Annotated in this window: 107 protein-coding genes and 2 tRNA genes (1 of these 109 running past the window's edge); 67 read left to right on the top strand and 42 right to left on the bottom strand. The window is 42.4% G+C overall.

Annotation, left to right across the window (positions count from 1 at the left end; genetic code table 11):
• The 4 genes in view from F9Y84_RS09555 to F9Y84_RS09540 are tightly spaced (at most 41 nt apart) and all read right to left on the bottom strand, a layout consistent with a single transcriptional unit that may run on beyond the window.
• Positions 1–173 carry the beginning of a LysM peptidoglycan-binding domain-containing protein gene (locus tag F9Y84_RS09555; RefSeq protein ID WP_167508255.1) on the bottom strand. The gene continues 1,324 nt to the left of window position 1, outside the view, so 173 of the gene's 1,497 nt are visible here — the first part of the coding sequence; the start codon lies at positions 171–173; the stop codon falls past the left edge of the window.
• A 27-nt stretch (positions 174–200) separates the two neighbouring features.
• Positions 201–1,133 carry a hypothetical protein gene (locus F9Y84_RS09550; RefSeq protein WP_147389863.1) on the bottom strand — a complete coding sequence of 311 codons (933 nt, stop codon included), beginning with the start codon at positions 1,131–1,133 and terminating at the stop codon, positions 201–203.
• 41 nt (positions 1,134–1,174) lie between these two features.
• Positions 1,175–1,465 carry a cell division protein ZapA gene (locus tag F9Y84_RS09545; RefSeq protein ID WP_125252148.1) on the bottom strand — a complete coding sequence of 97 codons (291 nt, stop codon included), beginning with the start codon at positions 1,463–1,465 and terminating at the stop codon, positions 1,175–1,177.
• Positions 1,465–1,692 (bottom strand): DUF904 domain-containing protein, encoded by a 228-nt coding sequence (locus F9Y84_RS09540; protein ID WP_125252147.1) that lies wholly within the window; start codon positions 1,690–1,692, stop codon positions 1,465–1,467. Before F9Y84_RS09540 ends, F9Y84_RS09545 begins: the two co-directional genes overlap by 1 nt.
• Before the next feature lie 225 nt (positions 1,693–1,917).
• Here F9Y84_RS09540 and F9Y84_RS09535 point away from each other — a divergent pair, with 225 nt between their 5' ends.
• Positions 1,918–2,760 carry a 23S rRNA (adenine(2030)-N(6))-methyltransferase RlmJ gene (locus F9Y84_RS09535; RefSeq protein WP_147389861.1) on the top strand — a complete coding sequence of 281 codons (843 nt, stop codon included), beginning with the start codon at positions 1,918–1,920 and terminating at the stop codon, positions 2,758–2,760.
• Between the two features lie 78 nt (positions 2,761–2,838).
• On the opposite strand, the gene F9Y84_RS09530 is transcribed toward F9Y84_RS09535, so the two are convergent.
• Together F9Y84_RS09530 and F9Y84_RS09525 are read right to left on the bottom strand one after the other, a co-directional pair.
• Positions 2,839–3,408, bottom strand: coding sequence for a PhnA domain-containing protein (locus F9Y84_RS09530; protein WP_125252145.1), 570 nt, complete (start codon positions 3,406–3,408; stop codon positions 2,839–2,841).
• A gap of 466 nt (positions 3,409–3,874) precedes the next feature.
• Entirely contained in the window at positions 3,875–4,630 is a 756-nt protein-coding gene (locus tag F9Y84_RS09525) for a substrate-binding periplasmic protein (RefSeq protein WP_147391461.1), read from the bottom strand.
• Positions 4,631–4,914: 284 nt separating this feature from the next.
• Here F9Y84_RS09525 and F9Y84_RS09520 point away from each other — a divergent pair, with 284 nt between their 5' ends.
• Entirely contained in the window at positions 4,915–6,192 is a 1,278-nt protein-coding gene (locus F9Y84_RS09520) for an EAL and HDOD domain-containing protein (protein ID WP_147391462.1), read from the top strand.
• Between the two features lie 308 nt (positions 6,193–6,500).
• Here F9Y84_RS09520 and F9Y84_RS09515 read toward each other — a convergent pair whose 3' ends face one another.
• The 3 genes from F9Y84_RS09515 to F9Y84_RS09505 all read right to left on the bottom strand — a co-directional run bounded on the left by F9Y84_RS09515 (position 6,501) and on the right by F9Y84_RS09505 (position 10,715).
• Positions 6,501–7,976 carry a Ppx/GppA phosphatase family protein gene (locus F9Y84_RS09515; protein ID WP_147390850.1) on the bottom strand — a complete coding sequence of 492 codons (1,476 nt, stop codon included), beginning with the start codon at positions 7,974–7,976 and terminating at the stop codon, positions 6,501–6,503.
• 18 nt (positions 7,977–7,994) lie between these two features.
• Positions 7,995–10,091, bottom strand: coding sequence for a polyphosphate kinase 1 (ppk1, locus tag F9Y84_RS09510; RefSeq protein WP_147390851.1), 2,097 nt, complete (start codon positions 10,089–10,091; stop codon positions 7,995–7,997).
• A gap of 117 nt (positions 10,092–10,208) precedes the next feature.
• Positions 10,209–10,715, bottom strand: a complete 507-nt coding sequence (locus tag F9Y84_RS09505) for a glycine cleavage system transcriptional repressor (protein ID WP_128731160.1) — start codon at positions 10,713–10,715, stop codon at positions 10,209–10,211.
• A 304-nt stretch (positions 10,716–11,019) separates the two neighbouring features.
• Here F9Y84_RS09505 and F9Y84_RS09500 point away from each other — a divergent pair, with 304 nt between their 5' ends.
• The 10 genes from F9Y84_RS09500 (at position 11,020) to F9Y84_RS09455 (ending at position 21,768) form a co-directional block, all read left to right on the top strand.
• Positions 11,020–13,254 carry an ABC transporter permease subunit gene (locus F9Y84_RS09500; protein WP_147390849.1) on the top strand — a complete coding sequence of 745 codons (2,235 nt, stop codon included), beginning with the start codon at positions 11,020–11,022 and terminating at the stop codon, positions 13,252–13,254.
• Between the two features lie 15 nt (positions 13,255–13,269).
• Complete coding sequence (gene pstA / locus F9Y84_RS09495; RefSeq protein ID WP_128731162.1) at positions 13,270–14,919, top strand: phosphate ABC transporter permease PstA; 1,650 nt, start codon at positions 13,270–13,272, stop codon at positions 14,917–14,919.
• 27 nt (positions 14,920–14,946) lie between these two features.
• Positions 14,947–15,774 carry a phosphate ABC transporter ATP-binding protein PstB gene (gene pstB, locus F9Y84_RS09490; RefSeq protein ID WP_125252137.1) on the top strand — a complete coding sequence of 276 codons (828 nt, stop codon included), beginning with the start codon at positions 14,947–14,949 and terminating at the stop codon, positions 15,772–15,774.
• Positions 15,775–15,797: 23 nt separating this feature from the next.
• A complete protein-coding gene (phoU, locus tag F9Y84_RS09485) occupies positions 15,798–16,499 on the top strand; it encodes a phosphate signaling complex protein PhoU (RefSeq protein WP_010607158.1) in 702 nt (233 codons plus the stop codon).
• A gap of 142 nt (positions 16,500–16,641) precedes the next feature.
• On the top strand, positions 16,642–17,319 hold the full coding sequence (locus F9Y84_RS09480) for a TIGR00153 family protein (RefSeq protein WP_125252136.1): 678 nt from the start codon (positions 16,642–16,644) through the stop codon (positions 17,317–17,319).
• Between the two features lie 36 nt (positions 17,320–17,355).
• Positions 17,356–18,624: an inorganic phosphate transporter gene (locus F9Y84_RS09475; protein WP_125252135.1), complete on the top strand. Its 1,269-nt coding sequence runs from the start codon at positions 17,356–17,358 to the stop codon at positions 18,622–18,624.
• A 109-nt stretch (positions 18,625–18,733) separates the two neighbouring features.
• Positions 18,734–19,660, top strand: coding sequence for a hydrogen peroxide-inducible genes activator (locus F9Y84_RS09470; RefSeq protein WP_128731164.1), 927 nt, complete (start codon positions 18,734–18,736; stop codon positions 19,658–19,660).
• A 116-nt stretch (positions 19,661–19,776) separates the two neighbouring features.
• Complete coding sequence (locus F9Y84_RS22145) at positions 19,777–20,316, top strand: RNA polymerase sigma factor (RefSeq protein WP_125252133.1); 540 nt, start codon at positions 19,777–19,779, stop codon at positions 20,314–20,316.
• On the top strand, positions 20,309–20,881 hold the full coding sequence (locus F9Y84_RS09460; RefSeq protein WP_125252132.1) for a hypothetical protein: 573 nt from the start codon (positions 20,309–20,311) through the stop codon (positions 20,879–20,881). Before F9Y84_RS22145 ends, F9Y84_RS09460 begins: the two co-directional genes overlap by 8 nt.
• Positions 20,878–21,768, top strand: coding sequence for a hypothetical protein (locus tag F9Y84_RS09455; protein ID WP_147390848.1), 891 nt, complete (start codon positions 20,878–20,880; stop codon positions 21,766–21,768). The genes F9Y84_RS09460 and F9Y84_RS09455 overlap by 4 nt, the downstream gene beginning before the upstream one ends.
• A gap of 570 nt (positions 21,769–22,338) precedes the next feature.
• On the opposite strand, the gene F9Y84_RS22135 is transcribed toward F9Y84_RS09455, so the two are convergent.
• Both F9Y84_RS22135 and F9Y84_RS09445 read right to left on the bottom strand, forming a co-directional pair.
• Positions 22,339–22,536, bottom strand: coding sequence for a hypothetical protein (locus tag F9Y84_RS22135; RefSeq protein WP_125252130.1), 198 nt, complete (start codon positions 22,534–22,536; stop codon positions 22,339–22,341).
• A 155-nt stretch (positions 22,537–22,691) separates the two neighbouring features.
• Entirely contained in the window at positions 22,692–25,202 is a 2,511-nt protein-coding gene (locus F9Y84_RS09445) for a GGDEF/EAL domain-containing response regulator (protein ID WP_147389918.1), read from the bottom strand.
• A gap of 258 nt (positions 25,203–25,460) precedes the next feature.
• Between F9Y84_RS09445 and queA the strand changes: the two genes are divergently transcribed.
• From queA to F9Y84_RS09410, 7 genes are all read left to right on the top strand, one after another.
• Positions 25,461–26,498, top strand: a complete 1,038-nt coding sequence (gene queA, locus F9Y84_RS09440) for a tRNA preQ1(34) S-adenosylmethionine ribosyltransferase-isomerase QueA (protein WP_147389917.1) — start codon at positions 25,461–25,463, stop codon at positions 26,496–26,498.
• Between the two features lie 214 nt (positions 26,499–26,712).
• Complete coding sequence (gene tgt, locus F9Y84_RS09435) at positions 26,713–27,852, top strand: tRNA guanosine(34) transglycosylase Tgt (RefSeq protein ID WP_125252127.1); 1,140 nt, start codon at positions 26,713–26,715, stop codon at positions 27,850–27,852.
• A 21-nt stretch (positions 27,853–27,873) separates the two neighbouring features.
• Positions 27,874–28,212: a preprotein translocase subunit YajC gene (gene yajC / locus F9Y84_RS09430; RefSeq protein ID WP_125252126.1), complete on the top strand. Its 339-nt coding sequence runs from the start codon at positions 27,874–27,876 to the stop codon at positions 28,210–28,212.
• 24 nt (positions 28,213–28,236) lie between these two features.
• Positions 28,237–30,096: a protein translocase subunit SecD gene (secD, locus tag F9Y84_RS09425; RefSeq protein ID WP_128731168.1), complete on the top strand. Its 1,860-nt coding sequence runs from the start codon at positions 28,237–28,239 to the stop codon at positions 30,094–30,096.
• A gap of 9 nt (positions 30,097–30,105) precedes the next feature.
• Positions 30,106–31,050, top strand: coding sequence for a protein translocase subunit SecF (gene secF / locus F9Y84_RS09420; RefSeq protein ID WP_125252124.1), 945 nt, complete (start codon positions 30,106–30,108; stop codon positions 31,048–31,050).
• Positions 31,051–31,419: 369 nt separating this feature from the next.
• Positions 31,420–31,947 carry a hypothetical protein gene (locus tag F9Y84_RS09415; protein WP_128731169.1) on the top strand — a complete coding sequence of 176 codons (528 nt, stop codon included), beginning with the start codon at positions 31,420–31,422 and terminating at the stop codon, positions 31,945–31,947.
• 146 nt (positions 31,948–32,093) lie between these two features.
• Complete coding sequence (locus tag F9Y84_RS09410; protein ID WP_147389916.1) at positions 32,094–33,875, top strand: bifunctional diguanylate cyclase/phosphodiesterase; 1,782 nt, start codon at positions 32,094–32,096, stop codon at positions 33,873–33,875.
• A 122-nt stretch (positions 33,876–33,997) separates the two neighbouring features.
• Here the strand turns inward: F9Y84_RS09410 and F9Y84_RS09405 are convergent, their stop codons facing one another.
• From F9Y84_RS09405 to F9Y84_RS09390, 4 genes are all read right to left on the bottom strand, one after another.
• Entirely contained in the window at positions 33,998–34,621 is a 624-nt protein-coding gene (locus F9Y84_RS09405) for a hypothetical protein (protein WP_225740673.1), read from the bottom strand.
• Between the two features lie 352 nt (positions 34,622–34,973).
• Entirely contained in the window at positions 34,974–36,605 is a 1,632-nt protein-coding gene (locus tag F9Y84_RS09400) for a methyl-accepting chemotaxis protein (protein ID WP_147389915.1), read from the bottom strand.
• 125 nt (positions 36,606–36,730) lie between these two features.
• Positions 36,731–37,441, bottom strand: a complete 711-nt coding sequence (rsuA, locus tag F9Y84_RS09395) for a 16S rRNA pseudouridine(516) synthase RsuA (protein ID WP_167508257.1) — start codon at positions 37,439–37,441, stop codon at positions 36,731–36,733.
• A 23-nt stretch (positions 37,442–37,464) separates the two neighbouring features.
• A complete protein-coding gene (locus F9Y84_RS09390) occupies positions 37,465–37,794 on the bottom strand; it encodes a 5-carboxymethyl-2-hydroxymuconate Delta-isomerase (protein WP_125252120.1) in 330 nt (109 codons plus the stop codon).
• An 81-nt stretch (positions 37,795–37,875) separates the two neighbouring features.
• On the opposite strand from F9Y84_RS09390, the gene F9Y84_RS09385 reads away from it, so the two are divergent.
• From F9Y84_RS09385 to F9Y84_RS09365, 5 genes are all read left to right on the top strand, one after another.
• On the top strand, positions 37,876–38,664 hold the full coding sequence (locus F9Y84_RS09385) for a hypothetical protein (RefSeq protein WP_147389914.1): 789 nt from the start codon (positions 37,876–37,878) through the stop codon (positions 38,662–38,664).
• Positions 38,648–39,271, top strand: a complete 624-nt coding sequence (locus F9Y84_RS09380) for a LysE family translocator (protein WP_128731173.1) — start codon at positions 38,648–38,650, stop codon at positions 39,269–39,271. The genes F9Y84_RS09385 and F9Y84_RS09380 overlap by 17 nt, the downstream gene beginning before the upstream one ends.
• Positions 39,271–39,783, top strand: coding sequence for a gamma-glutamylcyclotransferase family protein (locus tag F9Y84_RS09375; RefSeq protein WP_147389913.1), 513 nt, complete (start codon positions 39,271–39,273; stop codon positions 39,781–39,783). The genes F9Y84_RS09380 and F9Y84_RS09375 overlap by 1 nt, the downstream gene beginning before the upstream one ends.
• A 57-nt stretch (positions 39,784–39,840) precedes the next feature.
• Positions 39,841–41,409 (top strand): serine hydrolase, encoded by a 1,569-nt coding sequence (locus F9Y84_RS09370; RefSeq protein WP_147389912.1) that lies wholly within the window; start codon positions 39,841–39,843, stop codon positions 41,407–41,409.
• A gap of 105 nt (positions 41,410–41,514) precedes the next feature.
• Entirely contained in the window at positions 41,515–42,444 is a 930-nt protein-coding gene (locus tag F9Y84_RS09365) for a histone deacetylase family protein (protein ID WP_128731176.1), read from the top strand.
• Here the strand turns inward: F9Y84_RS09365 and F9Y84_RS09360 are convergent.
• The gene (locus tag F9Y84_RS09360) at positions 42,436–42,729 is read right to left on the bottom strand and encodes a DUF4144 family protein (protein WP_147389911.1); all 294 of its coding nucleotides are present in this window, start codon (positions 42,727–42,729) and stop codon (positions 42,436–42,438) included. The genes F9Y84_RS09365 and F9Y84_RS09360 overlap by 9 nt on opposite strands.
• 76 nt (positions 42,730–42,805) lie before the next feature.
• On the opposite strand from F9Y84_RS09360, the gene F9Y84_RS09355 reads away from it, so the two are divergent.
• Positions 42,806–45,322, top strand: coding sequence for an EAL domain-containing protein (locus F9Y84_RS09355; RefSeq protein ID WP_147389910.1), 2,517 nt, complete (start codon positions 42,806–42,808; stop codon positions 45,320–45,322).
• Here F9Y84_RS09355 and F9Y84_RS09350 read toward each other — a convergent pair.
• The 12 genes from F9Y84_RS09350 to rsmD form a co-directional block, all read right to left on the bottom strand.
• Complete coding sequence (locus F9Y84_RS09350; protein WP_147389909.1) at positions 45,295–46,116, bottom strand: DUF2797 domain-containing protein; 822 nt, start codon at positions 46,114–46,116, stop codon at positions 45,295–45,297. The two genes, F9Y84_RS09355 and F9Y84_RS09350, sit on opposite strands and share 28 nt — an antisense overlap.
• Before the next feature lie 113 nt (positions 46,117–46,229).
• Positions 46,230–47,513, bottom strand: a complete 1,284-nt coding sequence (gene purD, locus F9Y84_RS09345) for a phosphoribosylamine--glycine ligase (RefSeq protein WP_147389908.1) — start codon at positions 47,511–47,513, stop codon at positions 46,230–46,232.
• A gap of 15 nt (positions 47,514–47,528) precedes the next feature.
• On the bottom strand, positions 47,529–48,365 hold the full coding sequence (locus F9Y84_RS09340; protein ID WP_128731179.1) for a class I SAM-dependent methyltransferase: 837 nt from the start codon (positions 48,363–48,365) through the stop codon (positions 47,529–47,531).
• A gap of 100 nt (positions 48,366–48,465) precedes the next feature.
• On the bottom strand, positions 48,466–50,052 hold the full coding sequence (gene purH / locus F9Y84_RS09335) for a bifunctional phosphoribosylaminoimidazolecarboxamide formyltransferase/IMP cyclohydrolase (RefSeq protein ID WP_128731180.1): 1,587 nt from the start codon (positions 50,050–50,052) through the stop codon (positions 48,466–48,468).
• 211 nt (positions 50,053–50,263) lie between these two features.
• Entirely contained in the window at positions 50,264–50,554 is a 291-nt protein-coding gene (fis, locus tag F9Y84_RS09330) for a DNA-binding transcriptional regulator Fis (protein ID WP_010374122.1), read from the bottom strand.
• 44 nt (positions 50,555–50,598) lie between these two features.
• A complete protein-coding gene (gene dusB, locus F9Y84_RS09325) occupies positions 50,599–51,564 on the bottom strand; it encodes a tRNA dihydrouridine synthase DusB (protein WP_125252108.1) in 966 nt (321 codons plus the stop codon).
• A 323-nt stretch (positions 51,565–51,887) separates the two neighbouring features.
• Entirely contained in the window at positions 51,888–52,760 is an 873-nt protein-coding gene (gene prmA / locus F9Y84_RS09320; protein ID WP_125252107.1) for a 50S ribosomal protein L11 methyltransferase, read from the bottom strand.
• A gap of 74 nt (positions 52,761–52,834) precedes the next feature.
• A complete protein-coding gene (gene rpoD / locus F9Y84_RS09315; RefSeq protein ID WP_128731181.1) occupies positions 52,835–54,685 on the bottom strand; it encodes an RNA polymerase sigma factor RpoD in 1,851 nt (616 codons plus the stop codon).
• A gap of 121 nt (positions 54,686–54,806) precedes the next feature.
• Entirely contained in the window at positions 54,807–56,546 is a 1,740-nt protein-coding gene (gene dnaG, locus F9Y84_RS09310; RefSeq protein ID WP_128731182.1) for a DNA primase, read from the bottom strand.
• A 426-nt stretch (positions 56,547–56,972) separates the two neighbouring features.
• Positions 56,973–57,419: a GatB/YqeY domain-containing protein gene (locus tag F9Y84_RS09305; RefSeq protein ID WP_125252104.1), complete on the bottom strand. Its 447-nt coding sequence runs from the start codon at positions 57,417–57,419 to the stop codon at positions 56,973–56,975.
• A 20-nt stretch (positions 57,420–57,439) separates the two neighbouring features.
• Positions 57,440–57,655 carry a 30S ribosomal protein S21 gene (rpsU, locus tag F9Y84_RS09300; RefSeq protein ID WP_010362466.1) on the bottom strand — a complete coding sequence of 72 codons (216 nt, stop codon included), beginning with the start codon at positions 57,653–57,655 and terminating at the stop codon, positions 57,440–57,442.
• 175 nt (positions 57,656–57,830) lie between these two features.
• Positions 57,831–58,415: a 16S rRNA (guanine(966)-N(2))-methyltransferase RsmD gene (gene rsmD, locus F9Y84_RS09295; RefSeq protein ID WP_125252103.1), complete on the bottom strand. Its 585-nt coding sequence runs from the start codon at positions 58,413–58,415 to the stop codon at positions 57,831–57,833.
• Positions 58,416–58,677: 262 nt separating this feature from the next.
• Here rsmD and ftsY point away from each other — a divergent pair, with 262 nt between their 5' ends.
• The 7 genes from ftsY (at position 58,678) to F9Y84_RS09260 (ending at position 66,410) form a co-directional block, all read left to right on the top strand.
• Positions 58,678–60,654, top strand: a complete 1,977-nt coding sequence (ftsY, locus tag F9Y84_RS09290; protein ID WP_168756752.1) for a signal recognition particle-docking protein FtsY — start codon at positions 58,678–58,680, stop codon at positions 60,652–60,654.
• Between the two features lie 111 nt (positions 60,655–60,765).
• Positions 60,766–61,443, top strand: a complete 678-nt coding sequence (gene ftsE / locus F9Y84_RS09285; RefSeq protein ID WP_125252101.1) for a cell division ATP-binding protein FtsE — start codon at positions 60,766–60,768, stop codon at positions 61,441–61,443.
• Entirely contained in the window at positions 61,440–62,426 is a 987-nt protein-coding gene (gene ftsX, locus F9Y84_RS09280; RefSeq protein WP_128731627.1) for a permease-like cell division protein FtsX, read from the top strand. The genes ftsE and ftsX overlap by 4 nt, the downstream gene beginning before the upstream one ends.
• A gap of 407 nt (positions 62,427–62,833) precedes the next feature.
• Complete coding sequence (gene rpoH / locus F9Y84_RS09275) at positions 62,834–63,691, top strand: RNA polymerase sigma factor RpoH (RefSeq protein WP_125252099.1); 858 nt, start codon at positions 62,834–62,836, stop codon at positions 63,689–63,691.
• Between the two features lie 195 nt (positions 63,692–63,886).
• Positions 63,887–64,600 carry a 1-acylglycerol-3-phosphate O-acyltransferase gene (locus F9Y84_RS09270; RefSeq protein ID WP_176032580.1) on the top strand — a complete coding sequence of 238 codons (714 nt, stop codon included), beginning with the start codon at positions 63,887–63,889 and terminating at the stop codon, positions 64,598–64,600.
• Positions 64,600–64,935, top strand: a complete 336-nt coding sequence (rraB, locus tag F9Y84_RS09265) for a ribonuclease E inhibitor RraB (RefSeq protein ID WP_125252097.1) — start codon at positions 64,600–64,602, stop codon at positions 64,933–64,935. Before F9Y84_RS09270 ends, rraB begins: the two co-directional genes overlap by 1 nt.
• Before the next feature lie 200 nt (positions 64,936–65,135).
• Positions 65,136–66,410 carry a cyclic di-GMP phosphodiesterase gene (locus F9Y84_RS09260; protein WP_147390885.1) on the top strand — a complete coding sequence of 425 codons (1,275 nt, stop codon included), beginning with the start codon at positions 65,136–65,138 and terminating at the stop codon, positions 66,408–66,410.
• A gap of 16 nt (positions 66,411–66,426) precedes the next feature.
• Here the strand turns inward: F9Y84_RS09260 and F9Y84_RS09255 are convergent, their stop codons facing one another.
• Positions 66,427–66,744 carry a hypothetical protein gene (locus F9Y84_RS09255; RefSeq protein WP_125252095.1) on the bottom strand — a complete coding sequence of 106 codons (318 nt, stop codon included), beginning with the start codon at positions 66,742–66,744 and terminating at the stop codon, positions 66,427–66,429.
• A gap of 374 nt (positions 66,745–67,118) precedes the next feature.
• Between F9Y84_RS09255 and F9Y84_RS09250 the strand changes: the two genes are divergently transcribed.
• A complete protein-coding gene (locus F9Y84_RS09250; protein ID WP_128731628.1) occupies positions 67,119–68,378 on the top strand; it encodes an outer membrane protein transport protein in 1,260 nt (419 codons plus the stop codon).
• Between the two features lie 55 nt (positions 68,379–68,433).
• Here F9Y84_RS09250 and mutS read toward each other — a convergent pair whose 3' ends face one another.
• Positions 68,434–71,025 (bottom strand): DNA mismatch repair protein MutS, encoded by a 2,592-nt coding sequence (gene mutS, locus F9Y84_RS09245; RefSeq protein ID WP_125252093.1) that lies wholly within the window; start codon positions 71,023–71,025, stop codon positions 68,434–68,436.
• Positions 71,026–71,049: 24 nt separating this feature from the next.
• Here mutS and F9Y84_RS09240 point away from each other — a divergent pair, with 24 nt between their 5' ends.
• The 4 genes from F9Y84_RS09240 (at position 71,050) to F9Y84_RS09225 (ending at position 75,525) form a co-directional block, all read left to right on the top strand.
• On the top strand, positions 71,050–71,541 hold the full coding sequence (locus F9Y84_RS09240; RefSeq protein ID WP_147390884.1) for a CinA family protein: 492 nt from the start codon (positions 71,050–71,052) through the stop codon (positions 71,539–71,541).
• 66 nt (positions 71,542–71,607) lie between these two features.
• Positions 71,608–72,660 (top strand): recombinase RecA, encoded by a 1,053-nt coding sequence (gene recA, locus F9Y84_RS09235; protein WP_128731631.1) that lies wholly within the window; start codon positions 71,608–71,610, stop codon positions 72,658–72,660.
• A gap of 340 nt (positions 72,661–73,000) precedes the next feature.
• Positions 73,001–74,317, top strand: coding sequence for an adenylosuccinate synthase (locus F9Y84_RS09230; RefSeq protein WP_125252090.1), 1,317 nt, complete (start codon positions 73,001–73,003; stop codon positions 74,315–74,317).
• 569 nt (positions 74,318–74,886) lie between these two features.
• On the top strand, positions 74,887–75,525 hold the full coding sequence (locus F9Y84_RS09225; protein WP_125252089.1) for a tetratricopeptide repeat protein: 639 nt from the start codon (positions 74,887–74,889) through the stop codon (positions 75,523–75,525).
• 197 nt (positions 75,526–75,722) lie between these two features.
• Here the strand turns inward: F9Y84_RS09225 and F9Y84_RS09220 are convergent, their stop codons facing one another.
• A complete protein-coding gene (locus tag F9Y84_RS09220) occupies positions 75,723–77,594 on the bottom strand; it encodes a cation:proton antiporter (protein ID WP_147391338.1) in 1,872 nt (623 codons plus the stop codon).
• Between the two features lie 557 nt (positions 77,595–78,151).
• Here F9Y84_RS09220 and proB point away from each other — a divergent pair.
• A complete protein-coding gene (gene proB / locus F9Y84_RS09215; protein WP_373865600.1) occupies positions 78,152–79,258 on the top strand; it encodes a glutamate 5-kinase in 1,107 nt (368 codons plus the stop codon).
• Positions 79,259–79,261: 3 nt separating this feature from the next.
• Positions 79,262–80,509 carry a glutamate-5-semialdehyde dehydrogenase gene (locus F9Y84_RS09210; RefSeq protein ID WP_147391339.1) on the top strand — a complete coding sequence of 416 codons (1,248 nt, stop codon included), beginning with the start codon at positions 79,262–79,264 and terminating at the stop codon, positions 80,507–80,509.
• A 323-nt stretch (positions 80,510–80,832) separates the two neighbouring features.
• Here F9Y84_RS09210 and F9Y84_RS09205 read toward each other — a convergent pair.
• A tRNA-Ala gene (locus F9Y84_RS09205) sits at positions 80,833–80,908 on the bottom strand.
• A gap of 129 nt (positions 80,909–81,037) precedes the next feature.
• Between F9Y84_RS09205 and F9Y84_RS09200 the strand changes: the two genes are divergently transcribed.
• Both F9Y84_RS09200 and F9Y84_RS09195 read left to right on the top strand, forming a co-directional pair.
• Entirely contained in the window at positions 81,038–81,433 is a 396-nt protein-coding gene (locus F9Y84_RS09200) for a hypothetical protein (protein WP_147391357.1), read from the top strand.
• Positions 81,430–81,936 carry a prolyl-tRNA synthetase associated domain-containing protein gene (locus tag F9Y84_RS09195; RefSeq protein ID WP_125252085.1) on the top strand — a complete coding sequence of 169 codons (507 nt, stop codon included), beginning with the start codon at positions 81,430–81,432 and terminating at the stop codon, positions 81,934–81,936. Before F9Y84_RS09200 ends, F9Y84_RS09195 begins: the two co-directional genes overlap by 4 nt.
• Here F9Y84_RS09195 and F9Y84_RS09190 read toward each other — a convergent pair.
• Entirely contained in the window at positions 81,901–83,034 is a 1,134-nt protein-coding gene (locus F9Y84_RS09190) for an MFS transporter (protein WP_147391358.1), read from the bottom strand. The two genes, F9Y84_RS09195 and F9Y84_RS09190, sit on opposite strands and share 36 nt — an antisense overlap.
• Before the next feature lie 189 nt (positions 83,035–83,223).
• On the opposite strand from F9Y84_RS09190, the gene F9Y84_RS09185 reads away from it, so the two are divergent.
• The 4 genes from F9Y84_RS09185 (at position 83,224) to F9Y84_RS09170 (ending at position 86,228) form a co-directional block, all read left to right on the top strand.
• On the top strand, positions 83,224–83,760 hold the full coding sequence (locus F9Y84_RS09185; RefSeq protein WP_125252083.1) for a DUF2058 domain-containing protein: 537 nt from the start codon (positions 83,224–83,226) through the stop codon (positions 83,758–83,760).
• Positions 83,761–83,833: 73 nt separating this feature from the next.
• Positions 83,834–84,157: a c-type cytochrome gene (locus F9Y84_RS09180; RefSeq protein WP_147391359.1), complete on the top strand. Its 324-nt coding sequence runs from the start codon at positions 83,834–83,836 to the stop codon at positions 84,155–84,157.
• A 119-nt stretch (positions 84,158–84,276) separates the two neighbouring features.
• Complete coding sequence (locus F9Y84_RS09175; RefSeq protein WP_147391360.1) at positions 84,277–85,044, top strand: class II aldolase/adducin family protein; 768 nt, start codon at positions 84,277–84,279, stop codon at positions 85,042–85,044.
• An 8-nt stretch (positions 85,045–85,052) separates the two neighbouring features.
• On the top strand, positions 85,053–86,228 hold the full coding sequence (locus F9Y84_RS09170; RefSeq protein WP_128729581.1) for a mandelate racemase/muconate lactonizing enzyme family protein: 1,176 nt from the start codon (positions 85,053–85,055) through the stop codon (positions 86,226–86,228).
• 267 nt (positions 86,229–86,495) lie between these two features.
• Here the strand turns inward: F9Y84_RS09170 and suhB are convergent, their stop codons facing one another.
• Positions 86,496–87,299, bottom strand: coding sequence for an inositol-1-monophosphatase (gene suhB, locus F9Y84_RS09165; protein ID WP_125254366.1), 804 nt, complete (start codon positions 87,297–87,299; stop codon positions 86,496–86,498).
• Positions 87,300–87,515: 216 nt separating this feature from the next.
• On the opposite strand from suhB, the gene trmJ reads away from it, so the two are divergent.
• From trmJ to F9Y84_RS09090, 15 genes are all read left to right on the top strand, one after another.
• Positions 87,516–88,244, top strand: a complete 729-nt coding sequence (trmJ, locus tag F9Y84_RS09160) for a tRNA (cytosine(32)/uridine(32)-2'-O)-methyltransferase TrmJ (protein WP_147390117.1) — start codon at positions 87,516–87,518, stop codon at positions 88,242–88,244.
• Positions 88,245–88,535: 291 nt separating this feature from the next.
• Positions 88,536–89,027 carry a Fe-S cluster assembly transcriptional regulator IscR gene (iscR, locus tag F9Y84_RS09155; RefSeq protein ID WP_125254364.1) on the top strand — a complete coding sequence of 164 codons (492 nt, stop codon included), beginning with the start codon at positions 88,536–88,538 and terminating at the stop codon, positions 89,025–89,027.
• 23 nt (positions 89,028–89,050) lie between these two features.
• Complete coding sequence (locus F9Y84_RS09150; RefSeq protein WP_147390118.1) at positions 89,051–90,265, top strand: IscS subfamily cysteine desulfurase; 1,215 nt, start codon at positions 89,051–89,053, stop codon at positions 90,263–90,265.
• Between the two features lie 60 nt (positions 90,266–90,325).
• Positions 90,326–90,709, top strand: a complete 384-nt coding sequence (gene iscU, locus F9Y84_RS09145; protein WP_125254362.1) for a Fe-S cluster assembly scaffold IscU — start codon at positions 90,326–90,328, stop codon at positions 90,707–90,709.
• 9 nt (positions 90,710–90,718) lie between these two features.
• Positions 90,719–91,042 carry an iron-sulfur cluster assembly protein IscA gene (iscA, locus tag F9Y84_RS09140; RefSeq protein WP_125254361.1) on the top strand — a complete coding sequence of 108 codons (324 nt, stop codon included), beginning with the start codon at positions 90,719–90,721 and terminating at the stop codon, positions 91,040–91,042.
• A 60-nt stretch (positions 91,043–91,102) separates the two neighbouring features.
• Positions 91,103–91,627 carry a co-chaperone HscB gene (hscB, locus tag F9Y84_RS09135; RefSeq protein ID WP_147390119.1) on the top strand — a complete coding sequence of 175 codons (525 nt, stop codon included), beginning with the start codon at positions 91,103–91,105 and terminating at the stop codon, positions 91,625–91,627.
• A gap of 41 nt (positions 91,628–91,668) precedes the next feature.
• Entirely contained in the window at positions 91,669–93,531 is a 1,863-nt protein-coding gene (gene hscA / locus F9Y84_RS09130) for a Fe-S protein assembly chaperone HscA (protein WP_147390120.1), read from the top strand.
• A gap of 1 nt (position 93,532) precedes the next feature.
• Complete coding sequence (gene fdx, locus F9Y84_RS09125) at positions 93,533–93,871, top strand: ISC system 2Fe-2S type ferredoxin (protein WP_125254358.1); 339 nt, start codon at positions 93,533–93,535, stop codon at positions 93,869–93,871.
• An 88-nt stretch (positions 93,872–93,959) separates the two neighbouring features.
• On the top strand, positions 93,960–95,393 hold the full coding sequence (locus tag F9Y84_RS09120) for an NAD-dependent succinate-semialdehyde dehydrogenase (protein WP_147390121.1): 1,434 nt from the start codon (positions 93,960–93,962) through the stop codon (positions 95,391–95,393).
• A gap of 94 nt (positions 95,394–95,487) precedes the next feature.
• The gene (locus F9Y84_RS09115; RefSeq protein WP_147390122.1) at positions 95,488–96,369 is read left to right on the top strand and encodes a nucleotidyltransferase family protein; all 882 of its coding nucleotides are present in this window, start codon (positions 95,488–95,490) and stop codon (positions 96,367–96,369) included.
• Between the two features lie 46 nt (positions 96,370–96,415).
• Entirely contained in the window at positions 96,416–97,489 is a 1,074-nt protein-coding gene (locus F9Y84_RS09110; RefSeq protein WP_147390133.1) for a phosphotransferase enzyme family protein, read from the top strand.
• A gap of 354 nt (positions 97,490–97,843) precedes the next feature.
• Complete coding sequence (locus F9Y84_RS09105) at positions 97,844–99,220, top strand: Gfo/Idh/MocA family protein (RefSeq protein WP_128729589.1); 1,377 nt, start codon at positions 97,844–97,846, stop codon at positions 99,218–99,220.
• A 236-nt stretch (positions 99,221–99,456) separates the two neighbouring features.
• Entirely contained in the window at positions 99,457–99,723 is a 267-nt protein-coding gene (locus tag F9Y84_RS09100) for a hypothetical protein (RefSeq protein ID WP_125254354.1), read from the top strand.
• A complete protein-coding gene (gene pnuC, locus F9Y84_RS09095) occupies positions 99,723–100,343 on the top strand; it encodes a nicotinamide riboside transporter PnuC (RefSeq protein ID WP_147390123.1) in 621 nt (206 codons plus the stop codon). Before F9Y84_RS09100 ends, pnuC begins: the two co-directional genes overlap by 1 nt.
• Positions 100,306–101,118, top strand: a complete 813-nt coding sequence (locus F9Y84_RS09090; protein WP_225740674.1) for a phosphotransferase — start codon at positions 100,306–100,308, stop codon at positions 101,116–101,118. Before pnuC ends, F9Y84_RS09090 begins: the two co-directional genes overlap by 38 nt.
• A gap of 70 nt (positions 101,119–101,188) precedes the next feature.
• Here F9Y84_RS09090 and F9Y84_RS09085 read toward each other — a convergent pair whose 3' ends face one another.
• Positions 101,189–101,371, bottom strand: a complete 183-nt coding sequence (locus tag F9Y84_RS09085; protein WP_010378988.1) for a helix-turn-helix domain-containing protein — start codon at positions 101,369–101,371, stop codon at positions 101,189–101,191.
• A gap of 216 nt (positions 101,372–101,587) precedes the next feature.
• On the opposite strand from F9Y84_RS09085, the gene F9Y84_RS09080 reads away from it, so the two are divergent.
• Positions 101,588–101,662 (top strand) — tRNA-Arg (locus F9Y84_RS09080).
• A gap of 4 nt (positions 101,663–101,666) precedes the next feature.
• On the opposite strand, the gene F9Y84_RS09075 is transcribed toward F9Y84_RS09080, so the two are convergent.
• Positions 101,667–102,635, bottom strand: coding sequence for a zinc transporter ZntB (locus F9Y84_RS09075; RefSeq protein ID WP_373865586.1), 969 nt, complete (start codon positions 102,633–102,635; stop codon positions 101,667–101,669).
• Between the two features lie 387 nt (positions 102,636–103,022).
• On the opposite strand from F9Y84_RS09075, the gene F9Y84_RS09070 reads away from it, so the two are divergent.
• Genes F9Y84_RS09070 through F9Y84_RS09060 form a run of 3 tightly spaced genes read left to right on the top strand, consistent with a single transcriptional unit; the run spans position 103,023 to position 105,374 of the window.
• A complete protein-coding gene (locus tag F9Y84_RS09070) occupies positions 103,023–103,457 on the top strand; it encodes an ATP-dependent zinc protease family protein (RefSeq protein ID WP_147390126.1) in 435 nt (144 codons plus the stop codon).
• Positions 103,454–104,359: a 30S ribosomal protein S6--L-glutamate ligase gene (gene rimK / locus F9Y84_RS09065; protein WP_128729593.1), complete on the top strand. Its 906-nt coding sequence runs from the start codon at positions 103,454–103,456 to the stop codon at positions 104,357–104,359. The genes F9Y84_RS09070 and rimK overlap by 4 nt, the downstream gene beginning before the upstream one ends.
• Positions 104,346–105,374: a succinylglutamate desuccinylase/aspartoacylase family protein gene (locus F9Y84_RS09060; RefSeq protein WP_147390127.1), complete on the top strand. Its 1,029-nt coding sequence runs from the start codon at positions 104,346–104,348 to the stop codon at positions 105,372–105,374. Before rimK ends, F9Y84_RS09060 begins: the two co-directional genes overlap by 14 nt.
• On the opposite strand, the gene F9Y84_RS09055 is transcribed toward F9Y84_RS09060, so the two are convergent.
• From F9Y84_RS09055 to recQ, 4 genes are all read right to left on the bottom strand, one after another.
• Complete coding sequence (locus F9Y84_RS09055) at positions 105,364–105,927, bottom strand: mechanosensitive ion channel domain-containing protein (RefSeq protein WP_147390128.1); 564 nt, start codon at positions 105,925–105,927, stop codon at positions 105,364–105,366. The two genes, F9Y84_RS09060 and F9Y84_RS09055, sit on opposite strands and share 11 nt — an antisense overlap.
• 56 nt (positions 105,928–105,983) lie before the next feature.
• Positions 105,984–107,690 carry a POTRA domain-containing protein gene (locus F9Y84_RS09050; RefSeq protein WP_147390129.1) on the bottom strand — a complete coding sequence of 569 codons (1,707 nt, stop codon included), beginning with the start codon at positions 107,688–107,690 and terminating at the stop codon, positions 105,984–105,986.
• Positions 107,691–107,801: 111 nt separating this feature from the next.
• Complete coding sequence (locus tag F9Y84_RS09045) at positions 107,802–108,089, bottom strand: DUF3630 family protein (RefSeq protein WP_125254345.1); 288 nt, start codon at positions 108,087–108,089, stop codon at positions 107,802–107,804.
• Positions 108,090–109,904: a DNA helicase RecQ gene (gene recQ / locus F9Y84_RS09040; protein ID WP_125254344.1), complete on the bottom strand. Its 1,815-nt coding sequence runs from the start codon at positions 109,902–109,904 to the stop codon at positions 108,090–108,092. It lies immediately after the preceding gene.
• 209 nt (positions 109,905–110,113) lie between these two features.
• Here recQ and rarD point away from each other — a divergent pair, with 209 nt between their 5' ends.
• Entirely contained in the window at positions 110,114–111,004 is an 891-nt protein-coding gene (gene rarD / locus F9Y84_RS09035) for an EamA family transporter RarD (protein WP_128729599.1), read from the top strand.
• On the opposite strand, the gene F9Y84_RS09030 is transcribed toward rarD, so the two are convergent.
• Positions 110,993–112,228 (bottom strand): diguanylate cyclase, encoded by a 1,236-nt coding sequence (locus F9Y84_RS09030; protein ID WP_192503248.1) that lies wholly within the window; start codon positions 112,226–112,228, stop codon positions 110,993–110,995. The genes rarD and F9Y84_RS09030 overlap by 12 nt on opposite strands.
• A gap of 203 nt (positions 112,229–112,431) precedes the next feature.
• Positions 112,432–112,803: a DUF413 domain-containing protein gene (maoP, locus tag F9Y84_RS09025; RefSeq protein WP_125254341.1), complete on the bottom strand. Its 372-nt coding sequence runs from the start codon at positions 112,801–112,803 to the stop codon at positions 112,432–112,434.
• 87 nt (positions 112,804–112,890) lie between these two features.
• On the opposite strand from maoP, the gene F9Y84_RS09020 reads away from it, so the two are divergent.
• Both F9Y84_RS09020 and F9Y84_RS09015 read left to right on the top strand, forming a co-directional pair.
• Positions 112,891–113,736, top strand: coding sequence for a LysR family transcriptional regulator (locus F9Y84_RS09020; RefSeq protein ID WP_147390131.1), 846 nt, complete (start codon positions 112,891–112,893; stop codon positions 113,734–113,736).
• A gap of 148 nt (positions 113,737–113,884) precedes the next feature.
• Positions 113,885–114,814: a porin gene (locus F9Y84_RS09015; RefSeq protein WP_147390132.1), complete on the top strand. Its 930-nt coding sequence runs from the start codon at positions 113,885–113,887 to the stop codon at positions 114,812–114,814.
• Positions 114,815–115,343: the final 529 nt, after the last annotated feature.

Below are 115,343 nucleotides of genomic sequence, written 5' to 3'. Positions count from 1 at the left end.
GTAATTACTTTAGGCTCCGGGGACGCTTCTGGTTGTTTTGCAGGCACTACGGGTACTTGGGTAAGCGCGGACAAAATGGCTTGTCTGCTTACTTGTACACTGCTGCTACTTTTACACCCGCTGAGTGTGACCATCAGCACAACAGCATATAGCGTTATTAAGACTCTGTTCATCCTTTAACTATACCGAGAGGCTAAGTATTATTCAAAGTCAGTTTGTTGTTGAATATGCTGCCATTGTGATATTGCACGTTGTTGTTGCTGCTTATTTGAGTACAAAGTGGTTATTTTTTCAATAACTTGCTGTTCTATGGTCTGATTTAGTAAGGTGAAAAATTTGTCCGGGATAGAGAGCATATTAGGTTTATATGGCTTTCCTGTTGCAGGTAACACCCAGCTTAGTGGTCTGGAGCGTAGAGTCTGGAGTGCCTGTTGCCACTGTTGCCAATGCTTTCTATGTACTAAGGGGACTAAATCGACATTGTAGCCACCAATTAGCCCCTGCGAATGAGGAAGATAGATGGTGAGATCTGAGCCTGTGAATCCTGTAAAATTTGCAATGTTAACTTCTACTTCGCCTAAATTCAAAGAGGTGATGTGGGTATCAAGGGTCTCACTTGAACGAAAGTGAGTTATGCGCTCTGACCAGCTTGCCACTCTTTGTTTGGCAATCGTCAGCTTTTCTTGCCAAGCCCCCTGCTGGTCTTTATCTAGAGTGGAAACTCTGGTCTTACTCAGGTCAATACTTTGTTCAAACAGCGCTAATTGTGCAGCGAAAGCCTGCTGTAGCTTATCGCCAGAAGTCTTTGTTGGGCTTAACCATACCAGTTTTGGAAAAGCATGCTGTAGTAACGCGATGCTAGTATCTTGCTTTATATCTGAATGTAGTGACACCGCATAGCAAAGAGGGACGCTGAATTGGCTTTGTAGTGTTGAAATGAGCGCTTCTGTTGCGACCAGATCACCATGGATAGAAGCGAGTAGCGCACAGCGCTGACCAACCACTAAAGCCTGATTGGGGATCAGTGGCTGGTTTTTTCCTTGAACAAAGTAAACCGAATCATTTAGCTGATGAAGCGAAATTGCATTGCTCGCGCTGCTGCGAAAGCTTATTACCGATAACACTAGACTCATAAGTAAAGTGATGTGGTATAGCAGCGGTTTACAGATGTTTATCACTTTGTATCGCCAGATGTTGGTGTGAGCTTATCAAGGAGAGAGGAGACAAAATCAGCATCTTGCTGCTGTTTCAATTCTAGTGCTTGTAAATCGTGACATAAGTGCAAAGCGGCAAGCAGCAGTGCACTATGGTCATTACGAACGGTTGAACGTTTACGCATTTCTTCAACACGCCTATCAAGTAGCGCTACGGCATTATGTAGCGCTTGCTCTTGATCTGGTGCGCACGCGAATTGATGCGACTTGCCAAGCAACGTGACTGTTACTTGGTTATTTTGCTCAGACATTAGCTCGCCTGTTGGGTCTGCAACTTATCTAGTAAGCCCGATAAAGAAGAGCTAAATTCTTTTTGCTTTTCTTCACTTTCTAGCATTTCGAGCTGTAATGTTTCATTTTCATCGATGAGTTTTTGATTTTGTTCTTTCAGTGCCGAAACTTCCAATTTTAACTGATTATTTTGGCTCAAAAGTTGGTCAATCAACTGGTCGAGTTTTTGGAGATCTTGGTTATTCATAAATGCGCTCATATGACTGTGATTTGTCATGCAAATGTAAAACAAAGCGGCCGAGGATGCTAGTGTTTACGCGACTTTCTGCTGATTTTTCTCAACTTTTAAGCGATAATAGCGGTATTCGAATATTTTGTTCATAAGTGATTCAGATTAAAGTTAAAAATAGATGAATAACTGCTCAAACTTAATCCGTTTCAATTAGCAAGCTACTTTTAGCAAGGCAGGTTTATGCTCAGTTACAGACACTCTTTTCATGCAGGTAACCCTGCCGACGTAATAAAACATTTAGTATTGGCGGAAGTATTGTCATATATGGTCAAAAAAGAGAAGCCTTTTGACTATGTTGATACACATTCAGGCGCAGGCTTTTTTGAACTTGCAAGCGATGATGCGCAAAAAACTCAAGAGTATTTGCAAGGGATCGCAAAATTGTGGCAATACTCAGGCGCTGTGACAGCTATTAGCGACTATGTTTGTTTGATTAAATCGTTTAATGAAGGAGAGCGACTGAGTCATTATCCAGGTTCGCCAAAAGTTGCTGAGCATTACTTACGCCGCCAAGATAAAGGATGGTTTTTTGAGCTACATCCGAGAGATCTTGAACTATTGCAGCAAAATACTGCGCATAAAAAGTCATTACGAGTAACTGGTAGTGATGGTTTTAAAGGGTTGCAGGGCCTAGTGCCACCGGCATCCAGACGTGCTTGTGTATTAATGGATCCGCCCTACGAGATAAAGTCGGATTATGACGTTGCTGTGCAAAGCATCATTAAAGCATACAAAAAGTTTGACTCTGGTGTGTATATGATTTGGTATCCGGTTGTAGACCGAGCGCGCATTGACGCCATGGAGTCACAGCTCATCGACTCTGGTATTCGTAATATCCAGTTATTCGAGCTCGCGACCCGTGCAGATACCCAAGAAAGAGGAATGACGGCATCGGGCATGTTAGTGATTAATCCACCTTGGACGTTAAAAAAGACGATGGATGCGGTGCTGCCTGAACTTGTCACTTTGCTTGCTGAAGAAGAAGGGGCATTTTATCGCAGTATTCAGCTAGTTGAAGAGTAGGGTTGTAAGTCACCTGAGTGCTGGATAATGCAAAGCTTTTCTTGCTCTTTATCCACACTCAAGGTAACAAGAATAGGGTTACTTTTTAACAAATTTTGTCAAGATTACAATGTTCTGACCTTCAACTCTTCCTTCAATGTGTTCGGAGTTGGAAGGTGACAGGCGGATATTTCGCACCGCAGTACCACGTTTAGCCACTAAACTACTGCCTTTTACGTCTAGGTCTTTGATCAAGGTAACGGTATCTCCGGCATTTAACTTCACGCCATTGCTGTCAAGGTGCACAATATCGTCATCTTCCGCAAGTACTTGTTCAGCCCATGCTCGGGTATCATCTTCTAGATAAAGCATATCTAACGCATCTTGCGCCCAGCCATTCTCAGTAGCTAAACGGTTAAGCATACGATAAGCCACGACTTGTACTGCAGGTACTTGACTCCACATGCTGTCATTTAAACAGTGCCAATGGTTAGCGTTTAAGTCTTGTTGACCTTCAACTTGGTCTTTACAAAGCTGACAAAGGTACACGCATTTATCTGAATGCGCTTCGTTGACTGGTGGTACCTCGTAGACGTCAAGGTTTGTAGTTGATGTGCATAATTCACATTGATTGTTACTGCGCTCAGCTAGCGCGGCAGCGATTGTCATAATAACTTCCCAAGCTATAAAGCGGTGATTATAGCAATAAACGCACTTGATACTCAGCTAGAAAAGGGCAAATTATACCAATTCTCTTAATTAAGTGGTCTTTTTTGGAGGCGAGAAAACCTTGTCGATAACCCTGCTACCGCGTCCTGCTATCGCCAAGGTATCTACATCTATGTAGGCAAGGCAAAAATGTTGCTACTTAGTTGTTCTAAATGAGAATATTTAACGCTGTTAGCGTCAGATTTATACCAATTTGCTTAATTAAGTGGTCTATTTTGAGGCGAGAAAATCTTGTCGATAACGAGGCAGAAATTTTGCTATTTAGTTGTTCTAAATGAGAAATTTTTAACGCTGTTAGCGTCAGATTTACTCCTTCAAATTGAACAAGTATTAAGTCAAATTGGTATTACTCCTTCAAATTGAGCAAGTATTAAGGCTAAGTGGTATTGTGCAAGCTTGCGTTACATCAATTTACTAATGCGTGATTAACTGGCGTGTTTTTGTTGAGTGGGAGTGTGCTGGTGTATTGCCGCTCAATTCTTTCGAATTCTCCCGCTTGCTTTAAGGCTGCAATCGCTTGATTGAGAGGCTTGAGTAGCTTTTTATGTTTAGCAAGTAAGCGAAATGCCAGCATGCCTTCGGAGTGTAATTGATTAAAGATAAAAGCAACACCAAGCTGCTCTGACCAATATTGAGCAGGTAAGTCACCGATAATAATGTAGTCAATACGTTTCAATTTTAACGCTAATAACAATTCTCTTTCAGAGGCAAAGTCCACTCGATGAAACAGGTTATCGTCGTGGTAATAGTAGCCTCGAACAGTCCCAACCTTTTTTCCTGTAAGCGTTAAAGCGGGAGGGTGTGATGGATGAGTCACAATATATTCTCTAATGCTAAGTATTGGCTCCGAGTAGATATATCGAGGGTCTTTTTTCTGTTCATCATTTAGCCAGTCTGGGCTAATAATATCAAAGTCAATCTGCTGCTGTTCCAAATATGCGTTAGTACGCTTAGCTGGAAGTAGTAGGTTTTCCCCCCGGATCTCTGCATGGCTCAATATTGCTTCGACTGTTTCTGGAAATATACCAGGTTTTTCGGGGTTATGAGTAAAGTAGGGATAAAAGCTACCCGAACCACTTAAACTATATTTTAAGTAGGGGGTGAGGTCAGCTTTAACAAAGCTTGTGAAAGTAAAGAACCAAAGAATTAAAATTTGCTTCATAGTCCCATCTTAGCTTAACTGCTCAAATAAAGACAAGGGAGCGCTGAAGCTTTTAATAAGTAACCTAGACTTGGTATAACTCATTTCCTGCTCCAAGTTCAGGTCAAGTACTATCTATTTTATCTATATTGTAATCAAGCTGCTGTAAAACCACACTTAAAATGAATAGGTGGTAACTTTTGGTTATAAGTGTTGTAAAATATAGAAACTTTTTATTGCCCAAGGCGTAACCATATTATACGCTTCCAGATACGTGGTTTCCTTTTGGCTTCTAAAGGATACGAATGTTAATGAGTGGTCCGGTGACTGAAATTCGCAAATCAGCAGTACAGTATATTGCTAGGCAGGCTATTTTGCGGCCTGATCAGGAAGTTTTTGCCTATGAGCTGCTTTATCGTGACTCAGACAATAACGCGTTTCCTGTTGGGGTGAGCGATGGTCAAGCAACCGGCCGAATGTTCTTTAACTCGCTTATGTTTATCGGGGTAGACCGATTAGCCGCAGGGCAGTTAGCCTTTATTAATCTCTCCGATGAATCACTATTACAAGAGTTGCCAAAACTACTTTCTCCACAAAAAATTGTGATTGAGATAGTGGAGCGTTCGAAAGATATTCCTTCTTTAGTGAATACTGTGACTAAACTCACGCAAAAAGGCTACCGCTTTGCTCTGGATGATTATGATGGTGATGCTAAGTGGGAGCCGTTATTACCGTTAGTAGAGTTTGTCAAAGTGGAAGTTGAGCAGCCGATCATAAAAACAAATATGGCTGTGAAGCGGCTGAAGCGACAGTTTCCTGATATAAAAGTCATCGTTGAGCGGATCGAAACAAAAGACGAATTTGAGCTTATCAAAACCTCAGGCGCTGACTATTTTCAAGGCTTCTTTTTCGCTAAACCGGAAATGCTCAATCACGGTAATGTTGAACCATCAAAAATGGTGGTATTCCAGCTGCTACAGGCGACAGCCAAAAAATCACTTTGTTTCAAAGAAATACAATCTCGGGTGAGTAAAGATCTTAGCTTAACAGCCAGATTATTGAAGCTTGCCAATGCCAGAGCTGGAGAAGAAAGATTAGAAATTAAGTCAATTTCTCAAGCGGTTGTATATCTCGGTGAAGATGCAATAAGACAGTTTGTTAAAGTTCTTGCGCTGAGTGAACTTGGTTCTGATAAGCCAAGTGAGCTTACTAGAATAGGCTTAGTACGTGCTAAATTTGTAGAGACCTTTCTCATGCCTGGTGGTGAAGAAATGGCTGAAACGGGCTACTTATTGGGATTGATGTCTATTTTGGATGTTATCCTCGATGTTGAGCTTGCTGTTATTGCATCTGAGTTTTCACTTGATGATTCACTCTCAAGTGCACTGCTGAGCTATCAGGGGTTGCTGGGGGGGGCTTTGCGTTTGGCGTTTGAAATTGAGCGGAACGATTGGAAAGAAGCCGAGCGTATACTAAAAGCGATTAGACCTGCCACACCAACCAACTATTTATATGATATGGCGCTCGCTAGTAGAGCGTATGCGGATGATATTCTCTCCATCGTTACCGAAGAGATTGAATAATACCAATTTGACTTAATACTTGCTCAATTTGAAGGAGTAAATCTGACGCTAACAGCGTTAAAAATTTCTCATTTAGAACAACTAAATAGCAAAATTTTTTCCTAGTTATCGACAAGATTTTCTCGCCTCAAAATAGACCACTTAATTAAGCAAATTGGTATAAAACCTCTACTTTGAGTCGCTGTATATTTCTTTGTCGCTGTTATCCATTATGATTGCTTGATTATATCTCTTAACTAAGTTTGCTATTTTGAGACAAAAAACCTGTTGATAACACTGTCATCGCCAGCGTCTTGATGTCCTAATCTTTAGAATGTCAGCTGGATCCCCAATGCTTTTAAATATCCCTGCTCTTGTTCTAAATCGGCTTCAAATAATGAATGGGAAGCAAGCCACTGTGCTCCAACGTGCAACACTAGCGTATTGTCTAGGGCTGCGATACTAAGTTCAGGAAGTTGCTCCTGCTGACGCTTTTGGTTCACTAGTATACTCAAGCGAAAAATTGCCAATAGGCGGCTAAAATGACTTAATTCCCCTTCAATCAGCTCAAGTAATTCAGGTAATTTAATTTTCTTTCGATAAAACCGTACCAATGCGCTGAGTGTTAATTGCTGAGCTTGCGTAAAGCCTGGCAGTTGACTGTGTCTAACAATATACGCCCCGTGTTTATGCATTCCTGATGAGTTAATCACGAGGCCTACCTCATGCAGTTTTGCTGCCCAGCAAAGCATTTCTACATCGTAGTTTGATAACGGCCAGTGGGTTTTCAGTTGCGATGTAAACAACTGAATAGTTTCACATATATTGTCAGCATGTAATTTATCTATGTTGTAATGGTCACTAAAAGCATTGATAGTTCGGGTTCGAATATCAAATGCTTCCGTTTGATGCATTTCAAATAATAAGCCTTCTCTAAGCGCATAATCACTTAGACGCATGGTTGCAATATGTAGCTGTCGGAATAATGCAATTAATACTGCAAGGCCGCCTGAAATACTGACTTTTCTTTCTTCTGGCAGTGATTTTAAAGTGACGTTATTAATATGCTGAGCGTCAATAAAGAGTTGCTTTATTTGCTCAAGCTTTGCAAGTGTTATCTCATCACTTGCGGTTAACTCAGCGACCATAGCTGCAATAGTTTTGATAGTTCCAGAGGTGCCTATCACTGTATTCCAGCCAAGTTTTAAGTAGCTAGCAGCAATACTCTCGATATGCTGTTCGGCCTTGATCTCTGCTTTTTTAAAGCGTTTTGCTGATAACTTGCCATCAGCAAAATATGCTTTATTCATGGTCACACAGCCCACATTACGACTACTCAAAAGCTTATGGGTCAGGTGTTGTCCTATCACCAGTTCTGTACTGCCACCGCCTATATCGATAACTAAGCGGTTGTGCGTATCATGTTCGTAATTTGCTACACCTTGATAAATAAGACGCGCTTCTTCTTGACCAGAAATTACATTAATCGGGTAGGGAAAAACTTGTTTTGCTTTGGCAATAAAGTAATTGAGATTTTTGCAATTTCGTAATGTATAAGTCGCTACTACTTGAACAGACTCTTTTGGAAAGCCATGCAAAGTTGTCGCAAATTGTGACAAGGTATCTAGTGCTCTTGCGATAGCTTCGTCACTGAGATTAAAGTTGCTGTCCAGACCAGAGGCCAAGTAAACTCTTTGTTTCTCTTTATGGAGCAGTTGTAAGCGACCATCAACTTCTCTTGCAACAACAAGGTGAAAACTATTTGAACCTAAATCCACAGCTGCAATAGAAGGGTAGTCGCGCATACATTAATCCTAACAAGTTTACTCTTTAGTTCCCGTTAATTGCTGTGATTCCCATTTTTTTAGATGGTCATAAATCGCAATTTGAGAACGAATTTTTTTACGGTTGCCACGGCGAACGTACAGATTCTTCTGTTCAGCGTCAATGACTCTTGCTTTCGTTCTATCTTTAAACTGCAACTCAATGACGTCGATGATAAGCTTTTTCAAATGCTCTGCATAAATAGGGGTGCCCACTTCAACGCGGTGGTCAAGGTTGCGGGTCATCCAGTCAGCAGATGAGATAAACACTCGTGGCTCGCCATTATTATCAAATATCATTACTCTAGGGTGTTCTAAAAACCTATCGACAATACTAATGATTTTGATGTTATCGCTAAATTGATGTAACCCCGGTATAAGCGCGCACATACCGCGCACAATCAGGCGGATCTTTACCCCTTTTCGAGATGCTTCATATAGTTTATCAACAAGCTGTTTATCGACTAAGTTATTAATTTTTATTGTTACTTTTCCGCTTCGCCCTTGCTCTGAGTGTTTGATTTCATCATCAATTAACTCAGTAATTTTACTACGAGCATTAAGTGGTGAAATCATTAGGTGGTCAAACTTAAATGGTAAATAACTACTTTCGATAAAACGAAAGACACTATCACATTCTTCTGTAATATCGGGATGTTTAGTGAATAAGCTAAAGTCGGTGTAGATACGCGCCGTTTTTTCGTGGAAGTTACCAGTACCAATATGCGCGTACTTTACTATTTTTCCTTTTTCTTTGCGGTGTACCACACACAGCTTGCTGTGTACTTTGAGTGCCGGGATCCCGAGCATCACTTTGATGCCATACTCGCTCATAAGCTTTGCCCACTCAATGTTATTTTGTTCATCAAACCGCGCTTTTAGCTCAACCATTACGGTAACTTTTTTACCGTTTTTTGCTGCACTGACCAAAGAGGCAATCAGCCGAGACTGTTTTGCAACACGATAGATATTTACCTTTATTTGGGTCACTCGTGGATCGAATGCAGCTTGACGCACATACTCAAGCATATGATTAAAGGTGTGATACGGATAATACAGCAAAATATCTTGAGCAGATATTGCTCTAAAGACACTGCTATATTTGCTAAAAGCTGCGCTTTGTAGTGGCGGTAATGGTTTATTTTCTAAGTAGCCACGGCCAACATTTGGAAATGAAATAAAGTCTCTGAAGTTACGATAGCGACCTGCTGGGATCATAGCGTCTTGGCCGGTAACACCTAATCGTTTTTTCATCAGCTTAAGCATTTCTTCAGGCATTGTCTCTTCGTATACAAGCCTCACAGGTTCAGCATAAAGGCGCTGTTTGAGGCCCTTAGACATCGTATCAAGTACGCCTTCTTCTAATTCGTCGTCTAAGTTGTATTCAGCATCTCGGGTGAGTTTCATCGAGTAAGCGTCGATACGTTCGAATTTAAAGAAACTCTTGAACACGTCGGCAATAAAAAAGCGCACGACATCATCCAGTAAAACAATCGTTTTATGTCGGCGTGTTTTTTCAGGAGGGAGCTGTACAAAGCGGTTTAGGCGATCAGTCGGAACCTCTAAAAAAGCATGGTGCTGCTTTTCACCATTGAGCTCAACGAACAGATAAGTCATGGTGTCATTAATATTGTCTGAATAGTCTTTACTCTCATTAATCATCATCGGTAGCAAGTGTGGCAAAACTTGATCTTTGAAATAATTTGCTAACCAATTTTTATGAAAATCAGATAAGACTTCAGGCTGTTTAACGTGAATATTATGCTCATTCAAGTCCTTCAATATTTGAGCGTATATAGCATTGAACTTTTTACCGAGTTCTAGTACTTTTTTTTGAATGTCAGCAAGTAGTGCCTCATCTTCGTCAAAGTTAGTATCAGGTAAGTTATTTAGCAGGATACGACGTTTAACGTCTGCGACTCGTACTTGAAAAAATTCATCTAAGTTATTGGAAAATATACCAAGAAATCGGATCCGTTCGATGATCGGATTAGCGGGATCCTTAGCTTCTTGTAAAACGCGTTCGTTAAACGAGAGCCAGCTTAATTCTTTGGCAAAGTGTGTGATGGTTTTATGCTCTAAAGATACGGCCTGCATTGTGCTTTCCATAGGTACAGCTTTTCTACAGCTTAAGCAGGGTGTATGACACTATTATGACAAACACGAGGCGCCTGTTGTGTTTGCCATAAGACTATCTTGAGTATAGTGCAGCTTTTAGCTCTCTTCTATGTCGACAATCAAATCACTGGTGATTGATTCAAGTGCATCTACGACGTTTTCTTTCACCATGCCAACAGGTAAAGTAACTGTGGCAAAAGCGCTAAAAATAGGGAGTCCCCAATTCGGTGCACTGCGTTGTTTCGATGTGAGGTGGGTAATATTCGCCCCTTTATGGCGAATAACAGTCGCGAGCTCTTGGACTATTCCCGGTCTGTCATTACCAGTAATCACTAAATTGAGCGTGTCGGGCTCTGCCTGTGTTGCTGACGTTTCGCCTGACTCTATTTTTACCTCTAAACCAGGTAGTGCGTACAGTGCCTCTTGTATTTCTTGCAAATGTTCTTCAGCGACTTCAATTTGCACTATACCTGCAAAGTGACCTGCTAAATGACTTAAATTACTCGTTAACCAATTACCATGGTGAGAAAGAATTGTAGATGATATTTTCTCGACGAGACCCGGCTGGTCCTTACCTATAAGTGTTAATATTAACTGCTTCATATCATGTCTCTTTTTTTGTGGCGCCCGTAGGCGAAAAAACGAATTCGGCGCATGATTTAGACTAGTCTAAATACTGGCTTTGTCCAGTCTCTGGAAACACTTAATGTAAAGAAATGCAACGAAATTTAGGCCTTTACTCTAACTTAACATGGAGGTTGTTTTTTGTTCAGTTTGGTTTATTTTTTTTGATAATAAAACTCAGCCCTAAGGTAATTGAATAACGTGCAATTGTGTATTGGGTGTAACACAACTGTCATCTTGATGAAATATAATGCCCGCAATTTTAAAACCAAAGGGTATATTGATGACTTCCAATCCGCAAAAGCCATCCTTTAAAACGGATAGAAGCCGTCTATTCAAAGACAGGTTTGCACAATTTGGCATTACCTCCGGTGGAGTAATGGTCTTAATCGCACTTTTACTTATCTTCTTTTACTTACTGTATGTTGTTCAGCCCATTTTTGAATCTGCAAAGGTTGAAAAAAGAATGGACATTCAGCTAGTGCAAGAGCAGAAATACCTAGGTATCGGCGTTGAAGAACAAACTGAAATTGCCTATTTACTTAGGCGCAGCGGTACGGTTGATTATTATCAAATCAAAGGCGAAGGTGCTGGTAAGCTACTGGACTCGCTTAACGTTAATCTAGATGGTAATGTAACTGCATTTGCGGAAAGTGCCCCATTTTTGGGTCAGTATGCATTTGGTCTTGATAATGGACAAGTGCAGCTAGTCAAGCCCATGTTTATGGTCAGCTTTCCCGGTAATCAACGTGTATTGACACCACGTCTAAGTTACCCACTAAACGCCAAGCAACTTATTGTAGATGAGCAAGGTCAAGCAATCCACAAATTTGCGTTTAGCCATTTTGAAGACAAAACTGCAGTGGTTGCGCAAACAGCTGACAAGCGTGTAATTTTTGCTTCTTACGTTGCTGAAGAGAATATGTTTACTGGTGAAGTTGAATGGGCGGTTGAGCGCACGGAGTTGGATATAGACGGTCGTGTTGACGAGCTACTGATTTCACCAGACACATCACGCACCTTTGTTCGTTCTGCTAACCAAGTCTATGTGTTTGATACACGGTATGCTTCAGAAGTAGAGTTATTCCAATTACTCGCGGCAAATGAAGAAAATGCCAACTTAGTCAATATGAATTTGCTCGCTGGTGCAAACTCGCTGATGCTTGCTAATGATAATGGTGAAGTGTCTCAATGGTTTGAAATCAATACCGATAATGGGCGTCAATTTGACAAAATACGCTCATTTGAGACGCCCAAGAGTAAAAGAGTAAACTTGTTCAGTGAGTTTTATCGTCGCACTTTTTTCACAACCAATGAAAATGGTGAACTTGGTCTGTATTACACCACCAGTGAAGCACACTTATGGCAAGGTAAAGTGACGGATAAAGCAATACAAAAATTTGCTGTTGCACCACGTGCGAACGCGGCTTTACTACTCGCTGATGATACCTTGACGGTTGTTGAACTGCATAATGAACACCCAGAGGTAACGTGGTCTGCATTATGGCAAGAGGTGTGGTACGAAGGTTACCCAGAGCCTGCTTACACTTGGCAATCCACATCAGCTAGCGATGACTTTGAGTCTAAATTTTCCCTAGTACCAATTTCATTCGGTACGATTAAAGCAGCAATGTACGCTATGTTATTTGCAGTACCTATAGCGCTAGCGTCAGCTATTTACACGGCTTACTTTATGTCCAGTGAGTTGCGTCGAGTCGTTAAACCAACGGTAGAAATTATGGAAGCACTACCTACGGTTATCTTGGGCTTTTTAGCGGGTCTTTGGCTTGCTCCTTTAATTGAAACTCATCTACCAGCAGTGGTTGCTCTATTGGTGTTATTACCAATAGCAATGATTGCAACGGCATTTGGCTGGACTAAATTACCCGCAAAAATAAGACACGTTGTGCCTGAAGGTTGGCATTCAATTTTGCTTATCCCAGTGGTACTGATTGTTGGTTGGCTCTCGTTTGCCATGAGCGGCGGTATTGAGTCTTGGTTGTTTGGCGGTAATGTGCGCCAATATTTAACTAATGAGCTAGGTCTAACATTTGACCAGCGTAACTCCCTAGTAGTAGGTATCGCAATGGGCTTTGCAGTCATTCCTACTATCTTCTCGATTGCTGAAGATGCGGTATTTAGCGTACCCAAGCACCTTTCAAATGGCTCACTGGCACTCGGTGCTACGCAGTGGCAAACTTTGGTTCGCGTTGTATTACTGACAGCAAGTCCTGGTATCTTCTCTGCTGTGATGATGGGTTTAGGACGCGCAGTTGGCGAAACCATGATTGTATTAATGGCAACGGGGAACACGCCAATTATGGACTGGAGTATATTCCAAGGTATGCGTACGCTTGCAGCGAATATCGCGGTTGAAATGCCAGAATCTGAAGTGGGAAGCTCACATTACCGCATCTTGTTCTTAGCTGCCTTTGTATTATTTATTTTTACTTTCGTATTTAACACCGTTGCTGAATTTGTCCGCCAGCAGCTGCGTGAAAAATATAGTTCAATGTAATTGGAGTGACATGACATGGTAAAGCAGTGGTTTAAGTCAGGTTCTCCGTGGATCTGGATGACAGGTGGCGCGGTCAGTATTAGTTTGATTTCGGTCATTGGACTCTTGGCAATGATAGCGTGGAAAGGGCTCAGCTTTTTCTGGCCATCACAAGTGGTAGAAATGCAATTAGAGGGATCCGTTGCACAGCAAACAGTGATCGGTGAAATTTATGATCGCGAAATGGTACCAAAGTCTCGACTTGAGGCCGCAGGTTACGACTTATCTGACTATCAGGCCGAATATGTAGAGCGTTTGCTAGTTAAAACAGGTAACCGTGAATATGTGGAGCTTGACTTTAGATGGGTCTTGTCCACTGATATAAAGCGTCAAACAGTACCTGCTGATCTGGCTGTATTTGAGCGCAGTAAAAATGGTAACTTCTATGGCTATGTCGTCCGTGTTTTAGAAGATGGCAATGCCGTTGTGGAGCAACCAGTTGAGAAACTGCATGAGTTAGTAGAGCGCGCCGTAGACCTAAATGAAGAAGCACTAGATCTACAAAACAGTGAAATCGGTCATATTAACTATGAACTTGAGCGTTTACGCTTAAAAGAAAAATCATATCAGTTAGATAATGAACTGACTGATGAGAGGCTAGCTGAGCTAAATGCTCGTCGTGCAGAGTTGCGTGAAGATTACAAAGTATTTGAGAAGCGCCTTTTTGAGCTAAGAAAGCAAGCAAAGCGTGACCAAGTCGTTGTCCGCGACATGCGTGGTGAAGAAGTAACACTTCCATTGTATCAAGTGCTGGATGTGTGGTTCCCAAATGATATGGGCTTTTTCGCTAAAGTAGGTCATTACTTGGTACAAATTAGCAAGTTTGTAAGCGACGATCCGCGTGAAGCAAATACCGAAGGTGGGGTTTTTCCTGCAATCTTCGGTACGGTATTCATGGTGATGTTGATGGCAGTGATTGTGACGCCATTTGGTGTGGTCGCAGCAATTTACTTGCATGAATATGCGGCAAAAAATGCGATCACTAAGATGATACGTATCGCAGTGATAAACCTCGCAGGTGTACCGTCTATTGTATATGGTGTATTTGGTCTTGGTTTCTTCGTTTATATGTTAGGTGGCTCAATTGACGAACTGTTCTACCCTGAAGCTGCGCCAAGCCCTGTATTTGGTACACCTGGGGTTATCTGGTCAGCGTTAACGTTGGCAATTTTAACGTTACCTGTGGTTATTGTTTCTACAGAAGAAGGTTTGTCACGTATTCCAAGTTCAGTACGTCATGGTTCATTAGCTCTTGGCGCAACTCAAGCGGAAACGCTTTGGCGGATCATTATACCAATGGCAAGCCCTGCAATTATGACCGGCCTTATCCTTGCGGTAGCACGAGCTGCTGGTGAGGTAGCACCACTGATGCTGGTAGGGGTGGTAAAGATGGCACCAACACTACCGCTAGATGGAAACTTCCCCTATATTCACTTGGATCGTAAGTTTATGCACCTAGGTTTCCATATTTATGATGTAGGTTTCCAAAGCCCGAATGTTGAAGCAGCAAGACCTTTGGTTTATGCAACTGCGTTCTTGCTGGTTACGGTGATTATTGCACTAAACATTACCGCTATCGGTATTCGTAACCACTTACGCGAAAAGTTCAGATCACTAGAGCATTAATAGTAAAGATTTTTAACAGGTAAAAACATGATTACAGTAGCGCCAGAAGTCAATCAAGCAAATGCTAACAACAAGCTTGATTTAGCAAATTTAAGTCCAGAACTCACCGCACTAGAGATCAAGAACCTAGATCTTTACTATGGTGATAAACAAGCTCTTAGCAACGTCAACATGCTGATCCCAAAAGGGCAGGTAACCGCATTTATCGGTCCATCAGGTTGTGGTAAATCAACATTACTGCGTTGTATTAACCGCATGAACGACCTGGTTGATAGCTGTCGTATTGAAGGAGAAATCAATCTTCAAGGACAGAACATTTATGATAAGAGCGTCGATGTTGCAGCGTTGCGTCGCAACGTAGGTATGGTGTTTCAAAGGCCAAATCCATTCCCTAAATCTATTTATGAGAATGTGGTTTACGGCCTACGCCTACAAGGTATCAAAGACAAGCGTAAGTTAGACGAAGTGGTTGAAAAATCACTGCGCGGCGCTGCGCTTTGGGACGAAGTCAAAGACCGACTTCATGACAGTGCATTTGGTTTATCAGGTGGTCAGCAGCAGCGTTTGGTTATTGCTCGCTCAATTGCGATTGAACCAGAGGTGCTGTTACTTGATGAACCAACATCGGCACTGGATCCAATTTCTACGCTAGTTATTGAAGAGCTCATTAACGATCTGAAAAACAAGTATACTGTAGTTATCGTTACACATAACATGCAGCAAGCTGCGCGTGTATCTGATCAAACTGCGTTTATGTATATGGGTGAGTTAATCGAGTATGCAGATACCAATACTCTATTCACCACGCCGTCTAAAAAGAAAACTGAAGACTATATTACTGGTCGTTACGGTTAAGACGCGCTTGCTAGGAGAATATTATGGAACACAATATTAATAAGCACATTTCTGGCCGCTTTAACGAAGAGCTAGAAAACGTGAGAAATCACGTACTCAGTATGGGTGGACTGGTAGAGCAGCAACTAAACACAGCGCTTGATGCGGTTAATCACAATGATGCTGAAAAGGCGAAAAAGGTCAGTCAGAACGACTACAAAGTCAATGCCATGGAAGTCAACATTGACGAAGAGTGCACGCGAATTATCGCCAAAAGACAGCCTGCTGCCAGTGACCTACGTTTAGTCGTTGCGATTGCAAAAACCATCGCGGATCTTGAGCGTATCGGTGATGAGGCTGAGCGAATTGCAAAAGTAGCACTCGATTCATTTACCAAAGATCAGCAAGATTTATTGGTAAACATTGATAACATGGGACGCCAAGTCTCGCAGATGCTGCACGATGTATTAGATGCGTTTGCGCGTATGGATGCGCAAAAAGCATTTGAGGTTCACAAAGCGGACGCAAAGGTCGACCGCGAGTATGAAGCTGTCACACGTCAAATAATGACTTATATGATGGAAGACCCACGTTCTATTCCAAAAATTATGGACTTAATTTGGTCCGTACGTTCATTAGAGCGTATCGGTGATCGCTGCCAGAATATTGCAGAATATGTAATTTACTTTGTAAATGGCAAAGATATTCGTCATACATCTCAAGAAGATATCGCAAAAACCTTGTGATGCTTATCAAGTAGTTGCGCGCATTGAGCGCGCAATTTCATGCTAAGTTCATCTAAACTTGTAATAAAACCGTTCACAACGGCGCTCAATGCTGTAAAATTACTCTTTGCACATGCATACAAATATGATTTAAGGGTCAGTTATGCCTAGTAACGCGTTTTTAGGAGTGTTTGCTAAATCTCCTATTAAGCCAATTGAAGAGCATATAAAAATAGTCCATCAGGCCAGTGCGGCCTTGATCCCATTTTTTAACCATGTCTTCAAAGGGGAGTGGGCGGAAGCGGATGCAATTCGCATTGAAATCCGAAACCTTGAGCGTGAAGCAGATGAACTTAAGCGTGAAGTTCGCTTACAGTTGCCTCGCGGTTTATTTATGCCAGTAGAACGGACTGACTTACTGGAACTAATTACTCACCAAGATAAGATTGCCAACAAAGCGAAAGATATCGCCGGTCGCGTTATCGGTCGTGAAATGGTGATCCCTGAATCCATTCAAAAAGACTTTCTTGCTTACGTCACTCGTTGTGTAGACGCGACTAAACAAGCATCTGAAGCAATCAATGAGCTTGACGAGTTACTTGAGACTGGCTTTAAAGGCCGTGAGGTTACACTCGTTGAAAAAATGCTCGTTGAGTTAGATGCTATTGAGCAAGATACCGATGAAATGCAAATAAAGATTCGTCAAGAGCTACGTGCTGTTGAAGGCGAGCTAAACCCGATTGATGCGATGTTCTTATACAAAATCATCGAGTGGGTAGGTGGTCTTGCGGATATTGCAGAGCGCGTTGGTTCACGTCTTGAGCTGATGTTAGCTCGTTAATAAAAATCGATCTTTGAAAATAAAGTAAGGTTTGTTATGGATTTTATTGCATCCTACGGCACGGTATTGGTTTTAGTTGCCGCAGCAGTTGGTTTCTTTATGGCTTATGGTATTGGCGCAAATGATGTTGCTAATGCGATGGGTACTTCGGTAGGTTCAAAAGCACTTACCATCAAACAAGCAATTATTATTGCTATGATCTTTGAATTCGCGGGTGCTTATCTTGCGGGTGGCGAAGTAACATCAACGATCCGAAAAGGGATCATTGACTCTACTCCTTTTATTGATATTCCTGAACTTATGATATTGGGGATGATATCAGCATTATTTGCCGCAGGTAGCTGGTTATTATTAGCTTCTATGTTGGGCTGGCCGGTATCAACTACGCACTCAATTATCGGTGCTATCATTGGTTTCGCACTGGTCGCGGTAGGTAGTGAAGCTATCCAGTGGGGCAAGGTTGCAGGGATAGTTGGTAGTTGGATAATTACTCCAGCTATTTCAGGCTTTATCGCCTATCTTATTTTCATGAGCGCACAAAAGCTTATCTTTGATACCAATAAACCACTAGAAAATGCCAAGCGTTTCGTCCCTATTTATATGGGTCTAGCGGGCTTTGTGATGTCATTAGTTACCATTAAGAAGGGACTAAAACACATCGGTATCAACATGGGTACTTTTGAAGGTTTTGCGCTGGCAATCGGTATCGCTATCGTGATTGGTATCATCGGTAAATTTGCAATTTCTAAATTGAAGATGGATCCAAATGCAGATAAGCAAATGCAGTTTAATAACGTTGAAAAAGTATTTGCTATTCTGATGGTGCTGACAGCGTGTTGTATGGCATTCGCACATGGTTCAAATGATGTAGCAAACGCAATCGGTCCTCTAGCAGCAGTAGTAAATATTGTTGAAAATGATGGTGAAATTGCAAAGAAAGCGGCGCTTGCGTGGTGGATCTTACCATTAGGTGGTTTGGGTATTGTTGCTGGTCTTGCGATTCTTGGTAAAAAAGTAATTAAGACCATTGGTGAAGGTATTACGCACCTTACTCCGAGCCGTGGTTTTGCAGCAGAGCTTGCAGCAGCCTCAACAGTTGTTATCGCCTCTGGTACCGGTCTCCCTATTTCGACAACTCAAACCTTAGTTGGTGCAGTTTTAGGTGTAGGTATGGCTCGTGGTATTGCCGCATTGAATATGGGTGTTATCCGTAACATCGTAGTTTCTTGGGTAATTACATTGCCAGTTGGTGCTGCCCTTGCTATTGTTATATTCTACATTTTGAGATTAGTGTTTGGCGTTTAAAAGCAAACCACACCTTTTCAAAAAGACAGACTTTTAGCTTGAAAAGATCTCAACACCTTTGGTGTTGGGGTCTTTTTATTTGTGCTGTTGAAAATAAAGAGTAAAGCTTGTGACGAATTTACCCAGTATCAAACAACTACAATACCTTCTTGCGGTGCATCAGCATCAACACTTTGGCCGAGCAGCCGAAGCCTGCTTTATCGGTCAGTCGACGCTAAGTAGCGCGATACAAAACCTTGAGGAAACACTTGGGTGTCAGCTTATTGAGCGTGAAAATCGCAGCCTAATGTTTACTGACATTGGCGAAGAAGTGGTAGAGCGAGCACGGAAAATTATCGATGACACCATGAGTGTGAAAGAGCTGACCAAAAGCTATAAAAACCCACTTTCTGGTAAGCTAACTTTAGGTATTATCCCAACTATCGCGAGTTTTATTGCAGCACCCCTTTATCAAGCTTGTAAGAAAGAGTTTGAAGCACTTAACCTAGTGCTAGTTGAAGACACCAGTGATAACCTATTAGATAAGTTAGAGCATGGGCATATCGATATGGCGATGCTTGCATTGCCATATCGAACGGATAAGTTCCATACTCAAGTCTTAGCCAAAGATCACTTTAGCTTAGTTCGTCATGCAGATTATAGTGTGCCAGAGCCAATAGAAGATTTTAATTTATTACCAGAGCAAAGCGTCTTTTTGTTGGAAAAAGAACACTGTATGACGGGGCACGCATTGAGCGCTTGCCACTTAAATCGTAGTGCGTGTATCAATCCATTTGAGGCGGCAAATCTGCATACATTACTGAGCATGGTCGAATACAAAAATGGTGTCACCTTCTTACCACAAATGGCCATTAATGCTGGAATTTTACAAGGTAAGCCCCTTATTGCAACGCCCCCACAGGATCATGCCTATAGGGAAATAGGCTTAATATGGCGCCGTACCACTGGACGGATCAGGGATTTTAGACTGTTTAGTGATTTTGTTAGAGGCTATATTTCATCACAGTGTCAAGCCAAAGCTGACAGTATGAAGTAAGATTCAATCCTATCTATCGCACCAGTAATGGTGCTTTTTTCAAAAAATTCTCTATTGATACAACTTTTTTAATACTTGCAGCGATTAACTGATAAAAGAATTAATGAGTGAGCTGAGTGTTTTTTAATAGCGAAAAACAATTAATAAAAAGAGCACTACAAGGCAATCAAGGTGCTTGGGCATCATTATGTAAACAGCATCACAGTCGAGTATACAACCAGTGCTTAAGGCTCGTGGGTGAGCCGCAAGATGCGCTGGATATAGCACAAGATGTATTTATCAGTATGCACCGTAATTTACATACATTTAATGGTAACTCTCAGTTTTCAACTTGGGTATTTAAAATTACCCATGCAAGGATTGTTGACCATATGCGTAAACGGAAATTCGAATCAATTGAAGGGAAAGAGCCGGAGGTACTTCAAGCTGGACCTGATGCTGGAGTGGCTCAACAGCAGAGTAATCAAGAAATTTATGATGCACTAAAACAGCTTCCTTTTGAGCAACGGATTGTGGTTGAACTAAAGTTTTTCCAGCACTACACATTCGAAGAGATTGCTATGCAACTTGAACTATCGACTAACACGGTAAAGGCGCGACTATATAACGCGCTTAGCAAAATGAAAGGGCAACTAGAGGTGCGTGATCATGGCTAAATTGGATGTTTTGTTTGCAAAGTGGTTAGAGGGAAAGCCAATCACAGAGGATGAATTAGCAGCGCTGCGTAATAACAGTGAATACCGTGACATGCTCCAAGCTGCAACGCAATGGCAGCAACATGCCAAGACGTACCAAGTGCAAACACCACCACCACAACTTACTCAGCAGTCAAATACTGATACTTGGTCCTTGTCGACTGTAGCTGCTTGGTTGGTCGTAGGATTGGGAGTTGCAGGTTTATGGTTACAAAACTTGGGGTTACACGAGCAAATGACTGCGCAACAAAGGCAGTTGGCCAAGCAACAAGAGGTAATTCAGAAGGTCTTATCCCAGTTTGATGAAGTGAAACCGATAGAGCAAGAAGCACTCTCCAGATTAGTGACCCAAGTTGTGGAGCAAAATCGCAAAGAACGAAGTTTAGCAATGAATAACTTGGTTGATCTTATCCAAGCGCAACGTGCGCAAGATCAAGCACTACTTAGATTGCAACTAAATGAACTTGCAGAGCAAGTAGAGCAGACACCAACGCAGAATTTAGCACAGTATCGAGGTAAACCATGAAGTTAATTACATTGTGCCTAGGCGCAGCTGCAACATTATGTGCAAGCTTTGTCCAGGCTGAGTCGCCAAATCCACCTTTACAGCGTGAAGTGGCTATTTTTGAACGTGTACTAACTAGTGCGCTACAGCATGACACACAAGATCAAGTCCGCAGCGTTTCTGGTTACTACCTTCATGACCAAGGAGCAGTGTTTGAATTAGTATTGAAACGTCGACATCGACTAGAGTGGCTATCACATATAGAGAACCTTGACGATGTTGCCGCTATTGGTGAGTTTGAATTACCAGACTTAGACATCGCGATTGCTGAAGTAGAAGTCTCAGAGCCAATTGCTGAGGCTTTCTCTGAAGCTTATGCCGATGTTGCTGATAAAGTAAGAGCGGGTGCTGAAAAAGTAAGAGAAGCTGTTGAGCAAGAAAGAGAAAACCGGATCAGACTCAGAGAACTTGAGCGCGAAAAGGCTGAACTTGAGTTTGCGAAAATGCATGAGCAGGAAGCCGACAGCCAGAAGTTTAGTGAGTCTTTAAAAGAAGTCGAAAAACGTATTGTGCAACTCTCGCATAAAGACACTGAATTAAAAGCCTTAAAAGATAAACTCAAGAGCAGTCTAGAAGCATCTCGAGCGAAAAGGGAAAAGGAAAGAGTACAGCAGCAGCGAGCACTCGAAGAAGCGCTTACGATGAGTTTAGCAACCAGTCTATGTGATTACGGTGCCGGCTTACGCAGCTTGCCTGATGATGAATATATTAGTTTTATCTACAGCGAACCAAATAACACAAATAGCAAACAAATACGTATCTATCCAAAATCATTGATACAGCAATGTGTGACTGGAAAGAAAAGTGCAACAGAGCTACAAGAAGCGGCTGTTAGCTACCGCTTCTAACTAATACCAATTTGACTTAATACTTGCTCAATTTGAAGGAGTATATCTGACGCTAACCGCGTTAAAAATTTTTTATTTAGAACAACTAAATAAAAAATTTTTGCCTTGCCTACAGGACGTAGGTACCTCGGCGTGAGCAGGACGCGGAAGCGGTGTTATCGACAAGATTTTCTCACCTCAAAATAGACCACGTAATTAAGAAAATTGGTATAACCTGAACTTAGAGTTAGAAATAGGCTAATCAACAAAAGTACCTAAGCTTTACAGCGGAATATTACTCTAGCCAAAAAGTATTTCTTAGTGCAAAGCAAATGTCATGATGTGGTTAGGGATAGTGGCTAGAGCATCACCTTTTTGCCGAGTTCAGGTTATCGTCCTGCGCTATATCGGGAACCCTAATAAAAACAGCATGCCAAGAGTAGCGGCATGCTGTTTTTATTAAATATAGTACGTTTCCAACGTACTTTGTCTGAATGGACGTAGACACTTTGGCGATAGCAGGCAGCGATGCTGGTGTTATCGACACGGATTACTCATTGCCGAGTAGACGTCAAATTGAGCAATCTAGTGTTACGCTTGTTCAATATTTTTGGCCGTAGTCAAGTTCGGTAGAAAGAGTAAGTATACCCACACGACCAAGTTAAAATAGGGTAGCAGTCCAAGCCCCGTGAATAACTTTACTGGGTATCCCTTAGCACTAGCATAACGGTAGCACTGATATGCGATGAGCAAGTTTGCAAGTATTAAAAAAAGCGATAATGACAGCATAATTTACCCCTTGAAGTCCATAGCAAGATGTAGCTCAATCCTTTGAATGTCTATATTTTTAAGGTGTTACCTTAAAAATTGATGACATTTTAAACTGATATCTTTAATTATAGTGAACTTTGCAAGAAGTAAAAGTAACCTTTAGTATAAAGTTGTTACTGCTCTGTTTTTAGGGATAAAATAGTTTTTAGGCTGCACTCCAACTGCTCGATGGGAAGTGGCCTCGAGATAAAATAGCCTTGACCATAATCCACACCAATCTCTCTAAGTTTATGAAATATATCTTTATTCTCGACGTATTCAGCTACCGAACACTTGTCTAGTGAGTGACTGATATCGTTTACAGCCTTGACCAAAGCCAAGTCGATAGGATCATTTAACATGTCTCGTACAAAGGAGCCGTCAATCTTAACATGCTGTGCAGGAAGCTGTTTTAGGTAGCTAAAAGTACTAAAGCCTGTTCCAAAATCATCAATAGCAAAATGGCAGCCTAAGTCGTTTAGATTTTTGATCATAGACTGTGTTGCATTTAAATTATTAATACTGGCTGATTCTGTGATCTCGAATATAACGCGATTCGCACTTACCTGATACTCAGTGAGACAGGCTTGAATATGTGGTTGCAGTCTCTCATCTAAGAAAGAGTGTGCAGACAAGTTAATCGCCACTTGGCTGAGCACATCAAACTCTGAAAGTGCCTTGATCGCAGTTCTGATAACGCATTGATCCATTAGAAAAGTATCGTTTAAAAGCTCCAATGCGGGGATAAACTGATTGGGGTACACGATTTCATCATTGATTTTCAACCTGAGTAAGGCTTCGTAATACGCAACTTGTTGCTTTTTGAAGTCCCAAATAGGTTGATAATGAAGTTCTATACTGTCATTTTGTAGCGCTTGTCTGACACTGTGACCCCACTCTAAGCCGATTTGTAGTGTTTGGTTCTGCTCATCTTCTTTGTTGTAACAATGAACTAGATTACGTCCCAGATTTTTTGCAATATAAAGTGCAATATCAGCTTGCTTCAAACACTCATTGGGATCAGCATTGTCACTGTTAATTTGGGTCAAGCCAATCGAGCAACTAATAGAGTAGGCATTATCTTCGAAATGAAACTTATGCTTTTCAATGGCCATACAAATACTTTCCGCATACATATGGGCATCGAGTAAAGCTGTATGTTTGAGTAAAATTGCAAATTCATCACCACCAATACGAAACGTAAGGTGCTGTTCTCCAATTTCATCCCCAAACAGCTCTGACACTTCTTTTAGAACAATATCGCCTTGTTGATGACCTTTGCTGTCATTAATGATTTTAAAGTGATCTAAGTCGATGTAAATCAGGGCATGCTCAATATCATTTGTAGACTTTACTTCATTACACAGTTGATTAAGCTGCTGGTCAAAATAATAGCGATTATGCAAACCTGTCAGTGTATCGTGTAATGCTAAATGTCTGAGTTGCAGCTCTGCTTGTTTACGCTCATGAATGTTATCAAGCGTCGCAGTGATAGCTACGGAACTAGATGTATTTTTGATAAGTTGCAAACGGCACTCCACCCAAATGAGATGACCGTTTTTATGACGTAGCTGTAATTCTATTTGAGCATGCTGTCGCTCACCATTGTGCATTTCTTGCATTACGGTTTGCAGCGTTACTAGTTCCTCTTTGGCGATATAGTCATGTAGTTGGGTATGCAAACTAGACTTTATCCCAAACCCTGACAGGTATTCCCATGCTGGGTTAATAAATCGAATCGCGCCTTCTAAATCAAGTTCAACCACAACCGTTCTTAAATGAAGGAGGATCCTTTGGTGTGCGGAAAACAAATCTTTATAACGATTTTCACTTCTGCTTAGCTGTTCAACCTTATTTGCAAACTCAGCGTAACTCACCATAAAGTCTTCTCGCCGTGCGGCGTGATCACATACTTTACTTAAAAATGGCATATCGTATGGTGCCCGAACAAAGTCGGTCACGCCAAGTAGTAATAGTTGCTCAGCATGATCGGCATCACGTTTGTCAATAATGGTCACAATTGCTTGACTAGGTTTATGTTTTAGAATGCTCTCTACGAGTTCGTCAGCGGAGCCAGAAAGGTTGGTCGTTGTGTCCATTAAGACGATAGCATAGTTACCCTGAAGAAATAGCGATAGGGCACTGTTTGCTGTATTTACATGCGTACAAGAGAAATTATGTGATAGATGCGCACAAATTTTTTCAGCTTTATTTTGGTCCGGTTCAAGGAGTAGTAAGTTGAGCCGGCTACTTTTATCTAGATGTGTCGACAATACGTTTGCCAAGATCTGCGGCAGCATATCTTGTCGCTCAAACGGTAGCACAGCATCTATACTGTAGCTGCGCGCGGTCGTCTCAGCGATACGCTCACAATAAGTTGGCGGAATAAGTACGATAGGCGTACTTTTTGAGGTAGCGAGCAAGCCTGAACGTATCATACGAGAAAAGCGCCAGCCATCAATTTTACCGATGTTGAGGCCGGTAATCACTAAGTCGACGGGTTGAGTTTTTAGTAAACTCAAAGCATCTTGTGAGTCAGATTTAGTAATAATAGTAAAGACATCTAATACGCTGAGCGTTTTAGTTAAAGTTTGCGTTTCGTGAGTACTGGCGTTAACAATGAGCAACGTTAGTTGTCTAGACACAATAAAAAAACCTCACCAGATACTGGCATACGATTACAACGGTTGACGGTATAAAATGTGCGCTAAAAGGCATAAGCTATTGTTTCAACTTAAAGAATAAAGATTGTACAGCACTTTGTGTTTTAACTTCGTAAAATCTTTTAAGTGAACGCCATTTTAGACCCGCTAGGTTAAAGGTATTTACGCAAGGTTACAAGCACTTGATTTCGCTAAAACACCGCACTAGACTTGGCGCAATTTTCGAAATGAGGCTTTTCCATGCGCGTAGCAGACTTTAGTTTTGACCTTCCTGATGAGTTGATTGCAAGACACCCAATGAAGGAGCGTTCTAGCAGTCGTCTTCTTACCTTAAATGGCAATAGTGGTGAAATCGAGCACAAGATTTTTAAAGATATTGTAGCGCTTATTAACCCTGAAGATTTAATCATCTTTAATAACACAAAAGTGATCCCTGCTCGCATGTTTGGGCAAAAAGCCAGTGGTGGAAAATTAGAGGTATTAGTCGAACGTGTCGTTGATGAGCGGACAGTACTCGCTCATGTTAGAGCAAGTAAGTCGCCAAAGCCTGGTACTAAAATTGAACTTGAAGGCCAAGCAACCGCTGAAATGGTTCAGCGTCATGGTGAGTTATTTGAGTTAAGGTTTGAAGGCGAAGAAAACGTGTTGGCGATTTTAGATAAAATTGGCCATATGCCTTTACCACCATACATAGACAGACCTGATGATGATGAAGACAAAGAGCGTTATCAAACTGTCTATGGAGAGAAGCCAGGCGCTGTTGCAGCGCCAACAGCTGGACTGCACTTTGACGATGAGTTGATGGCCAAGCTAAAGGATAAAGGCGTTGAGATGGCTTTTGTGACTTTACATGTTGGTGCAGGTACATTTCAGCCTGTGCGAGTAGATTCGGTGGAAGAGCATGTCATGCACTCAGAATACATCGAAGTCTCAGAAGAAGTTGTTCAGGCGATTAAAGCGGCGAAAGCGAGAGGAGGGAGAGTTATAGCGGTAGGGACTACGTCAGTGCGCTCACTTGAATCTGCCGCAAAAGCGAATGGCGGCGAGATTGCTCCGCTTTACGGCGATACCGATATTTTCATTTACCCGGGTTACCGCTTTAATGTGGTTGATGCCATGGTGACTAACTTCCATTTGCCAGAATCGACATTAATCATGCTAGTGAGTGCATTTGCAGGACAAGAACATATTATGAATGCCTACCAAACTGCAATCGCAAAGCAATACCGCTTTTTCAGTTACGGTGATGCTATGTTCTTGCAAAAGCAAGATATGTAATTTACACCATACAACTATTAAAATGCCCAGTATTGCTGGGCATTTTGCTTTTTCTGACTGTAAAGTTGTCGGCGTGATATAGACTTTGGGTTTTTTATCCCAATATTAGAATTGAGCCGTTAATCTTGGTAGAATCGGAAGATCACCGCCCTGAATATGGGGTTAGCATGTTTTTTAATCAATGTTGGACTGTTTTTCTGACAACGAGGTAACAATGAAATTTGAATTAGATCGCAAACAAGGCAAAGCTCGCCGAGGTCGCTTAATCTTCGACCGTGGTGTAGTAGAAACTCCTGCGTTTATGCCGGTTGGCACTTATGGCACAGTAAAAGGCATGACCCCAGACGAGCTTAAAGAAACGGGCGCGCATATCTGTTTAGGCAATACCTTCCACTTGATGCTACGCCCAGGCACGGAGATCATCAAACAGCACGGTGATCTGCATGATTTTATGAACTGGGATAAGCCTATCTTGACTGATTCTGGCGGCTTTCAAGTATTTAGCCTAGGTGCGATGCGTAAAATTTCTGAAGAAGGTGTGCTATTCAAATCTCCTGTTAATGGTGAAAAGATTATGCTGTCGCCAGAAAAAGCGATGGAGGTGCAGCGTGACTTAGGCTCAGATATCGTCATGATTTTTGATGAATGCACCCCATATCCAGCAACAGAGAAAGAAGCTAAAGATTCAATGGAGCTGAGCTTACGCTGGGCAAAGCGCTCTAAAGAAGCACATGGTGATAACCCGTCAGCGTTGTTTGGTATTATTCAAGGCGGTATGTATCCTGAGCTTCGTGCTGAGTCGCAAAAGGGCTTAGAAGAAATAGGTTTTGATGGCTATGCACTAGGTGGTTTATCTGTTGGTGAGCCAAAAGAGGACATGATCAATATTCTTGATCAATGTGCATATAAAATGCCTGAGCAAAAACCACGCTACTTGATGGGCGTGGGCAAACCAGAAGATTTGGTTGAGGCAGTGCGCCGTGGTATTGACATGTTTGATTGTGTAATGCCAACGCGTAACGCTCGTAATGGTCACTTATTTGTGACCGGTGGTGTGGTGAAAATCCGTAATGCAGCACACAAAACGGATACCAGCCCATTGGATGCAGAGTGTGATTGCCACACTTGTCAGAATTACTCTCGAGCGTACTTACATCACTTAGATAAGTGTAATGAAATTTTAGGCGCTCGACTCAATACCATCCACAACTTACGTTATTATCAACGTTTGATGGAAGGAATGAGAAACGCCTTGTCAGAAGGTACATTTGACGAATTTGTCGAAGACTTTTATGCGCGCCGTGGCATACCGGTGCCAGAGTTGGCTGACGTTGGTTTGACAGAAAATAATTAATTTTATAAACGAGGAAGTGAAATGAGCTTTTTTATCTCAAGCGCGCATGCTAGCAGTGCAGCGGCTGCACCAGCAGGTGGCGGTATGGAAATGCTAATCATGTTAGGTATTTTTGGTCTGGTATTTTATTTTTTAATTTACCGTCCACAAGCTAAACGTGTTAAAGAGCACAAAGACCTAATGGGCGCATTAGGCAAAGGTGACGAAGTACTAACTCAAGGTGGACTTGTGGGGAAAATCACAAAGGTAGCCGATGATAAGGATTTTGTTGTAATCGCACTAAACGACCAAGCTGAAGTGACAGTGCAAAAATCAGCGATTTCAGCAGTACTTCCTAAAGGTACAATGAAGTCTCTATAAGAAAAACAATAAAGGGATAGTCCAGTGTTAAACAAGTATCCAATGTGGAAGTACTTACTTGTTCTCGCTGTGTTAGCTATCGGTATTCTTTATGCCACACCTAACCTGTATGGTCGCGATCCGGCCATCCAGGTATCTGGCACAAAAGGAGCGGATGCGACACTCAGCGTATTAGATCAAGTCAACGAAACCCTGCAAAAGAATAACCTTGGCGTGAAATCTTCTGTGCTTGAAGATGGCCAAATCCTTGTCCGCTTCAAAAACGTTGAAGATCAGCTTAAAGCGCAAGATATTCTGCGCAATACTCTAAGTGAAGACTACATTTCCGCTATTAATATGTCCCCTGCACAACCTGAGTGGTTAAAAGACTTAGGTGCAAATCCAATGAAACTTGGTCTTGATTTAAGTGGTGGTGTTCACTTCACAATGGAAGTGGATATGGTCACAGCGATGGACAATGCACTAGAGCAAATGGAGCAAGACTTTAAGAGCGACTTGCGAGAGGAAAAGCTACGCTATCGCACTGTTAGACGAGTATCTAATAGTGAACGTGTGCAAGTAACTATGCGTTCTGAAGAAGACAAAGATGCGGCATTAAGTTTCTTGCGAAAGCGCTATCCTGGTAATGACTTTATCAATGACAGCAGTGACAGCCTTGCTTTCTTCTCAAGCCTTAGCGATCTCAAGTACAAAGAGCTTCGTGAATATGCGATTAAGCAGAACGAAACGATTATTCGTAACCGTATCAACCAACTAGGTGTTGCTGAACCAAACGTACAACGTCAGGGCGGTGAACGTATTATCGTACAATTGCCAGGTGTTCAAGATACAGCTCGTGCAAAAGAGATTCTTGGTGCGACGGCGACACTGGAGTTTCGTGAAGTAGACGAAAATGCCGATGTTCGCGCAGCTGCACAAGGTCGAGTGCCACCAGGCACAGAAGTTATTCTGCATAAAGATGGCTACCCTGTGGTGCTTAAAAAGCGCGTTATTCTTGAGGGTACTCACATCACAGGTGCGCAATCTGGAATGGATGAATATCAGCGCCCACAGGTTAATATCAAGCTAGATAGTAAAGGTGGCGCAAAGATGAACGCCTTTACAAAACGTGCCATTGGTAAACGTATGGCGACGGTTTTCATCGAATACAAGCCATCAGGCAAGAAAGACGAAAATGGCAAAGCGTTACCACCTATCAAAGTCGAAGAGGTGATTAACGTGGCGACGATTCAAGCGCGTTTAAATAGCTCTTTTCGTATTACTGGGATTGATAGTCCGGCAGAGGCACATAACCTAAGCTTACTACTTCGCGCAGGTGCGTTGGTAGCGCCAATTCAAATTGTTGAAGAGCGTACTGTAGGTCCGAGCCTTGGTCAGGAGAACATTGAAGCTGGTATGACGGCGGTTGTTCTTGGTTTTGCGTTTGTTCTTGCCTTTATGTTGCTGTACTACAAAGGTTTTGGTCTGGTAGCAAACCTAGCGCTTGCTGCTAACCTAATTATGATTGTGGGCGTAATGTCGATGATCCCAGGTGCCACACTTACGCTGCCAGGTATTGCCGGTATCGTATTAACAGTTGGTATGGCTGTTGATGCTAACGTTCTGATTTTTGAGCGTATTCGTGAGGAATTAGCAGAAGGGCGCAGCCCGCAACAAGCGGTACACCATGGTTATGATAGCGCATTTAGTACAATCTTCGATGCCAATATCACGACACTCATCGCGGCGGTGATCCTATTCTCTGTTGGTACAGGTCCAATTGCAGGTTTTGCGGTAACGTTAGCTATCGGTATTATCACCTCAATGTTTACAGCGATTGTTGGTACGCGTGCGGTAATCAACGCTACGATCGGTGGTAAACGTATTAACAAGCTATCAATCTAGGAGACGGACATGCAATTATTGAATTTAAAAAGCACTATCCGTTTTATGTCGGCAAGAAAGCTATCAATGGCTTTCTCGGCGTTATTGATTTTAGCGTCAATCGGCTCGTTTATGGTCAAAGGATTAAACTTTGGTTTAGACTTTACCGGCGGTACCGCGGTTGAAGTTGGCTTCTCACAACCGGCTGATTTAGCCAAGGTGCGTAGCGTGTTGGCCGAAAATGGTTTTGCTGATGCCTCGGTACAGTTGTTCGGGTCTAGCCAAGAAGTGCTGGTACGTCTAGCGCCAAGAGGCGATGATGTTAAGGCTGAAGTACTTGGTAATCAATTGATAGCTGCACTTAAACAAGCAGATGAAAGCGTTATTATGCGTCGTATTGAGTTTGTCGGGCCAAGCGTGGGTGAAGATCTTAAAGAGCAGGGCGGTTTGGCGATGCTAACCGCGCTTATCTGTATCTTAATCTATGTTGCTTTTCGATTTGAATGGCGTTTTGCTGTAGGTGCTGTGGCAGCACTTTTCCACGATGTTGTCTTAACGATGGGATTATTTTCCATTCTTGGTCTTGAGTTTGACTTAACAATTTTAGCAGCGATACTCGCCGTAATAGGATACTCCTTGAACGATACAATCGTTGTGTCAGACCGTATTCGTGAAAACTTCCGCAAAGTCCGAATTGATGACACATTAGAGATTATTAATATCTCTTTGACGCAGACACTTAACCGTACATTAGTCACCTCAATCACGACGATTCTCGTGTTGGTAGCACTATTTGTTTGGGGTGGTCAAACCATTCATGGTTTTGCCACCGCCCTGTTATTTGGTGTTTTCATCGGTACTTACTCATCAGTTTATGTTGCCAGTTCTGTTGCAGTTGCAATGGGTGTGAGCAAAGAAGACTTGATCCCAGTAGAAGTTGAAAAAGAAGGTGCGGATTTAGACGCCATGCCTTAACTACTGACTATGGAGTAAATAACCTGAGCTGCGGATAACTAATGCCTTTCTAGCAGCCAGTTTTAGCGCTAACTGCGTTGAATTCACTTCCAATAGCCAGCTGTTGGTTCGTAAGTTCGCCTGGCCTACAGGATGTAGGTACCTTAGCGAGAGCAGGACGCGGGAGCGGTGTTTTCTCTAAAACTCTCTGGCTAGACAAGGAGAAAGCTAAGTTGTGGCTTAGCAACAGTGAGTTGGAACACTCCTTATCCAAACCTCAGGTTAAATATCAAAAGCGGCTAACTTAGCCGCTTTTTTGTTAGCATATAATTGTTTCTAAAAAATTACATTGTTGTATAATGATAATCGTTATCAATAAAGGAGATTATCATGTACAAACTCATGATGGCAGTTAGTGTATTAGCCTTAGTTACAGCATGCTCAGAGCAGCCTCAGCCAGAGCAAAAAGCAGCGCCTGCCGTGCAGGAAGCGACTGACTCGCTAAGTATGTATAAAACGCAAGCCGAGGCACTATTAGCCAATATTCGTGTAGAGAAAGAAGATAAAGCCTTAGAGGCTCAGTCAGCAGAGTTGGTGAATTTATCACGCACTCTATTGAACGAATTCGTCGCTAAGTATCCTCAATGTCAGACCTATCTTGATGCTTTAGACAAGGCAGCAGATATCATCCCAACATTACCTTTGGAAGAAATTGAAAGTGGTTATCATGCGGATGGTAAGTTACCAAAATTCGACGACCCAGTTTGTTACCATGCCAAAGATCTATTAGTTCACCCTGCGACAGTTCAAGCGATAGCTATGAATGGCTTTAAAGGGCCTGAAGATTATAAAAGCGCAGAGATGGAAATTGTTGAAGTAATAGCGCATTTTGATCAAGTTGAAAGAGCACTGAAGTAAGCGACACTACCTTGTCTTAATACTCACCCAATTTAAAGGTGAAGTAAATTCAACTTTAAATTGGGTACATTTCACCCGATTGACATGTAACTGTCATACACAGTTGCTACCGTGCGCGATTATGTTTTTACAGTGAGCCTGATCCTGTGAAGTCTTCGCGCACGATACTACTCAATACAATAATAAAAGAAAAAGCGATATCTACACTTTTTCAGCCCATCTATGATCTTGCGAGGTGTCAAATTTTAGGATTTGAAGCGCTAAGCCGTGGTATTCCGGGTTCATCACTGGAGTCTCCAGATAAATTGTTTGCAATCGCAAGTCAGCAAGAGCGATTATCTGAGCTAGAAATTATCTGTCGTGATAGTGCGATTAAGCAGTTCGTGTCGCACAACTTACCCGGTAAATTATTTTTAAATGTTAGTCCCAAAGCGTTACTAGATCCTTCCCACCCCAAAGGTGAAACACGTCACCTCACGGAAATTTACGGGCTTGACCCAAAACGTGTTGTAATTGAAGTCACAGAACAAGATAAAGTAGATGATGCACATTTGTTGCTATCCACTATTACACATTATCGAGAGCTTGGATTTCAAATTGCAATTGACGATTTGGGAGCTGGGTATTCGGGACTAAGAAAGTGGTCAGAGCTATGTCCTGATTACGTTAAGGTCGATCGGTATTTTATCGATCATTGCGATCAGAGTGTAGTGAAAAGAGAGTTCTTGAAGTCGATAATAGAGTTGGCAAAAGCCACCAGCACTAAAGTGATTGCAGAGGGAATTGAGCGAGCTGAAGAACTAAAGCTAATTGAACAGTTGGGTATTGTTAATGCACAGGGCTTTTTACTTGCTAAACCTGAAATGAAACCGCCTACTGAGCTTGAGGTGTTTAAGTCACTACACTCAGATCCGTCGGCTGTACCTGGGCGGTTCGAGCAGTCTATGGCTATCGGTTGGCTGGCCAAAGATATTAATGCTATCCATGAGTGTACACAATGTATTGATGCACATAGGTTATTTGAGCAAGATCGAAACTTGGCTAGCATCGCGGTTGTGAACGATGTGAGAGAGCCGATAGGGTTGCTACATCGAGATCAATTAACAGAAGTTTTTGCAGCACCTTATGGTCACGCGCTATTTGACAAAAAGTCAGTGATTAAATTAATGGACAAGCAGCCTTTGGTGGTTGATGAACAGCAAGAGCTTGACTCCGTCAGTAAGCAAATTACCGATCACGAATTTGATATTCGTCGCCATATTATTATCACCAGAAATGGCTGTTATCTTGGCTTAGCGCCGCTTAGAGACATACTAAAGCACATTACTGAGGAAAAAATACGTCATGCTCAGCATGCTAATCCATTAACCATGCTACCTGGTAACGTCGCGATTAACGAAGCGATAGAACAAAGACTGCGTTCGAATCATGACTTTTCTTTGGCTTATATTGATTTAAACCATTTTAAACAGTTTAACGATTTATATGGGTACGCCAGCGGTGACAGTGTCATTAAGCTTTTAGCTGAGGTGACCATGGATGTTTGTGCCCACAGCCCAAGTTTTGTAGGTCACATAGGGGGGGATGATTTTATGGTGGTATTTGATAATCATGATGCGCAAGCACTATGTCATGAGATTATTGCTGAGTTTGAAACTAAATCCACAGCTTTTTTTACCCCTGAGCATGTCAACGCGGGAGGCTATTGGGCAACAAACCGCGAAGGACAAAAGCAGTTTGTACCATTATTGACTTTATCAATCGGTTTAGTGCGTCCAGATCTACAGCACTGCTTTAACTCCCATCAAGTGGCGGCATTGGCAACTGATGCAAAAAAAGAAGCTAAACGATACCGAAACAGTTACTTATTCGTTTGTAATCGACGCAAACCCACTGTGTCGACGGTTCGGCTCGAAAATGCAGGGTAATAATAGCGTAAGCATACGACGACTTCATAATACTCTTTATCTTTGATAACAAAACGTTATACAAGGGAAAAATATCACTGAAGAAGTAGCAAACTTAGTGCTTTGCTACTCCTAACAGGTGTCTAGCGCTTTTTACGCAGACTGGGGAGGGCGTAGTCATATTCTTCTTTGTAGGTAATTGCGGCTAAAATAAGCAGTATTAGACAATTAGCACTGTAAATTAAGTACCCGCTAACATCAAAACTATAAAAGAAAATGGTCATTTCGACGCCTTTGGCATTTCTAAAATAATTTTCAATTAAGGCTGCGAAGCTCATAAAAACATTAAAAATCGCCAGCCAAGGCATAATTGCATCGGCAAAGGTGTAGCGTGTTTTTAATTTTGGGAACAGCTTTTTGGTGATCTCGACACGATAAGTCAATGGAAAAACTACCATTAACGCAATTAAAAAGTGAGTTCCAAAAATAAGAGTATTCTGAAGGAGCCGTTGGTCTTTGTCTGAAGAGTCTAAACTAATCAAACCAGACGAAAAAACCGCAGTTTCTAGGGTAAAGGGAACAACTGCTAACAGGGAGAGTGCGCAAATATTAACGTCTTTTAATCGAGCCCCTAAAATAAAGACTGTTAAGACAATAAGCACATAAATAATGTAGAAGTGAAAACGAATGTCATATAAGACTAAGAGACCTACTGCTACAATTGCATAAGGTATCAGTAGGTCTCCTAATGAGAAATTTTTCTTCATAGCACCACACTAGTCTTTGCTAGTTTCTTTTTGTGCGTTAGGGTCGGTTGGTTCGTAAATACCGCCACCAGAAACCTTTTTGCATTCTTTCAAATTTAGCTTTTGCATTACATAGTCCTTATTGAATTTACTTGACGTGCAAGCAATCAAAGTGTTTGAGGTTGATACTCTAATTGCGCTAAACGCAATTTCGGAAAGTCGCCCAGACTACTTAACCGACAATTCCGACCAGTACAAACTTAACACCAAATAAACACAAGGTGAATGAAAAATTAAAGATTTTTTTTAAGTAATAGCCTTGATAAATCAGAATTTGAGCTAGTTTATTAAAAAAAATAATAAATTCATATTGTTATATTCTGAATTTTGCGACCTCAATTTCTAAATTGCTAGAAAGCGCTTTAATGGTATCAGTTGCTTTGTGGGCTTTTTCTGAAACGCTAGCAGTTTGAGATGCAGTATCTGATATTGTGACGACTCGCTGCGCCGTATCTTCACCTGCACTGAGCTGTTCTTGCGCGGCTTGTGCTATTTGATGACTCATATGTAAAATAGATTTTAAAGAATCGGCGACTTGAACTAGTGCTTTAGAAGCATCAGAAGACATGCTAACGGTCTTTTCACTGGTTGCAATACTAAGGTTTACCGAGGCTTTTGCATCTTGTGTTGCGCTTTGCAGCTTGGTGATCATATTGCGAATTTCTTCGGTACTGGTTTGTGTTCGTTGTGCAAGCTGTCTGACCTCATCAGCAACTACGGCAAAGCCTCGCCCTTGTTCACCCGCTCTTGCAGCCTCTATGGCAGCGTTTAGTGCCAGCAAATTAGTTTGTTCAGCAATGGATTGAATAACGGTTAGGACGTTCGCTATATTTGATACTTCTTCGTCGAGTACTTGGATGTTATTACCAGCGCTGTCAATTTGCTGCTCTAATAATGCAATCTCTTGCGCGGCTTGAGCTGTGAGTTTATCCGCTGCATTTCCTTGGCGTTCAGCCTCTTGTACTGAGCCTGCTGCTTGTTGAGCATGTTCAACAACGGCTTGAGCTGATGCAGTAAGCTCAGTAATTGCAGAAGCAACCATTTGCGTTTCTGAACTGAGGCTATGGGTGAGCTGCTCCAATTGAATTGAACGTGATTCACTGTCTGACGTTTGCGTCTGCAATGCGCAACTTGCTTGTTTTAACCCTTCAACGACTCCCTTTAGGCCGTCTTGCATGTAAGCCATTGCGGCTAAAATACTATAGTCTTTACAGCTAGCGGTATTAATAGGGGTGGTGAGGTTTCCTCTAGAAACATGCTTTACAATGGTCAATACATCGTTTATTTCTGCCCCCAACTTATGACTCAAAGACAAACCAAACCGTGCTAGCGCCGTGGTCAGTATAATTGCCACTACTAAAGACAATGCAACTAACCAGATAGCAGTATCCCAATAGCGTTCATTGACTTCTTTGTAACTTATTCCGGTGCCAACATACCAGCCAAACCGAGGTGTTTTCTGAACTACTGAGGTAAGATCGACAATTTCACCGTCCCGTAATGATGTCCAATGATAAGTAATGATCTGATCAACCTCATTACCCACCAGGCGCTTGACCATATCACCTATGCTCTTTCCTGAAGCATCCCTAAAATCGTTAAAGCTAGTGCTATGAAGCTGAGGATCATGGGGGGTTGCAACAAAATCCATTTTTTCATTAACAACATAAACGTATTCAGAGTCGTGATATTTGTTCTCTCGTAGGACCTGAATTGCCATTTTTTTGGCTTGTTGTTCGGTCAATATGTTCTGTTGTGCAAAATGTTCAAATTGTTTCACTATGTTAACCGTACTTTTCATCAGCTGATTGATGCGAGCAATATTATCGCTCTCACTGGCATGGCGTAGTGCTTGAAGACCAACAAAGGCGACGGCAAGCAAAGAAACAAATATTGCCGCTGCAAAGGTAATTATTTTTGCTCTAAGTGTGAAATTGGAAAACACAGGATAGCCCCCTAAAAATACTCTATTAAATGATTTAGCATGTTTAGGGGGAAGTTGTAAGTGGGTTAATGTGCTATACGGACTATTTCGAGATGATATTTACTCATACACCGGAAATTTGAGAGTTAATTTGCATTAATTATGCTAATTTCCTCATCGGTGAGTGGGCGGTATTCACCCTCTGCAAGCGTTGGATCAAGTGCGATACCAGCTATATTTTCCCGATGTAGTTCAACAACTTGATTACCTACAGCGGCAAGCATTCGCTTAACCTGGTGGTATTTTCCTTCACAAATAGACAAGCGTAATGCGTATTTATCTATTTGCTCTGTTTTTGCCGGTAACGTAGCTTGTTTTTCGCCATGAAGTTCAACACCTTGCTCGAGCTGGATCAAAGCTGTGTCGGTCAATTCATCACGACTTTCTAAAACATAAGTTTTAAACTTTTGCTTTTTAGGGGAGGTAATTTGATGTGACCAATCTCCATCGTTGGTGAGCAATACTAAACCAGTTGTGTCGATATCTAACCTACCTGCCACATGAAAATCTTTTAAGTTAGGCTCATCGAGCAAGTCAAAGACTGTTGGGTGTAACTCATCGCTATTTGCACATACATAGCCCTTAGGCTTATTGAGCATAAAATAGCGTAAACCAAGGTACTGTAGGTGAACACCTGCAAACGTTATATGATCTGCTAAGGTAACTTGGATATCGCCTTTTTTGACGACGTTACCATTGACGGTAACTAGACCTTTTTTAATATTGATTTTGACCTTACTGCGAGGCATTTCAGCAACATGGCTCAAAAACTTCTCTAACCTACATGGAAATTTCATAGTTAAATAGCTCGAATAATAAATTAGTTTTTGCGATAGATTTCAGGTAATAAATCGTAACAATGTACGCTCAGCGCAAACTGTTTGGATACTTTAGCTTGCAACAGTGTTAACGCCCCTTCGGTAAGCGCCTGCTTTTGCTCTATTGTTCTACCCGCCATTAAATGGATCTGTAAATGAATAAATCCTTGTTTGCCATCACCTAGTTGAAAATGCTCGAATGACATTGCACGTGTTTTAACAGAAGCTGGATCGAAAAGACCACACGCACAAGCGAATTGCTGTACTTGTGATACTAAGGCTTCGGTTTCTATTGGTAAATTATCCGAATGTTCGAGAATAAAGTGAGGCATGTGAAACTCCATGTTTTTGCATTAGTCGTAGAGTTTATGCTATTTATCTGGGGTTATTCCACAAAAGAGTGAATTATTAGCATGCTGTCCTTATTTAAATTCTCCCCGTTACTCAGTGAAGAAGAAACTCAGTGGTTGGTCGATACCTTTATTTGGGCATTTGAACACTTTGATGGAGAATACTTTTTAAGCGACACGCAGATTATTACACCGACCCCACACTTTTTCCCCGACCCTGTTTCGAGTATTGAAGAAATGGCTGTTGTTGTTTTTTCCCGAGTAAAGTCATATGCAGGTTTACAAAAATGGCCAATTCATCTGGTATCGCCAGCACAAATGCAAACGACGCATATGGCAAAATTGCAGGTAGCTGGGCGGTGGCGTGGTGATCAAGCTGTCATTTCAGAGGCTTCAACTCCGATAGCGGTGTCTTATAATCCGAATCAAATTAATCAGCCACAGGATCTTGTTGCGAGCCTAGCTGGGGTGCTAGCAAAGGTACTGATTTTACAGCGGGGAGTATTACCGCCGGGAGGGCAGGAACAGCTGGATGCTGCAAGTGATGTGCTTGCCGGTTTTTTTGGTTTTGGCGTGATGGTTTCTAATACGGTGTATCACTTTAGGGGAGGGTGTGGCTCTTGTTATAATCAGTACGCAAATCGTCAGGCAGCACTGACTGAGCAGCAAAGCATATTCGTCCACGCCTTGGTATGCCATTTTAAAGGTGCAAAGGATGGTCATAAACATCTCAAACCACATTTGGTCGGCCAGTTTAAAAAAGCCAAGAAGCAAATTAAGATGATGATGGATAGCTCTGAGCGTATAGACTTACTTGCTTTACAGGAACATGTTCATGCCCGCTTATCTTGATGAATTTATCATAATCGCGCTTGCTCACTTTTTTGCAGTAGCAAGCCCTGGTCCTGATTTTGCGATAGTGCTCAAGCAAAGTGTACAGCAAGGTAGAGCAAATGCGCTTTGGACAAGTTTTGGGGTTGGCTTGGGTATTTTAGTACATGTCAGTTATTGCTTATTGGGCGTAGCGTTACTGCTATCTCAATCTGAAACCTTGTTCACAGCAGTAAAATATATAGCCGCGCTATATCTGGCTTATCTTGGTGTCCAAGCGTTGCGATATGCAAAACCCAGTTCAGAGCACGAAAATATGACTGAGCACACTGTTACTGAGTCTAATTGGAGTGCGTTGAAGCGTGGCTTTTTAGTTAATGCGCTGAACCCAAAGGCGACGCTGTTCTTTTTATCGCTTTTTACTTTGGTCATAGAGCCAAGTACTCCAAGTAGTGTGCAGCTGTTTTATGGCATATACATGGCGTTGGCAACTTGGTTATGGTTCTCTTTACTGGCTGTTATTTTATCAAAAAAAAATGTCAGGCACTTTTTTCAGCTAGCTGGACATTGGTTTGATCGCGGGATCGGTGTGATCATGTTATTACTCGCAATAAGGCTGGTGGTGTAATGAATGGCAAAAACATAATTAATTTTAGCTTTGGTTCGAATATGTCCACGGCTCGGTTATTATCACGATTGCCTGAAGCTGAGCTATTGGGAACTGGCGTGCTAAACGGGTATCGGTTGACCTTTGATATGTTAAGTACAGATGGCTCAGCAAAGTGCAATATCGTGCCATGCTCAGGACTTAACAGTCGAGTTTATGGGGTGTTATACACGCTGAACCTGCAAGAGAAACGACGTTTGGATGAAATTGAAGGCGAGCGCTATGACTGCCGCAGTGTACCTGTCGTAATGCAAAATGGTAGCGTTGTGGAGGCTTGGTGCTACATTGCCAATACCTTTATTGATGATGAGTTGCCTTTTGATTGGTATGTTCAGCACGTACTTGAAGGGAGCAAAGAACATCACTTTCCATCTGAATATCAAAACGTTATATTACAGCAGCCCCATAGGATTGATGAAAATAAAGATAGACAAAAACAAGAGTTAGCGATTTATCAGTCACGCTGCGATTAATATAAAGTTCACGCTCGCACTTAAATGGCTGAGCTGTAATAAATCCAAGGAATAGTAATGAAAATAAAACAATGGCTCATCACAACCGGTTTGGTTGCTGCAAGTATACTGACACCGCCTGCTAGTGCAGCTTTAAATTTACAAGATGTGGAAAGTGCCGTCGAAGAAGCGATGAAGCGGTTCAATATACCAGGTTTAGCGATAGGTATTGTTGAAGATGGCAAAGTTGTGATGACCAAAGGTTTTGGGGTCACACATTTACACAAGCCTGCTAACGTCAACGCTGATACGCTTTTTGGGATCGCATCTAATACCAAAGCTTTTACTGCCGCAGCACTGGCAATGTTGGTTGATCAGGGAAAATTAAGCTGGGATGATAAAGTTGTTCAGCATATTCCTGAGTTTAAGCTTTACGATAGCTATGTCACTCGAGAAATGACCATTCGCGACTTATTAAGTCACCGCAGCGGGTTAGGTTTAGGTGCCGGAGATTTAATGATCTGGCCTGATACAGATAAAACCATGCCTGAACTACTTGCTGGTATCTCACACCTTAAACCAGATTCCAGCTTTCGCAGTCAATACGCCTACAACAATCTCATGTTTGTGGTAGCCGGTGAAGTTGTCAGTCGAGTGAGTGGTAAAAACTGGCGCGACTTTGTTGAGCAAGAAATGTTCAATAAATTGGAGATGGATGATTCCAAAGCAGGGTTTTCTCGGATCCCATCAGATAACACGAACTGGGCAACGGGACATATTCCTATGTCGGGTAAATTGACGCCATTTTTTGTTAACTATCTTGAAGATTTTCGAGGGGCGGGTGCCATTGCGTCCAATGTCGATGATATGACAAAGTGGTTACAAACTCAGTTAGCTGGTGGGCAGCTGCCATCCGGCGAGCAATTATTTTCAGCTGCTCAGCAAGTACAAATGTGGCACCCTCATATAACACGAATACCTGCCAAAAAAGCGGCATCATTTTATCACCAGCAGTTTAGAGGTTACGGCTTAGGCTGGGCGATTGAAGATTATTTCGGTTATAAAAAAGTAGGCCACGGCGGCGGTATTTTAGGCATGGTCTCTCAGGTTGCAATGATCCCAGAGAAGAAGCTGGGTGTTGTTGTGCTGTCAAATCAGCAAAAGTATGCTGCGTTATCAGCGATTATTAATGAAGTATTTGAGGATGCCCTAGGGTTAGAAGATAAAGATTGGGTCAACCTTATTGCTGATGACTATTTTAAAGCTCAGCAAGAAAAGTACGTAAAAGCAGGCATTGCCAAAGTAACGGCGCCGCAGCCATCATTGCCGTTGCAAAATTACACCGGAACTTTGGTAAGCTCATGGTACGGTGATGTGATAATAGAGCAACTTGATAATGTACTGCGAATTGATTTTACGCACACTAAACGGCTAAAAGGAAAGCTTGAGCATCTCAGTGGCAATACTTTTGTGGTACGCTGGGATGAGCCGTTACTTGAGGCCGACGCCTATATCAACTTTACTATTAATAAATCACAACGCGTAGAGTCAGCTGAAATGGAATTTGTAAACCCTCAAATCACCGATTTTAGTTTTGATTTTCACAACCTTGAATTAAAGGCTAAGGTTGCGCCTGCAGCGCATTAGGATATACCAAAGTATCAAAGCCACTAAGAGGTGGCTTTGATATAGTCAAAAGGAGCAATGATTGGACTCAACAGAGTCATACACTAAGCGAGGATGTATTCTACGATGCGTACTGCAATTATCACCCACCCTTATTGCCGCAAGCATAAAATGACAGAGGAACATCCCGAATGTCCGGCCAGATTAGATGCGATATCGGATAGGCTACTGGCCTCTGGATTAGATATAGCCGTAGAACATAAAGCCGCAATTAAAGCTGACACCTCGCATTATGCCTTGGTGCATGATCAAGCCATGATTAAAGAGGTGATAGACAAGATCCCGAGTGAAGGACTGGCGTCATTAGACGGTGATACATGGCTGTGCCCTGACTCGCTAAAAGCAATTGAGCGTGCTGTTGGTGCTGGAATATTAGCGGTAGACGAAGTTATTGCTGGTAATCTCGATGCCGCATTTTGCGCGGTAAGGCCGCCAGGACACCATGCTAATCAAAGTACTTCCTCTGGGTTCTGTGTCTTTAATAATGTCGCCATTGCTGCGGCTTACGCAAAAGCCAAGGGGGTTGAGCGGATTGCAATTTTAGATATTGATGTGCACCATGGCAATGGTACTCAAGATATTTTCAAAGACGATCCTAGCATTCTGTTTTGTTCACTATTTCAGTATCCATTCTATCCTAATACCGCGATTGAAAACCATCAAAGCTTAATTAACTCTCCATTGGCAGCAGGTGCTGATGGCAATGATTTAAAAGCATTATTTCAACAGCAGTGGCTACCAAAACTAGAAACATTTAGACCACAGCTTATCTTTATTAGTGCCGGATTTGATGGCCATCTTGAAGATGATATGGGAGGACTAAAACTAGTTGAGCAGGACTATCAATGGTTTACTGAACAAGTTGTTGCGTTAGCAAAATCACAACACTGCTTAGGTATTATCTCCTACTTAGAAGGTGGATACGATCTGTCTTCACTTGGCCGTAGTGCCGTGACGCACATCAAAGCGTTAGTAGAAGAGGGTGAATTACTTTAGTAACGCAAAAGCTTGCTGAACACTCTGCAATTGTATTTTACTAACACAACATTGTCCTTCGTCAATAAGGTACTGTTGCACTAAAATGGTTAAATCAGGCAGCTCTATGGTATCAACCACATGCCCCTGTAAATTGGTACAACTGCCATTCGATGCGATAACGACGGCATTGCTCTTGGTGGCGTCATCAAGCATATGAATAGAGTCTGATAGCGCTTTATCATCCTCAATAAGCTCTATACTTTGGTCTAATACCAGTAGGATTGGATAATTTTTTATCGTCATTATTTGTTCAAGGTCAAGTTATCAACAGCGACGCTCAGTATACTTCAAATTGGAATAATATTGCGAGAGTGTGCTTATGGTTGGTGATTCACGTCAGTTACAGATCAAAGAAGTATTTACCAATAGCTTGTTATGTTGCGATGAGCAAACGAGTCTTCATGATGCGGTTGCACAAATGCAAGCAAACCGAGTGAGTTCTATTTTTGTTACTCGTGCTGATGATATTATCGGTATTTGGACTGAGTCCGATTGCGTTAAGCTCGACTTTAATGATCCAAATTTTGCTCAAGTACCTATCAAATCTGTGATGACCTCTCCGGTACAAAAAATTCAGATAGATAAAACATTGAGCGAAGCCACTGTTAAGTTTCATCAGCTGGGGATCCGCCATCTATTAGTCATTGACCTTGATAATATTCCTTGTGGTGTGGTGTCGTTGTCGGATATTGTTCGCAGCCAAGGACTAGACCATTACCTGCACTTTCGGCCAATTGAGCAACATTTTGATTCAAATATTGTCGTGTTAGACAGCCAGGATTGCGTTTCTGATGTGATTAGTAGCATGTGTGAATTAAAGCTCACTGCGGTGCTGGTATATAATCATGCTTTACATGAATATGGGATCATCACCCAACGAGATATTGCCTACATCATTCTCAACCCCGATTGGCGTCAACCATGTTGGAATTTGGCAAGTTACCCGATGCTGGCAATGACCCCAAAGGATAGTTTATTTGATGCCTACCGCATGATGACGGTAAATTCTATTCGGCATCTAGTTGTCACTTGTCCCGAATCTCAAAAAGTTATTGGCTTATTAGCACTGAAGAATGTACTAACTGAAATTGAAACTGCGTATTGCAGTGAATTAGAGAAGGTATTGGTGCAGCGAGATATTGCACTGCAAAAATCTGAGAAGAATTTATACCTTGCCAATCGTATCATTGATGCCTCTTTGGATGGCATCATGATCACCAAAAGTTCGGGCGAAATTATTCAGATCAATCCGGCATTCAGTGCGCTAACCGGTTATAAAGATTACGAAGTGCTTGGCAAAAATCCCAGTATATTAAGCTCTGGCTTACATGATGAATCTTACTACCAGAGTATGTGGCAAACGCTCAGAGAAACAGGGGTATGGCAAGGCGAGATATGCAATCGTAAAAAGAGCGGTGAAATCTATGTTGAATGGCTCACGATTATTGAGATCAGAGAGCCTTACAGTGACGACATGCTCTACGCCGCCATTTTTAGCGATATTACGGAGCGAAAAAATGCAGAAGAAAAAATTGCTCGTTTGGCTTATTTTGATGAATTGACCGGGTTGCCTAATCGTCGCTTATTCTACGATAGACTTTCTATGGCGTTGGCATCCGCACACCGCTACAAGCAAAAGCTTAGCGTGATGTTTATAGATTTAGACCGCTTTAAGGAAGTGAACGACTCTCTTGGCCACAGCGCTGGAGATGAGTTATTAGTACAGGTTAGTGAGCGGATAAAGTCTATTTTGAATGAAGGGGACACGCTGGCGCGACTTGGTGGTGATGAATTTGTCGTGCTACTGAGCGAAGTGAACGGTATGTCGGAGGTCATTGAGTTTGCAGATCAAATCTTAATGGCGTTGTCGCACCCTTTTCAACTTGGTGATATGCAGGTCGCTGCGACGGCCTCGATGGGGGCAGCTATTTACCCCGAGGATGGCCATGATACCGAAACTTTATTGAAGCATGCCGATGTTGCTATGTATCGCTCCAAAGAAGTCGGGCGTAATTCCTTCCAGTTATTCGAAGCGTCGATGAATGCACGTTCATTTGAGCGTTTATCTATGCTCAGTCGTTTTCAAAACGCCTTGGAAAATGGTGAGTTTGAGCTGCATTTTCAGCCATTGCAATGTTTAACTAGCAGTCGCATCTCCAGTGTTGAGTGTTTGCTACGCTGGCGTGACCCAAACTTGGGCGTTATATCACCGGCCCAGTTTATTCCACTGGCAGAAGAGCTTGGGCTAATAATCCGTCTTGACCAATGGGTAATAGATAAGGCTTGCCAGCACTTAGCTAAATGGCAACAAGCTGGAATGGAGATAAGGCGCTTAGCGATTAACATTTCGGCGTCACATGTCACTCAGGGGGATCTTTATCAATGTGTCGCCCAAGCATTAAAAAAACACAATGTCGAAGGGAAGTATTTGGAGTTAGAGCTCACTGAGAATAGCTTTATTGGTAATTTATTGGAGGCGAAATACACCTTGAAAAAACTCAAAGAGCTTGGTGTAAAGCTAGCAATTGATGATTTTGGCACTGGTTATTCCGCATTGAGCTACTTAGCTAAACTCCCTATAGATATACTCAAAATTGATGCTAGCTTTATTGCAAAAGTGCCTGATGAGTATGGTAATAGTGAGATTGTTGCGGCAATTGTTGCTATGGCTAAAGCACTTAATTTACAAGTTGTTGCAGAGGGAGTAGAAAAGCCAGTACAAAAGCGTTATCTACGTAAGCTAGGCTGTCATACTATTCAGGGATATGTCTTCTGTAAACCGCTTACAGAAGACGACTGGCAGGCGTTTTACTCGTCAGAGAAGGTGATCTCGTAGGAGCTAAACTTACGGATGTTGATCACGCCGTTATCAAAAAGCAGGTACTGACCTTTGATCCCCTCAAGTACACCAGATACCATGGGATCCTTGTCAAAGTTAAATGAAGTGATTTTGCTCGGATGTTGCTCCACAGGGAAAGTGAGGTCGACCACCTCTTCATCTAGCACTTCAATAGCTGTCGCGCCAAAGAGTTCGGCCAGCTCATCGAGTTTGGTTTGGATCTGTGGAATAAGCTTAGCGGCTTCTGCCTTGAGGTCTACTTCAGGGTTGAGCCCTTTGAGCATATTACGCCAGTTAGTTTTATCAGCAATAAACTGCGCCAGTGCTACTTCCACTAACCCTGACTGATGACGGGTCTGCACTTTAAAAATCGGTAATGCTTGCGTCGCGCCTTGATCTATCCAGCGCGTTGGTATTTGTGTATGGCGAGTAATCCCAACCTTTAGTCCTGAAGTATTCGCTAAATAGACATAGTGTGGGATCATGCAGTTTTCTTCCCCCCACTTTGGCTCTCTACAGGTGCCTTGATCGAAGTGGCAAGTTTCAGGCTTCATAATACACATGTCGCAGCTTGCGAGCTTTTTCATGCACACATAGCAGTGCCCTTGGGAATAACTCTTTTTGGTTTTTTTACCACAATTACTACAAAATATATTGCCAGTGAAGGTAAGCGTGATGGGTTTTCCGAAGTAATCATTAAGTGATACTAAGTTATCCCCAACCGGTAATTGATATTGAATAGGTTCAACAAGCGTAGATTTTAACTTGCTGAGTGTACCTTGTACTTGCATCTTTGCCCCTAAAAATGCTCATAAAAGGGTAGGATACCATAGCAAATCAAGGTGAACGAAGTACATAAACTAAAAAGGCCAGCAATAGCTGGCCTAGCAAAGCTTAACGTGAATTAGCTTTCGCGTGCGATCGCGCGATATGCAATGTCGGTACGGTATTCCACACCTTCCCAGTGAATATCTTTCACTAGAGAGTAGGCACGTTTTTGTGCTTCAGTTACCGTATGTCCAAGTGCGGTTGCACATAGAACTCGACCACCAGCAGTCACAACGTGTTCGCCATCTTGTTTAGTACCGGCATGGAATACTTTTTCACCTTCAGGATAACTTACCTGTAGGCCTGATATAGCATCTCCTTTCGGGTAACTACCAGGATACCCTTTAGCAGCAAGTACAACGCCAACCGCAGCTCGTGGATCGAATTTAATTGCTGTTTGATCCAGTTCTTCTCGGTTAGCCGCCTCAATCAGCTCAACTAAATCTGATTGAAGACGTAACATAATTGGTTGTGTTTCTGGGTCGCCAAAGCGGCAGTTATACTCGATAACTTTGGGAGTGCCGTCAGCTGTGATCATCAAACCAGCGTAAAGAAAGCCTGTATATGGGTGACCTTCTTTTGCCATCCCTTCAACCGTCGGGTTGATCACTTCAGCCATGATACGATCATGAATGTCCGGTGTGACCACCGGCGCTGGAGAGTAGGCTCCCATACCACCGGTATTTGGACCTTTATCGCCGTCATAGGCGCGTTTATGATCTTGGCTGGTGGCAAAAGGGAGTACATTTTTACCGTCAACCATGACGATAAAAGAGGCCTCTTCACCTTCTAAAAACTCCTCGATAACAACGCGACTACCGGCTTCACCAAAGGCATTACCCGCCAGCATATCGCGAATAGCTTCTTCCGCCTCCGCTTCGGTCATAGCCACGATGACTCCTTTACCAGCAGCAAGGCCATCAGCCTTGACAACAATAGGTGCGCCTTGTGCCTTTAAGTAAGCAAGCGCAGGCTCTATCTCTTCAAAAGTCTGATATGCCGCTGTTGGAATGTGGTGGCGTGCTAAAAAGTCCTTAGTGAACGACTTTGAGCCTTCCAGTTGTGCTGCCGCTTGTGTCGGGCCAAAAATAGCTAGGCCTTCTTCACGGAATCGGTCAACAACACCAATAACTAATGGCGCTTCAGGACCAACAATAGTCAATTGCACATTGTTTTCTTTAGCAAATGCGACCAAAGCATCGATATCTTCAACACCGATAGCAACATTTTCAAGCTTAGGTTCAAGCGCTGTACCTGCGTTACCAGGTGCGACAAAAACAGTTTTTACAGATGGATTTTGTGCGGCTTTGAATGCAAGCGCGTGCTCACGTCCACCGCTGCCAATGACGAGTACATTCATGGCGAAATTTTCCTATTAAAGCTTTTTGAATTTTAAGGTCATGCGGTCGCTTTCTCCAATCGCTTTATATTGCGCGGCTTTCTCATCACCAAGCGCCAAGCGTGGAGGTAGCGTCCATACCCCTTTAGGATGGTTTGCACTATCCAATGGGTTTGCGTTAATTTCACTACTTGCAATCAGCTCAAATCCAGCCTTTTTGGCTATATCGATAACATAACTTTGCTTCATGTAACCAGAAGACTTTTGGTCTTCAGTATCACGGTGCTCTGGTAGACGGTGTTCAACTACACCTAAAATACCACCAGGTTTCAGGGCTTTGTTAAAAGCATTGAATGCGCTAAGCACACCTTCATCACCTTTACCCATGTACCAGTTATGGACATTACGGAAGGTTAGTACCACATCGGCGCTGCCTGCTGGTGCAATATTACTATGTGTAATTGGTGCAAACTCGGTGATCTTAACTTCACTGTAATCTGGGTTGGTTGCCACTTTTTCTTGGTAGCTTTTTAATGAACGTTGATAGTAACCAACATCTGAATCAGCAGGGAAATGCGCTGCGTAGTATGTGCCTTTGCCTTGAACAAGAGGTGCTAAGATTTCGCTATACCAACCACCGCCTGGGGCAATCTCTACCACAGTCATAGCAGGTTCAATACCAAAAAAAGCAAGCGTTTCACTTGGGTTTCTATATTGATCGCGAGCTGTGTTTTTCTCTGCACGATTGTCGTTGGCAACGGCTGTTGCAATTGCGCTTGGTACTGCTTGGTTTGAGTTTGATTCTGTCGCGTTACAGCCTACAAGAGTCGTAAACACGGCAGCAGCGATAAGAGGTTTCATACTTAGATTCATCGTTAGTTTCCTTCATTCTGTTATGATCATGCTGTAGCCAGAATACTGGAAATTAGCTGAAACAAAAAGCGCGAAACTCATCAGTTTCGCGCTTTATTGATTAATGGCGGAAGTGGCGCATTCCGGTGAATACCATGGCCATTCCCGCTTCATCTGCGGCGGCTATCACTTCTTCGTCACGCATAGAGCCACCCGGTTGGATAACTGCGGTAATACCCGCAGCTGCGGCGGCGTCTATACCATCGCGGAATGGGAAAAAAGCATCAGATGCCATCACTGAACCTGGTACTTCTAAGTTCTCATCTGCGGCTTTGATCCCAGCTATCTTAGCTGAGTAAACGCGACTCATTTGACCTGCACCTACACCGATTGTCATACCGTCACGGGCATAAACAATCGCATTTGACTTAACAAACTTAGCGACTTTCCAGCAGAATAATAGATCTTTTAGCTCTTGTTCGGTCGGTTGGCGTTTTGAAACTACCTTCAGGTCTTCCAAGCCAACCATGCCTTGATCACGATCTTGTACTAAGATACCACCATTAACACGTTTGATGTCAGTGCCTGTGGTCTTAGTAGACCATTGGCCGCATTCAAGCAGGCGAACATTTTTCTTTGCAGCAACAATTTGCGCTGCTTCTTCTGAAATACTCGGGGCAATAATTACTTCAACAAATTGACGAGCAACAATCGCTTCTGCTGTGTCACCATCCAACTCACGGTTGAATGCGATGATGCCACCGAAAGCAGAGGTTGGGTCGGTTTTAAAGGCGCGGTCATAGGCTGCCAAGATTGTCTCATCTACAGCAACGCCACAAGGATTTGCATGTTTTACGATAACACAAGCTGGTTTATCAAACTCTTTCACACACTCAAGTGCGGCATCGGTATCTGCGATATTATTGTAAGATAGTGCCTTACCTTGCAGCTGCTTAGCGGTTGCTACAGATGCTTCTTCGATATTGTTCTCAACATAGAAAGCGGCATCTTGGTGAGAGTTTTCACCGTAGCGCATATCTTGTTTCTTCGTGAACTGCATATTGATAGTACGTGGGAACTTAGTCTCTTCAGAGGCTTCCTCAGTATAATCAGGAACCATTTTGCCGAAGTAGTTTGCAATCATACCGTCATACTGGGCGGTATGCTCATAGGCGGCAATAGCAAGGTCAAAACGCGTCTTGTATGTTGTAGAGCCTGTGTTAGCCTTCATTTCTTCAATGATTCGGCCATAGTCACTCGCATTGACAACAATGGTCACGTCTTTGTGGTTCTTAGCTGCAGCGCGAACCATAGTCGGGCCACCAATATCTATGTTTTCGATTGCATCTTCTAGGCTACAGTCAGCTTTAGCAACAGTTTGTGCGAAGGGGTATAAGTTGACTACTACCATATCGATTGCTGAGATATTGTTTTCGGTCATTATGTCTTCATCTTGACCGCGACGTCCGAGAATACCGCCATGCACTTTGGGGTGAAGCGTTTTCACGCGACCATCCATGATCTCTGGGTGGCCTGTGTAATCAGATACTTCTGTTACTTTAATGCCATTTTCTGCAAGTAGTTTGCAAGTACCGCCAGTTGATAGAATTTCCACGCCTTGAGCTTCTAAAGCTGCTGCGAATTCAACGATACCGGTTTTATCTGACACGCTTAGAAGGGCGCGACGAATTGGACGATGTATATCCATGATGGTTCAGGTTTCCTCAATGATTAGTTAAGGGCTAGCTTAGAAAGCCGGTATTTTAGCGCATTATTGTTAAGATGACGATGTTAAAAGGCGAGTTAAAGATGAGAAAAGTGCGACATGCAAAGGATAAATGTCCGCTAGCTGCTGAATTTTATACAATAAAAAAGCACCAAAAGGTGCTTTTTTATCAACTAAATTTTACTAGCAGTGCTTAGTTCATGCCGTATTTTTTTAGCTTCTTGCGAAGTGTGCCACGGTTGATACCTAAAAGGATCGCTGCACGAGTCTGGTTACCACGAGTATAAGTCATAACCTCTTCAAGTAGAGGTGCTTCAAGCTCAGAAAGAACTAACTCATAAACGTCTTGTACGTCTTGACCATTAAGCTGCTTTAGGTAGTGATGTACAGCTTTTTTAACTGCATCGCGCAAAGGTTGCGGTTTCTCTTGTGACTGAACATGAGCGTTAGTAATAAATGGAGAAGTCACATTTTGTTCGAACATCGTTATGTCTCTTTCTTAGTTAGCTTGCAGGGCAAAAAATATATTTACCCTAATGTTTCAAAATAGTCTTCTAATGCCTCGATTTGCGCCTCAGGCGCTTCAAGAGCATTGAATACTCGCCTAAATTGACCTTCTTGGTCATGGGCTTGCAAATACCAAGATACATGTTTGCGTGCGATGCGCGCTCCCATTGGTTCACCATAGAACTGATGGAGGTTAACTAAGTGTTCCATCAAAATTGCTCGAACCTCTGCTATTTCAGGCTCGGGCAAGTGTTCACCGGTTTTCAAATAGTGGTCTATCTCTCGGAAAATCCAAGGACGACCTTGGGCGGCTCGACCAATCATAATGGCATCTGCACCCGTGTATTCCAGTACCTGTTTCGCTTTCTCTGGTGACGTGATATCACCATTGGCAACCACAGGGATTGATACTGAACGTTTAATTTCTCTGATCGTAGCGTATTCTGCATCGCCCTTATACATACATGCTCTTGTGCGACCATGTACTGCTAGCGAAGCAATGCCACGACGTTCAGCGATGCGAGCAATCTCAACGCCGTTACGGTTGTCTGTGTCCCACCCTGTACGGATTTTTAACGACACGGGAACCTTTACGGCAGCCACCACCGCAGAGATGATTTCATCTACCAGCTTGGGGTGTTGCAATAGCGCTGAGCCTGCAAGCTTTTTGTTCACTTTTTTTGCGGGGCAGCCCATATTTATATCTATGATCTGCGCACCATTGGCGACATTAAATTGTGCTGCTTGCGCCATCAGCTCTGGATCCGCTCCTGCGATTTGCACCGAGCGAATGCCAGATTCACCACTGTGATCCATGCGATTTTGCGATTTATCGGTTTTCCACACTTTAGGATTTGAAGACAACATTTCAGATACCGCAAGTCCTGCACCTAGACGCCGACACAGTTGTCTGAACGGTCTGTCAGTGATGCCCGCCATGGGTGCTACGATAAGATTGTTTTCAAGTTGGTATGGACCAATACGCACTACAGTTTAATCCGCCTTTCCTCAAGGGGCGCTAAGTTTACGGTTTTTTTTGCAAAAATCAAAGGTTATAAATTGAACATAATTGCTTTTTTTTTGAACTTTATGGGTTGACTTTTGATAACAAGCTGAGAGTTAGGAAAAATCGGCTGAAATTTAACCTAAAAACAATTTTTACTCTAATATGAGTTTAAATAATAAGCTGTAAAAAATGAGTAAAGCCTGTTAATTACAGGCTTTAGCAGTTAAAAGTTACTAACTTTATGAACAGAGAGTGTGCAGGTAAGCGGTGTTGACTTAGCTAACGTAAGCCAGTTCTTACCTTGTTACTTTTTAACCCCACTAACTCGAGTCCATTCTCCTTCTTGAGCAATGTCATCTAAGTGGATAAAGGGGGCGTATACATCTGCCACAGACTGAGCTTGCTCCTCTAAAATACCAGACATGGCAATCGCGCCTTCATTGCCTAAGAAGCCAAGAATAATCTCATGGAGCTCTCTTAAAGGCTGTGCAAGAATGTTAGCGACTACAATATCAGCACTAAAATCAGGCTGGTTTTCTGGTAAGTAGACTTCCAGTTGCTCTTCTACACCATTGCGCTTTGCATTTTCACGACTCGCAACCAGAGCTTGAGGGTCTATATCAATACCAATCACGCGCTCTGCGCCAAGTTTTATCGCTGCAATGCCTAAAATGCCTGAGCCGCAGCCAAAATCGACGACGGTTTTACCGCTGAGATCTTGTTGTTCGAGCCACTTGAGGCAAAGTGCGGTGGTGGCATGTGTCCCTGTACCAAATGCAAGACCAGGATCTAGTAGTACATTTACAGCGCTAGGATCAGGTATGTCGCGCCAACTAGGGCAAATCCATAATCTTTCACCAAACTTAATAGGGTGGAAGTTATCCATCCATTCACGTTCCCAGTCTTTGTCTTCTAGCTGCTCAAGTTTATAATTTAGTGGCTTATCGTGTTGTGATTGCAGGTAATCGACGACAGCCTGCATATCATGGTTGGCTTCAAATAGCCCAATGACGGTTGTTTCTGGCCATAAAATTACCTCACCTGGTTTTGGCTCATAAACCGGGTTATTTTTACTATCCATAAATGTCACAGAAGGGCAGCCAATATCCATTAGCATATCGCTTAGGGCATCAGCGTCGGCCTTATCGGCATAAATTCGAATTTGGATCCAAGCCATGTTTGTATACCTATTTAATCCAATTAGTATAAAAAAGGCCGCTTGATAGCGGCCTTAATCTTATTTGCTACTTCTTAGCCTTTAACGTCTAGGAAGCTCTTTAATAGATCAGAACGAGAAGGGTGGCGAAGCTTACGAAGTGCTTTTGCTTCAATCTGACGAATACGCTCACGGGTTACGTCAAACTGTTTACCTACTTCTTCTAATGTGTGGTCGGTGTTCATATCAATACCGAAACGCATACGCAGTACTTTTGCTTCACGTGCTGTTAGTCCCGCAAGTACCTCGTTGGTTGCACCACGAAGACTTTCCATTGTCGCCGAATCAATCGGTGATTCAATGGTGGTATCTTCGATAAAGTCACCAAGATGCGAATCTTCATCATCACCAATTGGTGTTTCCATTGAGATAGGCTCTTTTGCGATCTTCAGTACTTTACGGATCTTATCTTCAGGCATTACCATACGTTCCGCCAATTCTTCAGGACTAGGTTCACGACCCATTTCCTGGAGCATTTGACGTGAAATACGATTCAGCTTATTGATGGTTTCAATCATATGCACTGGGATACGGATTGTTCTAGCCTGATCCGCGATAGAGCGCGTAATGGCCTGACGTATCCACCAAGTTGCATAAGTTGAAAACTTATAACCACGACGGTATTCGAACTTATCAACCGCTTTCATTAGACCAATGTTACCCTCTTGGATCAAATCCAAGAATTGTAAACCACGGTTGGTATACTTTTTCGCGATTGAAATTACAAGACGCAAGTTTGCTTCAACCATTTCTTTCTTGGCACGACGGGCTTTGGCCTCACCAATACTCATGCGGCGGTTGATATCTTTAATACGCTCTATGCTTAATCCAGTGCTTTCTTCAAACACCTTTAACTTATTTACACAACGCTCGATTTCTGGCTTCACTTCAGCTAATTTTGCTGAGTGCTTTTCTCCGGATGCGATTTCCGCATCAATCCAAGCGGTGTCAGTTTCATTGTTAGCAAAATGCTTAACGAATGTTTTCTTTGGTACTTTTGCTATTTGAACCGCTTGTTTCATGATGATACGTTCTTGAACACGTACTTTATCCATCATGTCACGCATGTTATTTACCATGCGGTCAAATTGCTTAGGAACTAGTTTGAAAGTACGGAAATGATCACCAATCTCCTGAATTGCAGCTTGTGCATCAGGATGTGAACGGCCTTTACCTTCAAATATTTCACGAGCATTATTGTAAAGTGTACGAAGATGCTCAAAATGTTCACGTGCTTCTTCAGGATCTGGCCCTGTATCTGCATCATCTGAGTCTTCATCGTCGTCATCAACATCATCGTCTTCGTCGTCTAAGTCTTCATCGCTTAGCTCTGAACCGATGTGTGTTGCTGAAATAGGTGCTTCATCTTCTTCGATAGCATTAGGATCAAAAAAGCCAGAAACAATGTCGCTTAAGCGCATTTCTTCAGCTTCGTATTTATCCCATTGCTCCAAAAGGTAAGTAATAGCTTCAGGGTATTCTGCAACAGAAATCTGTACCTGATTGATCCCTTCTTCAATACGCTTGGCGATTTGGATCTCGCCTTCACGTGTTAGAAGCTCAACAGTACCCATTTCACGCATATACATACGAACAGGGTCAGTCGTGCGGCCGATTTCTTTTTCTACTGTCGCTAGTGCCGCAGCTGCTGCTTCAGCAGCATCCTCATCTGTTGTGGTTTCTTGCATCATCAACTCGTCAGCATCAGGCGCATTTTCAGAGACCTGAATACCCATATCGTTGATCATGCTGATGATATCTTCTACTTGATCTGAGTCTATGATGTCTTGTGGAAGATGATCGTTAACTTCTGCAAAAGTTAAATAACCTTGCTCTTTACCTTTCTGAATCAGAAGTTTGAGTTGTGACTGAGGAGATTGATCCATAGAGAAATTTGCTTCCACTCTGAAAAGTTGATACAACAGGCGCCAGCTAATTAACAGCTAAATTTTGATGACGCAGTGAATAGAACATTATAGCACCGAAAATTACTATTGACTAGAACTTCTACCGTTTAAGCGCTTGCATTAATAGCGCACACTCGAGTCGTTCATCATTACTCAAACCTTCGGTTTTCTCTTTGATAAATAGGGTCTCAAGGCGATAATTTAAACACTGGTCTTCAATAAACTGAAAAGTATTTTTAAATTCATCAGCTAACCTATCTTCAGCAACCCCATGCTGCCAAACTGCAAGCTTTTTCAAAGCATCAAATTCTGACTGCTCTCTGTAATGTTCAAGCAGTTGAGCCGTATTGATCGCTGGATTTTGATGACACAAAGATTGTAGGCCGAGTAAGAGTTGAATACCCGGGATCGACATTTCCGCCAGTTCAGGCATATATTCTACACTTTGTGCCAGATTTGGGTGTTGTAGTAAAAGGCCTATGGCTCTTCGCATTGGCGTTACTTTAAATTGTCGCTCAATCTTATTTTGATGTTTGTTATTCGCTAATTTTGCACTGAGTTGCTCTCGAGTTCGGCCAATTAATCGCGCCAAGGTATTCAATAGTGTTTCTTGGTAGTACTCGCTGGGAATTTTATTTATCAGTGGGATCGCATCTGTGAGTAATTTGGATTTGCCTGCATCATTTGTTAAGTCACATTGCTCGCGTAGTTTGGTAAATAAGACTTGTGTATAATCAGTTGCCTTATCTAATCGTGCTTCAAATGCTTCTTTACCCTCTTGTTGAACTAATGAATCAGGATCTTCACCATCTGGTAAAAACACAAACTGGAGTGATTTACCATCTTTGAGGTTAGGTAAAGCATGCTCTAGTGCTCGCCATGCCGCATCACGTCCAGCTCTGTCACCATCGTAACAACAGATAACTTTATCTGTATTTCGAAAGAGGGTTTGCATATGCTCGGCTGTCGTTGCTGTGCCAAGCGCTGCGACGGCATAGTCAATGCCCTTTTCAGCTAATGCAACGACGTCCATATAGCCTTCAACAATCAATACTTTGTCTAATTGTTTATGTGCTTGCTTGGCTTCATAAAAGCCGTACAGCTCAAAGCTTTTATGAAAAATACGGGTCTCAGGGGAGTTTAGATACTTAGGTCCTTGTTCCGCTCCCATTATTCTGCCGCCAAATGCGACAACTCGGCCTCGTTTGTCGCGGATTGGAAACATTAGTCGATCACGGAAAAAGTCGAACTGACGGCCTGCGGATTTTTCAGAGGCCAGCTTAAGGTCAAGCAGCTGTTGTTTATGTTCTGGTTTTCGTGCAATTTGATTACACAAGGATTCCCACTCAGGTGGGGCGTAACCTATCATAAATTTTTGTACAACTTCGCCACTTAAACCACGGCCTTTCACATAATCAATAACCTGCGAGGCGTTTTTATGGTGTTTGAGCTGGTGTTGATAAAATTTGGCAGCCTGTAGCATTAAGTCATAATCTGACTTTTTTTCGGCCATTGAACGTTGCGGCCCTTGTGGGGCATTTTCTCTTGGAACTTCCAAATTTAAGAGCGCAGCAAGCTCTTCAATGGCGTCTACAAACTCAAGTTTGTCATACTCCATCAAAAAAGAAATTGCGTTGCCGTTAGCTCCACAGCCGAAGCAGTGATAAAACTGTTTATCTCGCGATACCGTGAACGATGGTGTTTTTTCATTATGAAAAGGGCAGCAGGCTTGATAGTCTTTTCCGGCTTTTTTCAATCCCACACGACCGTCTATTAGCTCGACAATATCTGCCCTTGCTAGTAAGTCATCAATAAACTGCCTAGGGATTTTACCTTTCATCTACGTTCCGAAGTTAACCAAGTGATTGGGTTATTATATCAAGTTGCGGCGATAAAAAATCAACTTAATTCAATTGCGGTATGTTATACCAATTAAACTTAAGACTTGCTCAACTTGAAGGAGTAATAGCAATTTGACTTAATACTTGCTCAATTTGAAGGAATAAATCTGACGCTAACCGCGTTAAAAATTTCTCATTTAGAACAACTAAATAGCAAAATTTTTGCCTTGCCTATATGGATGTAGGTACCAAAGCGATAGCAGGACGCGGTAGCGGAGTTATCGACAAGATTTCCTCGCCTCAAAATAGACCACTTAATTAAGAAAATTGGTATTATCAGCGCTGCATTGATATGCGTGACGCCTAAAACGAAGAAACCGAGCACAAGGCTCGGTTCACTTTCAATCATACATTTGTATGTGGGCTTAGGCAGTAAGTCTCTGTTTGATTAAACCAGACATTTTGCCCATGTCAGCACGACCTTCAGCTTTTGCCTTGATAGCGCCCATAACTTTGCCCATGTCTTGCATACCAGCTGCACCAGTTTGTGCAATCACGGCATCAATTAGCTCAATGATTTCATCTTCACTAAGTGGTTTAGGAAGGAAAGTCTCAAGTACGCTAATTTCAGTAGCTTCGATTTCAGCTAAGTCTTCACGCCCTGCATCTTTGTACTGGGTATAAGAATCGCGACGCTGCTTTACCAATTTAACTAAAACAGCAGTTATTCCTGCATCATCTAGTGTCGTTTGGTTATCGATTTCTCGCTGTTTAATTTCAGCAAGTACCGCACGAATCGCGCCAAGACGAAGTTTGTCTTTGGCTTTCATCGCTTCTTTTTGCGCGTCTTTTAGCGTAACTAATAAGCTCATTGATACAAGACCAATACTAATTAGTATAATTTAACGCGACGTGCGTTTTCGCGAGAAAGCTTTTTCATGTGACGCTTAACAGCTGCAGCTTTTTTACGCTTACGCTCAGCAGTTGGCTTCTCATAGTGCTCGCGACGACGAACTTCAGAAAGGATACCTGCTTTTTCACATGAACGTTTGAAACGACGTAGTGCAACGTCAAACGGCTCGTTTTCTCTTACTTTAATTACTGGCATTAAAAATTCACCTACCTAATTAATGAGCTTAGCTCTATCTGGCTAAAAACTAGCCAATTGGTTCAAAAATGGTGCGGTATTGTAATCTGAAGCAAGACCGCATGTAAAGCTTAAATTATAGCTAAACACAGAGTCTCTGTCATGTGACGCTCTGGTCTAGGTTTTTTCGGATAATTTATCGTTGGTAAAGGCGGCAAATCACTTGTCCTGCCTGCTTTTCCTTTTTTATTTTCCAGTTAGAAGGAATATCTGGCTGCGCATCTTGCTCAAACTCAACATAAATTAAAGCTTCTTCACTAAGCCAATGACTTGATTCAAGCAATGCACAGCACGGTGAGACCAAGTTTTTACGAAAAGGGGGGTCGATAAACACCAAATCATATTGCTGTTGTTGCGGATTGTTCGCTAACACCGTCAGTGCATCTTGATTTATAACTTCAACATTACCGAGCTTGAGTAAGGTCGAATTAGCTGTAAGTTGAGTTGCTGCCTTTCTATCAAGTTCAATAAATGTTCCATGGGCTGCAAACCGAGATATTGCTTCAAAGCCTAAGCTTCCTGCACCTGCAAAACAATCCAGCACTTTGGCATCTCTAACATCTTGCATAAGCCAATTAAATACCGTTTCTTTCATTCTGTCGGTGGTTGGACGCAGTCCCTCTACATCATGAACAGGTAATTTACGACCTTTGTGTTTTCCGCTAATTAAGCGAATGAACCCTGATTGCTTAGGATTAGATTTGGGCTTAGATTTTCTCATAGCGACGTAATTTGCTTCTTTATTAAAGGTTCACGGTATCAGGATTTTTCATCCTCACGGAACATGGTACACTTGCTCACAATTTTGTCTAAGCACTAAGGTTGCCAACCTCGGCTTGCCTTTCAAGCTCAAAATTAAGTGTGAATTCAATCCAACTTGCAGCAATAAGTCTAAGCAGGTTGGTATTTTCAAGTATGGTATCAAGATCATCGACACTTTGCTTTGGGTTTATGCAATTTATCTAACACGGTCGTAAGTGAATATGGGAAAAAAAAATAAGTTTTTATCTTGGTTAGGCTTTGGAAAATCCGATAAAGCGCAACAAGAAGCAGAACGTGAGGCACAACTAGCCAAAGAGCAAGCAGAACGTGAAGAGGCTGAACGCCAAGCCCAACAGGCTAAAGAAGCCGCTGAGCGAGCAGAGGCAGAGCGCCAGGCACAACTAGTGAAAGAACAAGCTGAGCGTGAAGAGGCAGAGCGTGAGGCACAACTAGCCAAAGAAGCAGCTGAGCGTGAAGAGGCAGAGCGCCAAGCACAACTGGCGAAAGAAGCCGCTGAGCGTGAAGAGGCGGAGCGCCAAGCACAACTGGCGAAAGAGCAAGCTGAGCGTGAAGAAGCAGAGCGTCAGGCACAACTAGTGAAAGAACAAGCTGAGCGTGCAGAAGCAGAGCGCCAAGCACAACTGGCGAAAGAGCAAGCTGAGCGTGAAGAGGCAGAGCGTCAGGCACAACTATTGAAAGAACAAGCTGAGCGTGAAGAAGCAGAGCGCCAAGCACAACTGGTGAAAGAACAAGCTGAGCGTGCAGAAGCAGAGCGCCAAGCGCAACTGGCTAAAGAAGCAGCTGAGCGTGAAGAGGCAGAGCGCCAAGCACAACTGGCTAAAGAAGCAGCCGAGCGTGCAGAAGCAGAGCGTCAGGCACAACTGGCTAAAGAAGCAGCCGAACGTGCAGAAGCAGAGCGTCAGGCACAACTAGCTAAAGAAGCAGCTGAGCGTGCAGAGGCAGAGCGCCAAGCACAACTAGCTAAAGAAGCAGCCGAACGTGCAGAAGCAGAGCGCCAAGCCCAACTGGCTAAAGAAGCAGCCGAACGTGAAGAGGCAGAGCGCCAAGCACAACTAGCTAAAGAAGCAGCTGAGCGTGAAGAGGCAGAGCGTCAGGCACAACTAGCTAAAGAAGCAGCTGAGCGTGCAGAAGCAGAGCGTCAGGCACAACAAGCTAAAGAAGCAGCTGAGCGTGCAGAAGCAGAGCGTCAGGCACAACAAGCTAAAGAAGCAGCTGAGCAAGCAGAGGCAGAGCGCCAAGCACAAGAAAAGCCAAAAAAAGAAGGGTTCTTCTCTCGTCTTAAAAAGGGATTATTAAAAACCAAAGCGAATATTGGCTCAGGTTTCGCTTCAATCTTCAAAGGTAAAAAGATTGATGATGAGTTATTTGAAGACCTTGAAACTCAATTGTTAACGGCTGATATTGGTGTAGAAACCACCATGAAGCTAATCGATAACCTAACAGACGCCGCAGATAGAAAGCAGCTCAAAGATGGTGAAGCGCTGTATGACTTAATGAAAAAGGAAATGTCGGAAATCCTAAAAACGGCTGAACAGCCGCTAGAAATCCCATCCGACAAAAAACCCTATGTTATCTTAATGGTAGGTGTTAACGGCGTTGGTAAAACAACGACAATTGGTAAGCTTGCAAAGCAATTCCAAAGTGAAGGTAAGTCGGTTATGTTAGCTGCGGGTGATACTTTCCGTGCCGCTGCGGTTGAGCAATTACAAGTCTGGGGCGAAAGAAACAGCATTCCAGTGATTGCACAGCACACAGGTGCAGATTCAGCTTCGGTGGTATTTGATGCATTCCAAGCTGCGAAAGCACGAAATGTTGACGTGTTAATAGCTGATACAGCAGGTCGACTCCAGAATAAAGATAATTTGATGCAGGAGCTTGAAAAAATAGCGCGGGTAATGAAGAAATTAGATCCCGATGCACCTCACGAGGTCATGCTTACTATTGATGCTGGAACAGGCCAGAATGCTATTAGTCAGGTTAAGCTATTTAATCAAGCAGTTGGACTGACGGGGATCACATTGACTAAATTGGATGGTACTGCAAAAGGTGGGGTGATTTTCTCTGTAGCAGATCAATTTAAAGTACCAATTCGCTACATTGGTGTTGGTGAGGGAATTGATGATTTACGTACCTTCAAGAGTGATGACTTCATTGAGGCATTATTCAGTCAAGAATAAGTAAAGCGTTCAATAATAAAGCGGGCAAATTTGCCCGCTTTGTCGATTGCCTAATTGCTACCATAGCCAAGGACAGAGCGCCAACGGCAATAATAAGTATAAGAGGCCAGCATGATTAAATTTGAGCAAGTTAGCAAAACTTATCCCGGTGGACATAAAGCACTTGAAAAGGTGAGCTTTGAACTAGCTAATGGAGAGCTTGCATTTTTAACCGGTCACAGTGGGGCTGGTAAAAGTACATTGTTGAAGCTGGTTAGCGTAATGGAAAGACCATCGGCAGGACACGTTTATATAAACGGTGTAGATCTGAACACAGTAACTAACAGGCAAGTTCCTTTTGTACGCAGAGACATCGGGATTATTTTTCAAAACCATCGCCTACTAGAACGTTATAGTGTTTTTGATAATGTCGCTTTGCCATTAGTTATCGAAGGTACACATCATAAACAGATCACCAAACGAGTTCATGCTGCATTAGACAAAGTGGGTTTGCTAGACAAGTTAAGATGTCATCCAAGTGTTCTATCAGGAGGAGAGCAACAAAGGGTAGGGATTGCAAGAGCTATCGTAAATTCGCCGCCGTTACTACTCGCAGATGAACCCACTGGAAACTTAGATCCTGAGTTGTCTATGGAAATCTTGAACCTGTTCGAGGAATTTAACCATCATGGCACCTCAGTATTAATTGCGACCCATGACCTTGGCCTGATCGCCCGAATGAAGTATCGCAGCTTTACACTGAATCAAGGACGCATGTTGCAAGATCCTCTAGCGGAGAATTTATTATGAGCTTGCTGTTTAAAGGCCGTGGAAATCAGATTGAACAAGATAAAAAGTCAATATTTCACCATTTTTACTTTTTTTGCTTAATGATCATTCGTCAAGGGGTGCAAAGCTTAGGTGAAATGTGGCGTACCCCGATGGCTTCTTTGATGACTATTTTGGTGCTTGGGTTAAGCCTAACTTTACCAGCAACCCTTTATGTTGTTGTTAAAAATGTTCAGCAAGTAAGTAGTGGTTTTAAAGAAGCATCAGAAATTTCGCTGTTTGTGAAAGAAGAGATGTCCGAGGCACAAACGCAAACCTTGGTAAAACGGTTAGCACTCTACCCTGAGATAGAAAAAGTCGTGCTGGTAAGTAAAAATCAAGCACTCGAAGAATTTAAAACTATGTCAGGTTTTGGCCAAGCACTTAATTATTTAGATGAAAATCCGTTACCCGATGTTGTTTTAGTGACGCCAGTAAGTCGATATCGAAAGCCGCAAGCCGCAGCTGAGCTTTTGTCCAAGCTGGAAAAAGAACGTGAAGTTGACTTTGGTAAGCTCGATATTGAATGGCTTGAGCGACTTAATGCGCTACTAGGACTGCTAAAAGAAAGTGTTATTACTGTAGGTTTCCTGTTACTTAGTGCAGTTATCTTAATTATTGGTAATACGATACGATTATCCATTATGGATAAAAAAGAAGAAATACAAGTATTAAAGCTCGTTGGCGCAACCAATGCGTTTATTCAGGCGCCGTTTCTTTGGACTGGTGTATGGTATGGCATAGTCGGTGGGCTAGTTGCTTTTATATGCGTCGCCCTTATGCTGTGGTGGTTAGAGTCTGCTGTTTCAGCGGTGGTGGGCGTATATCAAAGTAGCTTCGTATTGCAAGGCCTGGTAGGTAACGAACTTTTAGTATTACTTGGCACTGCAGTCACACTAGGGTTTATTGGCTCTTTTCTTTCTGTACAGCGTTATATTAAAGAAATAGAGCCGGATAAGGTCTAATACTAATGTAGCCAAATTTTTGCCTTGCCCAGGTGAATGTAGGTACTTTGGCAATAGCAGGAGGCGGAAGCGGTGTTATCGACAAAGTTTTCTCGCCTCAAAATAGCAAGCTTAATTTAGATAATTGGTATAACCAGCTGCTAGAGAGGCATTTACAACCTGAAGCTCAGGTTAGTTAACGCGCTAAACGTAAAAAGATGATGAGTTTAGCGTTGTCATAAAAAAATAATATCGTTGATATTTATCAATCATTGTTTTTATTTTTCATTTAATTCATATGGTTACTCTCTATTTTTGATGAAGGTATAAAAAGGTTGATTTTATACCATAGATAAAGTAGATTGCATTTAGCACTCTAGATGTTAGAGTGCTAAACATACACGAACGGTTTATCACTGAGGTGAAAAATGACTAAAGATTTATACGCACTAGCACTAACTGGGCAACAAAGCGCGAGCGTTGAAGGTTACCTTCAATCGGTTAGCACAATACCTATGCTTGGCGCTGAGGAAGAGAAAGAACTTGCGACACGCCTTCAGGAGGAAGGGGATCTTAACGCGGCTAAGCAACTGATCATGTCTCATTTGAGATTTGTTGCACATATTGCGAAAAGTTATTCAGGCTACGGCTTACCTCAAGCAGACTTAATCCAAGAAGGTAACATCGGATTAATGAAAGCGGTAAAACGATTTGACCCAAGTGTAGGTGTGCGACTAGTTTCTTTTGCAGTGCATTGGATTAAAGCTGAAATTCATGAATATGTACTAAAAAACTGGCGTATTGTAAAAGTTGCGACTACCAAAGCACAGCGTAAATTATTTTTTAACCTACGCAAAAATAAAAAGCGTTTAGGTTGGTTTAACCAAGATGAAGTGACGACAGTTGCTAATGAGCTTGGTGTAAGTGAGAAGGAAGTGCGTGAAATGGAATCACGCATGGCTGGCCAAGATATGGGCTTTGACTTGTCCGCTGATGAAGATGAAGGGCAGACAAGCAGCTTTTCACCAGTGCAATACCTAACTGATACCAGCAGTGATCTTGCTGAAGAGGTTGAGCAAGAGCAATGGCAAGAGCAATCACATAACCGCTTATTTGCGGCGCTGAAAACGCTTGATGAGCGTTCTCAAGACATTGTTAGTGCGCGTTGGCTTGCTGATGAAAAGGCAACTCTACAAGAGCTTGCTGAGAAATATAATGTCTCAGCAGAGCGTGTGCGCCAGTTAGAGAAATCAGCAATGAAAAAGTTGCAAAGTGCCATGAGCTAATTATTTGCAACTTATGATAAATCGTGTGTGAAATGCCGCTGTCCTAGCGGCATTTTATTTTTAATTTTAAATCAATGCGTTAACTGGCATATTCTCTCAAGCTTCTCGCATTCTTTAAACTATCACTTCTTTGAGCTTACAAGTGTTCGCTAATTTTACTATAATGCGCCAGATTTTAGTTCTGGAGTGGTTAAATTGATTGCCATTATACGAATTCTTCTATTAGCAATATTTATCATTACTAGCGGTATTGTAGGATTGCTATTGTGTATTGTACGCCCATTTCATGCCAACAATGTCCATACAATTGCAAGGTGGTATGGCTACATGTCTCGATTTATTGGGGTTGAACTGGTTATAACAAGGCATAAAAAAGCCAAAGATGTAGTGCCTGCAATGTACATCGCAAATCATCAAAATAACTATGATTTGTTTACTTTACCTGCCATTGTGCCTCAAAACACGGTGAGCATGGGCAAAAAAAGCTTAAAGTGGATCCCTTTCTTTGGCCAAATGTATTGGTTATCAGGCAATATTTTAATTGATAGAAGTAATCGCTCAAAGGCGCTTGGGACTCTTTCAAAGTCAGCTAAAAAGATCACTGAATCTAAGCTATCTGTTTGGATGTTTCCTGAAGGGACGAGAAGTTATGGACGAGGGTTGTTACCATTTAAGACAGGCGCTTTTCATACTGCAATAAGCGCCAATGTGCCGATTATCCCAGTATGTATGAGCTCTACACACGAACAAATAAAGTTAAACCGTTGGAACAACGGGAAAGTATATATAGATATGCTTGAGCCTGAGTATTTAGACCCAGAAATTCCTGCAAGGGATCATGCGGTACGGATCCATGCTAAAATGGCACAAAGAATAGCTGAACTAGATGCAAAAGCGAGATTGAAATAATGGAAAACTGGCGTGAAATAAGTGAAGACATCGTTTCTTCATTGCTAGAAGATGGCTCAAACCCTGAGACTTTATACGAGGTTGAACATCATTTTGTATGTGAAGACTTCGACAAACTAGAAGCTGCAGCATTAGCTGCGTTTAAGCTTGGTTATGATGTTGAAGAGCCTGCTGAGCTTGAGCTAGAAGACGGTGGTAAAATTTGGGGCTTTGATGTTGTTGTAGAAGCTGAGCTTGACACTGATGTAATTATGGAAGATGTGGAAAAGCTTGAAAAGGTTGCAATGGATACAGGTGTTGAATATGACGGTTGGGGAACTTATTTCCAAGAGTAGTCACTGCCTCTAGCCCTGCTTGCAGGGCTTTTCACCCGTCTGATTATGTTATTGTCTCTTTGTACAAAACCTGCTCACATTGATTTTCTTAATGCTTGCAATTTATCCATACATTAGTGTGAATTTATTCTGAATTGATGGTGTTTTATCTAATTCAATGGTATTAATATTGATTGGCTAACTCGCAGTGTAAATGATCCATGCAGATTATTCTCCCTATTGAAGATCTTAAACCCGGTATGTTTGTAGATAGTGTTCACAAGCATAGATCTGACGCGGGTGTTAAGATTAAATCGCGGGGAATGGTTAGAGATGAATCGATCATTCAAAAGCTCATAGACAAGGGGGTACTTGAGCTAACGATAGACTTTACACAAAGTGATATTCCCATACCGCAAAAGTATCAAAAACCACAAGAGCCAGCCCCTCAAACAACTGAAGATGAACCCGAGACGAAACCCAAGCAGGGAATTGAGGGCAATTTATCGACAGCGCGTAGCAAGCCCAAAAGTAAGCGAAAGGTACAAACTAAAGAGCAAACATTACAGCAAGAATTTGCTGTTGCAATGCAGAAGTTTGAAAACAACAATCGTAAGATCCAAAGCTTGTATGGTGATGTTACCTCAGGCTTGAAAGTTGACATGACGCTGATTAACGAAGTGAGCAAAGATATTGTCGCCTCGGTGCTACGTAACACGAATGCTATGGCGATCTTAACTCGGATCAAAGACAAAGATGGCTATAACTGGCGTCATATGACTAACTGTGCCATTTTGATCACGGTATTTGGAAAACACCTAGGCTTACAGCCCCATATTATTGAACAGTTAGCCACAGGAGCGATGTTGCATGATATTGGTCATGCGAAGTTGCCACAAGGGTTAATTAATAAACCAGGTCACTTTACAGAGCTTGAGTACAAGGCGGTGAAAAAACACGTCGCACAGTCGTTAGGACTCAGTAAAGGGGAAGCTGGGATAACCCCTATCATGCTAGATATGATTATAAATCATCACGAGCGGTTAGACGGTACTGGGTATCCTCGCGGAATTAAGGGGGATGCACTGAGTACTGCGGCGAGGATGATGGCGATTGTTGATGTATACGATGCTATTACCTCGGATCAGTATCACAAAGAAGCTGATGAACCGATTAACGCACTGCGCTTTTTGTTATCAAGTAAAGCACAATTTGATCCAATCCTTGTACAACGTTTTATAAAGTGTATGGGGGTGCATCCCGTAGGTACTATTGTAAAGCTAACAAACGAACGTTTGGGGCTGGTGCTTGAAGGGAATAAACATGCGCCAACCGCACCCTTGGTTCGGGTATTTTATAATACCAAGCACTTGCATCATGTGACCGCCAAAGATGTAGATCTAAGTGGGTCTGATATTAAAGTGATTGCCAGTGTGCGGCCATTAGATTACCAAATCAATCTTTCTCGTTTGTTAAGAGATCAACTGCTTATTTAACCAAAGTTCAGGTTTTTTAGGGTTTTGAGTGTGCAGCGGGAGAAAAGGCATTTTTACAACGTCGTTTAAGGTTCTGCCACCTTGCTGAAAGTAACGCCCCTGTCATACAACTTGCCATCATCAGGATCCACAACAAAGTTCCCTTTTCCGAATGTAATGCTGAACAACTGAGTAGCAAAGAAAGTAACGCCGCAACAATCGAGCCTAGCCAGAATTGGCTCACAGGATTATCGCACTCTCCAGCATGGCGACAAGCACAATAGTTTGCTTTACAAAGACAATAAACACTAATACCACAAAATGCTAAAGCGAAAAGTAGTAATGCTATTGACATGATGTTCTCCTTGCTAGGGTAGCCATTCAAAAATGAATTCACACTTAGACCCAAGAGTTTATATAAGAGTCGCAAAGCCGTCAATGATATTAATAACTATTATCATTTGTGTGGTTTTGCTCATCCGATGAGTATGTAAAGTGCGTAATTTGTACGTTAAATGTTCACTTAATCTCCAAAAAGTCGCAAAAAAGGAGATTTCTAGTCAGCTTTTAGGTAGGGTGTCTGGAATTTAATATTCAACCTATTTGTAAAGTGACAATAGCTAAGTGTCTGAGCTCACTCAATGAGCTGGTGTAACTCAGCTAGATGTTCATAAAGCGTAGTTTTTTAGTCATTGGCATGTCAGTGATAATTACACAGGGGATCAGAGAATGAACAAAGTATTATTAGGTCTTATAGCCTCGGGTGCGATTTTATCGTCTTCGCAGGCATTAGCAGCTGCTTTTCAGCTAGCTGAGCAAAATGTATCTGGACTTGGCCGTGCTTATGCCGGTGAGGCTTCTGTGGCTGATGATGCCTCAGTTGTTGCCCGTAACCCAGCGCTAATGGGGCAGTTATCTGGTACTCAGCTTTCTGTGGCGGCTATGTACGTACAGCCTGATGTAAGCCTAACAGGGACGAGTACAAACAATGGTGTTCCAGCTGTAGCACTAAATGACAATAGCATCGCACCAAGCGCAGTTATTCCAGCGGTTTATGCCACTCACAAGTATAACGACAAGTGGTCCATCGGTGCAGGTGTATACTCGCAGTTTGGCTTAGCGACAGAGTTTGATGAAGATTATGTTGCCGGTCAAATCGCCGGTGAAACTGAAATTGTGACTGTGAATGCCGGTATTTCAGCTTCATATCAGGTAGACGAGCAGTGGAGTGTTGCATTAGGTGTGAATCATGTCTATGCCGATGCAAAAATTATCCGTAACTTAGGTGCGAATAACTTAGGTCAACCGGCAAGCCTTGAAGCGGTACATCTTGAAGGCGACGATACAGGCTTTGGTTGGAACGTAGGTGTTGCTTATCAAATCGATGAAAACAACCGTCTTGGTTTCCACTACCGTAGCGAAACAGACATCACTTTTGATGGTCACTTCCGCAGCGCGTTACCAGTAACCTTGGGTGGAACGAGTAATGCGTCTGTTCCAGGCTATGTCGATATCACACTACCTGCAATCGCTGAAATTTCTGGTTCACATAAGTTAAATGCGGCAACCTCTGTACACTACAGCGTATTGTGGACAGGATGGAGCAGCTTTGATGAGCTACAAGCTATCATCGGTACTTCTAAATCAGCATTCACAAAAGAAGAAAACTTCTCGAACTCGCTACGTTTTGCATTTGGTGCAGATTACCAGCTAAATGACTATGTTAAGTTACGTGCGGGTATGGCTTATGATGAGTCGCCAGCGGATGAAAACTTATTGTCGATTTCAATCCCAGATACAGACCGTACTTGGTACTCTTTTGGTGCTGAATACACGTTACCAAATCAAGCAACTCTTGACTTCGGCATTAGCTTGCTAAGAGGTAAGACACAGAACTTTATCGAGACTGACAAAGCACAAAGCCAGTGGGGCTTCCGCTCAAAAGGTCATGCGATGGTATTTGGTCTTCAGTATAACCACACGTTCTAATCGCAACATTATTTTAGAACACAAAAAAGCGGCTCGTTGGCCGCTTTTTTATTAATTAAAGCATGGACTTAAGTTGGTATAGTAAAGCATGTGCTTGCTTCGGTGTCATCTCATCTGGATCGGTATCTGCGAGCAGTGCCTCTACCTCAGACGGTTCGTTGGCCAACATGAGATTTTGTTGTATTGGTGCTTGTGTGGTACTCGTTTGTTCACCAACCACACTTTGATGCTGCTCCAATAAAGCGAGTTTTTGCTTAGCCATTTTGATCACCGCTTTTGGCACCCCAGCAAGGCTCGCAACTTGTAAACCAAAGCTCTTACTTGCTGCACCTTCCATGACGGTATGTTTGAAGGCGATAGTATCATTATGTTCAATGGCATCAAGATGCACATTGACCAGACCTGCTTGTTGCTCTGCCAGTTCAGTAAGTTCGAAATAGTGAGTGGCAAAAAGTGTTTTGGCTGCTATTTTGCTTGCAAGATAATCTGCTGTGGCATAGGCCAAAGATAAACCGTCATAAGTACTGGTGCCACGACCTATTTCATCCATCAATACCAATGACTGTGCCGTAGCATTATTCAAAATGGTGGCCGTTTCAGTCATTTCAACCATAAAGGTTGAGCGCCCTGAAGCAAGATCATCGCTGGCTCCAATTCGAGTAAAGATACGGTCGACCAAACCGATAGTGGCAGCACTTGCAGGTACATAGCTACCTATATGCGCCATCAACACAATCAGCGCAGTTTGACGCATGTAAGTCGATTTACCTCCCATATTGGGCCCGGTGATAATGAGCATTTTACGCTCATCATTTAACTTAACTGGGTTGGCAATAAAGGGCTCTTTACTAACCTGTTCAACAACTGGGTGGCGGCCATCGAGCAAGTCGATTTCTGTTCCTTCGGTTAGAGTCGGCTTGCAATAATCGAGTGTTTGCGCACGTTCTGCTAAGGTATTTAACACATCTAAATCTGCAAGTGCTGCGGCCATTACTTGTAACTGCTCAATGTATGGCGCAATCAGTTCAAACAATTCTTCATAAAGACGCTTCTCAAGCGCAAGTGCTTTTGACTGGCTACCAAGTACTTTGTCTTCATGTTCTTTCAATTCAGGAATAATGTAGCGCTCATTATTCTTCAGCGTTTGTCTGCGAATGTATTCTGCTGGTACTAAATGTGAATTGGCACGGCTGATCTCAATGTAAAAGCCATGGACTCGGTTGTAGCCAATTTTGAGCGTTGATATTCCTGTGCGTTCACGCTCACGCTCTTCGAGCTTTTCTAACACATCGGTTGCTCCTGCGCTCAGTGCGCGGAGCTCATCTAATTCTGCGTGGTAGCCTTCTGCGATTACACCACCATCACGGATCAGTACGGGGGGATTATCAATAACGGCACGTTCTAATAAATCCTGTAATTTAGGCAATACCGGTGACTGGTTAATAATGGATTGAATACGGGGATCTTTAGCATCATGTAAAATATCGTGCAGAGGTGGCAGCGCTTGCAGTGCATTTCTCAGTCTGGTTAGATCTCTTGGTCGGGCAGTATAGAGTGCAAGGCGAGCAACAACTCGCTCTATATCACCAATTTGCTTCAGTGCATCATAGACTTCCATACATAGCTGCTGTTCTATCAGGCAGGCGATGGCATTCAGGCGAGAATGTAGTTCTTGGCGCTGACGCACTGGGGTGTGGATCCGACGTTTTAATAGTCGCGAGCCCATTGCTGTTGAGGACTTATCTAATATCTGGGCAAGGGTATTTTCAACTCCACCAGATAAATTGACCGTCAACTCTAAGTTTTTACGTGTTGCAGCATCTAAGATCACTGCATGCTCATTTTTTTCGAGCGTAATGGCTCGAATATGGGGGAGTGCTGTGCGCTGTGTATCTTTTACATACTGCATGACGCAGCCCGCTGCGATAAGCCCCATTTCTGCTTTTTCAACACCAAAACCAACTAAGTCGCGTGTTTCGAATTGTTGGCAAAGTAAATGTCTAGCAGTATCTAAATCAAACTCCCAATCAGGGCGGCGGCGGCTACCTTTTATAGATTCAAGCACTAAAAGATTTTGAAACGATTCTGGATACAGCAACTCCGCAGGTTGTAGACGCTGTAGTGTTGAACTCAATGCTTCATCCGTTTTTAGCTCAACAATGTTAAAGCTACCCGAGTTTATATCTAAATAAGCGACGCCATAGCCTAATTGTTTTGGATGTTGATAGACCGCGGCTAACAAATTATCTTGGCGTTCTTGCAGTAGAGCTTCGTCTGTTACTGTTCCTGGTGTAACAATACGCACGACTTTTCGCTCAACAGGGCCTTTACTTGTCGCAGGATCGCCTACTTGCTCGCAGATAGCTACTGATTCACCAAGCTGTACCAAGCGTGCTAGATAATTTTCTACCGCATGATAAGGAACGCCAGCCATAGGAATTGGGTTGCCACCGGCTTTACCACGATATGTTTGTGAAATATCTAAAAGCTGTGCTGCTCTAATGGCATCGTCAAAAAAGAGTTCGTAAAAGTCTCCCATGCGATAGAACAGCAAAATTTCTTGATGCTGAGCTTTTATTCTCAGGTATTGCTGCATCATTGGGGTTTGTTGGTTTATAGTGTGTTCTGAATAAAGATCTGACGACATTGTTGATACCTAAAAGGTTTTCCTATGGAGCACTACAAAGAGATAGCCGAATATGCGGCACAATTGGGCGCTATTCTAACGAATAAAGGCGTAACAATCACTACCGCAGAATCATGTACAGGTGGTGGGGTAAGTTACGCATTAACAGATACCCCCGGGAGTTCTGCTTATATTGAACGATGTTTTGTTACTTATAGTAATCAAGCTAAACATGAATTATTAGGTGTATCACAACAGACACTAGATCAATATGGTGCCGTGAGTGAACAAACCGTGTTAGAAATGGCGCAAGGTGCTCAGTGCGCTGCGAATGCCCAAGTTGCTATTGCGGTATCAGGCATTGCAGGACCATCGGGTGGCAGTGTTGATAAACCCGTTGGCACCGTGTGGTTTGCCGTTGCAAATGCGACACAGGTACTTGCTTTTCATCAAATTTTTGCTGGTGATAGAGCAAGTGTTAGGTTGCAAGCCATTGAATTTGCTTTGAAAAAGACCATGATGATAGTAAATTCATAAAATTATACTTGATACTGTAATTTCATACAGTATACTAGGTGTCATTAGGCTGAATTGGAGAAGCAAATGAACGATAACAAGCAAAAAGCACTAGACGCAGCACTATCACAAATTGAGCGTCAGTTTGGTAAAGGCTCAATTATGAAGCTAGGTGAGAACAAGGCACTAGATATTGAAGCCATCTCAACTGGTTCACTAGGTCTAGATATTGCGCTTGGTATTGGTGGCTTACCAACAGGTCGTATTGTTGAAATCTATGGTCCAGAATCATCAGGTAAAACAACGCTCACATTACAAGCGATTGCCGAAGCGCAAAAGCTAGGTAAAACCTGTGCTTTCGTTGATGCGGAACATGCACTTGACCCAATTTATGCAGAAAAGCTTGGTGTAAATGTTGATGAGCTTTTAGTGTCGCAGCCAGATACTGGTGAACAAGCGCTTGAAATCTGTGACATGCTAGTACGTTCTGGTGCAGTTGATGTGGTTATTGTTGACTCAGTAGCGGCGCTAACACCAAAAGCAGAAATTGAAGGTGACATGGGTGACTCGCACGTAGGTCTGCAAGCTCGTCTAATGTCACAGGCGCTGCGTAAGCTTACAGCTAACATCAAGCGTTCAAACACACTATGTGTTTTCATTAACCAAATTCGTATGAAAATTGGTGTAATGTTTGGTAACCCAGAGACAACAACAGGTGGTAACGCACTTAAGTTTTACGCTTCAGTTCGTTTAGATATTCGTCGTATTGGTTCGGTAAAAGAAGGTGACGAAGTCGTTGGTAACGAAACACGTGTTAAAGTTGTTAAGAACAAAGTGGCACCACCATTTAAACAAGCTGAGTTTATCATCATGTATGGTGAAGGTACCTCTAAGCAAGGTGAGCTGATCGACCTTGGGGTTAAACATAAGCTCGTTGATAAAGCAGGTGCATGGTTTAGCTACAAGGGCAATAAGATTGGTCAAGGTAAAGCTAACTCAATTAAGTTCTTAAAAGAAAACGTTGAGATTGCCAATGAAATTGAAGGCAAGCTGAGAGAAATGCTACTAGCACAAGCTACCATTCCTGAAGATGCAGAAGGCAAAGATCTTGCAGAAGCTGAGGACGATTTAGAGCTATAACCTAATTAGCCAATAGCAACATGTGCTTATTGGCTGTAGTGACTATGGTAGGAAAGCCCGACATCAGATGTCGGGCTTTTTGCGTTTTACGATAAGTTTACTTTTGATAACAAGGAGATAGTTATCGATTAATTCGAATGGATTACGAATTTTGATATAAAAATTTATTAGCCATCTTTACTTGTGCCTATTCAGCCGCCTTTTCAATGAGTTATATTCTTTAGAGAGACATGAGAAATAATGAATATCAATGAAAGCAGAAAAATTAGGCAAATTGGGATGATCTCAACTATGGTTTTCTGGTAAAATCTGCGCCTAATTTTTTCTAAGTGAATTTGCAATGGGTAAAAACGTCGTTGTATTGGGCACCCAGTGGGGTGACGAAGGTAAAGGTAAAGTAGTTGACCTACTTACAGATAAGGCTTCTTTAGTTGTTCGCTATCAGGGCGGGCACAACGCGGGCCACACACTAGTAATTAACGGTGAAAAAACAGTATTACACTTGATCCCATCGGGTGTTTTACGTGAAGACGTTAAATGTGTGATTGGTAACGGTGTGGTACTTGCACCAGACGCATTAATGAAAGAAATCCATATGCTTGAAGAGCGTGGTGTTCCTGTACGCGAGCGTCTATTGATCAGCGAAGCGTGTCCTTTAATCTTGCCTTACCACGTTGCACTAGACCAAGCGCGTGAACTTGCACGTGGTGAAAAAGCCATTGGTACAACCGGTCGTGGTATCGGTCCTGCATACGAAGATAAAGTTGCACGTCGCGGCCTACGTGTTGGTGACCTTTTCAACCCAGAGCAATTTGCAGCGAAACTAAAAGAAGTACTAGAGTTCCATAACTTTGCTTTGGTCAATTACTACAAAGTAGATCCAGTTGACTTCCAGAAGACATATGATGATGCAATGGAAGTTGCAAAAGTACTTAAGTCAATGATTGTTGACGTTACTGAATTACTTGATCAAGCACGCAACGCCGGCGACCATATTCTATTTGAAGGTGCGCAAGGTACATTGCTTGATATCGACCATGGTACTTATCCGTATGTAACCTCTTCAAATACGACAGCTGGTGGCGTTGCAACTGGTGCGGGCTTCGGTCCTCTACACTTAGATTACGTTTTAGGTATTGTTAAAGCTTATACAACTCGTGTTGGTTCAGGTCCTTTCCCTACAGAGCTTTACGACGGCCAAGATAAGCAAGACCCAGTTGGCAGACATCTAGGCGAGAAAGGCAACGAGTTTGGTGCAACAACTGGTCGTCTCCGTCGCACAGGTTGGTTTGATGCAGTAGCAATGCGTCGTGCTGTGCAAATTAACAGCATCAGCGGATTCTGCTTAACTAAACTAGATGTGCTTGATGGTTTAGAAAAAGTAAAAATCTGTACAGGTTACCAGCTTGAAGATGGCACGGTGACTAACGTGACACCTCTTGCCGCAGAAGGCTATGAAAAAGTAACACCTGTATATGAAGAAATGCCAGGTTGGAGTGAAAACACTTTTGGTGCAACTTCTGTTGAGCAGCTACCTGAAGCTGCTATCAACTACATCAAACGCTTAGAAGAAATTACAGGCGTTCCTATTGATATTATTTCAACTGGTCCTGACCGTGTTGAAACCATGATTGTACGTAACCCGTTTACTGAATAATCTGCTATCAATCTAAAAAAGCTGCAAATGCAGCTTTTTTTGTGTCTATTTTCCTACAAGTTTTCCTACTCCTGCCGATATTAAGGTTAGTATGTATGCTGGCTGCTGGGCTACTATTTATTAAATTGCTTTTGCGGTGATAAAGTTATCTCTACAGCCTGCTATAGTTATTACCAATAAGGTTTAACACTTGCTCAGTTTGAAGGCGTAAATCTAACGTTAGCTGTATTAAATTTTTTGTTTAGCGCAACTAATACCAATTTGACTTAATACTTGCTCAATTTGAAGGAGTAAGTCTGACGCTAACAGCGTTAAAAATTTCTTATTTAGAACAACTAAATAGCAAAATTTTTGCCTGGTTATCGACAAGATTTTCTCGTTTCAAAATAGACCACTTAATTAAGAAAATTGGTATAAATAGCAAAATTTTTTCTTGCCTGTAGAGCGTAGGTACTATGGCGCAAGCGGGGTGCGGCAGCGGTGTTATCGACAAGATTTTCTTGCTTTAAAATAGAGCTCCTAATTAAGTGAATTGGTATATCAGTTAGCGTTACTTTGATGGGTTTTCAATGAACTACTTACTCCGTTATATTGCGGCACCAATACTGGGCGTTGCGCTAGGTCTTACAATACCTAATAAAGCATTTGCTGAAGAAGCTATTGAGGCTGTGCCCTTATATACTCAGCAAGAGTTGATTGAGCTTATTAATAAAAACCAACACCTTGCCCGCGTAAAAGCAGATGAGTGTCAGTTGGTGAGGGATATTGAAGCGCGCGCTGAAATAATGGCCCTACCATCATATCAATTTCTCTATGGCGATATGCTCGCTTATGCCGTATGCGTAGACCGTGATGTTGAGCTCGGGCTTTACTACATGAAAAAAGCCGCTGAGCAAGGTCTGGCAGCAGCACTTGAACAACTTGGCCGCTATTACGATGTTGGCCAGTTGGTGCAAGAGGATAAAGCGATGGCTGTGACTTACTTGAGAGAGGCGGCTGCGCTCGGAAATCTTAATGCCCAGTTACGCCTTGTTGATGTATTTAATGATGGCCATGGCAGTCCTAGAGACTATGAAGATGCCTACCGATGGTTATTTCACTCTGCAGTTGCAGATAAAAAACTGCATAAGCGTATTCAAATTGCACTTGCTCAGTTAGCCCAAAAGATGCCTAGCAGCGTAGTAAAACGCGCTAGGCTGCCGATATAAGCTGTAATATCCGTATGCCCAGTAATACCAATTTGACTTAATTCTTACTCAATTTGAAGGAGTAAATCTGACGCTAACGTCGTTAAATTTTTCTTATTTAGAACAACTAAATAGCAGAACGCGGTAGCAAGGTTATCGATAAGATTTTCTCACCTCAAAATAGACCACTTAATTAAGAGAATTGGTATACACTAAAGTTACGTAATTTGTTGATTACTCAGCTTTGCACCAATTTGCCCTTCTTTACTGACATTCGGATCCTTTAACACCGTTAGTTTTGGTGGCTGCAGTGCGATGATCTTATCGCCTTCTTCTGGTAGTTTCTTCATCTCTGAAGTGAATGGGCGGATCAATAAAGGTTCTTCATCCTTGTTTTGCTCAGTTAGCACAAACAAAGGTATTGCTTCACAGTTAACCTCTTTATACTGTTCCCAATCAAATTCATCAGAGATCCGAGTTACACTTACTTTTCCACCTTTGGCCATCATACTACTGAGTTTGGCGTAGTTACCTTCGTCGCCGAATAAAATCTGACGTGAAAGAAAAGTCGCACTGTCTTTGTTTGCTTTCGCATGATTGGTAGATGACTTGAGGGAGTAAACAAATTGCTCTCCAAGTAAGTGTGAGAAATACTGAACTCCAAGTGCATTGTGGTGACGATTAGGAGAAAGTGCCAACACAGATTTGAGACTGGTGAGCGGAAGATAGCGCTCTGCATGTTCTGACTGGGGGTTCCCATAGTAACAGGGTAAGCCATCCATCCTTGCCATTTTACAGTTTTCCCAAGCTGGATCTGACAAGTAAACATCAACATTTTGATCCTTTAAGCCTTTTGCAATAGCTCGCGCAACATGATTTGCACCTATAATAAGTAAGGTGTTTGGCTTGGGTTGACGAACTCCTAAAAGGCGCGTAAATGGTGTTGCGGTTAAGCTTTGTAATACAACGGTGATAATAATAACTGTAAAGATAAGTGGTACCATTTTATCAGCATCAGTAATCTCAGACTTGGTCATACTAAGTGCAAAAACAGACCCAACTGCAGCAGCAACAATCCCTCGTGGGGCTATCCAACTAAGTAAAATACGAGATTTAATCGGTAAGTCGGTATTAAATGTTGATACAAATATGGATAGTGGACGAGCAACAAACAATACCACAGCTAAAAAGATGAACACATCCGTGTCCAGTAGCATTAAATCTTCGAGCTTGAGTCGCGCTGCTAGTAAAATAAATAGACTGGAAATGAGGATCATAGAAAGATCTTCTTTAAACTCCAACACAGAATCTATTTCTAAATCGTCTTGGTTTGCTAGCCATATACCGAAAATGGTGACGGCAAGTAGACCTGACTCGTGGCTAAGGTGGTTTGATATGGTAAAGCTAAATAGCACCAGAGCTAAAATAGCGAACTTATGTAGCTCGAATGGCAGCCATTCCTTACGAATTAATAAACTGGTTAAAAAACCAGAGATAACACCGATGCTTATTCCTACACCCAAGGTGGAAATGAGCGCCCAGAGTGTGTGACTAAAGATCCCTTCATTGCCAACTAAAGAAACGGCTTCAAATACTAATACTGCAAACAAAGCACCGATCGGATCGATAACAATGCCTTCCCAGCGAAGTATACGATCTATGTCTTTATCGGGGCGCATTGCATTTAACATAGGAGCTATAACGGTTGGGCCGGTTACGACTAATACCGCGCCTAGTACAGCTGCAACTTGCCAGTTAAGCTCTAGTACCAGAATTGCGGTTGTCGCAATCACCGCGAATGTGGCTAGCATACCAATCGAGCATAGGTTTCGAACGACTTTACCGATCCCTTTAAGCTCTTTAAAGTGAAGGGTAAGCGACCCTTCAAAGAGAATAACTGCGACAGACAGAGACACGACAGGAAAAAGTAAGTCACCTAGCAGGGCATCTGGATCGAGCGTTCCACTAAAAGGACCTAATGCTAATCCTATCAGTAGTAAAAACAAAATAGCAGGAACCTTAAAGGCCCATGCGAGCCATTGGGCGATTACAGAACATACTGCAATACCTGCAATGTAGATTGCTGACATAGATTCTCCTAGTTGGAATATCCCAACATTTTTATCAGTATAGCCATCATCCAGTTATAACATAGTTTGAATGAGGGGAAAGTGAGTAAATAATTGAAAATAGGCTGTTATTAAGTTTATTTATAGTCGTCATAAATAGTTAATATGTGTGAAGGTTGCAATCTGACCTAAGCTTACGTTAAGGTAATAAAACTCAAGGCGTGAGCGAGCTTACGCCATCTTTAAAATCTACTCATTACGCAATTATTCATTGCGGTACAGCCTTTTCAGCCGCACCAAACCATGGTGGCCTCTGCTGAAAACGGCTCGACGTCGAGGTTTAAATACTTGGTGTCACAATCAATCTTCTATTAGTGAAATGTCAGCCAACTACTTTGTGTGTTGTGTCTGGATTTAGCATGTGTGGCGATCAAGCATATACATCGTTTGTCGCACGTCTGTTTGTTTTATCTATTTGCTGGCCGTTTTGGTCGAAGCATTGCGCTTTTCTGTTGTCTTCTAGTAGAAGGTATTTGAGTACCCTTGTGTGAGTGAGTGGTGAATTTAAGCAGGAATTTATGTCGATGAAACAATCAAAGCGTATCGTTATCAAAATTGGAAGTGCATTAATTGCACCTGAGCAAGATGGTTGCCGTTCCCGCTACTTACTCAGCATCGCGCAATTTATAGTGCGCTGTCGGGATCGAGGTATTGAGGTTATCTTGGTTTCCTCAGGCTCTGTTGCTGCAGGGTCACACTTATTTCCAAATTCAGAACATCCAAGTATTGCGGTTAAAAAAGCAATGGCCGCAGCGGGACAGACAGAAATGATGGCGACATGGGATCGTTTCTTCGACTTTCCGTCAGCACAGATCTTATTAACTCATGGTGACTTGCGTGATAGGGAACGATATACCAGTATCCGTGAAACAATATTCACTTTACTGGAGCACGGAATACTGCCTATTATCAATGAAAATGACACGGTGACCACCGATAATTTGAAAGTTGGAGATAATGACAACCTATCAGCTATGGTTGCTGCTGCGGCAGATGCTGATGGCTTGATTATCTGCTCTGACGTCAGTGGGTTATATACTAAAAACCCCAATTTACACGCTGATGCAGTGTTGATTTCAGAGGTGACAGAGATCACAGAAGAAATCTACGACATGGCCGGGTGCCCAACAAGCAAGGTAGGTACTGGTGGGATGAAAACAAAAATTGAAGCGGCCGAAAAGGCAACGTCTCACGGTATAGACACATATATTGTCAATGGTTTTGAAGAGACCACTTTTGAACAACTACTGGCAGGTAAAAACCCTGGCACTGTTTTCACCGCTTATGACAAACCAATGCAAGAGGCTGTACATTGGATGACTCACACGGCATCCGAACAAGGTGAGTTGGTTGTAGAAAGTGATTATGGTGAAAGTGATAATCAGGTTGTTGGGCAGCTTAGTGGTGATGAGATAGCTGAAGTGAAAGGAGAATTCTCTGTAGGGGATACCGTGCTGGTGCGTAGCAAAGATGGTAAGCGTCTCGCGAAAGCAACGACCAACTATAGTAGTTGTCTACTTAACTTTTTAACCGAACATGAAGAAAGTCCGATCAGCGAAAAAATTCAAGACAGCATTGGGCCCGTTATTTCAGAACAAGATATTGCATTATTGGAGAAGTCTTAAGGTATGAGTTTAATTACAGATATTTCATCACAAGCAGCAACAGCTGCAAAGAAGTTAGCATTGCTGTCTACAGAAGAAAAAAATGCAGTCCTTACAGATATGGCCAAAGGTATTCGTGAAAACAGTGAGGCAATTATCACTGCTAACGAAGCTGATTTAGCAGCAGCGCGTGATAATCAACTTAGCGATGCCATGATAGATAGATTGACGCTAAACCAAGCACGTATCGAAAGTATGGCTGAGGGCATCGAAACGATTATTCAACTAGACGATCCTGTCGGTGCACTGCGAGATATGGGGGTAAGACCAAATGGCATTAAAATTAGCAAAATGCGAGTGCCACTTGGTGTTGTTTGCATGATTTATGAAGCACGCCCGAATGTGACAGCAGATGCTGGAGCATTGTGCTTTAAATCAGGTAATGGTGTGATTTTAAGAGGCGGTAAGGAAGCGCTTTACAGCTCACTAGAGATTGCCAAAGCGATGCACAAAGCGCTAGAAAAGCACGGCTTGCCTACTGCGCTTGTTTCTGTAATTCCAGATCCAGACCGTGGTTTATTAATGGAGTTGATGCAGCAAAAAGACTATATCGATTTGATCATACCCCGTGGTGGCGAAGGGCTGATCAACTTCGTTACACAGAACAGTACAGTACCCGTTATTCAGCACTTTAAAGGCGTTTGTCACTTATACATTGATAAGGATGCTGATTTGGACAAAGCACTGGCCTTGCTATTAAATGGTAAGACTCAGCGCACAGGCGTATGTAATGCACTTGAGGGGCTTATTGTTCACCAAGATATTGCTGCAGACTTCTTACCCAAAGCGGCTGCAGCGTTGGCTGAAAAAGGCGTAAAAATAAATGCGTGTAAGCAAAGTGCTGATTATTTTGAGCATGCAGTGGTGCTGAATGAAGATGAGTTTGGTGAAGAATATTTAAGCTTAGAAATTGCGATACGACAAGTTGCAGACTTTGATGCGGCACTTGCACATATCGACCGCTTTGGGAGTCACCACACTGAAGTTATTTGTACAGAAAACCAAGCGACAGCAGCGCTGTTTCAACGTGGTGTCGACGCATCAGTTGTGATGGTAAACGCATCCTCTCGTTTTAGCGATGGTTCAGCGTTAGGTCTAGGTGCTGAAATTGGTATTGCGACAACTAAATTACACGCCTATGGGCCAATGGGTCTAGAGTCTCTTACAACGGAAAAGTTCTTAGTAAATGGCGAAGGCCAAGTAAGAGAATAGTGTGAATTAATACCAATTTGACTTAATATTTGCTCAATTTGAGGTAGTAAATCTGACGCTAACAGCGTTAAAAATTTCTTATTTAGAACAACTAAATAGCAAAATTTTTGCGTTGCCTATATAGATGTAGGTACCTTAGCGAAAGCAGGGCACGGTAGCGAAGTTATCGACAAGATTTTCTCGCGTTAAAATAGACCACTTAATTGAGAGAATTGGTATAACACAGAATAATGACATAAGTAACTGTAAAGCTCGGGTCAATAGACTTGGGCTTTTTTCTTTTTTAGGTGGTATTAGGATGAAAATAAAGAAGGAAAGAAAAGTGGTGGAGCTAAGCAGGATCGAACTGCTGACCTCCTGCGTGCAAGGCAGGCGCTCTCCCAGCTGAGCTATAGCCCCACGTTTCGTCTTCTAGACGAGTCGAAATTTAATCATTTTTTATTTACTCGTCAACCCTTGGCAAAAAATTTCGCTATTTTTTTGTAGTCTTTGTTACACTGAACCGAAAGAATAATTATTAAGTTAGCTATGTTTCAACGTCGCCTGTTTTTTGTTATTGCATTTAGTACACTCGCTGGATGTGCATCTAAGTCTGACGAACCTGTGCTAGTAATTGAGAAACAATCGCTCCACAAACGTCAGTCAGCGTCTGGTGAGCAGGAGTTTGCATTTATTGTGACGGTAGAGGCAACTCCAAGAATGGAATTGGACTCAAGCAAGCCAATGTCAAGGCGCGAGCTTAAACGTTTTGCTGAGTTTGAACGCATAGAAGATTCACCCGCGCTCAAACTCAAGCTCGAAGAACAAGCTGTTGCGTTATTAAAGCCTGCTTTGGCTAGCGAGCGCTATTGTGGCGCAGGCTATAAAATTACCGATGTTTATTGGCGCCAACGTAGTGTACAGCTTAGAGGCCAGTGCTTGTGATTAGAAACAATCCCGAAGCATTGGCAAAGCAGTTAGCTACATTAGGTATCGACTACCTGAATTACGATCATCCTCCTTTACATACGTGTAGCGATGCCGATGAGCTGGGATTAGTAAGAGAAGGGACGCGCCTGAAAAATCTTTTTTTGCGAGACAACTATGGAAAGCGCCATTTTCTTTTTATTATTCCTGCTGATAAGCAAGTCGATTTAAAAGCGTTATCAAAAGCGCAGGGACTATCTCGTTTGGGTTTTGCTTCCAAAGAGCGATTAGCAAAATATTTGGGTGTTGAACAAGGCTGTGTTTCAGCTCTTGCCCTTTGTAATGATAGCGAGCAAAAAGTAGAGCTGTGGCTCGATAGTGAACTACAATCTGCGATGCGATGGCAGTGCCACCCATTAGTGAATACTAAAACTTGGGTTGTGACTCTAGATAACCTAAATCATTTTTGGCAATCAACGGGGCACTCACCGCGCTGGTTGGATTGCATTTCTAAGACTTAAGCATAGCCCTAATGTGCATACTGCAAAAAGTGACACGGCAAACCAGTTTAATCCTGCATACTCATAAATGAGGCCGGGTAGGTAGGAGCCGAGTACTCCACCTGAGTAATAGAAAGATACATAGGCGCCATTTGTTACCGTTGCGGGAGCTTGACTAATGCTGTTAGCCAGCGGTGCTGCGGTAGTGTGGATGACAAACATACACGCGCAAAAAAGTGTAAATAACAGCACAAAAAAGACGAGTGAAGCTGTTGGTAAAAGCGCAATAGTTGTAGCGTAGATAAAAAACACTATGGCCAGAAATTGCCATGTTGATTGAAATCTATTTTGTAGCCAAGGCGTAATTGTCGAGCCTAATGCTCCCACTAAGTAACCCGTATAGACCCAGCCTACTTTACTAGGGTCGGTTAACTTAAAGTCATACTTGAGTATAAAGGGTAAAAAGTTAAGTAAGCCAGCAAAGCAAAAAAACATGCAAAATATCGAGCTATATAGCCGAACTAGGCGAGCCTGCTTAAGTGGCGCTAAATAGTCTTTAATCTTAGTTGCAGTAATGATAGGTGGTTTGTTTTTACTCGCGCTAATGCTAAAAGCAAGTACTATCAACAATAAAGCGTTAAGATAATAAAAGCTCTGCCATTCAAACCACACTGCAAAATTTGCAGCCAATGTACGACCAAAATAACCCCCAGCGATACTGCTACCAATATACAGGCTCATATTTGTTTTCAACAATGTTCCACTAAATTGTTGGCCTATGTAGCCCGTCATGGCGGTAAGTGCAGCTGGTAACAATAACCCTTGGATCAACCTAATTAATAACAGTCCAGAGAATGAGTCTACAGATGCAAAAGCAAGGTTGCTTAACGCCAGTAACAGCATTGTCCACTTTAAAATTTTCAAGGGATTAGATTTGGCAAGTATTAAACCATAGCAAATTGGGGCAATGGCAAGCGGTAGCATGGTTGCAGACATCAGCATTCCAGCATCGGAAGCGGACACCATAAATTGCTCTGAAAATTCAGCTAATAATGGTTGTGGTGCGTACAATACAAAAAAGATTGCAACAGAGCAGAGTAGTAAGTGGATGATGGGCATTGCGCTGGAAAGCTTTAAATTTTGATGACTTAGCTTAAATTAAAGCAAACTAGTTGACAATTTTTTGCGCTACATCACGATGTTATAGAGTAATTTTGATAGTTTTACAGTGAATTGGCGTAATTACTCACTGGTCAATCAAAATTGCTGAGTTAAAATAGTGAAAAGTCTATTTTACGGAGTTGCATTATGGGTTCACTGCAAGAGCAGTTGCTAAAAGCTGGCCTAACAACTGAGCACAAAGCGAAAGTTGCGAAAACGCAAAAGCGTAAGCAGCAAAAGAAAAAAAAGAAGGGCGCGACAAGCGACCAAACCGATCTTCAAAAGCATATTGAGCAAACCAAGCTTGAGCAGCAAAAACGTGCTGAAGAGTTAAATCAAGCCAAGTTAGAGGCGCAAAAAAACAAAGAGCAGATAGCTCGAGTAAAACAGATCTTGGAACATCACAATCAAGATGCTATCCGTGGAGATGTCACCTTTAACTTTACTTATCAAAATAAAGTTAAAGAGCTAGACGTAAACGCTCAAACACAACAAGCCTTAGCTAAGGGGCGGTTGGCCATTTGTGTATTAGAGGATAAGTTCTACGTATTACAAGATGAACCAGCAAGAAAGATTGCTGAGGTAGACGAAAAATATATCGTTTTCCATGTAGAGGACAATCAGCAAGGTGACGAGGATGACCCTTATGCTGACTTTGAAGTCCCAGATGATTTGATGTGGTAGTGATTAGGCTTAAGGTCAAACTTTAGTCTACACTGACTTACAATGTTAACCGTCAACAAAAAAGAGTAATGATATGAGCAAGATGAAAAAACTACTAGTAGGGACTGCTGTGGCTATATGTGCACTTGGTTCAACAAGTTCGGTGGCTGCTGATGGTAAAGCGCTATACACAGCTAAAATGTGTCAAACCTGTCATGGTGCAGAAGGTAAAGCACCAATCATGCCTCTGTATCCAAAGCTAAACGGTCAGAACAAAGAATACTTAGCGGCACAGATGAAAGACATTAAGTCAGGTAAACGCAACAATGGTATGTCGGCTGCAATGAAAGCGATGGTTGCGAATGTTTCTGATGCAGAAATCGATGCTATTGCAGAGTATCTATCTAAAGTTGAATAACAACATCAGCTCGACGTTAAAAGTAAAAAACCACCGTTCGCGGTGGTTTTTAGTTGAAGATATAATTAAGCTATTTTAGACTTCTATACATCCAGATGTGGAGTCAATAAGGGATCCCCATGTTCGAATTACCTCAGTTAAATCTAAAAGACAAAGTAAGCGCAGATGAATGGCAACTGCGTGTTGACCTTGCAGCTTGCTATCGACTGGTTGAGCACTTTCGTTGGGGAGACTTAATTTATACGCATATGTCGGCGCGTTTACCTGGGACAGACAATTATCTTGTTAATGCCTTTGGTTTGACGTTTGATGAAGTGACCGCCTCCAACCTGGTGAAGGTTGATTTGCAGGGGAATATTCTTGATGACACGCCATTTAAAATTAACCCTGCGGGCTTTACTATTCATAGCGCAATCCATGAGGTGCGAGAAGATGCGCATTGTGTTATCCATCTTCATACCAAGGAGACGATAGCTGTCGCAAGCCTAGAATGTGGGTTACTGCCGTTGAGTCAGCATAGTATGTTTTCCTTACCATCGTTATCGTATCATGATTACGAAGGCTTGGCGGTCAATATGGATGAGAAAAAGCGCCTGCAAGATGACTTGGGCACTACAAACCATATGCTCTTAGTAAACCATGGCGGTTTGACGGTAGGACCAACGGTAGGTGATGCCTTTATGCGTTTTTATGACTTACAGCGTGCATGCGAAATTCAAGTTGCGATTCAAGCAACGGGACAACAAGCGGTACCTGTACCACAGCCCATTATTGATAATATTTATAATCAAGCGAATGTCGTGCACAGCGGTAGCACCGGTGGCCAACTTGCTTGGCCTGCAATGCTTCGTAAAGCTTACCGCCTAGACCCAAGCTTTGCTCAATAGGAGTCAACATGAAAGTTAATCGCGTCGAAGTCTTCGATATTCATTGTCCAGATAGACCTGCTTGGACACCGGTTTTTGTACGTATTCACACCGATGAAGGTATTTCAGGAGTAGGTGAAGCAGGCCTTGCATACGACCTTGGTCACAGTGCCGCGGCCAGTATGATCAAAGAAATGGCTGAAGCTTTTTTGATTGGTCACGACCCTTTTCAAACTGAGTTGCTCTGGTCACGTATGCTCAGAGAAAGCTTCTGGGGTTTAGGTGGGGGACCTGTGGTTTATGCGGCGATGTCGGCAATAGATACCGCGCTTTGGGACATCAAAGGTAAAGCCTTAAATCTACCGGTTTATCAGTTGCTTGGTGGTAAAGTGAACCCTGAGCTTCGCACCTATGCCTCACAATTACAGTTTGACTGGGATAGCGAGTTTAAAGCATTGGTGCAACCACACGAATATGCCGAAGCGGCACATAAAGCCATTGCTGAAGGGTACGATGCGGTTAAAGTTGACCCGATTCAGTACGATAAAGATGGCAACACTTATTACGATAGAACAAAGCTAATTTCACGCGCAGAAATGAAATTATACCGTGCGAGAATGCAGGCTATTCGTGAAGCGGTAGGCGATGAAGTGGACATTATTTTTGAGTGCCACAGCCTACCAGGCGCGACATCAGCTATTCAAATTGCGGATATCGCTGAAGAATTTGATTGTATGTATTATGAGGAGCCTGTGAATTATCTTAACCACTCTTTACATGCAAAGGTAGCAAACAAAACCTCTGTGCCAATCGCTGGTGGTGAGCGATTGTATAACCGTTGGGGTGTCCGTCCTTATTTTGAAGATCAAAGTATTGATGTACTACAGCCAGATATTGGCTTATGTGGTGGTTTTACAGAAACCAAGAAAGTATGTGACTACGCCGATATCTTTGATATTCGTATTCAGGCGCATGTTTGTGGCGGGCCAGTCGCAACCGCGGCTTCATTACACTTAGAAACCGCGATCCCCAACTTCCTGATCCATGAGCACCATACTTATGCAATTAAAAAGTGGAACAGAGAATTGTGCTTGCAAGATCCACAACCTAAAAACGGTATCTTTAGAGTGTCAGAAGAGCCGGGGCTTGGTATTGAGTTAAACGATGAAATCGTAATGCGCTCAGCCCGTGTGGAAATTAAGTAGGTGTCTGACGCTAACAGCGTTAAAAATTTTTATTTAGAACAACTAAGTAGCAAAATTTTTGCCTTGCCTACAGGACGTAGGTACCTCGGCGAGAGCTGGACGCGGAAGTGGTGTTATCGACAAGATTTTCTCGTCTCAAAATAGCCCACTTAAAAAAGAAAATTGGTATAGTTTTGGAATAACAGCTAGCGCTTGCTATTGTTGCAACCGAGTCAGACACAAAAAAACCCAAGCAATGCTTGGGTTTTTTCATCTCAGCCAGCGCTATTATTTTAGCAATGACTCAGTCAATACTGGGCGAATTTCTTTTACAATTGCTTGGCAAAGCTTAGGTGCGCCGCAGATGATGTTGCCACTACGGTTAAAGTTAGCGCCACCTGCAAAGTCAGTGACCATACCACCTGCTTCTTTTACTAGCAACTCACCGGCTGCTGTATCCCAAGGCTTAAGACCAATTTCAAAGAAACCATCCACACGACCTGCTGCAACATATGCCATATCTAGTGCAGCTGAGCCTGCACGGCGGATATCAGCGGTATGAATGAATAATGCTTTGAACGCTTCTAGGTAAGCATCCATATGGTGCTTTTGCTTGAAAGGGAAACCTGTTGCAAGCACAGTACCTTGTAATTCAATAGACTTAGATACACGAATACGCTTATTGTTTAGCTGCGCGCCTTGACCACGAGAAGCGGTAAATAATTCATCGCGGATTGGATCGTATACAACTGCTTGCTCTACGCGGCCTTTAACTCTTAGCGCGATAGAAACAGCATAATGAGGAATCCCTTTAACGAAGTTAGTAGTACCGTCTAGGGGATCGATAACCCAAAGGTAGTCTGCATCTTTGCCTTCGTGGTGACCAAATTCTTCACCAACAATAGCGTGATCAGGGTAAGATTTTAAAATAGTGTCACGAATGATTGATTCCGCATCTTTATCGATGTTTGTAACTAAATCATTGGTGCCTTTTTGAGTAGCTTCAACGCGCGATAAATCTTCACTTGCACGTAGGATAACCTTACCCGCGTTACGCGCAGCGCGTACCGCAATGTTCAACATTGGATGCATAGCATTACCTTTAGGTTGTAAAAGAACAGGATCATTTTGAGCCGGCGTATTCTAGCGGTTTTTTCTCTAAAGTAAACATCTAATAGAGAATTTTTCTGGGTGTTTTTTGTACATTCATGCTGTGTATAGGATTTTTATTTCCCCAGAGTTGAATTTGGCTTAACACCGCTGAGATATGCTACACTGCGTCATTATTTTTGTTTGAGACTCGTGTAAATGGCTTTAGAAGATATTCGAATCGTATTAGTAAACACCTCACACTCTGGCAATATTGGCTCTGTCGCAAGGGCAATGAAGACGATGGGGTTATCTAAACTCTATTTAGTTGATCCTGCGTGTGAAGTGGACAGTCATGCCAGTGCGCTGGCTGCCGGTGCAACGGATGTACTTGGTGCTGCAATTAAAGTCGATACACTTCAGGAGGCAATTGCTGATTGTGCTTTAACAATAGGCACTAGTGCTCGTTCACGTACCTTATCATGGCCAATGGTCGACCCGCGTGAATGTGCGCAAAAACTAGTAGCAGAGTCAGTAAATGCTCCCGTTGCATTAGTATTTGGCCGAGAGAATAGTGGCTTGACGAATGAGGAATTACAGCTTTGTAATTACCATGTGTGTATTCCAGCAAACCCAGAATATAGCTCGCTGAACCTTGCAATGGCGGTGCAAACACTCGCCTATGAAACACGAATGACGTATCTGGATACGCTTGATAAGCAGCCTGAAGAAGTTGATGAAACAATTTATCCTTCATCAAAACAAATGGAGCTATTTTACGAGCATCTCGAGAATACCTTAAATGATACAGGCTTTATCATTAAACAGCATCCAGGCATGGTGATGACTAAACTGAAGCGTTTGTTCAATCGTGCCAGGCCTGAAGATCAAGAGCTTAATATTTTACGTGGGGTATTAAGTTCAGTGGACAAATCTACCAAAAAATAAAATGAACACTCAGTTGGCATCGGTGAGCACTCTACACCGGTGCTTCTCATTTTGACCCTCCTAAAATAGTTTGATTGACCCTTCATATTTTTGCATAAATCTTCAACAGTAATACTTGACTAAAATACTCAGGTAATTACAATATCGATAATACCTGATTAAATTACTCAGGTATTAGGGTGAAGCATACAAGGTTTGTCGGTCTAAAGCCGTTTTTATGCTTGGTTAATACTTGACTATCCTAGTCAAGTAATTAAAATTTGCGGCTTGGTAAATTAGCGGGGATTGTGCATGAAACTAACATCAAAAGGCAGATACGCCGTGACAGCAATGTTAGATGTTGCGTTACACGCAAGTATTGGCCCTGTTCCACTAGCAGATATCTCTGAAAGACAAGAGATTTCGCTATCTTACCTTGAACAATTATTTGCCCGTCTACGTAAACATGGTTTAGTCAGCTCTGTACGCGGCCCTGGCGGCGGCTATTTACTAGGCCGTGATGCGCACACAATTTCTGTCGGTGATGTGATTAATGCCGTTGACGAGTCCGTTGATGCGACCCGTTGCCACGGCGAGGGCGGTGGCTGCCAAAGTGGTATGCGCTGTCTGACTCACTCTTTATGGTCTGACCTAAGTGTGCGAATAGAAGAGTTTTTAAATAATATTTCCCTAGCAGAGTTAGTCGCTGATGCAGATGTGCAATCTGTAGCAACGCGACAAGACAAGCACGTAAGACGTGCAATTGAGCAATTAGACAATATTCAAGTGAGCTGTCAACTCTAAGTTGACGTCAAGCGGAGAGATAAATGAAATTACCGATATATCTAGATTATGCAGCAACCGCACCGGTTGATCAGCGTGTTGCAGACGAGATGATGCAGTGCCTGACAATGGATGGTAACTTTGGTAATCCAGCTTCTCGTTCACACCGTTTCGGTTGGCAAGCAGAAGAGCTGGTTGATCAGGCGCGTAATGATATCGCTGATTTAATCAATGCTGATCCGCGTGAAATCGTTTTCACATCTGGTGCAACTGAATCAAACAACCTTGCCATTAAAGGTGCTGCGCAGTTTTACAAAAAGAAAGGTAAGCACATCATCACGGTACGAACAGAGCATAAAGCGGTGCTAGACACGTGCCGTGAGCTTGAACGCCAAGGCTTTGAAGTCACTTATATGGATGTGGAAGAGAACGGCTTGCTTGATCTTAAAAAGTTAGAAGCTGCAATGCGCGAAGACACTGTTTTAGTGAGCGTAATGCACGTTAATAACGAACTGGGTGTGATCCAAGATATCGCGACTATCGGTGAAATGTGTCGTGAGCGTAAGATTATGTTCCACGTTGATGCAGCACAAAGCGCCGGAAAGGTGCAAATTGACCTACAAGCATTAAAGGTCGATTTTATGTCATTCTCTGGCCATAAAATTTATGGTCCTAAAGGTATAGGCGCGTTATATGTTCGCCGTAAACCACGCGCGCGTTTAGAAGCACAAATGCACGGTGGTGGTCATGAGCGCGGTATGCGCTCAGGTACGCTTGCGACACACCAGATTGTAGGACTGGGCGCTGCATGTAGAGTTGCCAAGCAAGATTTTGAAAAAGACCATGCACATATCAGCGCGCTACGTAGGCGTTTGCTAGATGGTGTTATGGATATGGATGAAGTTTACTTTAACGGTGCTATCGATCAATCAGTACCTGGCATTGTAAACATTAGCTTTAATTTTGTTGAGGGTGAGAGCCTACTGATGGCGGTAAAAGATATCGCTGTTTCTTCTGGCTCAGCATGCACATCGGCAAGCTTGGAGCCATCTTATGTACTACGTGCATTAGGACGTAACGACGAACTTGCACATAGCTCAATTCGTTTTAGTATTGGTCGTTTTACGACAGAAGAAGAGATCGATTACACCGTCAATCTGATCAAAGATTCAATAGGTCGCCTACGTGAGATGTCGCCACTTTGGGAAATGCACCAAGATGGCATCGATTTAGATAGCGTTGAGTGGGCACACCATTAAGCAAGTTTTGGCCGCTGGCTGGATACGCTCCAGCCGCAAGCAGGTAGTGAGGAAATAATTATGGCTTACAGTGATAAAGTTATCGACCACGTTGAGAATCCACGTAACGTAGGTTCTCTAGACAAAAATGATCCAAACGTTGCAACTGGCATGGTGGGGGCGCCTGCATGTGGTGACGTGATGAAGCTACAAATCAAGGTTTCTGATACAGGTATCATTGAAGATGCAAAGTTCAAAACCTATGGTTGTGGTAGTGCCATTGCATCTTCATCACTTGTAACAGAGTGGGTGAAGGGCAAATCATTAGAAGAAGCTGCGACCATCAAAAACACAGATATCAGCGCTGAGCTTGAGTTGCCACCGGTGAAGATCCACTGCTCAATTTTAGCCGAAGATGCGATACAAGCTGCGATTGCAGACTACAAGAGTAAACAAGCGAAGTAAGAGAATATTATGGCAGTGACGTTAACAGATGCAGCCGCTAATCGCGTATTAGCCTTTTTGAGTAACCGTGGAAAAGGCATTGGGCTGCGCGTTGGTATAAAAACCACGGGCTGTTCAGGTCTTGCTTATGTTCTTGAATTTGTCGACGACTTAGATGAAGGCGATGAGGTTTTTGAAGACAAAAACGTAAAACTCATCGTCGATGCGAAGAGTCTAGTTTATATTGACGGCACAGAGCTAGATTATACAAAAGAAGGTCTGAACGAAGGGTTTAAATTTAATAACCCAAATCAGAAAGACGAATGTGGCTGTGGCGAAAGCTTCACCGTATAGTTTGCAACAGTGAATAGCTTAAAGCCCTGCCTTGGTGGGGCTTTGCTGTATTAGGTGCGTATGCGTTATTTTGAATTATTTGATTTACCTGTCGAGTATCACGTTGATTTAAATAAATTGAATCAAGGCTATCTGGAGCTACAACGTGCGGTTCACCCAGATAGGTTCGCTGGTAAAGGTGAGCGTGAGAAACTACTTGCGGTCCAAAAAACAGCTGAGATTAACGATGCGCTGGCAGTACTTAAGCACCCTGTTAAGCGTGCTGAATATATGCTGAGCGAGAAAGGCGTTGATATTAGAGCTGAGCAACAAACACTGCAAGATCCCCTGTTTTTAATGCAGCAAATGGAACTGCGTGAAGCATTAGAGGAGCTCCCTAATACCACGGACCCAGACAGCGCAATTGCAGAATTTGAAACTCAAATTAAAGCGTTAGATATAGAGTTTAGCGCCTCCCTTGCTGAACAGCTTCAAAGCGGTGATACGAACGTATTGGAAGCGGCAGCCGATAATATTCGCAAGCTGAAATTTGTCTACAAATTACGCGATGAATTAGCACGTATCGAAGATGATTTATTCGATTGATGATGTGTAACATCAACAAACGTTAAAGTGAAAAGAGCATTATGGCATTATTGCAAATTGCTGAGCCGGGGCAGAGCGCGGCACCTCATGAGCATAAATTAGCAATTGGTATCGATTTAGGTACCACTAACTCTCTTGTTGCCACGGTGCAAAGTGGCGAAACAAAAACCCTGAGCGACTTAATGGGTAAGGCCATGTTGCCTTCGGTAGTAAGGTATACTGACTCAGAGGTTATAGTAGGTGAACAAGCCCAATCTGCTTCTGCTGAAGACCCGACTAATACGCTGATTTCTGTAAAACGTTTTTTAGGTAAAACGCAATCTGAAATAGAACAAAGCTATGGCCAGTTGCCTTATAACTTTGTCGATAATAACGGTTCGCTTGCTATTGAAACTGTGGCAGGCGCTGTAAGCCCAGTACAAGCCTCCGCTGAAATTTTAAAAACATTACACCAACGGGCTATCGATAGCTTTGCAGGTGAAGATGTAATGGGCGCGGTGATCACCGTACCTGCGTATTTTGATGATGCGCAAAGACAAAGTACAAAAGATGCAGCCGATCTTGCTGGTCTGAAAGTATTGAGGTTGCTTAACGAGCCGACCGCAGCGGCAGTAGCTTATGGCCTAGACTCTGGCCAAGAAGGTGTTATCGCGGTGTATGACCTCGGTGGTGGTACGTTTGATATCTCTATCTTACGCCTGAATCAAGGGGTGTTCGAGGTATTATCAACAGGCGGTGATTCGAGCCTTGGTGGTGATGATTTTGATTCATTGCTGGTCGACTTTTTTAAGCAGCAAACTCAACTGTTTGATTTAAATCCAAAAGAGCTACGCCTGTTTATCAATAAGGCGAGAGCCTGTAAAGAAGCACTATCAAGTTACGAGACCGTAAACGTTGAGCTACCTGTTCGTGAGCAAAAATTTGTTGTGACGATTACGCGCCAAGCATTTGCTGAACTTACGATGCCGTTGGTTAAAAAAACCTTACGCTCTTGCCGTCGTGCGTTAAAAGATGCTGATGTGACCCAAGAGGAAGTACTACAAGTTGTGATGGTTGGAGGCTCGACCCGCATGCCAGTAGTACGAGAAGAAGTCGGTAACTTCTTTGCCAAAGAGCCACTAACCTCAATTGATCCAGACCGTGTTGTGGCACTAGGCGCTGCTATTCAAGCTGATATTTTAGTAGGTAACAAGCCAGACTCTGATATGCTGCTGCTTGACGTATTGCCATTATCTTTAGGCTTGGAAACTATGGGGGGATTGGTTGAAAAAATTATTCCGCGCAATACCACCATTCCGGTTGCACGTGCACAAGAATTTACTACTTTTAAAGATGGCCAAACGGCTATGGCACTGCATGTATTGCAAGGTGAGCGAGAGCTCGTTGATGATTGCCGTAGTTTAGCGAAATTTAGTCTCAAAGCTATACCGCCAATGGCTGCCGGTGCTGCGCATATTCGTGTGACCTTTAGAGTGGACGCTGATGGTCTATTGAGTGTGTCGGCTGAAGAAAAATCGACTGGTGTTCAAGCTGAGATCCAAGTTAAGCCATCATTCGGTTTGAGTGACGATCAAGTAGCACAAATGCTTAAAGACTCAATGAGTAACGCAAAAGAAGACATGAGTGCTCGGATGCTTAAAGAACAGCAAGTTGAAGCGCTACGAGTATTAGAAGCGCTAGAAGCATCATTAGCTACTGATGGCCACTTGCTGCTGGAAGACGAACTTCATACGCTACGTACTGCAATGACAGAGCTTGCTAACATTCGTGAAAGTGCAGAAAACCCAGAGCAAATCAAAAAGGCGATCGAAGAAGTCGATCAGGCGAGTAGCGATTTTGCTTCACGTCGTATGGATCAATCAATTAAGAAAGCACTGCAAGGGCAGTCGGTAGACGAGGTGTAATATGCCACAAATTATCTTTTTACCCCATGAAGAGTTGTGTCCAGAAGGTGCTGCAATTGAAGCAAAAACGGGTGAGACAGTGCTTAATGTGGCATTAAAAAATGGCATTAGTATTCCACATGCTTGTGAAAAGTCATGTGCATGTACCACTTGTCATGTCGTGATCCGTGAAGGTTTTGACTCACTAGAAGAAAGTGATGAGCTTGAAGATGACATGCTAGATAAAGCTTGGGGACTGGAAGCTGAATCACGTTTAGGTTGCCAAGCGATAATTAGTGATGAAGACTTGGTGGTTGAAATTCCAAAGTACAATCTCAATATCGTTAATGAAGACCATTAAGTACAGTTAACAACCTAGGTTGTTAATGACGCATTTAATAAAGCCGTAGTCTTGTACTACGGCTTTTTGTTTTTCTAGGAGGAACGCTATGTCACTCATCAGTAATCCCGAATTTTCACTTATCAATGGCCAATCGCATAGCAGTAAACAGCAAGTCGATGTGATAAACCCTGCGACAGGTGAATCCATTACCCAGGTTTCTGAGGCAGATAATCAGGCTGCTGATATAGCGCTGCAAGCCGCGGCTGAAACTTTTGAAACACTCTCTAACTTAACAGCCCACACTCGTAGCAAAGTACTTAGAAAATGGTATGAGCTGGTTGTTGAGTATCGACAAGCACTGGCTGAGATAGTGACTAAAGAACAAGGCAAACCGCTTAAAGAAGCGCTTGCTGAGGCGGATTATGCTGCTGGATTTATCGAATGGTATAGTGAAGAAGCTAAACGAGCCTATGGTCAAGTGATCCCTAGTCACTCACAATCGCATACGCTAACTACCATTCGGCAGGGGGTTGGTGTGGTACTTGGGATCACACCATGGAACTTTCCACTGGCGATGATCACCAGAAAAGTAGCACCAGCCTATGCAGCAGGATGTAGCTTTATTCTAAAACCTTCCGAGAAAACCCCTCTTGCGGCCATCGCTTTAGCTAAGCTTGCGATACAAGCGGGAATGGAAGTCGGTGCTTTTCAAGTCCTTGTTACTAATGACTCAAAAGGATTAGTGGCGCATTTGACTCAGTCCCCTCAAGTAAGAAAGCTTACGTTCACGGGTTCAACACAAGTAGGTAGTGCACTATTAAAACAATGCGCAGACACGGTAAAAAGAACGTCCATGGAGCTTGGTGGCAACGCCCCATTTATTATTTTTGATAGCGCCGACATTGAGCAAGCGATAAGTGGTTTGATGGCGGCGAAGTTTAGAAACGCAGGACAAACATGTGTAGCTGCAAATCGCGTGTTTGTTGCACAAGGTATTGCTGCTGATTTCACTGACAAGTTATCACGACAAGTTGAACAACTTAAGGTTGGCAATGGCTTCGAGGAAGGCGTTGACATTGGGCCACTTATTTCTATTGAGGCAAAGCAAAAAGCACAGCGCTTACTCGAGGATGCGTTAGCTAAAGGCGCAAATATTGCCTATCAAGGGGATAACCAAGCTGGCCAGTTTATGGCACCAGTGGTGATCACGGGCGTAGATAATACGATGGCGCTTTTCCATGAAGAAATCTTTGCTCCTATTGTCAGTATTATTAGCTTTGAGCAGGAGAGTGAGGCGGTGAAAATGGCAAACGCTGTACCAGAAGGACTTGCAGCCTATTTTTATTCAAATGAAGTTAATCAAATCAGACGAGTCAGTGCAGCACTTGAATATGGTATGGTTGGAATTAACGAAGGGATCATATCCAATCCTGTCGCGCCTTTTGGCGGTGTAAAGTTCTCAGGGCTTGGCCGGGAAGGTGCGCAAGAGGGGTTGAGTGAATATCAGGAAATAAAATATTTGTGTCAAAAGTTTTATTAAAAATACTATTTTCATTTGCTTACTCGTATTCGCTTTTAATCTATGCAAAAGCTCAGTACACTAATCCGCTCATTTGACTTTTGATATTTTTTCAATGACAGGAATCAATCAATATCCCGCACTCATTATTTTAGCGGGTGGGCTGGGAAGTCGATTTGGTGGTAATAAGCAGGTCGCTGAGCTGCCGAATCTTAACCAGAGCATTATGGAATTTAGCATCACAGATGCCCACCGAGCTGGTGTGCGCGATGTCATAATGATAGTCAACGATAAAGTGCGAGATTACATCGAAGATGTCATCATACCAAGATTACCAGAGTCGTTAACCGTTACCTTAGTGGAGCAAAAGTTAACGGATATACCTGAGGGTTACCAAAATTGTCTAATTGGCCGTGATAAACCTTGGGGAACTGGACATGCACTGCTATGTGCCAAACCTTATGTAAATAAACCTGCCATCGTCATTACAGCGGACGATTACTATGGAGCTGATGCGTTCTTACAACTCGTGGAACACTTTCAATACCACGATAATATGGCAATGGTGGCATATCCAATTATTAATACGCTATCAGAGCAAGGTGGTGTAAACCGAGGTATTTGTGTAATTGAAGAAGGAAAGCTGCATTCGGTTGAAGAGGCGCTCAATATCCGTTTAGAGAACGGTCAATTGTATGGTGAAATTTCAGGAAAGCCTTGTTACCTAGACACCAGAGCGTTGTCTTCTATGACCTTCTGGGGGATTACACCTGAGTTGTTCACTGCACTTGAAAGTGGCTTTATCGGGTTTCTAAAGAATTATGACAACGGTGTCAAAAGCGAGTATTATCTGCCAGATTGTATTCAACACTGTATCAATACTGCCACGCAAGCGGTGTCTGTCTATCAGGCCAAATCTAATTGGTATGGCATAACCTATAAGAGCGAACTTAATATTGTCGCAAGAAAGATCTATGAAGCACGTCAAGGAAAATAACCCTCTTCACACAACAACATTCGATTTATCTTCTTTTGAGGTGAATATGGAATATCAAGCTGTTGCGCAACAGCTCGCTGATGAATATGGGCTCATTAGTGAAGAAGCAAAAATGAAGCCGATCGGCAATGGGCATATTAATACAACAATGTTGTTGCAAGACGCCCAGAAAACCATGGTAGTACAAAAGCTCAATACTAATGTGTTCCCCAATCCGCAGCATTTAGTAGAAAATGCTCGTGCCATTGAGCAACACTTAACATCGAAAGCGCTCAATGGTGAATATAGCCTCGCTATTATTAAGCATTTAGCAACGAGTTCAGGCCAATATTTAGTTGATATTAACGACGAAGTTTGGCGTGCGCTTGCATTTATTGGTCGCAGTTATAGTGAAGATGTGGTTACAAGCGAACAGCAGGCTCAAACCGCTGCAAATGCGTTTGGACAATTTGCTCATGCCCTAAATGATTTTGATGCAACCCAGTTACATCATGTGATCCCTGATTTTCATAATTTGGCGATGCGTATTGATACTTTCAATAAGGTGCTAAAGAAAGATGAGCATAATAGAGCTAAGCTGTGCGGTGAGGTGATAGAGGCTTTTCAGCAACAATTCTCGCTCGCGGATGAATTACAAAAAGTACAGCAAGCTGTACCGTTAAGAGCCTGTCACAATGATACTAAAATCAATAACATGCTGTTTTCAACAAATAGTGACCAAGCCAGAGCGGTCATTGATTTAGATACCTGCATGCCTGGCCATTGGCTATTTGATTTTGGTGATATGGTGCGCACTTTTTGCTCTCCTGAGCCGGAAGATTCAACCAACTTGGCTCAAGTACAAGTTAGGGAGAACATATTTTCGGCACTCGCTCGGGGTTATATTGAACCTTTGCAAGCTAGCGTGACAAAAGCTGAGAAAGATAGCTTTATTCTTGGCGCTAAAGTTATGCCATTAATGATAGGCTTGCGTTTTTTGACCGACTACCTGGATGGCGATAACTATTTTGCTATTCATCGAACTGGCCATAATCTAGATAGAGCTAAAAACCAGCTGGCACTTTATGCGAGTGTCTTAGAAAAAGAACCTAACTTAATAGAAATTATACAATCTATCTAGTTGAAAATAGGGTATTGATAAAAAGCGCTTAGGCGCTTTTTTTTATGGTTTTATCGCAATCTTTTGAACCTAGAATCGGTATGGTTTAGCTTGTTTACACTCAGCACCGATACCGATTAGCTTGATTGAGTTTGCGATTTTGAGGCGAGAAAACTTTGTTGCTAACACCGCTACTGCGTCCTGTTATCGCCAAGCTACCTACATTCATGCAGGAAGGCAAAAAATTTGTTATTTAGTGTTTTAAATGAGAAATTTTGAACTCAGTTAACGTCAGGTTTGCTTCTTCAAATTGAGCAAGTATTAAGGCTAACTGGTACATGTACGCTGTTGATGAAGTATCGTTTAGGAGTCAAAATGAAAAATGTAAATCGCCGCGACTTTTTAAAAGCCGCAGGTGCTGCTGCGGCTGCCAGTGTTGTTGCTGGCTGCGCAAGTTCAAATCAAAATAGCAATATCATACCCAAGCAGCAAGGGCGTTCGGTCATTGGGCTTGTTGCACCAAAAATGGATGTTGTTCGTGTTGGTTTTATCGGGGTGGGTCAGCGTGGCTATGGTCATGTTAAACGTATGAGTCATATTGAGGGCGCGCACATTGTTGCCATTTGTGATACTCATGATGCAGTTCTCGAAAAGTCAGCTAGTTACCTCGTTGACGAACGGGGGCTACCAAAGCCTGAGCTGTATCGTGGTAGTGATTTAGCTTATCAAGATATGCTTAATCGGGATGATATTGACATCGTTATCATTTCAACGCCATGGAAATGGCATGCGCCAATGGCCATTGACACGATGAACAGTGGCAAGCATGCTTTTGTCGAAGTGCCATTGGCATTAACTGTTGAAGAAATGTGGCAAATCGTTGACACCGCTGAGCGCACGCAAAAGAACTGCATGATGATGGAAAATGTCAACTATGGCCGCGATGAGCTGATGGTGCTGAATATGGTTCGACAAGGTATATTCGGCGAATTGCTTCACGCAGAGGCCGCATATATCCACGAACTGCGTTGGCAGATGAAAGAAATTGAGCATAAAACAGGGTCGTGGCGTACTCATTGGCATACGAAGCGTAATGGTAATTTGTATCCAACCCATGGGTTGGGGCCAGTCTCCCAATACATGAATATCAACCGAGGCGATCGTTTCGATTACCTTACTTCAATGAGCTCCCCAGCACTTGGCCGTGCTGCATATGCAAAGCGAGAGTTTTCAGCAGATCACGAGCGTAATCAGTTAAACTACGTGGCTGGTGATATGAACACAACAATGATCAAAACCATTAAGGGACGGAGTATTGTGGTGCAACATGACACAACAACCCCAAGACCTTACTCACGTCATAACCTCATCCAAGGTACCAATGGTGTCTTTGCTGGCTTTCCTAACCGTATTGCTTTGGAGCAAGGTGGTACTAAGAGCTTCCATGAATGGGATCACGACATGGAGTCGTGGTATAAGCAATATGACCATCCACTATGGATTAAAATGGGTAAAGAAGCAGAGCGCAATGGTGGTCATGGTGGTATGGACTTTTTAATGTTTTGGCGCATGATTTATTGTTTACGCAATGGTGAGCCGCTTGATCAAGATGTTTATGATGGCGCAGCTTGGTCAGTGATCTCGCCACTATCGGTACAATCTGTGGCAAATCGTAGTGAATCATTAAGCATTCCTGATTTTACTCGTGGTGCTTGGCAAACCGCAGCACCGCTTGGGATTGTTACTGTTTAGGAGTGGCCATGGCGCTTTCGTAGGTGCTAAAGCACATTGAAAAGAATAAAAACAGTGAGTAATAAGATGGGGCGAACTATATCCGCGAAGAGAAGTTCGCCTTTTACTAAGTGACTATATTTTTTACACTAGACTAACGCCGGAGTCTTAAATTTTCCCTCAAATTAGTACCATATTAAGTTAAAATAAAATGAATACATACATTGCCAATTGATTGCTATTTGTAAGGAGCGTTCATGCAAGTTTCTGTTGAAATCAGTAAATATCCACTTCATCAAGACTACATCCCTTTTATTCAAGGTTTTATTGATAGATTAAATCAACACGATGATATAAAAGTACTCACCAATACCATGTCGACTCAGGTCTTTGGAGAGTTTGATCTCGTTACTTCTATCATAAACCAAGAAATGAAACGCTCTTTTGAAACGTTTGGTAAGAGTATTTTTGTTTGTAAGTTTATTGCCGGTGATTTATCTCCAACACAAAGTGCGGTTATTTAATGGAGTGGTTAACGGATACGCTAGCTGGCTTTACTGCCATGTCTATTTGGGAGTACATTGCAGTCGTGCTAGCCGTGGCATATTTATTATTAGCCATTAAAGAAAATATCTGGTGCTGGCCTGTGGCATTTATCAATACTTTTATATACACAGTCTTATATTGGAACGGTGCACTCGTCATGGAGTCCTTGCTGCATTTCTACTATATGGTGATGGCAGTTGTCGGTTGGTGGATGTGGCGTCAAGGTAACAAGAATGCCCCAAGTCGGATAACCTCTTGGTCGATGTCAAAACATCTTAGTGTGATAGCCGTGACAGCTATTGTGTCAGTTGTACTTGGCTATGTGACTAAACATTATATGTCTGCGGATTTAGCCTATCTAGATAGCTTTACAACCTGTTTTGCAGTGGTGACCACCTACTTGGTGGCAAAGAAAGTACTTGAGAATTGGCTATATTGGGTTGTGATAGATGCAGCATCTATTTATCTTTATTATCTAAAAGGGTTCTACCCGACGTTAGTACTTTTCATCTTCTACACCTTAATGGCTTGTTGGGGCTATAAACGTTGGTATGAAGAGTATGAAGCAAAGCAAGGTAAGTCTCTTGCGACACTCTGAACTAGAAGCAATAAAAGCAAGCGTAAATGCAATTTTTGGTGTGGCTGTTAATGATATACGAAAGCTTACGAAAGGGGTGAGCAATAACAATTATCTGATAACCAGTGATGGTCAGCAATTTGTCATAAAGTGCTACAGTCATGATATTCCTGTTGCAGCACTAGCAGCACAGAATAAGCTTGCTTGCGTTGAAGTTACGTCGACGGCACTACAATATGATATGGATACGCGAATGGCCATATTCAGTTATATCCCTGAGGGTAAGTACAACCGTGTGCTAGATGATGAGGCGCTATTAAAACCATTGCTCCAAGTACATAGGCTTGAGCTTGCTGTATATGAAACTCTTGACCTTGTTGGTTATATGAGGGCTATTGAGCTTGAGAGTAGCGCTATTGTAAACGTGCAATGGCTTTTGTCTCAGCTTGCTGGATTACCAAGTGACGTGGCATTTTGTCATAATGACTTGGTAACTAGTAATATTATTTGCAGTCCTGAAGGCGTGCGTCTTATTGACTTTGAATATGCCTGCCACAACGATATTTTTTTTGATCTGGCGGCATTAGTATGCAGCTTTCAGCGTGATGTTGCATCAGCATATCGTCTTGTTGATACCTACTTTCTACTTAATCATAAGTGCACGCCATCCTATGCAGACGTTAAATTGAAGGTATATTGTCAAATATACTTATTGCTGAGCATTCATTGGTATGAGCAAAAAGGAGTTGTCGATGAAGCGAACAAATTGAGAGAAATATTAACGCTTTGGATATAAACGCAAGGCTCTACGCCAGTAATGCATCAGTTCCCTTGACTGACAATACTGGCACCGGGAGAAGCTGGACTTAAATGCCACCTAAGCGTTGTGCAAGCTCTTTGTATTTTTCCACATCGGCTTTGTCAAAAATTGGCTCGCCACTGGCATCAGTGTCTTTTGCTACTAGCAGGTTCTCTCGAGCAAGACGTCTTACACGTTCAACTTTAACATCAAGAAATTCTGCAACTTGCTCTGTGGTCATTGGTGTCATATTTGTGATCCTCAATCAAGTATTGTGGTACTGCCTTTTTCTGTCAGAATTGACGGTTAAACAGCACTCTCATTCTGTTTTATTATTTTCAAAGCATAGTTGAATAACTGGTTTTTTGCTCAAAGTACAGCTTTTTTTCAAAATTCGGTTGTTAATTAATCATATAGAAAACATAGTCTGGTATTTCTTAGCACTTCGCATTATTATGTTGACGTCGCTCTCGTGGTGAAATGGATATCACGTAGCCCTCCGGAGGCTAAGTTCTAGGTTCGATCCCTAGCGAGAGCGCCAGTCATTATAGCCAGCCTTTGCGTTTGAAATACACTCCTACTCCAGCGGTGATCACAACCAGCATGATTACAAACAAGGCAAAAGCCCCATTCCATTCGGTACCTGGGATCCCTCCAATATTGACACCTAACAATCCGGTTAAGAACCCCAGCGGTAAAAATAATGCCGCCACAACCGACATGATGTACATTCTCTGGTTTAACTGCTCATTTTGGTGGTTAGTGATCGCATTTTGAATCACTTGTGCCCACTCAATCGCAGCTTCTAATTCTTCAATATAACGGCTGAGTGCATTATTCGCTTCTTCTAACTGGTGTAAGTGGTCTTCATTTAGCCAATTTACTTTAACTAGTAGTAATTCGTTGATCGCCAGCTTTTGTGGTTTGAGGTATCGTTTTAAGCCGATGGTTTGTCTTCTTAATACCGATAGTTGTTGATAGTTGGGTAGTTGCTCGCTATTTTCTAGGGCTTCCTCAAACTCATCAAGTTGCTCTTCTATTTGCCAAATAATATCTTGCATTCTCATTGAAAGACGCATGACTAAAGTCGAGAGAAGTTCACCAATACTCTTTGCCCCTTGACCCTTTTTAATTTGTGTTAGCATGTCTTGAGCAGACATAATGTGCCGCTTACGACAGGTTATTAAAAGCTTTTCGTTAGCAAAACAGCGAAGAGAAACCATATCCTCTGGACTTTGCTTTGGGTTTAAATTCACGCCGCGTAAGAATACCAATAACCCCTCATTACCATTAACCGTTCTTGGCCTGGTCTCATCAGCAGTGAGGGCTTGGTATTCCCATTCGTCCAAAAAGCTCTGGTTTTTTAACCACTCTGTGGTGTCTTCAAAACTATAATCAAAATGAAGCCATAAGGGTTCTTTGTGAATGACTGATCCAATTTCAGAGAGCTCGCACAGTACTCTACCGCCACCTTGACCATCACGCACGCATGGAGTAATCCTGTCATTGTTTATTCCTAGCAAAAAGTTCATATCAAGCCTGACATAGATAATTTATTTTTCAAATTCATTTCAATATCTTGGCGATAAAATAAATTGTTTTGATATGCCCTGAACAATATTAGCAAGTATAGAGTACTCGCTTGAAAAGTGTACGAGTGCTGTTACTGTAGAACAATCACTCTGAGTCGCAGCTAATTTATGAATCTTCAGTTGCCTGTTTGAGCGCTAGCGCGAGTCATAAATATTAAATTGGTGTGCCGGGTTATAGGAGTTAGGCTATCTTTCAAATTGAGAAAGCTCCAAGACAAAACAGTATTATCTTTAGGATAAATTTATTTTGTTTTTCATATGACTTAATTGCGCGTATAAGTCCAAATTCATTCTATAAAAGAGCACACTATGATCACAGTTGGTTGGCGAGAATGGCTTTCATTACCTGACTTAGGAATTAATAAGATAAAAGCAAAAGTTGATACAGGAGCAAGAACATCTTGTCTTCATGCTTTTAAGGTTGAAGCATTTCAATCAGATAGTGGCGAGCGATGGGTTAGGTTTTGGCTTCATCCACTCCAGGATGACACTGACTATGAAGTATGTTGTGAAGCAAAAGTACTCGATGAACGTGTAGTCACAGACTCTGGAGGTCATAAAGAGCTGCGTTATGTCATCGAGACAAACTTACATATTGGTGAACAGGCTTGGCCTATTGAAATTACGCTGAGCAATAGAGAAACCATGAAATTTAGAATGCTGCTAGGGCGCACAGCAATGCGAGGCCGCATTATTGTTGACCCAGAACATTCATACTTAAGTAATAAAACGGATAAATCGTGAAAATTGGCATTCTTTCAAGGAATCAATCTTTATACTCAACACGTCGCCTTATTGAAGCTGCTGAGCAAAGGGGACATGAGGTTGCTGTAATAGACGCGCTGCGTTGTTACATGAATATTAATAGCAGTGAGCCAGAGATCCATTTTAAGGGGCAGCAACTCAGTGGGTTCGATGCCATTGTACCTCGGATTGGCGCGTCTGTGACATTTTATGGATGTGCCGTACTTCGACAGTTTGAAATGATGGGGGTTTACCCATTAAATGAATCGGTAGCAATTACGCGCTCACGAGACAAACTACGTTCATTACAGTTGTTGTCTAGGAAGGGAGTGGGCATGCCGATCACTGGTTTTGCGAGTAAGCCAGACGACGTCAAAGATCTACTTGAAATGGTAGGTGGGACACCCGTTGTGATCAAATTGCTAGAAGGCACACAGGGTATTGGTGTTGTACTTGCTGAGACGCGCAAAGCAGCAGAGAGTGTTATTGAGGCATTTATGGGTCTCAAAGCCAACATTATGGTGCAAGAATATATTAAAGAAGCTGGTGGAGCGGATATTCGTTGTTTTGTGATTGGTGATAAAGTTATCGCTGCGATGAAACGCCAAGCGCAAGAAGGTGAGTTTCGTTCTAACTTGCACCGAGGGGGCTCGGCAACATTGGTTAAAATTACTCCTGAAGAACGCCGCACTGCGGTAGCGGCTGCAAAAGCAATGGGTTTGAACGTTGCGGGGGTTGATTTACTTCGCTCTGAACGTGGACCTTTGGTAATGGAGGTAAATTCATCACCTGGCCTTGAAGGGATAGAAAAAGCAACAGGCAAAGATATTGCGGGCATGATAATTTCGTTCATCGAGAAAAATGCGGCTGCTAAGAGGACTGCGACACGTGGCAAAGGTTAAAATTAACCAGCCTTTCACTTTACTCGATACACGTGTCGGGGTAGCTGAAAGACAAACCGTACAATTGGAGGTGGCGAAGCTGTATACCCACACTCCAATGACTATTCCAATTGAAGTCGTTAATGGTGCAGAGTCTGGCCCTGTATTAATGGTCTGTGCGGCTATTCATGGTGACGAGCTTAACGGGGTTGAAGTGGTGCGTCAGCTATTGAGTAAAGTCGATGCAGCTACATTGCGAGGTACACTAATAGCGGTACCGATCGTGAATATTTTCGGTTTTATTCACAAGTCTCGTTACCTTCCTGATAGGCGGGATTTGAATCGCTGCTTCCCAGGATCAGAGCAAGGCTCACTTGGAGCGAGAATGGCGCATATGTTTTTCGATCTGGTGGTGAAAAAATCCAATCATAGCATAGATTTGCACACGGGCGCTATTCATCGTTCAAATTTGCCTCAGATCCGTGGAGATTTGTCTTGTGAGATGACAAAAGAAATGGCGATGGCATTTGGTACTCCTGTGGCTATTGATGCACGACTGCGCAATGGTTCACTTCGCAGTGAAGCCTCAGGTCTAGATATACCGGTGATCACATACGAGGCTGGAGAGGCATTACGCTTTGATGCGCTTGCGATAGCAGCTGGTTTACAAGGTGTAGAAAATGTCATGCGTCACTTAAAAATGCTACGAGGGCGACGCCGAAAGCAAGTTCATGATGCTGTTATTGCAGCAGCGACTAGCTGGGTTAGGGCGGATGTGGACGGTATTGTACGTGCACAGGTTACGCTAGGTGAGCGCGTTTCAAAAGGGCAAATTCTTGCTTACATTGACAGCCCCTTAGGTCAAAGCGAAGAGGCAATTATTGCTCCAAGAAGTGGTATAGTGATTGGGCAGCAGATGTTGCCTTTAGTCAATGAGGGTGATGCGGTATTTCATATTGCCTATTTTGCTCATGCGAATAGTATTGTGGAGCAGCAGCTAGAAACCTTTATCGATGATATAGGCCCTATTTCTTAGAGCCTAGTGGTCGTCTTGGCGCAGCTGGCTGTTTTGGCTTGACTGGTTCTTGGCTCAGTACAAGTACAGGTCTAGTGACGAATAAATTGTTAGGGTAGACGACTTTATGACCGTCGACGTGACGCAAAACGACGCTCATCAATCCCATTTCAACAATACAACCCTCAACAAAGTTGGCTCCATCAACTATTCTAACCCAGTTACCAACTCGATAATCATTTTGAATAAACATGAGTAAAAATGACGTTAGGTTTGAAAGAAGTGACCAGCCAGCAAACATGGCAACACCGAGCATTGCAAAAAGCGATGACCCAAGTACAAGTAGACCTCGTAGTTCTATTCCCCAAAATACCAACATAAAGCAGACAAACACAAATGCAACTAGAACCCTAACGAGTAAGTCAGCTCGTTGCTTGCGGTGAGAATCAATTTTACCTCTGGTGACTTTTTCTAGTAGTTTACAGCACGCTTTCATTAACAGTGGAAAGCTTAATATGGCCAGCAGAGTAACAATGAGTTTGTATTGGCTAAGTGCAAAGTCTAAAAAATGCACGGTGGTATCCTAATAATTTTTTTGCTTTATAGCATGTTTACCTATTCAAGACATCGCTAAAAACGATTTTTTACGGTTAGTAGCCATTGGATACTATCGACATTATCTGGTCCGTTAATAGGCGTTGCTAGGTCTATATGTACCATGATGTCTGAATTTGCTCGGCTTGGTGCTAGTCTCAGTCCAATACCAACATTCTTTAACACTGACTCATTCCCCTCTATCGCAAGGTGTGAATGATAAGCTCTGCCAACATCAAAAAACGCCGCACCACCTACTTTAAATAGGCGCCATAAATCATATTCCCAGTAGTAACGCTTTTCAATATTAAGCAGCATGCTGCGGCTACCTTGTTGGTATTTTATTGGGTAGCCCCTTAAGCCCGTTTCCCCTCCTAATGTAATTTGATTGTCCAAGGTAAGGTTTTTACCATAGGTATAGCTTGCATTAAGAAACCAAGACTCATATATGCTGGTGTTAAAGTAGTACTGAAAGGTGGTGGTGGCGATGAGGTTTTCAGATTTCTTTGCTTCTTTATCCCAACTCCCTTCAATATCAAAATAAAAGCGCCATAGGCTATGATCTGAGGTGTAATGTGCAGTGTTAGCAGAGAACGAATATATTAGTCGCTCAGTATCATCACTCCAAGCTTGTGTTGAGTAACCAAGAAGTGCATTAATATTCCAGCCTAAATTGAGATCTTCTGTCCTATAAATCGAATCAAAGTTACGCACTTTGACATAAGAGTCTTCAAACCATTGTGCTTGGATATATGGGTAGGTTAGTGTTCGATCTTTTGCGATAGGCAATGTAGTGTCGCCGATCTCCTCGAATGTATGTTGCTCATGGCGAGCACCCGCTATTAAGCGACGAGTCCAGTTCCCTGACAATGGCTTTGAGTGACCAAAATAGAGTTGGGTTACCTCTGTGGATTGACTAAATTCTGATATGGTTTCCCCTTCAGAGTACAAAGGCTCCTCGCGTTTATCGGAATAACTAGTAAAACCATAACTATACGGCGTATCCGTAGCAAAAAATGGGTAGCTCACGTCAATATAGTGGCGCTCACCATCGTCGTTATCGGAATACTCAATTCTCCCTCGGTACCGTGAATTTAAAATATTGGGGTCATCATAAACAAATTGATACCCAGAGCGGTCAACTTCAGTTATTTGAGTAAAAGAAAGTCGCTTACCCCAGCCGAATAAGTTACTTTCTCGAAATCCTACTCTTGAGGTATTTTCCCCTCCACTGCGACTAAAGCTTAAGTCGGGTAGCAAAGTCCATAGATCTCGAGTGACTACAGTAACAAGGATATCACCATCACAGTTTTCGCTGGCAAAGATCCGTGCATCATATAAATAAGACTGATTGCGAAGTAGCCGCTCTGATTCGCTGAGTTTCCTAGGGTTGTATTTATCACCTTCTTGAAATAAGAGCACACTTTTCAGTACTTCAGGTTTGGTTTGGATATGGTAATTATTTGCAAATCGAAATAATGCGTTATCTTCTTCTGGGTTGCTAGTATCAAAAACATTCAGCTGTTTTAATGTAATCGCTGCGATTTTCTTACCATTGGCAGGCTCTGGATATATCTGCTCAACATCAAGCTGACGAGATAAGTTTTCATCACTTTTAGCTTCAACACGGTTGTTACTGCAGCTGTCAGTGTAGTGTTCAGCTGTCACTTGTTCTGTGTTAGCAAAGGTGCTTGTACCGCAAAAGAGTAGCACACAACTGTACGATAACCGATTTACTTTCATCTTGAAGCCTTTAAGTCGAATCTTCCTTTAGTATGGATTATATTGTTGCAACTTGCTCTGTATCTGCAACAAAAGTAATAATATTTATAGACTTAAAGGCTTTATGTGGACTTAACGAGAAAGGTTTTTGTGTAGCGAGGGCAGTAAATCTAGGGCGTCAACACCATCTGGTGCTATCCAAACGCTGTTGCTGTAGTGTTCAAAATTTAAGTTGAAATAGCTGTCGTTAAATGTAAAGCGCCACAGATGTCTATCTGCGCCTGTCGAAAACTCAATCAGCTCGACGGCATCATGGTGCAAGAAGACTTGACCCCATAATTCAAACTCATCATCTTGAGGTAACAATTCTGGATGAATGATGATCACTTCGTGTTGCAGATCTAAAGTCAGAGTCGTCATTTAGTCTCTTTCCAAGTAGTTTCTAATCAATTGCATAAATGGAGCACCATATTTACTTAATTTGGTGAAACCAACCCCGGACACTTGCAAAAACTCACTATCGTTTGTAGGTGTTTTTTGTGCCATTTCAGCGAGTGTTCTATCGTTAAATACAACATACGGTGGTACGTCATCTTCATCTGCTAATTGTTTTCTCAATGCGCGTAATTTAGCAAATAGTTTTTTGTCGTAATTAAACTGGGCAAGCTTGTCTTGATAAACGTGTTTAGCAACGAGTCTTGGCTCTGCCAGCTGTAAAACATATTCACCTTTGAGCACCGCTCTTGCGGCTTCGGTAAGTCTGAGAGTCGCACCTTGAGTTATATCTTGATTTAATAAGCCATGATGGATAAGTTGACGCAAAATACTGAGCCAAAACTCATTACTATGTTCTTTTCCGATCCCGTATGTAGACAGTGTATGGTGGTTATATTCTCTTATTCTGGCAGTATTTGCCCCACGTAGAATATCGACAATATAGCCAATGCCAAAGCGTTGCTCTGCGCGGTATACACAAGATAATGCTTGTTGCGCAACTAAAGTACCATCAAATTGCTTTGGAGGATTTAGACAAATATCGCAGTTGCCGCAAGCTTCGCGCTGATACTCACTAAAATAATTGAGTAAAATTTGCCGGCGGCAAGTTTGGGCTTCTGCAAAGCTAGACATTGCTTGAAAACGTTGCTCTTCCACTTTGCGGCGCTGCTCATCTGGAATATCTTCAAAAAAACGCCTAACTCTTGGAATGTCAGCAGGATCGAAATACATTACCGCCTCAGCAGCAAGGCCATCTCGACCGGCGCGACCAGTTTCTTGATAATAGGCCTCAACACTTTTTGGGATATCGTAATGTACAACAAACCGAACATTGGGCTTATTGATCCCCATTCCAAATGCAACAGTGGCTACGACAATTTGAATGTCGTCTCGTGCGAAGCGGTTTTGCACAAATTGTCGTTGGTCATTATCCAAGCCAGCATGATAACCTGCAGCGTTAAACCCCGCATCGATAAGTCGCTCGGCAATATCGTCTACACGTTTTCTACTACCACAGTAGATAATTCCGCTTTGGCCTTTTTGCTCTTTAAGGTACCGAAACAGTTGTGATAGTGGCTTAAATTTTTCTTCTATGGTGTAGCGGATATTCGGTCTGTCGAAGCTACCAGTATAAATAAACGGTTCATACATCCCGAGTTGCTGCACGATGTCTTTTCGCGTTGCTAAATCAGCGGTTGCCGTTAATGCCATCATTGGAACATTAGGAAAATACTGCCGTAACTCTTTCAAGCGAAAGTAATGAGGTCTAAAGTCATGCCCCCAGTGAGACACACAATGCGCTTCATCAATTGCGAATAAGCTGATGTGGCAGCCAGCAATGCGGTCAATAAACTCTCGCTGTAAGGCTTTTTCAGGTGCAACATAAAGTAGCGTTATGTCTCCATTATAGAGCCTGTCGTAAATGTCTCTCTGCTGTTCCCATGCAACACTATTATTTATATATTCAGCGGCAATACCTTGTGCTTTTAATTGAGCAACTTGGTCTTGCATCAGTGATATAAGGGGCGAAATAACAAGTGTAACGCCGGGCAGTAATACTGCAGGAACTTGATAGCATAAAGACTTGCCACCGCCTGTTGGCAACAACACAAGCGTGTCCTGACCAGCTAAGCTAGACTGAATGATATCAAGTTGACCATGTCGAAACGTACTGTAACCGAATATATCTTTCAGTACCGTATGAGGGTCGTTAGCTGGCGTGTTCTCGAGGGTATTCATCGCCGCTATTTTAGAGTTTTTTTTGACCCTTGTCTTTGCTTTTTACGCTCGGATTGAGGGAGTGAATAAGATTTAAACACTTAACTCTCTACAAACTGGAGGAAGCCTTGGTATATATTCATCCAACTTTCATCGCTGTTAACTACAAACCATAGTATACTGTTTGACCTTTAAGTGGATCCTACCAAGATTAAACAAGGTCTAAAGCTGTGATTGAAGAACAGAAAAAAGGACATTTACTCGCTGTACTTGCCTTTTTGATGTGGGGATTAGCCCCCATCTATTTTAAGCAATTGACTCATGTTGATGCGATTGAAATATTAATTCATCGCGTAATATGGTCGGTGCTGTTTATCTTTATTATTGTGCTGGCTAGACAACAGTGGCCAAAGATAAAAGCGATTTTAGTCAATCCCAAGCTGTTGGCGATGTTGACATTAACTGCTTTATTACTCGGGTTTAACTGGGGGCTGTTTATTTGGTCTGTGCAAAACGACTATATGTTAGATGCAAGCCTTGGGTATTATATCAACCCGCTACTCAATGTGTTGCTGGGCATGTTATTTCTTTCTGAAAAGCTAAGAGCAGGACAGAAGTTTGCTGTGATGCTTGCAATATTTGGCGTATTGCTACAGCTTATTAGTTTTGGCTCTTTTCCTATCATTGCCTTTTCTTTGGCTGGCTCATTTGCGATTTATGGCTTGCTTCGAAAAACGTTAGCGGTAGAGTCACTACCGGGTCTATTGGTTGAAGCGCTTATTTTAACGCCAATAGCATTGGTGTACTGGTGGTGGGCGGAACCTAGTGCTACTAGTAACCTTATGAACAATGATTGGTATACTAATATACTCCTTGTTAGCGCAGGGGTTGTAACTACTTTGCCATTACTGTGTTTCACAGGTGCCGCCAAGCGCATTCCATACTCAACGTTAGGTTTTTTTCAATATATCGGGCCGAGTTTAATGTTTATGTTGGCTGTACTATTTTACGGAGAACCGTTTGACGCTGAACGAGCCGTTACCTTTGCTTTTATTTGGAGTGCATTGGTGATGTTTAGTCTCGACTCTTACCGTGATAGGAGAAAGCGCTTAGTAAACTAAGCGGTTTCTACCGGTATCTTTAGCTTGATAAAGTTGCTCATCGGCATCTTTTATCAAGCTTTCTATATTGGTTGTCACTTGTGAAGCGAGTCCCATTGAGACAGTAAAGGCAATTTTCTGAGTTGTCAGCTTGCTACTGTTACTTTCCAAATATTTTCTAAATTGTTCGAGCTTTTCCACGCAACCTTCTGGTTTTGTATCTTTAAAATAGATAGCGAACTCCTCTCCGCCTAATCGCGCAACGAGATCACTCGCAAAGTGTGTAGCGAACACCTTGCCAATAGATTCCAGTACAGCGTCGCCACCGTCATGACCATACTTATCATTCACTTGTTTAAAGTGGTCAATGTCAATCATGGCTATTAGTCCATGCTGCTTTTTGCCAAATCGTGCTTTTAAACTCTTTTTTACTGTGTCGAAAAAGTAGCGGCGGTTAGGCAGTCCGGTGAGGTAGTCAGTATTAGCTTGTCGCCTGATTGTTTGGATATGTTCGAGCATATCGACGTTTTGACTAAGGCGGCAATAAAACTCTTCAGCATTAAATGGCTTTCTTAAATAGTCATTAGCTCCATTTTTCAAAAAGCGTGTGGACAGGTTGGCATTTTCTACTCCTGAAATACCGATGATTGCTTTATCGTCATCTGAGTAGAGTCGTCGTATTTCGATACAAAGCTCTTCTCCACGCATATTTGGCATCTCGTTGTCTGTAATGATCACAGAAATTTCTGGGTTCTCTTTTAATACCGCTAGCGCTTCAAGCCCATCACATGCTTCTAGAACCTGATATTTATGTCTAATTAGAAGTGCCGATACATAGTTCCGAGATGCCATTGAGTCATCGACAACGAGAACTTTTACATTTTCATTCCTTGGCAAGCGCTCCAACTGTCGCCGTAAGTAGTGATAAGCCTGTTTATTTTCTTTTATGATGTAATCGATAATCGGGTACTGTTCGACAATAGAGCGAGTCTGGCTTTCTATATTACCCGTCATAACAATAGTTGGAATATCTGCGCTAACAGTGCATGGGATAGCTTCTCCATGGGGCGCATCTGGCAGTACAAAATCAACAACAGCACAGAAGTAAGTATGCTGTGATAACAACGCCTGAGCTTCAGCAAGAGACTCTGCAATATCTACCTGATACCCAGCAGAAGTTGCAATGTGCTTTTGCACTTTCGCAATGGTAGGGGTGTCTTCAATAATTAGGATTTTCCGTAACACAACCTTCGCCAATTATTTCCTGTTTTATTAATTCTTAACCTAACTGAAAGGAAATGCAATGAGAGGATCAATAATTGAACGGGATAACAGCGTATAAATCTACTGTCATGATGATTGAAGAAGGAAAACACTGACAGTTGTGAACTAAAATATTGTCAACAACTGCCAATGATAGTGTCGGCACACTATTAACATTCATGTTGTTATAGTTCGTCGTCAATATCCGCTGGGATTACCACGCTGCTATCATTTTGTACTTTTGAGCGACCAAATAGAGTATGAAACTTTGTTTTGCAGGTTGTATGCTTGAGGTATTTGGTCCAAGCTTTTTCAACGGCATTAGTCGGCGGGATTAAGCCATCCATCACTTGAACGAATTGTGACTGGAAACTATTTTGAGGTTCTGCTGCTTTGCTGTATAAGCTTCTTAGTGTGGCTCCACAGCGTTCAAGAATCTCGGCTTCTTGAAGGGTAAAGTGGCCACTGCGTCCAAATCCTCTAGGGAAATTGGCATCATCATAAAAGGCTCTGTTGCTTGCAAAGGCATTTTTCAAAGTCGCTAAATTATGATCCATAACTGAGTCCTCTAAGGTTATCTGGCTGGAGTATGGACCAAGTTCTCAAATTTTTTAAACGAGTAATTTTTATCGTCAGGAAGAAAAATGGACATAGATCTATTAAAAACTTTTGTTGAAGTTGTGAAGACCCGCCATTTTGGCAGGGCAGCTGAAAATTTATACATTACACAATCAGCTGTAAGTTTTAGGATCCGTCAATTAGAACAGAGCCTAGGGGTAAACTTGTTCATTCGCCAGCGTAACAATATTCAATTGACAGCACCCGGTGAAAGACTGCTACCTCACGCAAAAATGATACTGACGGGCATGCAAAGAGCAAAAGTCGATGTTGCGCTCGCAAATAATATGCACAAACAATTGTCTCTAAGCGGCACAGCGAATATTTGGGATGCTTTTTTACAGTTTGGTATCAATCATATCGTTTCTGCTATGCCAGGCGTATCTCTAGTAGCAGAAGTCAAAACGCAGCAAGAAAGTACAAGATTGCTATTAGAAAGAACATTAGATCTTGCGGTTCTATTCGATCCACCTAAAGTAGATGAGCTGGAGGTCAGGCCGATCAGTGACTTGGCAATTATTCCTGTGAGCACCTTTGATACTGCCACCAAGGAAGACTTCTTTGACAACCAATATGTTTATGTCGATTGGGGTACTGCTTTTTCATTATGGCATGCAAAGCAATTTACAGGTGCGACACCTCCATATTTCAGAACAAGTACAGGACGGATCGCGCTGGATTTGATCTTACAATGTGGCGGATCAGCCTTTGTTCCGGAAGCGCTAGCGCTGGAGGCTATTGAGGCCGAAAAATTATTCCAAATTAATGACGTCGAGAGTAATTCAAGGGAGATATATGTAGCGTATCACAAAGATAATGATCAGTTAGAACAGATTGAAACGATAGTAAATTTGTTAGGAGTGGTGCAGTAGTTCCTATAATGAATATTTTGTGACGTATTTCTTAATTTTGAGTGTCACTTTATTTTCAGAAATATTTTATGTGTAATATTTTTGTCATTTAGCAATGTCACACTGCGCATGTTTTAAAAATACGTGTTGCGATATTGAGGAAATACACATGAAACTAACTAAGACTGCTTTGGCGCTATCATTATTAAGTGCAATCACCCTTCAAGCAAATGCTGAAGTAGATGTTTATGGTAAAGCGAACGTATCGGTGCAATCTTCAGATGATGGTGCCGGCTCTGTTACTGAAATCAAAAGTAACGCCTCTCGCTTTGGTTTCAAAGGTTCTGAGAAATTAAACTCAGATTTAGAAGTTATTTACAAGCTTGAATTTCAAGTGGATGTGTCTGACGCCGACTCCAAAGGTGACAAAGACAATATTACAGCACGTAACCAGTATGTTGGTTTGAAAGGTAACTTTGGTGAAGTAGTGATTGGTCGTAACGACACCGCATTAAAACAATCACAAGGCAAGTTAGATCAATTCAATGACCTTGAAGGTGATATTAAGGTACTGTTCAAAGGTGAGAATCGTTTAGGCGATTCAATCTCATATAAATCACCAAGCTTTAATGGCATTAGAGTTTTAGGTAGTTTTATTGCTGAAGATAATGAAGAAGGTGAAAACGGCTTCTCTACAGCGGTTACTTATGGTGACGCGGGTTTAAAAGAGTCAACTGTCTATGCAGCGATTGCAGCTGACAGTGAAGTTAACGGCTATGACACGATTCGTTTTAGTGTGCAAGGGAAACTAGCTGACTTTAAACTTGGTGCAATGTACCAGACTCAAGAAAAAGTGGATGGTAGCGCAGAAGCGGATGGCTATTTATTAAATGCAGCATATAAGTTAGGTAGTGCGACATTGAAGGCTCAGTATCAAGTTATTGATTTTGACGCGGGTGACAAAGTTGATGGAGTCTCTGTTGGTGTCGATTACAAACTTGCCAAAAATGCGAAGGTGTATGGTTTCTATTCTACATATGATGCAGATAACCAGGTCGAAAAAGATTATTTAGGTCTAGGTATTGAATATAAGTTTTAATCTATAGGCGCTATCTAAGATTAAAAGAGCAAAACACCCGCTTATAGCGGGTGTTTTTGTATGTGTTTTGAGCTGCTTGGTTTCTTTTTGTTCGGTTGGCGGTTTTTTTGCAATTTTCTTCAAAAAAAGGGTTGCACTTAAATCGGATCTCCCTATAATGCGCATCCACCGACACGGGGAACAGCGCTGAAAAGCAACGAGCCAACGAGTCGGGAGTCAAATAAAACTTGAGTTTGAATGTTTCGAAAGAAAATCAAAATTAAGTGTTGACAACAAATGGGAAATGCTTAGAATGCACAACCCTCAGCGCTAACGGCGCAGCGATGATAAGTCATCGCACCGGGTAACCGGAAATGTTCTTTAACAATATGAAGCAATCATCTGTGTGGGCACTCGTACAGGTTGAGTTCTAACAGCAGAGTCTAGTTCGCTAGATGACGCAAACAAATTTAGAGTCTCAATTGAACTGAGTGACCAACAGAATAAACATAGTTTATTCAGCACAGTCAATTCGATACCGAAAGGTATC

Origin of the sequence: Pseudoalteromonas peptidolytica (assembly GCF_012641745.1) — a bacterium.
Classification (GTDB): Bacteria; Pseudomonadota; Gammaproteobacteria; order Enterobacterales; family Alteromonadaceae; genus Pseudoalteromonas; species Pseudoalteromonas peptidolytica.
The sequence above is the reverse complement of the archived record's forward strand: the minus strand, read 5'-3'. Positions and strand labels throughout refer to the sequence as shown.

What these genes read in the sequence shown, in the direction of transcription:
- F9Y84_RS09085 (WP_010378988.1), bottom strand. Translation starts at nt 101,371, where the DNA reads ATGACACCAATGACCACAGAGCAAGTTGCAGAATTTCTTGATGTTAAA.
- F9Y84_RS09550 (WP_147389863.1), bottom strand. Translation starts at nt 1,133, where the DNA reads ATGAGTCTAGTGTTATCGGTAATAAGCTTTCGCAGCAGCGCGAGCAAT.
- F9Y84_RS09170 (WP_128729581.1), top strand. Translation starts at nt 85,053, where the DNA reads ATGAAAGTTAATCGCGTCGAAGTCTTCGATATTCATTGTCCAGATAGA.
- F9Y84_RS09360 (WP_147389911.1), bottom strand. Translation starts at nt 42,729, where the DNA reads ATGACGATAAAAAATTATCCAATCCTACTGGTATTAGACCAAAGTATA.
- F9Y84_RS09015 (WP_147390132.1), top strand. Translation starts at nt 113,885, where the DNA reads ATGAAACTAACTAAGACTGCTTTGGCGCTATCATTATTAAGTGCAATC.
- iscA (WP_125254361.1), top strand. Translation starts at nt 90,719, where the DNA reads ATGGCAGTGACGTTAACAGATGCAGCCGCTAATCGCGTATTAGCCTTT.
- pstA (WP_128731162.1), top strand. Translation starts at nt 13,270, where the DNA reads ATGGTAAAGCAGTGGTTTAAGTCAGGTTCTCCGTGGATCTGGATGACA.
- F9Y84_RS09525 (WP_147391461.1), bottom strand. Translation starts at nt 4,630, where the DNA reads ATGAAGCAAATTTTAATTCTTTGGTTCTTTACTTTCACAAGCTTTGTT.
- ftsE (WP_125252101.1), top strand. Translation starts at nt 60,766, where the DNA reads ATGATTAAATTTGAGCAAGTTAGCAAAACTTATCCCGGTGGACATAAA.
- F9Y84_RS09535 (WP_147389861.1), top strand. Translation starts at nt 1,918, where the DNA reads ATGCTCAGTTACAGACACTCTTTTCATGCAGGTAACCCTGCCGACGTA.
- F9Y84_RS09045 (WP_125254345.1), bottom strand. Translation starts at nt 108,089, where the DNA reads ATGACGACTCTGACTTTAGATCTGCAACACGAAGTGATCATCATTCAT.
- suhB (WP_125254366.1), bottom strand. Translation starts at nt 87,299, where the DNA reads ATGCATCCAATGTTGAACATTGCGGTACGCGCTGCGCGTAACGCGGGT.
- pstB (WP_125252137.1), top strand. Translation starts at nt 14,947, where the DNA reads ATGATTACAGTAGCGCCAGAAGTCAATCAAGCAAATGCTAACAACAAG.
- F9Y84_RS09110 (WP_147390133.1), top strand. Translation starts at nt 96,416, where the DNA reads ATGGAATATCAAGCTGTTGCGCAACAGCTCGCTGATGAATATGGGCTC.
- recQ (WP_125254344.1), bottom strand. Translation starts at nt 109,904, where the DNA reads ATGAATACCCTCGAGAACACGCCAGCTAACGACCCTCATACGGTACTG.
- F9Y84_RS09220 (WP_147391338.1), bottom strand. Translation starts at nt 77,594, where the DNA reads ATGTCAGCAATCTACATTGCAGGTATTGCAGTATGTTCTGTAATCGCC.
- F9Y84_RS09150 (WP_147390118.1), top strand. Translation starts at nt 89,051, where the DNA reads ATGAAATTACCGATATATCTAGATTATGCAGCAACCGCACCGGTTGAT.
- F9Y84_RS09200 (WP_147391357.1), top strand. Translation starts at nt 81,038, where the DNA reads ATGTTTCAACGTCGCCTGTTTTTTGTTATTGCATTTAGTACACTCGCT.
- F9Y84_RS09540 (WP_125252147.1), bottom strand. Translation starts at nt 1,692, where the DNA reads ATGAATAACCAAGATCTCCAAAAACTCGACCAGTTGATTGACCAACTT.
- F9Y84_RS09480 (WP_125252136.1), top strand. Translation starts at nt 16,642, where the DNA reads ATGCCTAGTAACGCGTTTTTAGGAGTGTTTGCTAAATCTCCTATTAAG.
- fdx (WP_125254358.1), top strand. Translation starts at nt 93,533, where the DNA reads ATGCCACAAATTATCTTTTTACCCCATGAAGAGTTGTGTCCAGAAGGT.
- purH (WP_128731180.1), bottom strand. Translation starts at nt 50,052, where the DNA reads ATGGATATACATCGTCCAATTCGTCGCGCCCTTCTAAGCGTGTCAGAT.
- F9Y84_RS09385 (WP_147389914.1), top strand. Translation starts at nt 37,876, where the DNA reads ATGCTGTCCTTATTTAAATTCTCCCCGTTACTCAGTGAAGAAGAAACT.
- purD (WP_147389908.1), bottom strand. Translation starts at nt 47,513, where the DNA reads ATGAATGTACTCGTCATTGGCAGCGGTGGACGTGAGCACGCGCTTGCA.
- F9Y84_RS09090 (WP_225740674.1), top strand. Translation starts at nt 100,306, where the DNA reads ATGAAGCAAAGCAAGGTAAGTCTCTTGCGACACTCTGAACTAGAAGCA.
- F9Y84_RS09050 (WP_147390129.1), bottom strand. Translation starts at nt 107,690, where the DNA reads ATGAAAGTAAATCGGTTATCGTACAGTTGTGTGCTACTCTTTTGCGGT.
- F9Y84_RS09180 (WP_147391359.1), top strand. Translation starts at nt 83,834, where the DNA reads ATGAGCAAGATGAAAAAACTACTAGTAGGGACTGCTGTGGCTATATGT.
- trmJ (WP_147390117.1), top strand. Translation starts at nt 87,516, where the DNA reads ATGGCTTTAGAAGATATTCGAATCGTATTAGTAAACACCTCACACTCT.
- iscU (WP_125254362.1), top strand. Translation starts at nt 90,326, where the DNA reads ATGGCTTACAGTGATAAAGTTATCGACCACGTTGAGAATCCACGTAAC.
- F9Y84_RS09380 (WP_128731173.1), top strand. Translation starts at nt 38,648, where the DNA reads ATGCCCGCTTATCTTGATGAATTTATCATAATCGCGCTTGCTCACTTT.
- rpsU (WP_010362466.1), bottom strand. Translation starts at nt 57,655, where the DNA reads ATGCCAGTAATTAAAGTAAGAGAAAACGAGCCGTTTGACGTTGCACTA.
- F9Y84_RS09505 (WP_128731160.1), bottom strand. Translation starts at nt 10,715, where the DNA reads ATGAAGCAGTTAATATTAACACTTATAGGTAAGGACCAGCCGGGTCTC.
- hscA (WP_147390120.1), top strand. Translation starts at nt 91,669, where the DNA reads ATGGCATTATTGCAAATTGCTGAGCCGGGGCAGAGCGCGGCACCTCAT.
- fis (WP_010374122.1), bottom strand. Translation starts at nt 50,554, where the DNA reads ATGTTCGAACAAAATGTGACTTCTCCATTTATTACTAACGCTCATGTT.
- F9Y84_RS09355 (WP_147389910.1), top strand. Translation starts at nt 42,806, where the DNA reads ATGGTTGGTGATTCACGTCAGTTACAGATCAAAGAAGTATTTACCAAT.
- rsuA (WP_167508257.1), bottom strand. Translation starts at nt 37,441, where the DNA reads ATGAAATTTCCATGTAGGTTAGAGAAGTTTTTGAGCCATGTTGCTGAA.
- F9Y84_RS09105 (WP_128729589.1), top strand. Translation starts at nt 97,844, where the DNA reads ATGAAAAATGTAAATCGCCGCGACTTTTTAAAAGCCGCAGGTGCTGCT.
- hscB (WP_147390119.1), top strand. Translation starts at nt 91,103, where the DNA reads ATGCGTTATTTTGAATTATTTGATTTACCTGTCGAGTATCACGTTGAT.
- secF (WP_125252124.1), top strand. Translation starts at nt 30,106, where the DNA reads ATGCAATTATTGAATTTAAAAAGCACTATCCGTTTTATGTCGGCAAGA.
- F9Y84_RS09175 (WP_147391360.1), top strand. Translation starts at nt 84,277, where the DNA reads ATGTTCGAATTACCTCAGTTAAATCTAAAAGACAAAGTAAGCGCAGAT.
- F9Y84_RS09190 (WP_147391358.1), bottom strand. Translation starts at nt 83,034, where the DNA reads ATGCCCATCATCCACTTACTACTCTGCTCTGTTGCAATCTTTTTTGTA.
- F9Y84_RS09415 (WP_128731169.1), top strand. Translation starts at nt 31,420, where the DNA reads ATGTACAAACTCATGATGGCAGTTAGTGTATTAGCCTTAGTTACAGCA.
- F9Y84_RS09390 (WP_125252120.1), bottom strand. Translation starts at nt 37,794, where the DNA reads ATGCCTCACTTTATTCTCGAACATTCGGATAATTTACCAATAGAAACC.
- F9Y84_RS09255 (WP_125252095.1), bottom strand. Translation starts at nt 66,744, where the DNA reads ATGTCAATAGCATTACTACTTTTCGCTTTAGCATTTTGTGGTATTAGT.
- recA (WP_128731631.1), top strand. Translation starts at nt 71,608, where the DNA reads ATGAACGATAACAAGCAAAAAGCACTAGACGCAGCACTATCACAAATT.
- rraB (WP_125252097.1), top strand. Translation starts at nt 64,600, where the DNA reads ATGGAAAACTGGCGTGAAATAAGTGAAGACATCGTTTCTTCATTGCTA.
- rpoD (WP_128731181.1), bottom strand. Translation starts at nt 54,685, where the DNA reads ATGGATCAATCTCCTCAGTCACAACTCAAACTTCTGATTCAGAAAGGT.
- dnaG (WP_128731182.1), bottom strand. Translation starts at nt 56,546, where the DNA reads ATGAAAGGTAAAATCCCTAGGCAGTTTATTGATGACTTACTAGCAAGG.
- iscR (WP_125254364.1), top strand. Translation starts at nt 88,536, where the DNA reads ATGAAACTAACATCAAAAGGCAGATACGCCGTGACAGCAATGTTAGAT.
- ftsY (WP_168756752.1), top strand. Translation starts at nt 58,678, where the DNA reads ATGGGAAAAAAAAATAAGTTTTTATCTTGGTTAGGCTTTGGAAAATCC.
- F9Y84_RS09460 (WP_125252132.1), top strand. Translation starts at nt 20,309, where the DNA reads ATGGCTAAATTGGATGTTTTGTTTGCAAAGTGGTTAGAGGGAAAGCCA.
- F9Y84_RS09100 (WP_125254354.1), top strand. Translation starts at nt 99,457, where the DNA reads ATGCAAGTTTCTGTTGAAATCAGTAAATATCCACTTCATCAAGACTAC.
- F9Y84_RS09340 (WP_128731179.1), bottom strand. Translation starts at nt 48,365, where the DNA reads ATGAATCTAAGTATGAAACCTCTTATCGCTGCTGCCGTGTTTACGACT.
- F9Y84_RS09260 (WP_147390885.1), top strand. Translation starts at nt 65,136, where the DNA reads ATGCAGATTATTCTCCCTATTGAAGATCTTAAACCCGGTATGTTTGTA.
- ftsX (WP_128731627.1), top strand. Translation starts at nt 61,440, where the DNA reads ATGAGCTTGCTGTTTAAAGGCCGTGGAAATCAGATTGAACAAGATAAA.
- F9Y84_RS09455 (WP_147390848.1), top strand. Translation starts at nt 20,878, where the DNA reads ATGAAGTTAATTACATTGTGCCTAGGCGCAGCTGCAACATTATGTGCA.
- F9Y84_RS09515 (WP_147390850.1), bottom strand. Translation starts at nt 7,976, where the DNA reads ATGCGCGACTACCCTTCTATTGCAGCTGTGGATTTAGGTTCAAATAGT.
- mutS (WP_125252093.1), bottom strand. Translation starts at nt 71,025, where the DNA reads ATGTCGTCAGATCTTTATTCAGAACACACTATAAACCAACAAACCCCA.
- F9Y84_RS09240 (WP_147390884.1), top strand. Translation starts at nt 71,050, where the DNA reads ATGGAGCACTACAAAGAGATAGCCGAATATGCGGCACAATTGGGCGCT.
- F9Y84_RS09020 (WP_147390131.1), top strand. Translation starts at nt 112,891, where the DNA reads ATGGACATAGATCTATTAAAAACTTTTGTTGAAGTTGTGAAGACCCGC.
- maoP (WP_125254341.1), bottom strand. Translation starts at nt 112,803, where the DNA reads ATGGATCATAATTTAGCGACTTTGAAAAATGCCTTTGCAAGCAACAGA.
- F9Y84_RS09545 (WP_125252148.1), bottom strand. Translation starts at nt 1,465, where the DNA reads ATGTCTGAGCAAAATAACCAAGTAACAGTCACGTTGCTTGGCAAGTCG.
- F9Y84_RS09070 (WP_147390126.1), top strand. Translation starts at nt 103,023, where the DNA reads ATGATCACAGTTGGTTGGCGAGAATGGCTTTCATTACCTGACTTAGGA.
- rpoH (WP_125252099.1), top strand. Translation starts at nt 62,834, where the DNA reads ATGACTAAAGATTTATACGCACTAGCACTAACTGGGCAACAAAGCGCG.
- ppk1 (WP_147390851.1), bottom strand. Translation starts at nt 10,091, where the DNA reads ATGCAGGCCGTATCTTTAGAGCATAAAACCATCACACACTTTGCCAAA.
- F9Y84_RS09115 (WP_147390122.1), top strand. Translation starts at nt 95,488, where the DNA reads ATGACAGGAATCAATCAATATCCCGCACTCATTATTTTAGCGGGTGGG.
- F9Y84_RS09370 (WP_147389912.1), top strand. Translation starts at nt 39,841, where the DNA reads ATGAAAATAAAACAATGGCTCATCACAACCGGTTTGGTTGCTGCAAGT.
- F9Y84_RS09120 (WP_147390121.1), top strand. Translation starts at nt 93,960, where the DNA reads ATGTCACTCATCAGTAATCCCGAATTTTCACTTATCAATGGCCAATCG.
- F9Y84_RS09225 (WP_125252089.1), top strand. Translation starts at nt 74,887, where the DNA reads ATGAACTACTTACTCCGTTATATTGCGGCACCAATACTGGGCGTTGCG.
- prmA (WP_125252107.1), bottom strand. Translation starts at nt 52,760, where the DNA reads ATGGCTTGGATCCAAATTCGAATTTATGCCGATAAGGCCGACGCTGAT.
- F9Y84_RS09375 (WP_147389913.1), top strand. Translation starts at nt 39,271, where the DNA reads ATGAATGGCAAAAACATAATTAATTTTAGCTTTGGTTCGAATATGTCC.
- F9Y84_RS09230 (WP_125252090.1), top strand. Translation starts at nt 73,001, where the DNA reads ATGGGTAAAAACGTCGTTGTATTGGGCACCCAGTGGGGTGACGAAGGT.
- proB (WP_373865600.1), top strand. Translation starts at nt 78,152, where the DNA reads ATGTCGATGAAACAATCAAAGCGTATCGTTATCAAAATTGGAAGTGCA.
- queA (WP_147389917.1), top strand. Translation starts at nt 25,461, where the DNA reads ATGCGCGTAGCAGACTTTAGTTTTGACCTTCCTGATGAGTTGATTGCA.
- F9Y84_RS09350 (WP_147389909.1), bottom strand. Translation starts at nt 46,116, where the DNA reads ATGCAAGTACAAGGTACACTCAGCAAGTTAAAATCTACGCTTGTTGAA.
- tgt (WP_125252127.1), top strand. Translation starts at nt 26,713, where the DNA reads ATGAAATTTGAATTAGATCGCAAACAAGGCAAAGCTCGCCGAGGTCGC.
- F9Y84_RS09475 (WP_125252135.1), top strand. Translation starts at nt 17,356, where the DNA reads ATGGATTTTATTGCATCCTACGGCACGGTATTGGTTTTAGTTGCCGCA.
- F9Y84_RS22135 (WP_125252130.1), bottom strand. Translation starts at nt 22,536, where the DNA reads ATGCTGTCATTATCGCTTTTTTTAATACTTGCAAACTTGCTCATCGCA.
- F9Y84_RS09250 (WP_128731628.1), top strand. Translation starts at nt 67,119, where the DNA reads ATGAACAAAGTATTATTAGGTCTTATAGCCTCGGGTGCGATTTTATCG.
- yajC (WP_125252126.1), top strand. Translation starts at nt 27,874, where the DNA reads ATGAGCTTTTTTATCTCAAGCGCGCATGCTAGCAGTGCAGCGGCTGCA.
- pnuC (WP_147390123.1), top strand. Translation starts at nt 99,723, where the DNA reads ATGGAGTGGTTAACGGATACGCTAGCTGGCTTTACTGCCATGTCTATT.
- F9Y84_RS09405 (WP_225740673.1), bottom strand. Translation starts at nt 34,621, where the DNA reads ATGAAGAAAAATTTCTCATTAGGAGACCTACTGATACCTTATGCAATT.
- F9Y84_RS09530 (WP_125252145.1), bottom strand. Translation starts at nt 3,408, where the DNA reads ATGACAATCGCTGCCGCGCTAGCTGAGCGCAGTAACAATCAATGTGAA.
- F9Y84_RS09520 (WP_147391462.1), top strand. Translation starts at nt 4,915, where the DNA reads ATGTTAATGAGTGGTCCGGTGACTGAAATTCGCAAATCAGCAGTACAG.
- F9Y84_RS09365 (WP_128731176.1), top strand. Translation starts at nt 41,515, where the DNA reads ATGCGTACTGCAATTATCACCCACCCTTATTGCCGCAAGCATAAAATG.
- F9Y84_RS09185 (WP_125252083.1), top strand. Translation starts at nt 83,224, where the DNA reads ATGGGTTCACTGCAAGAGCAGTTGCTAAAAGCTGGCCTAACAACTGAG.
- phoU (WP_010607158.1), top strand. Translation starts at nt 15,798, where the DNA reads ATGGAACACAATATTAATAAGCACATTTCTGGCCGCTTTAACGAAGAG.
- rsmD (WP_125252103.1), bottom strand. Translation starts at nt 58,415, where the DNA reads ATGAGAAAATCTAAGCCCAAATCTAATCCTAAGCAATCAGGGTTCATT.
- F9Y84_RS09500 (WP_147390849.1), top strand. Translation starts at nt 11,020, where the DNA reads ATGACTTCCAATCCGCAAAAGCCATCCTTTAAAACGGATAGAAGCCGT.
- F9Y84_RS09210 (WP_147391339.1), top strand. Translation starts at nt 79,262, where the DNA reads ATGAGTTTAATTACAGATATTTCATCACAAGCAGCAACAGCTGCAAAG.
- F9Y84_RS09305 (WP_125252104.1), bottom strand. Translation starts at nt 57,419, where the DNA reads ATGAGCTTATTAGTTACGCTAAAAGACGCGCAAAAAGAAGCGATGAAA.